Annotated in this window: 95 protein-coding genes; 27 read left to right on the top strand and 68 right to left on the bottom strand. The window is 59.6% G+C overall.

What is annotated here, in order from left to right; genetic code table 11:
* The coding region (locus QZ196_RS06515; RefSeq protein ID WP_296424952.1) for a hypothetical protein at positions 1 to 258 on the top strand (258 nt) is incomplete at its 5' end.
* On the opposite strand, the gene QZ196_RS06510 is transcribed toward QZ196_RS06515, so the two are convergent.
* The 27 genes from QZ196_RS06510 to QZ196_RS06380 form a co-directional block, all read right to left on the bottom strand.
* A complete protein-coding gene (locus QZ196_RS06510) occupies positions 229 to 438 on the bottom strand; it encodes a hypothetical protein (protein WP_296424951.1) in 210 nt (69 codons plus the stop codon). The two genes, QZ196_RS06515 and QZ196_RS06510, sit on opposite strands and share 30 nt — an antisense overlap.
* Positions 439 to 447: 9 nt before the next feature.
* Positions 448 to 645 (bottom strand): hypothetical protein, encoded by a 198-nt coding sequence (locus QZ196_RS06505; RefSeq protein WP_296424950.1) that lies wholly within the window; start codon positions 643 to 645, stop codon positions 448 to 450.
* A 169-nt stretch (positions 646 to 814) separates the two neighbouring features.
* Positions 815 to 1588: a type III pantothenate kinase gene (locus tag QZ196_RS06500; RefSeq protein WP_296424949.1), complete on the bottom strand. Its 774-nt coding sequence runs from the start codon at positions 1586 to 1588 to the stop codon at positions 815 to 817.
* 16 nt (positions 1589 to 1604) lie between these two features.
* On the bottom strand, positions 1605 to 2366 hold the full coding sequence (locus tag QZ196_RS06495) for a biotin--[acetyl-CoA-carboxylase] ligase (protein ID WP_296424948.1): 762 nt from the start codon (positions 2364 to 2366) through the stop codon (positions 1605 to 1607).
* Entirely contained in the window at positions 2356 to 3792 is a 1437-nt protein-coding gene (gene nuoN, locus QZ196_RS06490; RefSeq protein WP_296424947.1) for an NADH-quinone oxidoreductase subunit NuoN, read from the bottom strand. Before nuoN ends, QZ196_RS06495 begins: the two co-directional genes overlap by 11 nt.
* A gap of 12 nt (positions 3793 to 3804) precedes the next feature.
* Positions 3805 to 5346: an NADH-quinone oxidoreductase subunit M gene (locus QZ196_RS06485; protein WP_296424946.1), complete on the bottom strand. Its 1542-nt coding sequence runs from the start codon at positions 5344 to 5346 to the stop codon at positions 3805 to 3807.
* On the bottom strand, positions 5346 to 7478 hold the full coding sequence (nuoL, locus tag QZ196_RS06480) for an NADH-quinone oxidoreductase subunit L (protein ID WP_296424945.1): 2133 nt from the start codon (positions 7476 to 7478) through the stop codon (positions 5346 to 5348). The genes QZ196_RS06485 and nuoL overlap by 1 nt, the downstream gene beginning before the upstream one ends.
* 5 nt (positions 7479 to 7483) lie before the next feature.
* Entirely contained in the window at positions 7484 to 7789 is a 306-nt protein-coding gene (gene nuoK, locus QZ196_RS06475; RefSeq protein ID WP_183528144.1) for an NADH-quinone oxidoreductase subunit NuoK, read from the bottom strand.
* Between the two features lie 85 nt (positions 7790 to 7874).
* On the bottom strand, positions 7875 to 8480 hold the full coding sequence (locus QZ196_RS06470) for an NADH-quinone oxidoreductase subunit J (protein WP_296424944.1): 606 nt from the start codon (positions 8478 to 8480) through the stop codon (positions 7875 to 7877).
* Positions 8477 to 8875 (bottom strand): carboxymuconolactone decarboxylase family protein, encoded by a 399-nt coding sequence (locus QZ196_RS06465; RefSeq protein WP_296424943.1) that lies wholly within the window; start codon positions 8873 to 8875, stop codon positions 8477 to 8479. The genes QZ196_RS06470 and QZ196_RS06465 overlap by 4 nt, the downstream gene beginning before the upstream one ends.
* Positions 8872 to 9366, bottom strand: a complete 495-nt coding sequence (gene nuoI, locus QZ196_RS06460; protein WP_296424942.1) for an NADH-quinone oxidoreductase subunit NuoI — start codon at positions 9364 to 9366, stop codon at positions 8872 to 8874. The genes QZ196_RS06465 and nuoI overlap by 4 nt, the downstream gene beginning before the upstream one ends.
* Positions 9367 to 9368: 2 nt before the next feature.
* A complete protein-coding gene (gene nuoH, locus QZ196_RS06455; RefSeq protein WP_296424941.1) occupies positions 9369 to 10409 on the bottom strand; it encodes an NADH-quinone oxidoreductase subunit NuoH in 1041 nt (346 codons plus the stop codon).
* A 109-nt stretch (positions 10410 to 10518) separates the two neighbouring features.
* Positions 10519 to 12537, bottom strand: a complete 2019-nt coding sequence (gene nuoG / locus QZ196_RS06450; protein WP_296424940.1) for an NADH-quinone oxidoreductase subunit NuoG — start codon at positions 12535 to 12537, stop codon at positions 10519 to 10521.
* Positions 12538 to 12676: 139 nt separating this feature from the next.
* On the bottom strand, positions 12677 to 13084 hold the full coding sequence (locus QZ196_RS06445) for a DUF5333 domain-containing protein (RefSeq protein WP_296424939.1): 408 nt from the start codon (positions 13082 to 13084) through the stop codon (positions 12677 to 12679).
* Between the two features lie 153 nt (positions 13085 to 13237).
* Positions 13238 to 13399: a hypothetical protein gene (locus QZ196_RS06440; protein ID WP_296424938.1), complete on the bottom strand. Its 162-nt coding sequence runs from the start codon at positions 13397 to 13399 to the stop codon at positions 13238 to 13240.
* A 56-nt stretch (positions 13400 to 13455) separates the two neighbouring features.
* Entirely contained in the window at positions 13456 to 13872 is a 417-nt protein-coding gene (locus tag QZ196_RS06435; protein WP_296424937.1) for a hypothetical protein, read from the bottom strand.
* The gene (gene nuoF / locus QZ196_RS06430) at positions 13869 to 15155 is read right to left on the bottom strand and encodes an NADH-quinone oxidoreductase subunit NuoF (protein ID WP_296424936.1); all 1287 of its coding nucleotides are present in this window, start codon (positions 15153 to 15155) and stop codon (positions 13869 to 13871) included. The genes QZ196_RS06435 and nuoF overlap by 4 nt, the downstream gene beginning before the upstream one ends.
* On the bottom strand, positions 15155 to 15385 hold the full coding sequence (locus tag QZ196_RS06425) for a DUF5337 domain-containing protein (RefSeq protein ID WP_296424935.1): 231 nt from the start codon (positions 15383 to 15385) through the stop codon (positions 15155 to 15157). The genes nuoF and QZ196_RS06425 overlap by 1 nt, the downstream gene beginning before the upstream one ends.
* Positions 15386 to 15397: 12 nt before the next feature.
* Entirely contained in the window at positions 15398 to 15982 is a 585-nt protein-coding gene (locus QZ196_RS06420; RefSeq protein ID WP_296424934.1) for an NADH:ubiquinone oxidoreductase, read from the bottom strand.
* A 178-nt stretch (positions 15983 to 16160) separates the two neighbouring features.
* The gene (gene nuoE / locus QZ196_RS06415) at positions 16161 to 17186 is read right to left on the bottom strand and encodes an NADH-quinone oxidoreductase subunit NuoE (RefSeq protein WP_296424933.1); all 1026 of its coding nucleotides are present in this window, start codon (positions 17184 to 17186) and stop codon (positions 16161 to 16163) included.
* A gap of 124 nt (positions 17187 to 17310) precedes the next feature.
* Entirely contained in the window at positions 17311 to 17595 is a 285-nt protein-coding gene (locus QZ196_RS06410; protein WP_296424932.1) for a hypothetical protein, read from the bottom strand.
* Between the two features lie 49 nt (positions 17596 to 17644).
* Positions 17645 to 17803, bottom strand: coding sequence for a hypothetical protein (locus QZ196_RS06405; protein WP_296424931.1), 159 nt, complete (start codon positions 17801 to 17803; stop codon positions 17645 to 17647).
* An 8-nt stretch (positions 17804 to 17811) separates the two neighbouring features.
* Positions 17812 to 18009: a hypothetical protein gene (locus tag QZ196_RS06400; protein WP_296424930.1), complete on the bottom strand. Its 198-nt coding sequence runs from the start codon at positions 18007 to 18009 to the stop codon at positions 17812 to 17814.
* Positions 18006 to 19244 carry an NADH-quinone oxidoreductase subunit D gene (locus QZ196_RS06395; RefSeq protein WP_296424929.1) on the bottom strand — a complete coding sequence of 413 codons (1239 nt, stop codon included), beginning with the start codon at positions 19242 to 19244 and terminating at the stop codon, positions 18006 to 18008. The genes QZ196_RS06400 and QZ196_RS06395 overlap by 4 nt, the downstream gene beginning before the upstream one ends.
* Positions 19245 to 19247: 3 nt before the next feature.
* Positions 19248 to 20141, bottom strand: a complete 894-nt coding sequence (locus tag QZ196_RS06390; RefSeq protein WP_296424928.1) for a sulfotransferase — start codon at positions 20139 to 20141, stop codon at positions 19248 to 19250.
* A complete protein-coding gene (locus QZ196_RS06385) occupies positions 20142 to 20753 on the bottom strand; it encodes an NADH-quinone oxidoreductase subunit C (RefSeq protein WP_296424927.1) in 612 nt (203 codons plus the stop codon).
* Entirely contained in the window at positions 20750 to 21283 is a 534-nt protein-coding gene (locus QZ196_RS06380) for an NADH-quinone oxidoreductase subunit B (protein WP_296424926.1), read from the bottom strand. Before QZ196_RS06380 ends, QZ196_RS06385 begins: the two co-directional genes overlap by 4 nt.
* Before the next feature lie 201 nt (positions 21284 to 21484).
* Here QZ196_RS06380 and QZ196_RS06375 point away from each other — a divergent pair, with 201 nt between their 5' ends.
* Positions 21485 to 22900, top strand: a complete 1416-nt coding sequence (locus tag QZ196_RS06375) for a diguanylate cyclase (protein WP_296424925.1) — start codon at positions 21485 to 21487, stop codon at positions 22898 to 22900.
* A gap of 46 nt (positions 22901 to 22946) precedes the next feature.
* Here QZ196_RS06375 and QZ196_RS06370 read toward each other — a convergent pair whose 3' ends face one another.
* From QZ196_RS06370 to QZ196_RS06320, 11 genes are all read right to left on the bottom strand, one after another.
* A complete protein-coding gene (locus QZ196_RS06370; RefSeq protein ID WP_296424924.1) occupies positions 22947 to 23312 on the bottom strand; it encodes an NADH-quinone oxidoreductase subunit A in 366 nt (121 codons plus the stop codon).
* Positions 23313 to 23784: 472 nt separating this feature from the next.
* Positions 23785 to 24558 (bottom strand): crotonase/enoyl-CoA hydratase family protein, encoded by a 774-nt coding sequence (locus tag QZ196_RS06365; RefSeq protein ID WP_296424923.1) that lies wholly within the window; start codon positions 24556 to 24558, stop codon positions 23785 to 23787.
* A complete protein-coding gene (locus tag QZ196_RS06360; protein ID WP_296424922.1) occupies positions 24555 to 25415 on the bottom strand; it encodes a hydroxymethylglutaryl-CoA lyase in 861 nt (286 codons plus the stop codon). The genes QZ196_RS06365 and QZ196_RS06360 overlap by 4 nt, the downstream gene beginning before the upstream one ends.
* Before the next feature lie 100 nt (positions 25416 to 25515).
* A complete protein-coding gene (locus QZ196_RS06355) occupies positions 25516 to 26166 on the bottom strand; it encodes a glutathione S-transferase family protein (RefSeq protein ID WP_296424921.1) in 651 nt (216 codons plus the stop codon).
* Positions 26163 to 28073 (bottom strand): acetyl/propionyl/methylcrotonyl-CoA carboxylase subunit alpha, encoded by a 1911-nt coding sequence (locus tag QZ196_RS06350; RefSeq protein WP_296424920.1) that lies wholly within the window; start codon positions 28071 to 28073, stop codon positions 26163 to 26165. Before QZ196_RS06350 ends, QZ196_RS06355 begins: the two co-directional genes overlap by 4 nt.
* A 5-nt stretch (positions 28074 to 28078) precedes the next feature.
* Positions 28079 to 29641: a carboxyl transferase domain-containing protein gene (locus QZ196_RS06345; RefSeq protein ID WP_296424919.1), complete on the bottom strand. Its 1563-nt coding sequence runs from the start codon at positions 29639 to 29641 to the stop codon at positions 28079 to 28081.
* Positions 29638 to 29937, bottom strand: coding sequence for a hypothetical protein (locus tag QZ196_RS06340; protein ID WP_296424918.1), 300 nt, complete (start codon positions 29935 to 29937; stop codon positions 29638 to 29640). Before QZ196_RS06340 ends, QZ196_RS06345 begins: the two co-directional genes overlap by 4 nt.
* Positions 29934 to 30830 (bottom strand): hypothetical protein, encoded by an 897-nt coding sequence (locus QZ196_RS06335; RefSeq protein WP_296424917.1) that lies wholly within the window; start codon positions 30828 to 30830, stop codon positions 29934 to 29936. The genes QZ196_RS06340 and QZ196_RS06335 overlap by 4 nt, the downstream gene beginning before the upstream one ends.
* A gap of 23 nt (positions 30831 to 30853) precedes the next feature.
* Positions 30854 to 32017, bottom strand: coding sequence for an acyl-CoA dehydrogenase family protein (locus tag QZ196_RS06330; protein ID WP_296424916.1), 1164 nt, complete (start codon positions 32015 to 32017; stop codon positions 30854 to 30856).
* 75 nt (positions 32018 to 32092) lie between these two features.
* Positions 32093 to 33298: a DegT/DnrJ/EryC1/StrS family aminotransferase gene (locus QZ196_RS06325; protein WP_296424915.1), complete on the bottom strand. Its 1206-nt coding sequence runs from the start codon at positions 33296 to 33298 to the stop codon at positions 32093 to 32095.
* Between the two features lie 39 nt (positions 33299 to 33337).
* On the bottom strand, positions 33338 to 34000 hold the full coding sequence (locus tag QZ196_RS06320; protein ID WP_296424914.1) for an HAD-IA family hydrolase: 663 nt from the start codon (positions 33998 to 34000) through the stop codon (positions 33338 to 33340).
* A gap of 125 nt (positions 34001 to 34125) precedes the next feature.
* Here QZ196_RS06320 and glmU point away from each other — a divergent pair, with 125 nt between their 5' ends.
* Genes glmU through QZ196_RS06305 form a run of 3 tightly spaced genes read left to right on the top strand, consistent with a single transcriptional unit; the run spans position 34126 to position 37969 of the window.
* The gene (glmU, locus tag QZ196_RS06315; RefSeq protein ID WP_296424913.1) at positions 34126 to 35469 is read left to right on the top strand and encodes a bifunctional UDP-N-acetylglucosamine diphosphorylase/glucosamine-1-phosphate N-acetyltransferase GlmU; all 1344 of its coding nucleotides are present in this window, start codon (positions 34126 to 34128) and stop codon (positions 35467 to 35469) included.
* A 2-nt stretch (positions 35470 to 35471) separates the two neighbouring features.
* Complete coding sequence (gene glmS, locus QZ196_RS06310) at positions 35472 to 37295, top strand: glutamine--fructose-6-phosphate transaminase (isomerizing) (RefSeq protein WP_296424912.1); 1824 nt, start codon at positions 35472 to 35474, stop codon at positions 37293 to 37295.
* Complete coding sequence (locus QZ196_RS06305) at positions 37292 to 37969, top strand: DNA alkylation repair protein (RefSeq protein ID WP_296424911.1); 678 nt, start codon at positions 37292 to 37294, stop codon at positions 37967 to 37969. The genes glmS and QZ196_RS06305 overlap by 4 nt, the downstream gene beginning before the upstream one ends.
* Before the next feature lie 18 nt (positions 37970 to 37987).
* Here QZ196_RS06305 and QZ196_RS06300 read toward each other — a convergent pair whose 3' ends face one another.
* Positions 37988 to 38377 carry a D-galactarate dehydratase gene (locus QZ196_RS06300; protein ID WP_296424957.1) on the bottom strand — a complete coding sequence of 130 codons (390 nt, stop codon included), beginning with the start codon at positions 38375 to 38377 and terminating at the stop codon, positions 37988 to 37990.
* Between the two features lie 158 nt (positions 38378 to 38535).
* Here QZ196_RS06300 and moaA point away from each other — a divergent pair, with 158 nt between their 5' ends.
* A complete protein-coding gene (gene moaA / locus QZ196_RS06295) occupies positions 38536 to 39540 on the top strand; it encodes a GTP 3',8-cyclase MoaA (RefSeq protein ID WP_296424910.1) in 1005 nt (334 codons plus the stop codon).
* An 82-nt stretch (positions 39541 to 39622) separates the two neighbouring features.
* Here the strand turns inward: moaA and QZ196_RS06290 are convergent, their stop codons facing one another.
* From QZ196_RS06290 to QZ196_RS06275, 4 genes are all read right to left on the bottom strand, one after another.
* Complete coding sequence (locus QZ196_RS06290) at positions 39623 to 40786, bottom strand: M20 aminoacylase family protein (RefSeq protein WP_296424909.1); 1164 nt, start codon at positions 40784 to 40786, stop codon at positions 39623 to 39625.
* 128 nt (positions 40787 to 40914) lie between these two features.
* A complete protein-coding gene (locus QZ196_RS06285; protein WP_296424908.1) occupies positions 40915 to 42363 on the bottom strand; it encodes an NAD(P)(+) transhydrogenase (Re/Si-specific) subunit beta in 1449 nt (482 codons plus the stop codon).
* A 10-nt stretch (positions 42364 to 42373) separates the two neighbouring features.
* Complete coding sequence (locus QZ196_RS06280; protein WP_296424907.1) at positions 42374 to 43945, bottom strand: Re/Si-specific NAD(P)(+) transhydrogenase subunit alpha; 1572 nt, start codon at positions 43943 to 43945, stop codon at positions 42374 to 42376.
* 105 nt (positions 43946 to 44050) lie between these two features.
* On the bottom strand, positions 44051 to 44500 hold the full coding sequence (locus tag QZ196_RS06275) for an isoprenylcysteine carboxylmethyltransferase family protein (protein ID WP_296424906.1): 450 nt from the start codon (positions 44498 to 44500) through the stop codon (positions 44051 to 44053).
* 54 nt (positions 44501 to 44554) lie between these two features.
* Between QZ196_RS06275 and QZ196_RS06270 the strand changes: the two genes are divergently transcribed.
* Both QZ196_RS06270 and kynU read left to right on the top strand, forming a co-directional pair.
* On the top strand, positions 44555 to 45337 hold the full coding sequence (locus QZ196_RS06270; RefSeq protein WP_296424905.1) for an SDR family oxidoreductase: 783 nt from the start codon (positions 44555 to 44557) through the stop codon (positions 45335 to 45337).
* Positions 45337 to 46530 (top strand): kynureninase, encoded by a 1194-nt coding sequence (gene kynU, locus QZ196_RS06265; protein WP_296424904.1) that lies wholly within the window; start codon positions 45337 to 45339, stop codon positions 46528 to 46530. The genes QZ196_RS06270 and kynU overlap by 1 nt, the downstream gene beginning before the upstream one ends.
* Before the next feature lie 17 nt (positions 46531 to 46547).
* Here the strand turns inward: kynU and QZ196_RS06260 are convergent, their stop codons facing one another.
* Positions 46548 to 47414, bottom strand: coding sequence for a YihY/virulence factor BrkB family protein (locus QZ196_RS06260; RefSeq protein ID WP_296424903.1), 867 nt, complete (start codon positions 47412 to 47414; stop codon positions 46548 to 46550).
* Positions 47415 to 47623: 209 nt separating this feature from the next.
* Between QZ196_RS06260 and QZ196_RS06255 the strand changes: the two genes are divergently transcribed.
* Positions 47624 to 48277 (top strand): NB-ARC domain-containing protein, encoded by a 654-nt coding sequence (locus QZ196_RS06255; protein ID WP_296424902.1) that lies wholly within the window; start codon positions 47624 to 47626, stop codon positions 48275 to 48277.
* A 14-nt stretch (positions 48278 to 48291) separates the two neighbouring features.
* A complete protein-coding gene (locus QZ196_RS06250; RefSeq protein WP_296424901.1) occupies positions 48292 to 49902 on the top strand; it encodes an alpha-D-glucose phosphate-specific phosphoglucomutase in 1611 nt (536 codons plus the stop codon).
* Here the strand turns inward: QZ196_RS06250 and QZ196_RS06245 are convergent.
* The 4 genes from QZ196_RS06245 to QZ196_RS06230 form a co-directional block, all read right to left on the bottom strand.
* Positions 49892 to 51256, bottom strand: a complete 1365-nt coding sequence (locus tag QZ196_RS06245; protein ID WP_296424900.1) for a TRAP transporter large permease — start codon at positions 51254 to 51256, stop codon at positions 49892 to 49894. The two genes, QZ196_RS06250 and QZ196_RS06245, sit on opposite strands and share 11 nt — an antisense overlap.
* The gene (locus QZ196_RS06240) at positions 51253 to 51756 is read right to left on the bottom strand and encodes a TRAP transporter small permease (protein WP_296424899.1); all 504 of its coding nucleotides are present in this window, start codon (positions 51754 to 51756) and stop codon (positions 51253 to 51255) included. The genes QZ196_RS06245 and QZ196_RS06240 overlap by 4 nt, the downstream gene beginning before the upstream one ends.
* A 95-nt stretch (positions 51757 to 51851) precedes the next feature.
* Positions 51852 to 52883, bottom strand: coding sequence for a TRAP transporter substrate-binding protein (locus QZ196_RS06235; RefSeq protein ID WP_296424898.1), 1032 nt, complete (start codon positions 52881 to 52883; stop codon positions 51852 to 51854).
* A 37-nt stretch (positions 52884 to 52920) separates the two neighbouring features.
* Positions 52921 to 53607, bottom strand: coding sequence for a fumarylacetoacetate hydrolase family protein (locus QZ196_RS06230; RefSeq protein WP_296424897.1), 687 nt, complete (start codon positions 53605 to 53607; stop codon positions 52921 to 52923).
* Between the two features lie 116 nt (positions 53608 to 53723).
* On the opposite strand from QZ196_RS06230, the gene QZ196_RS06225 reads away from it, so the two are divergent.
* The 4 genes from QZ196_RS06225 to QZ196_RS06210 are packed head-to-tail and all read left to right on the top strand — an operon-like array spanning position 53724 to position 57605.
* The gene (locus tag QZ196_RS06225) at positions 53724 to 54353 is read left to right on the top strand and encodes a paraquat-inducible protein A (RefSeq protein WP_296424896.1); all 630 of its coding nucleotides are present in this window, start codon (positions 53724 to 53726) and stop codon (positions 54351 to 54353) included.
* Positions 54308 to 54955: a paraquat-inducible protein A gene (locus QZ196_RS06220; protein ID WP_296424895.1), complete on the top strand. Its 648-nt coding sequence runs from the start codon at positions 54308 to 54310 to the stop codon at positions 54953 to 54955. The genes QZ196_RS06225 and QZ196_RS06220 overlap by 46 nt, the downstream gene beginning before the upstream one ends.
* Positions 54952 to 57045 (top strand): MlaD family protein, encoded by a 2094-nt coding sequence (locus QZ196_RS06215; protein WP_296424894.1) that lies wholly within the window; start codon positions 54952 to 54954, stop codon positions 57043 to 57045. The genes QZ196_RS06220 and QZ196_RS06215 overlap by 4 nt, the downstream gene beginning before the upstream one ends.
* Before the next feature lie 2 nt (positions 57046 to 57047).
* Positions 57048 to 57605: an ABC-type transport auxiliary lipoprotein family protein gene (locus QZ196_RS06210; RefSeq protein ID WP_296424893.1), complete on the top strand. Its 558-nt coding sequence runs from the start codon at positions 57048 to 57050 to the stop codon at positions 57603 to 57605.
* On the opposite strand, the gene QZ196_RS06205 is transcribed toward QZ196_RS06210, so the two are convergent.
* The gene (locus QZ196_RS06205) at positions 57567 to 58739 is read right to left on the bottom strand and encodes a Gfo/Idh/MocA family oxidoreductase (protein ID WP_296424892.1); all 1173 of its coding nucleotides are present in this window, start codon (positions 58737 to 58739) and stop codon (positions 57567 to 57569) included. The two genes, QZ196_RS06210 and QZ196_RS06205, sit on opposite strands and share 39 nt — an antisense overlap.
* Before the next feature lie 85 nt (positions 58740 to 58824).
* On the opposite strand from QZ196_RS06205, the gene QZ196_RS06200 reads away from it, so the two are divergent.
* Positions 58825 to 59016 carry a hypothetical protein gene (locus QZ196_RS06200; protein WP_296424891.1) on the top strand — a complete coding sequence of 64 codons (192 nt, stop codon included), beginning with the start codon at positions 58825 to 58827 and terminating at the stop codon, positions 59014 to 59016.
* 200 nt (positions 59017 to 59216) lie between these two features.
* Here QZ196_RS06200 and QZ196_RS06195 read toward each other — a convergent pair whose 3' ends face one another.
* The 8 genes from QZ196_RS06195 to QZ196_RS06160 form a co-directional block, all read right to left on the bottom strand.
* Positions 59217 to 59345, bottom strand: a complete 129-nt coding sequence (locus QZ196_RS06195) for a hypothetical protein (protein WP_296424890.1) — start codon at positions 59343 to 59345, stop codon at positions 59217 to 59219.
* 12 nt (positions 59346 to 59357) lie between these two features.
* The gene (locus QZ196_RS06190) at positions 59358 to 60563 is read right to left on the bottom strand and encodes a formate dehydrogenase subunit gamma (RefSeq protein ID WP_296424889.1); all 1206 of its coding nucleotides are present in this window, start codon (positions 60561 to 60563) and stop codon (positions 59358 to 59360) included.
* A 105-nt stretch (positions 60564 to 60668) separates the two neighbouring features.
* Positions 60669 to 61262, bottom strand: coding sequence for a formate dehydrogenase FDH3 subunit beta (fdh3B, locus tag QZ196_RS06185; protein ID WP_296424888.1), 594 nt, complete (start codon positions 61260 to 61262; stop codon positions 60669 to 60671).
* A 13-nt stretch (positions 61263 to 61275) separates the two neighbouring features.
* Positions 61276 to 64152: a formate dehydrogenase subunit alpha gene (locus QZ196_RS06180; protein WP_296424887.1), complete on the bottom strand. Its 2877-nt coding sequence runs from the start codon at positions 64150 to 64152 to the stop codon at positions 61276 to 61278.
* A gap of 75 nt (positions 64153 to 64227) precedes the next feature.
* On the bottom strand, positions 64228 to 64413 hold the full coding sequence (locus tag QZ196_RS06175) for a twin-arginine translocation pathway signal protein (protein ID WP_296424886.1): 186 nt from the start codon (positions 64411 to 64413) through the stop codon (positions 64228 to 64230).
* A 52-nt stretch (positions 64414 to 64465) separates the two neighbouring features.
* Positions 64466 to 65077, bottom strand: coding sequence for a molecular chaperone TorD family protein (locus tag QZ196_RS06170; RefSeq protein WP_296424885.1), 612 nt, complete (start codon positions 65075 to 65077; stop codon positions 64466 to 64468).
* Entirely contained in the window at positions 65074 to 65673 is a 600-nt protein-coding gene (locus QZ196_RS06165; RefSeq protein ID WP_296424884.1) for a DUF3306 domain-containing protein, read from the bottom strand. The genes QZ196_RS06170 and QZ196_RS06165 overlap by 4 nt, the downstream gene beginning before the upstream one ends.
* Positions 65670 to 66203, bottom strand: a complete 534-nt coding sequence (locus tag QZ196_RS06160) for a DUF3305 domain-containing protein (protein ID WP_296424883.1) — start codon at positions 66201 to 66203, stop codon at positions 65670 to 65672. Before QZ196_RS06160 ends, QZ196_RS06165 begins: the two co-directional genes overlap by 4 nt.
* 222 nt (positions 66204 to 66425) lie before the next feature.
* Here QZ196_RS06160 and QZ196_RS06155 point away from each other — a divergent pair, with 222 nt between their 5' ends.
* Entirely contained in the window at positions 66426 to 68393 is a 1968-nt protein-coding gene (locus QZ196_RS06155) for a 4Fe-4S binding protein (RefSeq protein WP_296424882.1), read from the top strand.
* On the opposite strand, the gene QZ196_RS06150 is transcribed toward QZ196_RS06155, so the two are convergent.
* Entirely contained in the window at positions 68387 to 69127 is a 741-nt protein-coding gene (locus tag QZ196_RS06150; protein ID WP_296424881.1) for a hypothetical protein, read from the bottom strand. The genes QZ196_RS06155 and QZ196_RS06150 overlap by 7 nt on opposite strands.
* A 63-nt stretch (positions 69128 to 69190) precedes the next feature.
* Between QZ196_RS06150 and QZ196_RS06145 the strand changes: the two genes are divergently transcribed.
* The 4 genes from QZ196_RS06145 to QZ196_RS06130 are packed head-to-tail and all read left to right on the top strand — an operon-like array spanning position 69191 to position 71657.
* Complete coding sequence (locus tag QZ196_RS06145; RefSeq protein WP_296424880.1) at positions 69191 to 69382, top strand: DUF6494 family protein; 192 nt, start codon at positions 69191 to 69193, stop codon at positions 69380 to 69382.
* Positions 69383 to 70450, top strand: a complete 1068-nt coding sequence (locus QZ196_RS06140) for an Mrp/NBP35 family ATP-binding protein (protein WP_296424879.1) — start codon at positions 69383 to 69385, stop codon at positions 70448 to 70450.
* Positions 70447 to 71118 carry a biotin/lipoate--protein ligase family protein gene (locus QZ196_RS06135; protein WP_296424878.1) on the top strand — a complete coding sequence of 224 codons (672 nt, stop codon included), beginning with the start codon at positions 70447 to 70449 and terminating at the stop codon, positions 71116 to 71118. Before QZ196_RS06140 ends, QZ196_RS06135 begins: the two co-directional genes overlap by 4 nt.
* Complete coding sequence (locus tag QZ196_RS06130; protein WP_296424956.1) at positions 71118 to 71657, top strand: DUF6505 family protein; 540 nt, start codon at positions 71118 to 71120, stop codon at positions 71655 to 71657. Before QZ196_RS06135 ends, QZ196_RS06130 begins: the two co-directional genes overlap by 1 nt.
* On the opposite strand, the gene QZ196_RS06125 is transcribed toward QZ196_RS06130, so the two are convergent.
* From QZ196_RS06125 to QZ196_RS06105, 5 genes are all read right to left on the bottom strand, one after another.
* On the bottom strand, positions 71654 to 72451 hold the full coding sequence (locus QZ196_RS06125) for a substrate-binding domain-containing protein (RefSeq protein WP_296424877.1): 798 nt from the start codon (positions 72449 to 72451) through the stop codon (positions 71654 to 71656). The two genes, QZ196_RS06130 and QZ196_RS06125, sit on opposite strands and share 4 nt — an antisense overlap.
* Entirely contained in the window at positions 72448 to 73164 is a 717-nt protein-coding gene (locus tag QZ196_RS06120) for an ATP-binding cassette domain-containing protein (RefSeq protein ID WP_296424876.1), read from the bottom strand. Before QZ196_RS06120 ends, QZ196_RS06125 begins: the two co-directional genes overlap by 4 nt.
* A complete protein-coding gene (locus tag QZ196_RS06115; RefSeq protein ID WP_296424875.1) occupies positions 73158 to 73862 on the bottom strand; it encodes an ABC transporter permease in 705 nt (234 codons plus the stop codon). Before QZ196_RS06115 ends, QZ196_RS06120 begins: the two co-directional genes overlap by 7 nt.
* A gap of 143 nt (positions 73863 to 74005) precedes the next feature.
* The gene (locus QZ196_RS06110) at positions 74006 to 75148 is read right to left on the bottom strand and encodes an ABC transporter substrate-binding protein (protein WP_296424874.1); all 1143 of its coding nucleotides are present in this window, start codon (positions 75146 to 75148) and stop codon (positions 74006 to 74008) included.
* Positions 75149 to 75261: 113 nt separating this feature from the next.
* Entirely contained in the window at positions 75262 to 76848 is a 1587-nt protein-coding gene (locus tag QZ196_RS06105) for a phosphate ABC transporter substrate-binding/OmpA family protein (protein WP_296424873.1), read from the bottom strand.
* A 410-nt stretch (positions 76849 to 77258) separates the two neighbouring features.
* Here QZ196_RS06105 and QZ196_RS06100 point away from each other — a divergent pair, with 410 nt between their 5' ends.
* Complete coding sequence (locus QZ196_RS06100) at positions 77259 to 78110, top strand: glycosyltransferase family 25 protein (protein WP_296424872.1); 852 nt, start codon at positions 77259 to 77261, stop codon at positions 78108 to 78110.
* A gap of 116 nt (positions 78111 to 78226) precedes the next feature.
* A complete protein-coding gene (locus tag QZ196_RS06095; RefSeq protein ID WP_296424871.1) occupies positions 78227 to 78718 on the top strand; it encodes a DUF2244 domain-containing protein in 492 nt (163 codons plus the stop codon).
* Positions 78719 to 78751: 33 nt separating this feature from the next.
* On the opposite strand, the gene QZ196_RS06090 is transcribed toward QZ196_RS06095, so the two are convergent.
* Complete coding sequence (locus tag QZ196_RS06090; RefSeq protein ID WP_296424870.1) at positions 78752 to 79213, bottom strand: GatB/YqeY domain-containing protein; 462 nt, start codon at positions 79211 to 79213, stop codon at positions 78752 to 78754.
* A gap of 174 nt (positions 79214 to 79387) precedes the next feature.
* Between QZ196_RS06090 and carA the strand changes: the two genes are divergently transcribed.
* Positions 79388 to 80554: a glutamine-hydrolyzing carbamoyl-phosphate synthase small subunit gene (gene carA, locus QZ196_RS06085; RefSeq protein WP_296424869.1), complete on the top strand. Its 1167-nt coding sequence runs from the start codon at positions 79388 to 79390 to the stop codon at positions 80552 to 80554.
* A 65-nt stretch (positions 80555 to 80619) separates the two neighbouring features.
* Positions 80620 to 82533, top strand: a complete 1914-nt coding sequence (locus QZ196_RS06080) for a glycosyltransferase family 2 protein (protein WP_296424868.1) — start codon at positions 80620 to 80622, stop codon at positions 82531 to 82533.
* On the opposite strand, the gene QZ196_RS06075 is transcribed toward QZ196_RS06080, so the two are convergent.
* Complete coding sequence (locus QZ196_RS06075; protein WP_296424867.1) at positions 82487 to 83140, bottom strand: GntR family transcriptional regulator; 654 nt, start codon at positions 83138 to 83140, stop codon at positions 82487 to 82489. The genes QZ196_RS06080 and QZ196_RS06075 overlap by 47 nt on opposite strands.
* A 100-nt stretch (positions 83141 to 83240) precedes the next feature.
* Between QZ196_RS06075 and QZ196_RS06070 the strand changes: the two genes are divergently transcribed.
* Together QZ196_RS06070 and QZ196_RS06065 are read left to right on the top strand one after the other, a co-directional pair.
* Positions 83241 to 83888 (top strand): pyrimidine 5'-nucleotidase, encoded by a 648-nt coding sequence (locus QZ196_RS06070; RefSeq protein ID WP_296424866.1) that lies wholly within the window; start codon positions 83241 to 83243, stop codon positions 83886 to 83888.
* Between the two features lie 38 nt (positions 83889 to 83926).
* The gene (locus QZ196_RS06065) at positions 83927 to 85117 is read left to right on the top strand and encodes a UbiH/UbiF family hydroxylase (protein ID WP_296424865.1); all 1191 of its coding nucleotides are present in this window, start codon (positions 83927 to 83929) and stop codon (positions 85115 to 85117) included.
* On the opposite strand, the gene QZ196_RS06060 is transcribed toward QZ196_RS06065, so the two are convergent.
* The 3 genes from QZ196_RS06060 to QZ196_RS06050 all read right to left on the bottom strand — a co-directional run bounded on the left by QZ196_RS06060 (position 85114) and on the right by QZ196_RS06050 (position 87460).
* The gene (locus QZ196_RS06060) at positions 85114 to 86241 is read right to left on the bottom strand and encodes an aminotransferase class V-fold PLP-dependent enzyme (RefSeq protein ID WP_296424864.1); all 1128 of its coding nucleotides are present in this window, start codon (positions 86239 to 86241) and stop codon (positions 85114 to 85116) included. The genes QZ196_RS06065 and QZ196_RS06060 overlap by 4 nt on opposite strands.
* Positions 86242 to 86555: 314 nt before the next feature.
* The gene (locus tag QZ196_RS06055) at positions 86556 to 87008 is read right to left on the bottom strand and encodes an Lrp/AsnC family transcriptional regulator (RefSeq protein ID WP_296424863.1); all 453 of its coding nucleotides are present in this window, start codon (positions 87006 to 87008) and stop codon (positions 86556 to 86558) included.
* Entirely contained in the window at positions 87005 to 87460 is a 456-nt protein-coding gene (locus tag QZ196_RS06050) for an Lrp/AsnC family transcriptional regulator (RefSeq protein ID WP_296424954.1), read from the bottom strand. The genes QZ196_RS06055 and QZ196_RS06050 overlap by 4 nt, the downstream gene beginning before the upstream one ends.
* 134 nt (positions 87461 to 87594) lie before the next feature.
* On the opposite strand from QZ196_RS06050, the gene QZ196_RS06045 reads away from it, so the two are divergent.
* Positions 87595 to 87877: NAD(P)-dependent oxidoreductase (locus QZ196_RS06045; protein WP_296424862.1), on the top strand; the 283-nt coding region annotated here is incomplete at its 3' end.

The following is an 87877-nucleotide window of genomic DNA, read 5'->3' as shown; positions in this document are numbered from 1 at the left end:
GCTACCACACTGGATTCACTAGATGAATCCCTCACAGAATTTGTGCAACAGAGCCTGACACAGGGGGAAAGGCGTCGGAACACCGTCCACATTGGAAAACAAGGCGCGTATTTGGCTGCGGTGGATCAGCAAGCACCGCAGCGACGCGGCACCATAAAGGACCAAGATGGCCAGCCAGCCGATCCAGCCCAACAGAACAAAGATGACCGCCCTCACTTGACCAAGGTTTTACATATCAATCCCTTGGGCCGCGAATAATTGCCGCTGGTCACTTGGCAACCAAAGAAATGGAATCGTGCAAACAACAAGGCCAGCAACGGGCACCAGATGCCATAGATCGCTGCGGATGAATTCGAGGGCCGTCGATGTCAGGCCGCGAATGTAAAACAACATGCACGCCCCAAGCGCCGGAACCAAAGGCAGCGTGAAACCAACCATCTGCGGGTTCTAGATTGTTTGTGGCGCAAGTCCGTTTAACCCATCCACGGTTTCTGCAAACATGATCAGAAAAAAGGCCATGAGGGCGATGGCATGTGACGGCCAGCAGGATTCCGAAACGCTGCCGCGCGCAATCACGGCGACACAAATCAAACTGGTGCCCGCCGTCATCGCCAAAAACAAAAGGTCCCAGAATTGCGCGATCATGAGCCGCCATTATCCAAATTTCACGCTCTGCACCAGCGCGTTGTCCGAACCGCTGACAGTCACGCGGTCCGACAATCGTGATCATTTCGAAAGGTGGGGGACAGTTGCGCCCCAACGCGACTTCGATCGAATTTTACGCCAGCGGAAGCGGTCGCCCTTCCGATTTCATCTATTGCGGAACTTTATTATATTGGTGAATGACGGTCAGGCCGTGCATCGTCAAATCCTCTTCGAAGAAGTCAAAAAGATGCTCGGCCTGCTGGAACAGAGGGGCCAGCCCCCCGGTCGCAATCACTTGCATCTCAACGCCGCGTTCTGCTTTGATCCGCGCACATATCTCGCGGACAAGGCCAATGTAGCCCCAGAAGACGCCGGACTGCATGCAGGCCACGGTATTGGTCCCCACAACGCGCTGCGGTTTGGTGATATCCACATGCGGCAGGGCGGCGGCGGCATTGTGCAAGGCTTCGAGGCTCAGGTTGACGCCCGGAGCGATCACGCCGCCGACATAGGCGCCATCGGTGTCCACAACATCAAATGTGGTCGCCGTGCCGAAATCAACCACGATCAGGTCGCCGCCGTGTCGGTCAAACGCCCCTGCGGTATTGACCAGCCGATCCGGGCCGACCTGTGTGCCTGCGTCCACGCGCGGATCATGGGGCAGCAGGCAATCGGGCTTGCCCACCACCCAAGGCCGACAGTTGAAATAGCGGTCCGCTAGGACCCGCAGATTGAACACGACGCGCGGCACGGTCGAACTGACGATCACCTCATCGATAGTGACATCGACATTCTGGAACCGCATCAATGTCGATAGCCAGACGTAATATTGGTCGGCCGTCCGCTGCCATTCGGTTGACGTCCGCCATGTGGCAATAAACGTCTTGCCATCCCAGATCGAAAACACGGTATTGGTATTGCCGCAGTCAATTGCCAAAAGCATGTGCCGCCCCCCCTTTTCAGAAAAACACATCCGCGGCAGAAATAGCGCGCGGTCCGGTGCCCGTAATCAAGACAAGATTGCCATCCTCGTCGATGGTGTCAAAGAGGCCGGTCACGTCTTCACGCCCAGTGCGGGCGGTGATCACCTCGCCCAGTCGGGCGGCATTGCCAAGCCAGTCCTGACGGATGCGTTGAAAGCCGAAATGCGCCAGCTTGTCCTCTTGGGTGGCGTAGGCATCGGCGAGCGTCGCAAGGAAATCCAAGGGCGTGACATCCCAACCGCCTGCCGCCCGCAGACTGGTTGGGGCAAAGCTGGCGTCGGTGACGCCCTGCGGGGTATGGGTCAGGTTGACCCCGACGCCGATCGACAGGTAGTCGACGAATGGCCCCTGTCCGCTACATTCCAACAAGATACCAGCGACTTTGCCGCCCGCCAGCAACACGTCATTGGGCCACTTCAACGCCAGCTTTTCAGAGGGGACATAGATCGCCAAAGCGGCAAAGAGCGCATTGGCTGCCAGAAATGACCGGCGTGCGGCCTCGGCGGGTGTTGCGCTTGGCTTGAAGATCAATGTGGCGTTCAGATTGCCCTGCGGGGTGACCCACGACCGGCCCCGGCGGCCACGCGCGGCTGTCTGCGTTCTGGCCATGATCCACGTCGGCCGTTCCAAAAGCGGCGCACGGCGCACCGCCTCGGCCATTGTGCTATCCACGCTGTCAAGAACGACGCGCGCGTACCCTTCGGGCCAATGCCCGTGGCCTGTGTCCCTAGTTGACAAGCGTTGCAGCCGCAGCGGCGGCCAGTGGTTCAATGCCAAACAGATTCACAACACCCACGACCATGATCAAGGCGGAGCCCATCAAGAAAGCCCAGAGCACCGGTGCCATCTTGCCATCAAGCGCGTCGACTTCTTCGCCAAAGTACATGTAGTAGACAAGGCGCAGGTAGTAGAACGCGCCAATCACCGATGCGATCACGCCAGCCACGGCCAACCAGCCAAGGCCACCGTCATATGCCGCGCGCAGCACGTAGAACTTGCCAAAGAAGCCCACCATCGGCGGCACGCCTGCAAGGCTGAACAGCAGCACCAGCATGGCCAGTGCGCGCAGCGGCTGACGTTTGGAATACATCCGCAGGCTTTCGATATTGGTCACCGGGCGGCCATCACGTTCCATGCCCAGAATGAACGCGAACGTCCCGACGTTCATCGTCACATAGATCGCCATATAGATCAGCATCGCCTGCACGCCAAATGCCGTGCCCGCCGCCAGCCCCATCAGCGCAAAGCCCATGTGCGCAATCGAAGAGTAGGCCATCAGACGTTTGATGTCTTTTTGACCGATCGCGGCAATCGCACCAAGAAACATCGAGACGACCGACAGGAAGGCGACGATCTGCTGCCACTCGCCGACGATCCCGCCGAATGCGTCATGCACAACGCGCGCAAACAGCGCCATGGCCGCGACTTTGGGTGCCGTCGCGAAAAAGGCAGTAACGGGTGTGGGCGAACCTTCGTAGACGTCCGGTGTCCACATGTGGAACGGCGCGGCCGACACCTTGAATGCAAAACCAGAGATCAGGAAAACCAGACCGAACAGCAGACCCAATGACGGCTCGTTTTCGGTGGCTTCGATGATGCCGCTGAACAGCGTGGTGCCCGCAAAACCATAGGTCAGCGACGCCCCATAAAGCAGCAAGCCCGACGACAGCGCACCCAGCACGAAATACTTCAGGCCGGCTTCGGTGGATTTGATACTGTCGCGGCGCAGTGACGCAACAACATAAAGCGCCAGCGACTGCAGCTCCAGCCCCATGTACAGCGCCATCAGGTCGCCGGCGGACACCATGACCATCATCCCGACCACGGCCAAGGCAACCAAGACCGGATATTCGAACCGCAACAGGCCCCGGCGCTGCATATAACCTTCGCTCATCAGCAGGACAGCGGCGGCGGACAGCAGGATCGTGACTTTGGAAAACCGTGCAAAGCCGTCGTCGACGAACATCCCGTCAAAGGCCGCGTGCGTCCCCTGCCCCGTCATCCCAATCCACACAGCGAGCAGGACAAACACTCCCGCCGTTAACCATGTCAGCAAGGGCGCCATTGCATCCTTGGTTGTGTAGACCGCGCCAAGCAGGGCCAGCATGGCGTAAACCGCCAGCAGGATTTCAGGCATCACGATTTGAATATCAGCCGAGACCATGTCGTCCGTTCCTTAATGCGCAGCGAACTGGCTGGCGGCTGCAAAGCTTGCCAAAGCAGTGTCGTAGTTTCCGACCAGCGCCGTCACGCTTGGGCCGATCAGGTCGAGAACCAGTGCGGGGTAGACCCCCAGCAACAGTGTCATCGCAACCAGCGGGACAAAAATCGCCCGCTCGCGGCGCGTCATGTCGGTGATGCTTCTCAGGCTTTCCTTGATCAGGTCGCCCATGACGACGCGGCGGTACAGCCACAGCGCATATGCCGCCGACAAGATCACCCCAGACGTCGCCACAGCAGCGACCCATGTATTCACTTGGAAAATCCCGATCAGCGTCAGGAATTCTCCGACAAACCCCGATGTGCCCGGCAGGCCGACGTTGGCCATCGTGAAGAACATAAAGATCATCGCATAGGCGGGCATCCGATTGACCAGACCACCATAGGCCGCGATTTCGCGGGTGTGCATCCGGTCATAGATCACGCCGACACACAAAAACAGCGCACCCGAGATAAAGCCGTGGCTGATCATCTGAAAGATCGCGCCATCAATGCCCTGCTGGTTGACCGCAAATATCCCCATGGTCACGAAACCCATATGGGCCACGGAACTATAGGCAATCAGCTTTTTCATATCTTCCTGAACCAGAGCCACCAGCGACGTATAGACGATGGCAATGGCCGACAGCCACAGCACCAGCGGCCCCATCACGTCGGACCCGACAGGGAACATCGGCAGGCTGAACCGCAAAAAACCATAGCCGCCCATCTTGAGCAGGATCGCGGCCAGCACCACAGACCCGCCGGTCGGGGCCTGAACATGCGCATCGGGCAGCCAAGTATGGACCGGCCACATCGGCATTTTCACCGCAAAGCTGGCAAAGAAAGCCAGCCAAAGCAGGGTTTGCATGCCACCCGCGATGTGAATGCCCAGCACGCTGAACGGTTCGGTCGCAAAGGTGTGGGTCATCAGCGTCGGAATATCGGTCGTGCCAGCATCCGCAAACATCGCAACCATCGCGACCAGCATCAGCACAGAGCCAAGGAAGGTATATAGAAAGAACTTGAACGATGCATAAATCCGGTTCTTGCCGCCCCAGATACCGATGATCAGGAACATCGGTATCAGACCCGCTTCGAAGAACAGGTAGAACAGCACTAGATCAAGCGCCATGAACACGCCCAGCATCAGGGTCTCGAGGATCAAGAACGCGATCATGTATTCCTTGACGCGCACTTTGACGTCCCAGCACGACCCGATCACCAATGGCATCAGGAAGGTGGTCAGCATCACAAACAGCACCGAAATCCCATCGACGCCCATTTTATACTGCAAACCAAGCAGCCATGGCCGGGTTTCGACCATTTGGAACCCGGTGTTGGCGGCGTCAAAGTTCGCTAGGATAAACAGCGATGTCAGGAAGGTCACCAGCGTCGTGACCAGCGCGACCCATTTGGCGTTGCGCTGTGCGGCGGCATCATCGCCCCGCAAGAACAGCGCAAGAATGACTGCGCCCAACAGCGGGATGAACGTAGTCAGCGAAAGGATATTGCCCATCAGTTTGCCCCCCCGGTCAAAGACACCCAGGTCAGCAGCACCGTAATTCCCAGCACCATCGCAAAGGCATAGGTGAACAGGTAGCCCGACTGCGCCCGACCCGCGAGCCGTGTAAAGAATGGAATAATACCCATGGTCAGCCCGTCAATCCCGCCATCAATGGTCTTGGTATCGCCCTGCTTCCACAAGAACCGGCCAATCGCAAACGCCGGGCGGACAAAGATGACGTTATACAGTTCGTCAAAATACCATTTGTTGAGCAGGAAGTTGTAAAGCGGTGCCTGCTGCGCGGCCAATTTGGCTGGCAGATCAGGGCGGCGGATATACATTTGATAGGCCAGTCCAAGCCCCGAGAGCATGGCCAGAAATGGTGAGAGCTTGACCAGCCAGTGCACCTCGTGGGCATCGTTCAGAACGGTATTGCCGGGCCCTGCGTGAATTGCGCCCACGCCGGGTGCGCCGGTCAGCACATAATGATGCTCGGCCTGCGCAGAAGCATGCTTATCTTCGGCGGCGGGTGCGGCGGCTTCTGCACCATGTGTCGTTGTTGCTTCGTGGTCAGCGGCAGCGCTAGGTTCACCGGCTTCGGCGTAGGGCACGCCAAAGAACTTACCGACTTTGTCGGTGTGACCAAAAAACACGCCGTAGCCCAACATTCCGCTAAAGACCGCGCCAACGGCCAGCACATAGAGCGGCACCATCATGGACAGCGGGCTTTCATGCGCGTGGTCATGGGTATGCGCGTCGCCCCGGGCGGTGCCATAGAACGTCATGAACATCAGGCGCCAGCTATAAAAACTGGTCATGAAGGCCGCAATTAGCAGCATCCAGAACGCATAGCCACCGGCGGTGCCTGCATAGGCGCTCTCGATGATGGCGTCCTTGGATACAAACCCGGCAAAGCCAACAGGAAAGCCGATATAAAGGAACGGAATCCCCACACCCGTAATCGCCAGCGTGCCGATCATCATCATCATGAACGTCTTGGGGATCTTGTGGCGCAGACCACCATAGTTGCGCATGTCCTGTTCGTGATGCATCGCGTGGATCACCGAACCGGCCCCAAGAAACAACATCGCCTTAAAGAAGGCATGCGTCAGCAGGTGGAACATCGCAACCGAATAGACGCCCAGACCGGCCGCAACGAACATATAGCCAAGCTGCGAACAGGTCGAATAGGCAATCACGCGCTTGATGTCGGTCTGCACCAGACCCACGGTCGCGGCGAAAAACGCGGTCGAGGCGCCAAGGAAGACGATGAACATCTTTGTCTCGGGTGCATATTCCATCAGGGGTGACATGCGGCAGACAAGGAAGACACCGGCGGTGACCATGGTCGCGGCGTGGATCAGGGCCGACACCGGCGTCGGGCCTTCCATCGCGTCCGGCAACCACGTGTGCAAGAGCAACTGTGCGGATTTACCCATGGCACCAACGAACAACAGGAAGGCCAAAAGGTTCGCCGCATTCCAATCGGTCCACAGGAAGGTGATCGACTGTTCCGCAAGACCGGGCGCCGCGGCAAAGATATCATCAAAGCGGATGCTGTCGGTCATCATGTAAATGCCAAAGATGCCCAGAGCGAAGCCAAAGTCACCCACGCGGTTGACCACGAACGCCTTGATCGCGGCGGCATTCGCGCTTGGCTTGCGGTAATAGAAACCAATCAACAGGTATGACGCGACGCCGACGCCTTCCCAGCCAAAGAACATCTGCACAAGGTTGTCGGATGTGACCAGCATCAGCATCGTGAAGGTAAAGAACGACAGGTAGGCAAAGAAGCGCGGGCGGTAGGACTCGGTTTCTTTGAAATTGTCGTCATGGGCCATGTAGCCAAACGAATAAAGGTGAACGAGCGCCGAAACCGTTGTGATCACGATCAACATGATCGCCGTCAGCCGATCCATCCGGATTGCCCAATCCGTGGAAAGCGTGCCGCTTTCGATCCAGCGCATGATCTGGATATTCTCGGTCACGCCATCGAACGACAAAAATACGATCCATGACAGGATGGCCGCCAGAAACAGCAGGCCGGTGGCCGTCCACTGGGCCGCTTTTTCACCAATCAGCTTCCAGCCAAATCCGCAAAGGATCGCGCCCACAAGCGGGGCAAACAGGATGATGGTTTCCATTGTGATCAGCCCTTCATCACGTTGACGTCTTCAACGTCGATGGTCCCGCGGTTGCGGAAGAAACAAACAAGAATGGCCAGCCCAATCGCAGCCTCGGCGGCAGCGACGGTCAGCACGAACAGCGTGAACACCTGCCCGACCAGATCGCCCAGATAGCTGGAAAAGGCGACAAGATTGATGTTCACCGCCAGCAGCATCAGTTCGATGCTCATCAACAGGATGATCACGTTCTTGCGGTTCAGGAACAGGCCAAAGATGCCAATGACAAACAGCGCGGCAGCCACCGCGAGATAATGTTCAAGTCCGATCATTGGGCCGTTCCCTCAGTCTTCAGCGAGGCGAAGAAATTTCCAGAAATTTCTTTGGTCCCCAAAATTTTTCGAGAAGTATTTTGCATCACAACCCCTGCCCCGGCTTCACGTCCCGCAATTCCATCGCTTTTGCAGGATCGCGGTACATCTGGGCCAGCACATTCTGGCGCTTGATGTCCACCCGGTGGCGCAGGGTCAGCACAATCGCCCCGATCATCGCCACAAGCAGGATCAGACCGGCCAGTTGGAACAGCATGATGTATTTATCATAGATCAACAGCCCAAGAGCCGCCGTATTGCTGACATCGCCCGCCGGGGCGGCGATCCGGGCCTCGTAGCCGTCGGAAAAGCCCCAGACGCCCAAGGCCAGGGCAAGCTGCATGATGATCACGACACCGATCAGCAGGGCCAGCGGCATGTATTTCGTCATTTCCGCCTTCAGCTCGGCGAAATCGACGTCCAGCATCATCACGACGAACAAAAACAGCACCGCGACTGCGCCCACGTAGACAATGATCAGCAGCATCGCGACGAACTCTGCGCCCAACGTCACGAACAACCCAGCCGACGACAAAAACGCGAGGATCAGCCACAGGACTGAATGCACCGGGTTCCGGCTGACGACTGTGAACAACCCGCCGACCACGGTGGTAATCGCAAAAAGGTAGAATGTGAACGCGAAAACGGTCATTCTTTTTCGTCCTTTTCCAACACTTCGTTAGCCAATTCCATGGCTTTGGTCATGGCGGGCAATCCGGCGAACAGGCCCATCTGGGCTATGGCTTCGGCGATTTCCTGCTTCGTCGCGCCAGCTTCGACCAGATGCCGCACGGTCAGCCGGATCTGCGCCTCGGCCTGCGCACCCAGCACGGTCAACCCGGCCAGCGTCAGCAGGAGCCGCGTTTTCGCGTCCAGCCCGGCGGGATTGATGCCATTGCCAAAGAACATCTCCATGGTTTCCTTGGACATGGTGGGCCACATCGCTTCGAACCCTTTGGGCGTAAAGGCATTCATGTCGATGTTCATCGACTTGGCCCAGTCCTGGCCCATCTTCATCATCGCGTCAAAGGGGTTCTGATCGGTCATCTGTAAGGTGCATCCAGTTCAAGGTTGCGTGCAATCTCAGCTTCCCAGCGGTCACCGTTTTCGAGCAGCTTGGTCTTGTCGTAGTACAGTTCTTCGCGGGTTTCGGTACTGAATTCGAAATTCGGGCCTTCGACGATAGCATCGACCGGACAGGCCTCTTGGCAGAAACCGCAGTAGATGCATTTGGTCATGTCGATGTCATAGCGGGTGGTGCGCCGACTGCCATCATCGCGCGGCTCGGCGTCAATCGTAATCGCCTGCGCAGGGCAAACCGCCTCGCACAGTTTGCAGGCGATGCACCGTTCTTCCCCATTGGGATAACGGCGCAGTGCGTGTTCACCCCGGAAACGAGGGCTAAGTGGCCCCTTTTCATGCGGGTAGTTCAGCGTTGCCTTGGGGGCAAAGAAATACTTCATCCCCAGCTTGAAGCCCTGCCAGAAATCCTGAAGCAGGAAATACTTCACCGCGCGCGTGTAATCCATTTGGGTCATTATCAGCCTCCCATAGTCCAGCGGGCCCAAAAGCCCCCCAGAACTTCGAATTTTGCCAGAAACGACACCAGAACGACCCAAGCCAAAGACATCGGCAGGAACACTTTCCAGCCAATCCGCATCAGTTGGTCGTAGCGGTAACGCGGGGTGATGGCCTTGACCATCGCGAACATGAAGAAAACGGCCGACATCTTGAGGATCATCCAGAAAATGCCGTCGGGCAGGAACGGCACGGGTGACAGCCAGCCGCCAAAGAACAAGAGCGTGGTCAGCGCGCACATCAGCACCACCGCCATCAATTCACCGATCATAAAAAGCAGAAACGGGGTCGATGAATATTCAACCTGATAGCCCGCAACAAGTTCCGATTCCGCCTCGGGCAGGTCGAACGGCGGACGGTTGGTTTCCGCCAAGGCGCTGATAAAGAACAAGAACAACATCGGGAAATGCGCGACCCAATACCAGTTGAACAGACCCGCATTGCCGTCTTGCGCGGCAACGATATCACCGAAGTTCAGCGACCCGGTCGAGATGATGACACCAACGATGATCAGGCCAATCGACACCTCGTAGGAAATCATCTGGGCGGCGGACCGGAGCGAACCAAGGAATGGGTATTTGGAGTTTGACGCCCAGCCACCCATGATCACGCCGTAGACTTCCAACGATGAAATCGCAAAGACATACAGGATGGCGACGTTGATATCGGCCAGCACCCAGCCGTCATTGAACGGGATCACCGCCCAGGCAATCACGGCCAATACAAAAGCGATCATCGGGGCCAGGAAAAACACGAATTTATCAGCACCCGCAGGGACGATGATTTCTTTTACGATGTATTTCAGAAAGTCGGCAAAGGATTGCAGCAGGCCAAACGCCCCCACCATATTCGGCCCCTTGCGCATCTGCACAGCGGCCCAGACCTTGCGGTCGGCATACATCAGGAATGCCAACGCCACCAGAAGCGGGACCAGAACCAGCAGACACTGCCCGAGGATCACAAGGACGATGCCAAGGTTGGTATTGGTGAAGAATTCAACCATCTTTATTCCCTCACACCGATGTTACGGCGTTTGCGTTAGGCAGCGCGTAACCAATCCGCGCCACACATGCCAGCCCTTGGGTGGCAATTATCCTGGTCATGCCCTGCACCTATTCAGCCGCCAACGCGGTTTGTGACCGCGCTTTTGCGTTCGCGCTCAACTCGGCCATCAGGCTGGAGGCGCGCGTGATAGGGTTTGTCAGGTAGAAATCGGTGATTATGTTGACGAAATCAGCTTTGCCCGGCTTTTTGACCTTGATCGGTTGCCAGTCGTTTTCGGCAACCTCGTCGATTTGGCCCAGATGCGGATGCGCCGCTACCACTGCCTGCCGCAACTGCGCCATGCTGTCAAACGGCAGCGTCGCGTCCAGTTCCGCAGACAAGGCCCGCAGGATCGCCCAATTTTCCTTGGCCTCGCCCGGTGGAAAGCTGGCCCGCAGTGCCAATTGCGGGCGGCCTTCGGTGTTTACGAACACGCCGTTTTCTTCGGTATAGGCCGCACCGGGCAGGATGATATCCGCGCGATGCGCACCACGGTCGCCGTGGCTACCCTGATAGATCACGAATGCACCCGCGGGCACATCGCCCTCGTCGGCAGCAAGGTTATAAACAACGTCGGCACCGTCCAGTGCAGCGGTCAGACCGCCATCTGTGACAGCACCCACATCCATCGCACCGACGCGCCCGGCTGCCGTGTGCAGGATCATGAACTTTGACTTGGTGCGTTGAGCCAGCGCCATGGCGGTTGCCAGCACCGCATCGCCGTCCTTGCGGGCCAATGCGCCCATACCGACGATGATCAGCGACGGCTTGTCCGCAACGGCACTGTCAACGCGCGCCAGAAGGTCCGTCATCACGTCAGGCGATGTGCCGACATGGTCATATTCAAATGTCAGATCGACCTTTGGCCCGATCAGCCCCACATTCGCACCACGCGACCACGCCTTGCGCAGGCGCGCGTTCAAAACGGGCGCTTCGACGCGTGGGTTGGTGCCGATCAACATGATCGTCTCGGCGGTGTCGATGTCTTCGATCGCAGCAGTCCCGACATATGCAGACCGGTTGCCAATCGGCAGCTGCGCGCCATCGGTCCGACATTCGATGCGCCCGCCCTGCCCTTCGATCAGCTGCTTTAATGCGAACGCCGCCTCGACCGGGACCAGATCACCGACAAGGCCGGCAAGTTTTTTGCCCTTCATGGCGGCCGCCGCAGCGGTCAGCGCCTCGGGCCAACTGGCTTTGCGCAATTTGCCATTTTCGCGGATATAGGGCGTATCAAGACGCTGCTTGCGCAAGCCGTCCCAGACAAAGCGTGTTTTGTCCGAAATCCATTCCTCGTTCACGCCGTCATGATTGCGCGGCAAGAACCGCATCACTTCACGGCCCTTGGTATCAACGCGGATATTTGAACCAAGCGCATCCATCACGTCGATGGATTCGGTCTTGGTCAATTCCCACGGACGGGCGGTAAAGGCATAGGGTTTCGACACCAGCGCGCCAACCGGGCACAGGTCAATGATATTGCCCTGCATGTTGCTATTAAGGGTTTCACCCAGATACGACGTAATCTCGGAATCTTCGCCACGGCCCGTCTGGCCCATCTGGTGAATGCCAGCCACCTCGGTGGTGAAACGCACGCAACGGGTACATGAAATGCAGCGGGTCATGTGGGTTTCGACCAGCGGACCCAGATCAAGATCTTCGCTTGCACGCTTTGGTTCGCGAAAACGGCTGAAATCGACGCCGTAGGCCATCGCCTGATCCTGCAGATCACATTCGCCGCCCTGGTCGCAAATCGGGCAATCAAGCGGATGGTTGATCAGCAAAAATTCCATCACGCCCTCACGGGCCTTCTTGACCATCGGGCTGTTGGTTTTGACAACCGGCGGCGCACCGTCTGGACCGGGGCGCAGATCCTTGACCTGCATGGCACAGGACGCGGCGGGCTTGGGTGGGCCGCCCACGACCTCGACCAGACACATCCGGCAGTTACCTGCGATGGACAGACGTTCGTGATAGCAGAACCGAGGGATTTCGACCCCCGCCTCTTCACAGGCCTGGATCAGGGTCATGGCCCCGTCAACTTCGACCTCAGTTCCATCAATGATGACTTTGCGCAGATCAGACATGGCGTGCCTTTATATTCCCGGTCGCACCTATCCCATTGCAGCAGGAAGGCAGCGTTGCGCCGGGTTCTAACGCGACACGCACCGCGATGCCAGTCAGATTGACAAAAAACCTGTCAAATTTCGGCCATGTTGCAGCGGCTTATCGCAGCAGGCGGCCAACCTGCGTCCCTTGGGCGATCTGGGCGCGGCCCACAGCGCAATATGACGACTCATCATTTGCGACCGCACCAAGTGCTGCAAGCTTCTCGCGGGCAATCGCTTCGAGCCTGCGTTTTTCGGCCCCGTCATCGACATATGCCTCAATTTCAGCATCGGAATAGCCTAATGCGCTGGCATGATTCTTGAGCGATTGCAGAAACCCGATGCCCCTAAACGTCCGCGCGCGAATACTGCTGCATTTGTCCGATATCTCAATCGCCATGCCCACATCAATCAGGCCATCGCGCACGTAAGGCACATCCTTCAGCGCGGTTTGCGCCGAAAGGCTGCCAGCAAGGGCGATGCCGGCAAGCGACAGGGCCGCAACAAGGGCGCGTGTCTTGGTCATGGTTATCTCCTATCGGGCGCAGCGGATACGCCTGCCCTTTCGCTGACAGACATCGCGATTGCGGCAAGGATATTCAATATCAGCGCAATGATAACAGAATAATTGCGCCGTGCCGCAGCGAAGATTCGGGTTAATGTATTGGGACAAAACGGGTTATCTGCGCCGCTTCCGCGACGGGGCGACACCGCCCAGTCCAGCCGCCGCGCCATACGCCCAGAGCGGCGCGTTATCCGCACGCACCGCCTGCACGGTGAACCACGTCGGGACGCCGCAAATCATCGCCGTGACAAATGCCCGCCGATGCTTGTGCGCCATCAAGAATGTTGCGAAATGCCATGGGCAACGCCAGCTTTGCGGCCCATGGCCATGCCTTAGTTAACCGGCACCAGAACCGCGCTCATCGCCGTGCCTTCGAGTAATTCAGCATCCGCTGCGGCGCACAAATCTGCGCCCGTCAGTTCGACCCCATGTTTGGCCATAAAGCTACGCTCTGCCACGTCGGTTTCCACCTCGATCGCATCACGCAGACCCATGGCAGACAGCGATCCGCGCCCGACTTCGTTGCGCTTTTCGTTGACCAGGAGGTCCAGCGCACCGTCATAGGTGTAGCGTGCGCAGTTCTGCGCGACCGTGTTGGCCACCTTGAGCGTGGCATAATAAACCGGCGTCGGCAGCGTAAACAGCTTTTGCACCGCCGGGTCCGAAAATTCGCGCGCGGCCTGTGGGCCGGTTGCACATCCTGCCATGGCCAAGGCCACCGCGCCAAAGATCAATCCGCGTATCATCATTCTGCTGCCACCGCTGTTGTACGTTTATGGGCGATCCGGTCCTCTATTTCGTCCCGGAAGTTCTTGATCAGGCCTTGGATCGGCCAAGCAGCGGCATCGCCAAGCGCGCAAATCGTGTGCCCTTCGACCTGCTTTGTCACGTCAAGTAACATGTCAATCTCGTCGACGCTGGCATCGCCTTTAACCAGCCGCGCCATCACGCGCATCATCCAGCCGGTGCCTTCGCGACAGGGGGTGCATTGACCGCAACTTTCGTGTTTGTAAAACTTTGAGAGCCGCCAAATCGCTTTGATCATGTCCGTGGACTGATCCATCACGATCACCGCCGCCGTGCCAAGCGATGATCCCTTTTCCTTGAGCGCATCAAAATCCATCACGGCGTCGCGCATATTTTCGCCGCGCACGCATGGCACCGACGACCCGCCGGGGATCACGGCCTTGAGGTTATCCCAACCGCCGCGAATACCGCCACAATGCTTTTCGATCAGTTCCTCAAAGCTGATCGACATCTCTTCTTCGACCACGCAGGGATTGTTTACATGGCCCGAAATCGCAAACAGCTTGGTGCCCGCATTGTTCGGGCGTCCCATGCCGGCGAACCAACCGCCACCGCGGCGCAGGATCGTGGGGACAACGGCAATCGATTCGACGTTGTTCACAGTGGTCGGACAGCCGTAAAGCCCCGCGCCCGCCGGGAACGGCGGCTTCATGCGCGGCATGCCTTTTTTGCCTTCAAGGCTTTCCAGCAGCGCCGTTTCTTCGCCACAAATATACGCGCCCGCACCATGGGTCAGATAGATGTCAAAGTCCCAGCCGGATTTGCAGGCGTTTTTGCCAACCATTCCAGCCGCATAGCATTCATCAATCGCCGCCTGCAGGGCTTCTTTTTCGCGGATATATTCGCCGCGAATGTAGATATAGCAGGCGTTCGCGTTCATGGCGAAGCTCGCGATCAGGCACCCTTCGATCAGCGTATGCGGATCATGGCGCATGATTTCGCGGTCTTTACAGGTGCCCGGTTCGGATTCATCCGCATTCACCACCAGATAAGATGGGCGACCGTCGCTTTCCTTGGGCATGAAAGACCATTTCAGGCCCGTCGGGAACCCCGCACCGCCCCGGCCCCGCAACCCGGATGCTTTCATCTCATTGATGATCCAGTTACGCCCCTTTTTGATGATACCCGCAGTACCATCCCAATGGCCGCGCGCCTGCGCGCCCGCCAGCGTGCGGTCGTGCATCCCGTAAAGGTTCGTGAAAATCCGGTTTTCGTCTTTGAGCATCAGCTACCGCCCTTGTCGTTCTGACGCGTTCGCCAGAGTTTAAATGTCTGCCACAGCGCAAAGCCGAAACCGGCCAGCGCTGCAAGGTCAAAAAGCCCACTGGTGCGTGTCGACCAGCCATATTTTGCCCCCGCCCATGTTGCACAGATCCACATGACACCAGTTCCGGCCATGATCAACGCGGTACGTTGTCCTGCTTTTGATTGGGCGGTCTGTGGGGTCTGGGCCATGGTTCAACGGCGTTAATAAACGCCACCCTTCTTTACTTTGTCGGAAAATGCGGTGGCCTCGCCAGCGGCAAGCAGTTTTGCTTGCGCCACCCAGCCATCACGGGTCGCGCGCCCCTTGAAGCCCACGAGATTGTCATCCATCCACTGCTGTTCCGCCGCACCCCATCCGGCAATCTGATCGAAATGATAGATCCCCATGTCGCGCAACGTCGTTTCCAGCTTTGGCCCCACGCCCTTGATCTGCTTGAGGTCATCAGGCCCACCGGCACGGGCTGCATCCAGGAATACAGGCTTGCCACCCGTCGGGGCAGATGCCGGTGCCGGCGCCGGTGCTGTCACAACGGTCGCTGCGGGTTCTGTCAATGCAGTTGCTGCGGGTGCTGGCGCAGGTTTTGCCACACCATGCGGTCCGGGCTGCGGCGCGCGCCAACCAAGGGCCAGCACCACGGCGGCCAGCACGGCCACAATCGCGCCAACGAATATCCCGCCGATAAAGCCAAAGTGATACAAAACAATCGCGACGCCAGCGGCAATGACGCCAAACAGGCCGGCAACGACAATGACACCCAGTTCTTTTGGCGCAGTATCCTTCATCATGTACATTCTCCCCTAGGTGGCGCGCTAACGCATGCAGCATCGCGGCGAAGGGCAAAATAAACGCCCGATCCCGCTTCATGAGAATGGGTGTACCCGAAATGATGCCAAATCGTAAATAATTTGTTCATTTCGGCCAGCTTAAGTGGAATGCGCTGGGTAAAACGCCCGATTTGTGGCCTCAAGCCTCGTTTTTGGCCAGCGCGGCGGCCTGTGCCATCCAGTTATCGCGCATGATACGGCCTTTGAATTTCAAACGGCTATCGACCCAGACAACCTCGGCCTCGGTCCATTTGGCGATCTGATCGAAATGCCAGAAGCCCAATTCGTTCAGCACGCCCTCAAGCTTGGGTCCGACGCCACTGATCAGCTTAAGGTCATCGGCACCGGCCTTGCGGGGGGCTTTCGTTGTCCGCGGCTTGGATTCGGCCATGGGTACGGTTTCAACGGCTACCGCCGTTGGCGCAGCGGCTTTCTTGGTGGCTGGCTTTTTGGCGGCACCGGCGATCCATGGCGTCAGCAGCGGCACTTCGGTGCCGTCGATCCGCTTGACCGTGTCGCCGATATCGACAGCCAACTGCACGCTGGCATTATACTGCGTCTTGCCGCTCTCATAGGCTTTGAGACTGGTCAACCCTTTCAACGGCTCCGCCGCGAAACGGCCATTTTGCGGGCCCGGTACAGGCACCTGCCCCGCAGCAAGTTCGTCAATAATCTCGGCCAGACGCGCGGCGGTCAGATCTTCGTAATAGTCTTTGCCAATCTGGGCCATCGGCGCATTCGCGCAAGAGCCGAGACATTCGACCTCCTCCCACGAAAACTTGCCATCGGCAGACAGCATATGCGGCTTATCGGCAATTTTGTCGCGACACACGCCGATCAGATCCTCGGCTCCGCAGATCATGCACGACAGCGTGCCGCAAACCTGAATATGGGCGACCGCGCCGACGGGCTGGAGCTGGAACATGAAATAAAACGATGCCACCTCAAGCGCGCGAATAAACGCAAGGTTCAGCATTTGGGCCACATGTTCAATCGCGGGGCGGGTCAGCCAGCCCTCTTGCTCTTGGGCGCGCCACAAAAGCGGGATAATCGCCGAAGCCTGACGGCCCTCGGGAAATTTCTTGATCTGCGCATCGGCCCACTTTTGGTTGTCGGACGTGAAGGCAAATGTTTCTGGCTGGTCGTGATAAAGGCGGCGTAGCATCAGTTTATTCCGGTCATCATGGCAGCGCCCGTCGTCAGCGCAAACAAAGCAGTGGGGATCAGCCCACCAGGGTTCAGGCCTGCCCCTAGCACAAGCAGAAGCCCGGGCAAACCAATAGTCGTCATCAGCTGCACCGTTCCGTCAAAATGCGGATCGACGCGCCATCAGCAATTTCGGCTTTGCCTTCGTTGGACAGCGTCGTGATGATCTGTGTGACCTCATCGGCGCTGACCGTCGCTTCGTCCAAAACCTTGGCCGTGTTCGCTTGGTTCAGAATGCAGCCGTTATTTTCAAGGGCCAGCACGAAGCGGTCCTTTGCGGACATCTGGGCGGACGGGATGGACATCGGCCCACCCGTCGCACAGGCGGAAACCGATACAAACGCGAGAAGGATCAAAGGACGCATCATCTACACACTCTCTCTATTTATTTTATTGTCATCGTCGTGACAGACCGGGTCACAAGAGGTCGCGCGCAAGGTCCACCAGAAAAACAACCGCAGCCCCGGCTATCGCGGCCTTGATCAGCCGGTTGCTGCCCCGCGCCACGAGTGCGCCACCGACACCCCCAAAAGCACCAAGCAAAAGCAGCCAATAGTTGATCGTGATCGTCATCATCTGCGCACCTATTCCGTCAGTGTCAGCGCGTCGGGGGCAAACAAATCCGCCAGCCCGTACCGCAGCACCAGAACCGACACGGCGATACCCGCCACGCCGCCAACCACGATCCCGGCCGACGCGTTGCGAAACAGCCGCGATACGGCCGCAGCCACGAAAAAGCCGCCCGTGATCAGAAATCCCATCAGGATGTTTGTGATGGTCATCTGTCGATCTCGCCGAATACGACGTCCATCGTCCCGATAATGGCACTGACGTCCGCCAATTGGTGACCCTTGCAGATATAGTCCATCGCCTGCAGATGCAGATACCCCGGCGCGCGCAGCTTGGCGCGGTACGGTTTGTTGGTGCCATCCGCCACAAGGTACACGCCAAACTCGCCTTTGGGTGCCTCGACCGCGGCGTAAACTCCGCCTGCGGGTACGTGGAACCCTTCGGTGTAGAGCTTAAAGTGGTGAATAAGCGCCTCCATCGAGGTTTTCATCTCACCGCGCGTCGGCGGCGTCATCTTGCCGCGCGCCATCACCGGACCCTTTTCATGCCGCAGCTTTTCGCAGGCCTGACGGATGATATGGGTTGATTGGCGCATCTCTTCCATGCGGCAAAGGTAGCGGTCATAGCAATCGCCATTCTTGCCCACGGGGATCTGAAATTCGAACTCATCATAGCATTCATAAGGCTGCGCCCGGCGCAAATCCCACGCAAGGCCAGAGCCGCGCACCATGACACCCGAAAAACCCCATTCCTGAATATCTTCTTCGGTCACGACGCCAATATCGGCGTTACGCTGCTTGAAAATCCGGTTTTCGGTCAGCAACCCATCAATATCGGCCAGCACACGCGGAAATTCCACGGCCCATGTGTCGATATCTTCGATCAATGCGTCCGGCAGGTCCTGATGCACACCACCGGGACGGAAATACGCGGCGTGCAGACGCGCACCGCAGGCGCGTTCGTAGAACACCATCAGCTTTTCGCGCTCTTCAAAGCCCCACAGCGGCGGCGTCAGCGCGCCCACGTCCATCGCCTGCGTCGTGACATTCAACAGGTGGTTCAGCACGCGGCCAATCTCGGAATAAAGCACCCGGATCAGCGACGCCCGACGCGGAACTTCGGTCCCGGTCAGCTTCTCGATGGCCAGACACCACGCATGTTCCTGATTCATCGGCGCCACATAATCCAGCCGGTCAAAATACGGCAGGTTCTGCAGGTACGTCCGGCTTTCCATCAGCTTTTCGGTGCCACGGTGCAGCAGCCCGATATGCGGATCGCAACGCTCGACGATTTCGCCATCCAGTTCCAGCACCAGACGCAACACACCGTGCGCCGCAGGGTGCTGCGGGCCGAAGTTGATGTTGAAGTTGCGGATCTTCTGCTCGCCGGTCGCGGCGTCAGTTGACCCATCATCATAGGTATTCACCCGGATATCGCCGTCCATCATGGCCTACGCCCTCGCTTGATTATCGTGCCACCGTTGCGGCAGCGGGCCCACGTTGCGGGCCACCCATTCGTAGTGTTCGTCCAACATCTTCAACGCCTTGGGGCGCAGTTTATCCAGCATAACTACCTTTGGCCCAGCCTGGACGGGTTTTTCCGCCGCAGGTGCCACCGGGGCAATCCCCAGAAACGCGCACAGCGATGCCACACCTTGAGGTGTAAACAAATCCTCTGCAAATTGGACCAGCAACCGCCCATCGGGCACTACACGCCGCAGCTTGGCGATGGTCGCGGGATAGTCGCCACGCTCCAAGATATGCGTCTCTTGGCCCCGGTTCAGCAGCCGATAAAGAATGTTGTTCGCCTTCTTCTCATATTCTTCGTGGTCCTGCCGAAAACGGCGGGCCTGCATACGGATATGCGACCACAGCCGATCCAGCGGATCGCGGATCAGATAGACAAACTTTGTCGCAGGCGACAACTGCACCATCCGGGCAAGCATGTCATCGGGCAGCGTCGCATAATTTGGCGTCATATCGGCGACGACATGGGCGTCCCCCACATCGTGCAACAACCATGCCACATAGGCCATATCGCCGGCGCGGTCACCGTCCAGAGCCGCCATCAACCCCTTCATGTCCACAATCCGCCGTTCGACATTGCCAACCTGCCAACCCCTATTTGCATCCCCGGCTTCAACCTTGAGCGCGCACAACTCGCGCAGGCGCAACCGAAACGCGGTCATCTGCTTGTCGCGGGCATCGGGCGTGAAAGTATCCCAATAATGCGCCTCTTTCACCGCAGGCAGCCTGCACGCCGGATGGTCATGCAAATAGCGGTACAGCCAAGACGTCCCCGCCTTGGTCGCACCAACGCAGTAAAGAAGCGTCGGATCAGGCATTCAGCCAGCTTTCCCGTCTTTTTTCTCGTCACCGGGCAGGATGTATTGCGCGCCCTCCCATGGTGACATGAAATCGAACTGGCGGTATTCCTGCACCAAGCTGACGGGTTCATAGACCACACGCTTTTGCACCTCGTCATAGCGGACTTCGGTATAGCCGGTCGTCGGGAAATCCTTGCGCAGCGGATGCCCGCGGAAGCCGTAATCGGTCAGAATGCGGCGCAGGTCAGGATGGCCCGAAAACAGGATGCCGAACATGTCAAAGATTTCACGCTCGAACCAATTGGCCGAAGGGTGAACCGACAGGATCGACGGCAGCATGTCCTCTTCGCGGATCTGTACGCGCAGGCGGATGCGATGATTCTGGTACATGCTCAGAAAATGGTAAATCACGTCAAAGCGCTTGGACCGGCTAGGATAATCTACCGCCGTGATATCCACCAGCGACGAAAACTGACAGGCTTGATCGGTTTTCAGGAAATCCACGAAGGCCACGATTGATGATGGCGCCACGGTGACTGTCAGCTCGTCATGGGCAATGTCCCATGACAGCATGCAATCCGCGCGCTTTGCCTCAAGGTAGGTGCCAAGTTCTTGCAATGCTTCGGTCATCGTACAATCGTCCCTGTCCGGCGCATTTTGCGTTGCAGCTGCAAAATACCATAAAGCAGCGCCTCGGCTGTTGGCGGGCAGCCGGGGACGTAAATATCCACGGGCACAATGCGGTCACAGCCACGCACCACGGAATAGCTGTAATGGTAATAGCCGCCGCCGTTCGCGCAGGACCCCATCGAGATCACGTAGCGTGGTTCGGGCATCTGGTCGTATACCTTGCGCAATGCTGGTGCCATCTTGTTGGTCAGCGTGCCTGCCACGATCATCAGGTCGGATTGGCGCGGGCTGGCACGCGGTGCGGTGCCGAACCGTTCGAGATCATAGCGCGGCATCGAGGTGTGCATCATCTCGACAGCGCAACAGGCCAGACCAAAGGTCATCCAGTGCAGGCTGCCGGTGCGCGCCCAGTTGATGATGTCCGCAGTCGACGTGACAAGGAAACCCTTGTCCTGCAACTCTCGGTTCAGGTCTTGTGTGGCGACTTCACGGTCGGCGCCCGCGTCGTTAAGACCGGTTGCGATGCCCATGCAGGCTCTCCCTCGTCTGATCTGGCTCGGGTCGAAAACCCGGCGTTTGCGTCATAGCTGGATTATGCGTAGCACATGCGAAGGTCAAGGCAACAAGACAACTTCGCGGCGTTCTGGCACGCCTGAACTTATCACAAAAAACCATTTGCTGCGAAACAATCGTTAACGAAGTGCGGCTATCCAGTGCACATGAAAAACGAGATGACATCATCACCACCCGATCAGGACGAAGTGCATCGCCTGCCACGGCGCATTTTTTGGGCCTCTGTCGGGAATGGCGTGACCGCAATCCTGGTCATTCTGGCGATGACATTCTGGATGGCGCGCAAGGTTGATGTCATTGCGTCGGAAAACGCGGTCAGCCTGATGGACAGCGCCGTTCAGGCAGAACTGCTGAGTGTGGCAATCAGCACCCAAGACTACGCTTATTGGGACCTTGCTTCTGATCTGCTCATCGCCCGCGATGACGACGCATTTTTCACAAATTTCGGCACCGGCGCCACGGACGGCGCAACCTTCGACTTTATCTATGTCCTTGGGTCCGATGGCCAGCCCATCTATGCGTACCAGACGGATGGCGAAGCGTCCGACACCTCCATCGTTGACACCGCACTGACCGATCGACTGCGGCTGACGTTATCGGCGCAGCCCATGGAACCCTACACAACGATATCGCATTATGCACGGATTGGCGGGCAACTCGCCGTACTGGCGGCTGGGCGCATCCAAAGCACCGACACCACAGGATTTCAGGCCACGCAACTGCCGATGATGGTTGGCGGCAAGTGGCTTAACCCGGATCGTCTGAGCGCGATTGGCGCGCTGCTCATGATCACAAATGTCCAGCTTCAAACGGCGGATACTTCCGTCATACACGGGAAGGCTGTTTTGGAGATTGACGGCCCTGCGGGGACGGCTATTGGCCACCTCAGCTGGGATGCCCCGCGACCGGGTCGGCGGCTATTGTCATCGGCCCTGCCAATCATTGGCCTTCTGTCCTTGCTGACGTTGGTTGCGACGACAGTCGTCGGCAGAGCGTCGGCACGGCAAACGGCGGCATTGCTCCGCGAAAAGTCACTGGCGCGTACCGATACGCTGACAGGTTTGGTCAATCGCGCGGGGCTGGACGATATTCTACGGTTGCCACGGGTCGCCGATGCATTGGCCGAAGGCCACGCCGCCGTGATTTACCTGGACCTCAACGGGTTCAAGAAGCTCAACGATAACATGGGCCATGACGCCGGGGATATGGCGCTTCAAGTTGTCGCCGAACGCTTGCGCGCGGCTGTGCGCGGCAATGACTATGTCGCCCGGATCGGCGGCGACGAATTTGTGTGCCTGCTCTTGGATGACGCCCCCTGTCAGGCAGCCGAGCATGTGGCGAACCGGATCATCCGGCACACGACACCGCCCATACACATTGGGAACTACAGCCACATCATACGCCCCGCAATCGGCGTTGCCATGGCAGAAAAGAACCTTGGTTGGGCGCAACTACTCGCACGGGCCGATATGGCCATGTATCGCGCCAAACAGCAGGGGGGCGCGCAACCTGTATTCTATGCCGAACGCATGGCTCTTGTCCGCGTCATGGACACAGCGCAGCCCGTTCAGTGACTTGGCACGGCCAGACCGGCCATGACACACAGCGCGCGAAGCGGGATTATTCCCACTCCAACGCGCCCTTTTTCCATTCGTATGCAAAGCCGATGGTCAACACACAAAGGAATACGATCATCGACCAAAAGCCGACCATGCTGATATCCTTGAACGCCACGGCCCATGGAAACAGGAACGCAACCTCAAGATCAAAGATGATGAACAGGATCGACACCAGATAGAACCGCACATCAAACTTCATCCGCGCATCGTCAAACGCATTGAACCCGCATTCGTAGGCCGACACTTTTTCAGGATCAGGGTTGCGCACCGCGATAACGGCAGCCGCCAAGATCAGGATCAGGCCCAGCGCAATAGCGAGCCCCAGAAAAATCATGATCGGCAGATATTCGGATAGCATTTCGGGCAAAGGATATTCCTTTCGTCGCGACACGCCAAAAGACGCGCCTAAAGTTGGCTGCGTGTTGCATACCGCTGGGTCCCGGTGGGGTCAACGGGCAGAGGTGTCGCAAGGCCGGGATAGTTCGCGATAACACACGCGGCAAATGTCATTTTTGATCTTCGCCAACAGCCGGACCGGCAAAAAACGCCGCAATGCAAAAGCCCGATGACCACGCATGCGATGCGCTGGATATCGACAAAGGGCGCCCGTAGCGCAAGTCTTCACGACAAAAGTGATGTTGTACGCACAGTCGATCAACCAGCGGTTCAGGTTCTAGTATATTATACTGCGTTCACACGGTTCAGCCAGACTGACTTCACAGTTGTCACCCTATCTTTTTCGGAAAAGATCACGATCGACATTGTGACATGGGGTGCAAGTATGGTCGACTATCCAAACACGCCCCTGCACCATCACCCCAACAAACGCTCAAAGGGCCCTATTTCATCCAAGCTGGCGGTACCTTGTCGAAAAATGCGGCAATCCCCTGCGCGGCTTCATCCCCATCCCAGCAGGCAATCAACGCGTCGATCGAACGGGCGACAGTGGCTTCGTCAATCACCGGCCCCAGCGACCGGGCAAACCGTTTGGCCGCAGCAACCGCCCCCGGCGCACAGGCCAGGTAGGGGGCAACCTCCGCCTCTACAGCCGCATCCTGCATATCTGCAGGCACGGCCTTGGCGACGATCCCCAGCGTCACCGCCTCGGCCGCACCAAACACCCGCGCCGACATGAACACGCGGCGGGCATGCGCCTCGCCCATCCGGGCCAACACATAGGGGCCGATGGTAGCCGGGATCAGACCCAGCTTGGTCTCGGTCAAACCAAACTTCACATGATCTGCGGCAATCGCCACATCACAGACACAGGCCATGCCAACCCCGCCGCCGAACGCATTGCCATGCACCCGCCCAATCAGCGGCTGCGGCAAAGTATTGAGCGCGCCCAGCATCTCGGCAAGCGACCGGGCAGCCGCGCGTTTCGTTGCCGTATCACCCGCCATCTGATCGCGCATCCAGCCCAAATCGCCACCTGCGCAGAACGAAGCCCCCTGCCCGGCCAACACCACAACACGGATCGCCCTATCCGCCGCAATACGCGCCGCAGCATCGCGCAACGCATCAATCAATGCCTGCGACAGCGCGTTGTGTTTGTCGGGCCGGGCCAGCGTCAGCGTCGCCACACCGCGATCATCGACCGCCAGATCAATCATCTCATCCCCCGCGCCATCTCGGCCGCCTGTCCAATCACATCCAGATCAACACCCGTCTCAAACCCCAGCCCATGCAGCATCTCCAACACGGCCTCGGTCGCGACATTGCCCGGCGCGCCCGGGGCATAGGGGCAACCACCCAATCCGCCCACCGCACTGTCAAACGCCCGCAGCCCCAGATCCAGCGCGGTCGCAATATTGGCCAATGCCTGCCCGCCGGTGTCATGAAAATGCCCCGCCAACGCGGTGGCCGGCGCGACATCGCACACCGCGCGCAACATGCGTGCAACAGTCTGCGGGGTACCTTTGCCAATCGTATCGCCCAGCGACAACTGCATGGGCGCCACGTCCCACAACATCTGTGCCGCACGCGCCACGGCACCGGGCCGCACCGGCCCATCAAACGGGCAATCCGTCACGCAGGAAATATAGCCGCGCACGCCAACCCCTGCGGCCTGCGCCGCACGCACCACCGGCACCAACCGCGCCACCGATTCCGCGATGGAGCAATTCAGATTACTCCGGGAAAACCCTTCCGAAGCGGAAATAAACACCGCCACCTCATAGGTGACACCTGGCACACGCGCCGCAACAAACCCGTCCCAGCCGCGCATGTTGGGAACCAGAACAGCATAGCGCACGCCATCCACGGCATGCAGCCCCGCCAACACCCGATCCGTATCGGCCATCTGCGGCACCCATTTGGGGCTGACAAAACTACCCACCTCAATATCGCGCAACCCCGACGTGCTCAGCAGGTCAATCAACGCGACCTTATCCGCAACCGCGATCACCCCCGGTTCATTCTGCAACCCATCACGCGGACCCACTTCGTGAATACGTACAAACTCCGCCATCACACCTCACTTCTTCCGAGCGGAAATATCCCGGGGACGTCCCGGCCCTGTGCCGGGACGGGGGCAGCGCCCCACAAAATATCGCGTGCTGCGCAGCCGCTCATTGCGGCAGATCCCAAGGTGGATAGAAATCACGCAGATAAAGTCCGGGCTCATCCGGCAGCGCCATGCGATATGCTGCGCGCGCCTGAAGCCGATCAAACCATGCAGCCACCTTCGGAAACCCATCTAACCGGACAAAATGCGCCGCCATATAAACGGCCTGCCCGATCCCGACATCAGCCGCCGAAAACGACGCCAGCAGACAGTCACCGCGCAACCCGGCCTCCACTGCGCCCAATGTCTTGGCCAACCGCCTAGCCTCCAGCTGCATCACAATGGGTGACCGCATCTGATCTTCGCGCAATGCGACGTGCTGCTGGGTCAGTGCGGCACAATGTTGGCTGATCGTCTCGGCGAAATGAATCCAGTTCAGCCATGGAATGCGCTCTGCGTCATCCGGCGCACGCCCCAGACCCGCCGCCGGGAACCGTTCGCACAACACTTCGGCAATGGCGCCACTTTCGGTGACAACCGCGCCGTCAATCTCAAGCGTCGGCACCCGGCCCGTGGGGTTCAGTGAACGGTACGGTTCTTCGCGCAGCGTCTTGTCGAACGGATAAACAACCAGATCAAAATCAATGCCCATCTCGTGCAGCAACCAAAGGCTGCGCATCGACCGGGTCTGATGGCAATGATGCAACCGGATCATCCTGCGTCCTCCAACGCCACCATCAAGGCCCCGGCCGTCACCTGATCGCCGGCGACCACCAAAACCGCTGACACGATACCGTCACGCGGCGCGCGCAAGACATGCTCCATCTTCATCGCCTCAAGCACCACCATCCGGTCCCCTTCGGCAACCGCCTGCCCCACTGCAACCGCCACATCGCGCACCAGCCCCGGCATCGGCGCCAGCACCGTATCGCCCCCCATGGCATCAACGCCCCGGTCCAGCGGATCAACGATGTCAAAGGTCAGGGTTTGCGCGCCGAACACCGTGACCCGGCGCCCATGGCGCACCGCAGGCACGCCCCAATGATCGCCGCGCCATGTCAGCGACACCAAGGCGCCCGCCACCGCAACATCGCAGCGGTCGGGACCCTGCATCGTCAGACGCGCCGTCACCAGCGCGCCCTCATACATCAGCAGAATGTCCCGCGCCAATGGCGCCCACAGCGCAAACCCGGTGAACGCGCCACGATCAACACCAGCCGCAACCACGCCAGCAATCGCCAGATCGTGCGGCATCGCCACGGCGACCGCGCACAGAACCGCCTCTTGGCGGGCGATCAACCCGGTATCGACCCGTCCTGCAGCGAAACCCTTATCTCGCGACAGCCTGCGCAAAAAGCCAAGATTTGTGACCGTACCAGCAACCTGCGTGGCATCCAGCGCCGCCGACAACCCCCGTAGCGCCGTCGCACGATCACGCCCATGCACCGTGATCTTGGCAATCATCGGGTCGTACCAAGGCGAGATTTCGGACCCGGCCACGACACCGCTGTCAATCCGCGCCGAATCCGGAAATAGCAGATGATCAATCACGCCGGTCGCAGGCAAAAACCCTTTCGGGACATCTTCGGCATAAAGCCGCGCTTCGAAGGCATGCCCATTGATCACCAAATCGTCCTGCCCTGCGGGCAATGGCTCACCGCTGGCGACGCGCAGTTGCCATTCCACCAGATCAACGCCGGTAATCGCCTCTGTGACCGGATGCTCGACCTGTAGCCGGGTGTTCATTTCCATGAACCAGAACCCGTCTGTGCGCAGCCCGCCCGCCCCATCCACAATAAATTCAATCGTACCCGCACCGGCATAGCCGATGGCCTTGGCCGCCGTCACCGCCGCATCGCCCATCGCGCGGCGCACCGCATCGGTCATCCCCGGCGCAGGGGCTTCCTCGATCACCTTTTGGTGGCGGCGCTGCAACGAACAGTCCCGTTCGAAAAGATGCACAGCGTCGGTGCCATCGCCAAAGACCTGCACCTCAATGTGGCGCGGTGACGTGACATATTTTTCAACCAGCACATCGGCATTGCCAAACGCAGTGCGCGCCTCGGCCTGCGCCGACGCCAGCGCCTCGGCAAAGTCGGCGGCGCTTTGTGCCAGCCTCATCCCCTTGCCACCGCCACCCGCGACCGCCTTGATCAAAACTGGATAGCCGATCTGGTCGGCCTCACCGGCCAGAAAGTCGGGGTTTTGATTTGTGCCGTGATAGCCCGGCACCACAGGCACACCCGCCTTGACCATCAACGCCTTGGCCGCATCCTTGAGCCCCATCGCCCGGATGGCGCTGGCCGAAGGGCCAATGAAAACCAGCCCCGCCGCCGTCACCGCATCGACAAAATCCGGGTTCTCGGACAAAAAGCCGTAGCCGGGATGGACCCCCTGCGCGCCGGTCTCCAAGGCTGCCTGAATGATCAGATCACCCCGCAGATAGCTTTCGGCGACGGGGGCCGGGCCAATGCGCACCGCCTCATCCGCTTGGGCGACATGCAGGGCGTCGGCGTCCGCATCCGAATAAACGGCCACCGTCCTGACCCCCATGGCGCGCGCGGTGCGGATCACGCGACAGGCAATCTCGCCCCGGTTGGCGATGAGAATCTTGTCAAACATGCGGCTCACATCCTGAACACGCCAAAGCGTGTCTCCTCTATGGGCGCGTTGCAGGCGGCGGACAGTGAAAGCGCAAGCACCTCGCGGGATTTGCGGGGGTCGATCACGCCGTCGTCCCAGAGCCGGGCGCTGGCATACAGCGGGTGCGATTGTTCCGCGAACATATCAATCGTAGGCTGCTTGAACGCGGCTTCTTCGTCGGCTGACCATGTCCCGCCACCCCGTTCAATTGCATCACGTTTGACCGTCGCCAGCACACCAGCGGCCTGCGCGCCACCCATCACGGAAATCCGCGACGTGGGCCATGACCACATGAAATTCGGGCTGTAAGCCCTTCCTGACATGCCATAATTCCCAGCGCCAAAGGAACCGCCGACAACCATCGTGATCTTGGGGACCTTCGTTGTGGCCACGGCCATAACCATCTTGGCCCCATGCCGTGCGATGCCTTCGTTTTCGTATTTCTGACCGACCATGAAGCCTGTGATATTTTGCAAGAACACCAGCGGGATTTTGCGCTGGCTGCACAGTTCAATGAAATGCGCACCCTTTTGCGCGCTTTCCGAAAACAGAACGCCATTGTTGGCCACAATCCCGCATGGCCAGCCGTCAATATGGGCAAAGCCCGTCACCAGCGTTTCGCCAAAGCGCACCTTGAATTCATCAAACCGCGACCCATCCACAACCCGGCGAATGACCTCGCGAATGTCATAGGGCGTGCGCAAATCGGCGGGCACCACATCGAACAAAGTCGCCGGGTCAAGTGTCGGAGGTTCGGAAGGCAACCGTTTGACCTGTATCGCATTTTCACGCGAACATGATGCGATGGCCTGCCGCGCCAGTGCCAGCGCATGGGCGTCATCCTCGGCAAGGTAATCCGCGACGCCAGACAGGCGCGTATGCACATCACCGCCGCCCAGATCCTCGGCGCTGACCACCTCGCCGGTGGCGGCTTTGACCAACGGCGGCCCAGCCAAAAAGATCGTGCCCTGATCCTTGACGATAATCGACACATCCGCCATCGCCGGCACATAGGCGCCGCCCGCCGTGCAGGACCCCATGACGACCGCGATCTGCGGGATACCCTTGGCCGACATCTGCGCCTGATTATAGAAAATCCGGCCAAAATGGTCACGGTCCGGGAATACTTCGTCCTGATTGGGCAGGTTGGCACCGCCGCTGTCCACCAGATAGACGCAAGGCAGATGGCATTTCTCGGCAATCTCCTGTGCCCTGAGGTGTTTCTTGACCGTCATGGGGTAGTAGGTGCCACCCTTCACCGTCGCGTCATTGCACACGACCATCACCTCGATCCCGCTTACGCGGCCCACCCCGGCAATCACACCCGCACAGGGTGCCGCACCGTCGTACATGCCATGGGCCGCAGTCGCGCCGATCTCAAGAAACGGACTGCCGGGGTCAAGCAGGCCCGCGACCCGATCACGCGGCAGCATCTTGCCCCGGCTGATATGGCGCGCGCGGGATTTTTCACCGCCACCAAGGGCGGCAGCAGCAGCAGCAGCGGCGACCTGTTCAAGTGCGGCCAAATGTGCATCGACCTGTGTCATGTGGTGGGTTCCCCTTGATCGGGAAACGGCAGCGTTTCGCCCCGTCGCCCCACGAAAAAAGTCGTCACCACACCGCTGGCATGGCTGCAGGTCACCACCATCCGCACCGCTGGATCGGGGTGCGTGGTCGCGGCGCAATCGGTCGGTTTGGCACCCACGCCCGCTGTCGCCAAATAGGCCGCGGCATAACGGTTGATGATATCCGTCTCGCTGGGTTGTCCGCCCAGACGCAGGCCCAATACAGCAGCAAAAACCGCCAATCCCGCGACAGGTGCGAAGATCATCCAGCGTTTCATTCATTCGCCCCATGCAGTGTCTCAACACTCTCTGACGAAGCGTATTTGATCGCGATTTTCTGGTGCCTTACTCGCAAGCCAGTTTTCATATCTGTGGGCAAAATGAGTTCGAAATTCTCAACGGCTCCCCCAAGCTGGGCTAGACGCAAACGCTTCAGACTGTCCAGAAGCAACCCGATGCTGAAAAGACGCTGTTGGTCGTGCCCATCTTCAATCTCTTCGGATAAGTATGACAGAGTGATCGTATCTTGGTTTTCTTTCCATTCCATCCAATTGATACCATTCAAAGTTTCGTTTAGCGGTCGACGCTCTCCGTCCTTTGGTGTAGCCACGACTTCGGGACTGTTCGCATGCGAAAATGGTCTGCAATGCTTGAAGGCGTTAATCGTTCCTCGATTCGAGAGCATTGCGGCCTCTTCCACAATAAGGTCTGCAATCTGTCCGGACCCGTTCTCGGAAAGCCAATCCGGATCGGCAGTTATCCTCTCAGAAATCCATTTTTCAAATGACAAGGGTTGTCCCTCGAACTTCAACGCAAAACCTTCCGGGACTTCTTTCCGAGCAATACTTTTGAAAGTATCATCCAATTTTTTCCCTCGGAGGACATTTGAGAGCCGTACAAAAGGTCCCAGTGGTCGCCCTGACAACAGCATCAAAACGAGGGTTTCGCTTGAGAAATAGCGAAATACTCGCTTTAGGGCCTTTACGCTATCCTGCCTTTTGCTCTCCGACAGCCTAATGACATCGCTTATTGGATGATCTGAAATTGTTTCGCCCGTGATCTTATCAGAAATCGCAAATGGCAACGGATTAAACGTGTCAACGGAATCGAGAAGGACGAAATGGGCAAACGGGTCCAAGCTCTCAAGGCATTGACGCTCCAAATCATCCACGTGCCTTTGAACGTCCGAATCCTTCACCCCATCGCCCCCATCAATTCACGGCCCACCAGCATGCGACGGATTTCGGATGTGCCCGCCCCGATTTCCATCAGCTTGGCATCGCGGAACAGGCGCGCGACCGGGGCGTCGTTCAGGAACCCGGCCCCGCCCATCGCTTGCACGGCTTGGTGCGCCTGTTTCATCGCTTCTTCGCTGGCGTAAAGACAGCAGGCCGCCGCATCCTGCCGGGTGACGGTCCCCCGGTCGCAGGCCTTGGCAACCTCGTAGACATAGGCGCGGGCGGAATTCATCGCGGTGTACATATCCGCAATCTTGCCCTGCATCAGTTGAAAGTTCCCAATCGGTTGGCCGAATTGCTTGCGCGTGGCCAGATAGGGCATGATCTCGTCCAGACAGGCGGCCATGATGCCAAGGCCGATCCCCGCCAGCACGACACGTTCGTAATCAAGACCCGACATCAGAACGCGCACGCCGCGCCCTTCTTCGCCCAGCACATTTTCGAACGGCACCTGCACATCGTCAAAGATCAGCTCGGCGGTATTGGAACCGCGCATCCCCAGCTTGTCGAAATGCGGGCTGGTGGTGAAACCCACCATGTCCTTTTCGATCAGGAATGCGGTGATCCCCTTTGATCCGGCATCAGGGTCGGTCTTGCCATAAACCACCAGCGTGTCCGCGTCGGGACCGTTGGTGATCCAATATTTATTGCCGTTCAGGCGGTAATGGTCGTTGCGTTTTTCCGCGCGCAGCGACATGGACACCACGTCAGACCCGGCGCCGGCCTCGGACATGGCCAATGCGCCCACATGTGCGCCCGATATCAGACGCGGCAGGTATTTCGCCTTTTGCGCGTCAGTCCCGTTCAGCTTGATTTGATTGACGCACAGGTTGGAATGCGCGCCATACGACAGCGACACCGATGCGCTGGCGCGGGCGATTTCCTCGACTGCGACTGTGTGCGCCAAATAGGACATGCCAGCCCCGCCGTATTCTTCGGCCACGGTGACACCCAGCAGGCCAAGGTCGCCCATTTCCTGCCACAGCGCGGGCGGAAAGGCATTGCTGCGGTCAATGTCGGCGGCCATGGGTTTGACGCGGGCCTGCGCCCAGCCATGCACCATATCGCGCAGGGCATTCACATCCTCGCCCAGATCAAAAGTCATTGAGGCGTGAAACATCGCTCGCTCCCGGTTAATTGAACGCTTGTTCATTTGTAGGCCTGCAGTGCGCGACCTGTCGAGTCCTTTTTTGCGCTACTGCGCCGCCGCCTGCCCCTGCCAGACGGCGCTCACCTCGGCGCGGATGATGCGCGCGATCATGGCGCAGTCATCCAGCGAAAAGGTCAGCGGCAGCCGCATGTCGATGATACCCGCCAGCACCCGATCAGACGCAGGCATCGGCGCGCTTGGCGCATAGCGCCAACTGTCATAGCGCGAGGTAAAGCCGGTGGGTTCCGCCCCGCCGAACCATTTCAACGCGACCCCGCGCGCGGCACAGCGGCCAAGAACAGCCGCAACGGCATCGGCGGGCCAGTCGAGCAGCAGGAACTGAAACGATGACGCGACGAACTGTTCCTTGTCGGGCCGCGTGATCAGGCGCAGGCCGGGGGTAGCGGCAAGCCCGGTTTCCAGCGCACGATACCGGTCGTTCCAGCGCGCGGCCTGTGTCGCCAGATCGCGCAGTTGCGGACGCAGGATCGCGGCGCGCAAGTTGTCCATACGCCCCGATATATTGGGTGTTTCGTATTTGATCCGGGCAAATGTTTCAGGCGGCGGTGCCGCGCGGTGTTGGTCAAACAGCATATAGCTGCCAGACAGCATGATCGCGCGCGCCATGCCTTCGGCATCATCCGAAACCAGCAAGCCACCCTCGCCTGAATTGATATGCTTGTAGGTTTGGGTGGAATAGCAGCCAAACCGCCCCCAGCGCCCGCTGGGTACACCGTTCCAGGCAGCGCCCATCGTATGCGCGCAATCTTCGATCACGGTCACACCCGCCGCGTCACATAGCGCCATCAGCCGATCCATATCGCAGATATGTCCGCGCATATGACTGAGCAGCAGGACGCCGGCCTGATCCAGCTTTGCGGCCAGATCATCAAGGTCGATCACCAATTCCTGGGTCACACCGACAAAGACCGGCACCCCCCCCACGGCGGCAATCGCGCCCGGTACCGGTGCCAGCGTAAAGGCGTTGGTCAGCACCCTGTCGCCATGCCCCACACCGCACGCGCGCAAGGCCGTGGTCATCGCATAGCCACCAGAGGCGACCGCGAGGCAATATTCAGCGCCCACTTGCGCGGCGAATGCGATCTCAAGCAATGCCGCCTGCGACACTTCGCCGGGTGCGGTGTTATAGCGGTGCAGCCGTCCCGTTTGCATCACGGCCAATGCTGCTGCGATCCCGTCATCGGGAATCGGTTCCTGCTGGGTGAAGCTGCCGGCAAATATTTCTGTCATGGCGCAACTGTGTGACGCACCGCGTGCCCGGTCAATGGGTTAACCGATCAGGTGCGCGACGACGCCCGATAGTTCGGCAAAGCTGTCAATCGTCGCTTCGGGGTCCAATGCAAGCACATCATCGCGCCCCGGCCCAAACGTGACCAGCACCGACGGCACGCCGGCATTGCGCGATGTGTCCCGGTCGGTCGCCGTATCGCCAACCAAAAGTGATCGCTTTGGGTCGCCACCGGCGCGGCGCACCGCCTCAAAGTGATGGGCGGGGTCAGGTTTGCGCACGGGCAATGTATCCGCCCCGATCAGCGATCCAAAATGGCCCCGTACCCCAAGGCTTTGCATCAATGTCTCGGCCAGAGCTTCGGGTTTGTTTGTTGCAATTCCAACTGCATAGCCATCGCGCTTTAGCAACTCAACCGCATCCATCGCACCGGGATACAGCACGGTGTGGGTGTCGATATCGCTGGCATAGGCCGTTAGCAGAACCGGATACTGCTGATCGACATCCGCCTGAGCGAACCCATCAACCCGTGAAAACCCAAGCGTCAGCATCGCACGCCCGCCGCGCAGCGCGGTGGCGGCATCGGCAACCGGATCCAGCAGATCACCCAAGCCGAGCCCCCGAAAACAGACGTTGGCCGCGGCGATCAAATCGCCACTGGTGTCGGCAAGGGTCCCGTCGAGATCGAAAATCACTGTGCGCATGGTGTACCTTCCTGCAAATCGCCTGCCTCCTCTGTAACGATGCGTAAACTGATGTGAAGCCCCTGCCCTTGTGATAATCGCCAAGGCCAGTAGAAGACGTACAAACAAAGAAGATTGAGGCAGCAATGGCAACGGCACTTATTATCCTTGGCGCGGGCATGGGCACGCGCATGAATTCTGAACTGCCAAAGGTGCTGCATCAGATCGCTGGCGCGCCGATGTTGGTGCATGCGATGAAATCCGGCGCCGCGCTAGAACCTGACCTGACCGTCATTGTGGCAGGTCACGGCGCCGCAGCGGTCGAAACAGCCGCCAAAGCGTATGATCCCGATGCGGTAATCGCACAGCAAAGCGAACAGTTGGGCACCGCGCATGCGGTCGCGCAGGCGCGGGGTGCGCTGGCGGGCTTTGATGGCGACGTGATCGTGCTCTATGGTGACACACCGTTTATCCGCCCCGAAACGCTGGCCGCGATGACAGCGGCCCGTTTGACCCACGATATCGTCGTGCTGGGCTTCGTGGCGGCTGATCCGGGGCGCTATGGCCGCTTGATCATGAAAGCGGACCAGCTGGATCGAATCGTCGAATTCACGGACGCAACAGACGAAGAGCGCGCCGTAACCCTGTGTAACAGCGGTGTCATTGCAGCCCACGCAAACACGCTTTTTGACCTGATCGACACCGTTGGGAACGACAATGCCGCTGGGGAATATTATCTGACCGACATCATCGGCATCGCACGCGCCAAGGGTCTTTCCGCCACGGTGGTGCACTGTGACGAGGCGGAAACGCTTGGCATCAATTCCCGTGCAGAGCTGTCCGCCGCCGAGGCACTGTTTCAATCGCGCGCCCGCACAGCGGCGCAAGACGATGGCGTGACCCTGACCGCGCCAGAGACCGTGTTCTTTGCGCATGACACTGTGATTGGCCGCGACGCGATCATCGAACCCAACGTGGTCTTCGGTCCCGAGGTGACCATTGAATCAGGTGCCACAATCCGCGCGTTTTCCCATCTCGAAGGCTGTCATGTGTCGCGTGACGCGGTTGTCGGCCCCTATGCCCGCCTGCGCCCCGGTGCAGAGCTGGCCGAAGGCGTGAAAATCGGCAATTTTGTCGAAATCAAAAATGCGCAGATCGCCGAAGGCGCCAAGGTCAACCACCTGTCCTATATCGGCGATGCTGACATCGGCGCGCGGGCCAACATCGGCGCGGGCACCATTACCTGCAATTATGACGGCGTCTTCAAACATAAAACAGTGATCGGCGCCGATGCCTTTATCGGATCGAACACAATGCTGGTGGCCCCTGTCAAAATCGGCAATGCCGCGATGACCGGCAGCGGGTCTGTCATCACCCGCGATGTGCCGGCGGGCGATCTTGCCGTGGCACGCGCCCGGCAGGACAACAAAGCAGGATTTGCGCTGCGCCTGTTCGAAAAGCTACGCGCCAGAAAAGCAAAGGGGGCCTGATCATGTGTGGTATTGTAGGGGTTCTGGGCTACCACGAAGCGGCGCCTATTTTGGTCGAAGCGCTTAAGCGGTTGGAGTATCGTGGCTATGACAGCGCGGGCATTGCGACGATCAACCACCTGAAACTGGACCGGCGCCGGGCCGTTGGCAAACTTGTCAATCTGTCTGACCTGCTGGTGCATGAACCGCTGGCCGGCAAGTCCGGCATCGGCCATACCCGCTGGGCCACCCACGGCGCGCCCAATGTCGGCAACGCCCACCCGCACCGTGCGGGCGGTGTCGCGGTTGTCCACAACGGCATTGTCGAAAATTTCCGCGCGCTGCGGGCCTTTCTGGCTGAAAAAGGCATCGGCTTCGAAACCGAGACAGATACGGAAACCGTTGCCCTGCTCGCCCAATATTTTCGCGACCAGGGGTTCAGCCCGCGTGACGCCGCAGAGCAAACCATTGCCATGCTCGAAGGCGCCTATGCGCTGTGTTTCTTGTTCGAGGGAGAGGATGACCTGCTGATTGCCGCGCGCAAAGGGTCCCCTTTGGCGATTGGGTATGGTGATGGGGAAATGTTCGTCGGCTCTGATGCGATTGCACTGGCCCCGATGACCGACCGGATTTCATATCTGGAAGAAGGCGACTGGGCCGTGATCACTCGCAATTCCGCCGAAATTCGCGACCTTCACGGCAATATCACCAATCGCGCGATCAAGGTGATCCAGATCGACACCGCCCGTGTCGATAAGGGCGGCTATAAACACTTCATGGCCAAGGAAATCGCCGAACAGCCCACCGTGCTGCAAGGCGCCTTGGGCCACTACATCAATGCAGATGCGACAGCGATCACCCTGCCCGACCCCGGGCTGGATTTCACCCGAATCGAGCGACTGACAATGGTTGCCTGCGGCACCGCGTTCTATGCCTGTATGGTCGCGAAATATTGGTTCGAACAGCTCGCTGGGATACCGGTCGAGGTCGATGTGGCCTCTGAATTTCGCTACCGCGAGCCGCCGGTCACGCCGGGCACCGTCGCCCTGTTCGTCAGTCAATCAGGCGAAACGGCCGATACACTGGCCGCGCTGCGCTATATGCAAGGCAAAGCCAGCAAAATCGTGTCGGTCGTCAATGTCCCCGAAAGCTCGATCGCACGCGAAAGCGACCTGCCATTGCCAATCCTGGCGGGGACCGAAATTGGCGTCGCATCGACCAAGGCATTCACCTGCCAGCTGACCACGCTTGCCCTGTTGGCGATAAAGGCCGCACATGTGCGGGGCCGTATCACCGACGCCGAAATGGCCCAAAAGCTGGCCGCGCTGCGCGGTTTGCCGGGGATACTCAACCTTGCCTTGGGTATCGAAGATAAATGCCGCACAATTGCACGGCAGCTGGCAGAGGCGCGCGACATTCTGTTTCTGGGGCGTGGCGCCATGTATCCGCTGGCCTTGGAAGGCGCGCTTAAACTCAAAGAAATAAGCTATATTCACGCTGAAGCCTATGCATCTGGAGAGCTAAAGCATGGCCCCATTGCGTTGGTCGATGAACATGTACCCGTGATCGTGATGGCACCACGTGACGCCCTGTTCGACAAGACAATATCCAATATGCAAGAGGTCATGGCGCGCGGCGGCAAAGTGCTTTTGATTACCGATGCAAAAGGTGCCCAAGAGGCTAGCACCGGGGTCTGGGATACGATCGTGATGCCCGCCGTAGACCCGTTTCTTGCGCCAATCCTTTATGCAATTCCGGCACAGTTGCTGGCCTATCACACCGCCGTTGCCAAGGGCACGGACGTTGACCAGCCCCGCAACCTTGCCAAATCGGTGACGGTCGAATGAAGGCCGCAGATGCCATCGCAGCACTTGGCGCGGACCCGGTCAAAGCTGCCGAAATGGCCCAGTATCATAAGGTGGACCGCCCATATCTGGGCGTGGCCAACCCCGACATTGATGCCCATGTGAAAGACTGGCGCGCCGCCGTCGATCTGGACACCCGCATCGCCTTGGCCCGCGACCTGTGGGACAACAACATCCACGAGGCGCGGATCGCCGCCGCCAAACTGTTGACACAGGCGCGCATTCGGCCCGATGACAGGGCCGCATGGGATCTGATCGCGTCTTGGGTGCCTGAGTTTGATGGCTGGGCGATTGCCGATCATGCGTCAATCGCCGGGCAAAAACGGCTGGTCGCTGATCCGTCGCGTCTGGATCAGGTCGAAAGCTGGACCAGATCGGATCATATGTGGACCCGACGTGCCGCGCTGGTGATGACGTTGCCATGGACGAAACAGAACCACCCCAAACCCGCCGAGCTTGCGGCGCGTGAACGGGTGCTGGGCTGGGCGGCCAGCTATACCACTGATCACGCATGGTTTATTCAAAAGGCAATCGGCTGGTGGCTGCGTGAATTATCCAAACATGACCCCGATCGCGTGCGGGCGTTTGTCGCTGACCATGCCGCCGCGATGAAACCTTTCGCCGTCAAGGAAGCGTTGCGCCAACTGATGTCGTAAGGTGGATTTCAATCCACCCTAATAGAGAAAAACCATCACCTCCGGCAGCCCTGTCAACGGGGCTTCAATCAGGCGCATGGCGGCCAGACTTATCTGGCTGCCGGCCCCCACAACCCCACCGGAGGGGCGCAGTTCGACATTGACCGACTTGCCCTTATACACCACACGCCCCCGCGCCAGTGCCGTTACCAGTGGCGTTTTCAGCCAGATCCCCGGCTCTGCAGGGGGGCCCAGCGATGCGATTGTCGTGCCCAAATTCACCTCACCTGTTGCCGTTTGCGCGGCGACTGCGGCGGCCCGGTCGGCGGCACTTGTGGTGTCAAACTGTTCTGGTGTTGTCGCACCCGCAGGCGGCAGCGGCGGTGTGGGGTCCAGCGTCGGCGCAGGCATCACGGGCGCGGTGCCCATCGGCAACCCTTGCAACGAAGGCGCCGTGCAGCCTGCGAAGGCGAGCATGGTAAGGCTTATGATCAGTCTCATGGGTGTGACCGTATTTCGCAGTTCCGGGTGATGCAAGTGATGGCTTGGCGCTTGCGCAGCGGATCGCCTGTCCCTAGGTTGGTGGCATGAATGACCCTCTGATTGATCCATTTGCCCGCGCGATCCAATATCTGCGTGTCTCTGTCACGGACCGTTGCGATTTTCGCTGCGTGTATTGCATGTCGGAAAACATGACTTTTCTGCCCAAAAAAGAGCTGCTGACGCTCGAAGAGCTGGATCGCATGTGTTCGACCTTTATCCGCCTTGGGGTGCGCAAGTTGCGGATCACCGGCGGAGAGCCGTTGGTGCGACGCGACATCATGACGTTCTTTCGCAGCATGACCCGGCATCTGGACAGTGGCGCGCTCAGCGAACTGACCGTGACCACGAACGGCAGCCAGCTAGAGAAATATGCGAGCGACCTTTACGCCGCCGGGGTGCGCCGGATCAACGTGTCGCTTGATACGCTGGACGAGGCAAAGTTTGCCAAAATCACCCGCTGGGGACGCCTGCCACAAGTGCTGCGCGGCATTGATGCAGCCCAAGCCGCTGGCCTCCGGGTCAAGATAAATACCGTTGCCCTGCAAGGGTTTAACGAAGATGAACTGTTCACGCTGACCGATTGGTGCGCCTCGCGTGATCTGGACCTGACATTCATCGAAGTGATGCCGATGGGCGATCTTGGGAACGAAGACCGGATCGGGCAGTACTGGTCGCTCAAAGAGCTGCGCAAGCGGTTGGAAGAGCGGTCATCGCTGACGGATCTACCTGAAAAGACAGGCGGTCCGGCGCGCTATGTGCGGGTGCAGGGCACCGGACAGAAGATCGGGTTCATCACGCCGCTTTCCCATAATTTCTGCGAAAGCTGCAATCGCGTCCGGATCACCTGCACCGGCGAGATTTACACATGTCTGGGTCAGGAAGGTCATTCGGATCTGCGCGGTCCGCTGCGCGCGTCAGAGGCCGACGCAGAGCTGGAAGATGCCATTCGCGCCGCGATAGCGCTGAAACCCAAGGGGCATGATTTCGACTATTCGCGCCAGCAGGTCGATGGGCAGGTCAGCCGCCATATGTCGCATACCGGAGGCTAGGTGCAGGCGGGGTACCCCCCCGCCCTACAGCATATTTTTGCCGTACAGACCCTGTACATACAGCGTACATACGGTTGGGCGATCAGGCTGCGGGCATCCGTTGTTCCACAATTCCAGCCCACCAGCTGCACCCAGCAGGGATCGCTTCGTCGTTGAAATTGTATGCGGCATGATGCACCGACGCGCTGTCGCCATTGCCGACAAGGATATAGGCACCCGGGCGTTCTTCGAGCATGAAGGCGAAATCTTCGCCACCCATGATCAGTGGCGCCTGATCACAGCGGCCCGCGATGGATATCGCCACATCGGCGGCAAAGGCCGTTTGCGTCGGGTGGTTGGCCATCACCGGATAGCCCAGATGATAGGCCACTTCGGCCTTTGCGCCAAATGTCTGGGCGCTCAGCTCTGCAATCGCGGTCAGACGCCGTTGCGCCAGCGCGCGCATGTCCCCGGACATCGTGCGCACGGTCCCCTTGAGGTGGACGCGCTGCGCAATGACGTTATAGGCGTTGGACGATGACACAATCGACGTCACCGACACAACCACCTGATCGACCGGGTCGGCGTTGCGGCTGGCGATGGTTTGCAGGGCGGTGATCATATGGGCCGCGACCACGGTCGCATCGACCGTTTCATGCGGTTTGGCCGCATGGCCGCCGCGCCCTTCGATGGTGATATCAAACTGATCCGTCGCGGCAAAAAACGCGCCTTCGCGGATCGCAAACTGGCCAAGCGGTATGCCGGGCCAATTGTGCATGCCATAGACCTCCTGGATATTCCAGCGGTCCATCATGCCGTCTTGGCACATCTCGCGGCCACCGCCGCCGCCTTCTTCGGCGGGCTGGAAGATGACTACGACGGTGCCGTCGAAATTGCGCGTCTCGGACAGGTATTTCGCGGCACCAAGCAGCATCGCGGTGTGCCCGTCGTGACCGCAGGCGTGCATCGCCCCATCGACCTTTGACTTATACGCAAGCCCGGTCTGTTCATGAATTGGCAGCGCATCCATGTCGGCGCGCAGTCCGATCACCTTGCCGGATGTATCGGTCTTGCCCTTGATCACGCCCACGACGCCGGTGCGCCCGATGCCGGTGACCACCTCGTCACAGCCGAACACCGTCAGCTTGTCGGCGACGACCGCCGCCGTGCGATGGGTTTCGAACAGGATTTCAGGGTTTTCATGCAGGTCCCGGCGCCATGCAGTGATTTCGGGCAGCAGTTCGGCAAAGCGGTTTTTGACGGGCATGGTCATCTCCTGGGGGGTTATCTGTAGATATGCCCCAAGCAGTGTCTTTGTCCACAACGCGGGAAATAAAACGCAAAAGCCCCGCCGTTTCCAGCGGGGCCTGCGGTGCGGCGTGCCGCCCCGCGCGTCTAGTCGATTTTCGGCAGCAATTCGTCGAGCGATTTTTTCGCATCGCCATAGAACATGCGTGTGTTTTCCTTGAAGAACAGCGGGTTTTCGATGCCGGAATAGCCCGTACCCTGCCCACGTTTGGACACGAACACCTGCTTGGCCTTCCAACATTCCAACACGGGCATGCCAGCGATGGGGCTGTTGGGGTCGTCCTGGGCTGCGGGGTTCACGATGTCGTTCGAGCCGATCACGATAGCCACGTCCGTATTGGGGAAATCATCGTTGATCTCGTCCATCTCCATCACGATGTCATAGGGAACTTTGGCTTCGGCCAAGAGCACGTTCATGTGCCCCGGCAAACGCCCCGCGACGGGGTGAATCGCAAAGCGCACGGTCTTGCCTTGGGCGCGCAGTTTGCGGACCAGTTCAGACACCGATTGCTGAGCCTGCGCAACGGCCATGCCGTAGCCCGGAATGATGATGACAGAATCCGCTTCGTTCAGCGCGGCGGCAACACCATCGGCGTCGATGGCGATCTGTTCGCCTTCGACCGCCATCTGTTCGCCCTGCGGGCCACCAAAGCCGCCCAAGATTACCGATACAAAGCTGCGGTTCATCGCCTTGCACATGATGTAGGACAGGATCGCACCGGACGAGCCGACAAGCGCGCCGGTCACGATCAGCAGGTCGTTGCCCAGCGTAAAGCCGATCGCCGCAGCCGCCCAGCCCGAGTAGCTGTTCAGCATCGACACGACGACGGGCATATCCGCGCCGCCGATGCCCATGATCAGGTGATACCCGATAAAGCCCGCAACGATCGTCATCAGCACCATGGTCCAGATACCCGCGCCATTGGCGTAGGCAATCAACAGCACCAGCGATAGAATGGCCGCGCCAAGGTTCAGCATATGCCCGCCGGGTAGTTTGCTGGGCTTGCCATCGACTTTGCCCGCCAGCTTGCCGAAGGCCACGATGGACCCGGTGAAGGTGACCGCACCGATGAAGATGCCAAGGGCGACCTCGACCTTGAGGATCGCGACCTCGACCGCGTCCTTGTGCCAGAGCTTTTCACCAAAGCCGGTCAGCTGCGCGATGGTTTCATCAACGCCGGCCGCCTTCATGTCCTGTACCGCCTGCAACATGATTTCAGCGTTCAGGCCGATAAAGACCGCAGCCAGACCCACGAAGGAGTGCAAGGCGGCGACAAGTTGCGGCATTTCGGTCATCTGGACCTTGCTTGCCACGTAGTGCCCGGCGAATGACCCCACCGCGATTGAAACGATGATCAGCCCGATGTTGAACACGCCGGGGCCGAACACGGTGGCCACGACAGCCACCGCCATGCCCACGATACCGTACCAGACGGCGCGCTTGGCGCTTTCTTGATTGCTCAGGCCGCCGAGGGCCAGAATGAACAGAATTGCGGACGCAATGTAGGCCGCCGATGTAATGCCAATGCTAAACATATCGGCCCCCTCAGGATTTCTGGAACATGGCGAGCATCCGCCGTGTGACGAGGAAACCCCCGACGATATTGATGGACGCGATAAGCACCCCGATGAGCGACAGGATCACCACGATCCAGCTGCCCGACCCGATCTGCAACAGCGCGCCAAGGATCACGATCCCCGAGATGGCGTTGGTGATCGCCATCAAAGGCGTGTGCAGCGAATGGGCGACGCCCCAGATCACCTGAAACCCGACGAAACAGGCCAATGCGAACACGATAAAGTGCTGCATGAAGCTGGCTGGCGCAAAGGCCCCGATCAGCAACATCAGCGCGCCGCCGACGGCCAGCAATGTGACCTGGCTTTTGGTCTGGGCCTGAAATGCCGCCACTTCTCTGGCGCGCTTTTCCTGTGGTGTCAGTTCCTTGATCGGTTCGCGTTTGACCGCCGCGATGGCGGCCACTTTGGGTGGTGGCGGCGGAAAGGTGATGGCGCCCTTGTCGGTGATGGTGGCACCGCGGATCACGTCGTCTTCCATGTTCTGATTTGGCACGCCATCTTTGTCCGGCGTCAGGTCTGACATCATGTGACGGATATTGGTCGCATAAAGCGTCGAGGCTTGCGCCGCCATTCGGCTGGGGAAGTCGGTGTAGCCGATGATGGTCACGCCGTTGTCGGTGACGATTTTCTCGTCCTTGACGGTCAGTTTGCAGTTGCCGCCGCGTTCTGCGGCGAGGTCGACGATGACGGAACCGGGTTTCATCGCTTCGACCATGTCCTTGGTCCACAGTTCGGGCGCGTCGCGGCCGGGGATCAGGGCAGTGGTGATGACGATATCAATATCGGGTGCCAGTTCGCGGAACTTGGCAAGCTGGGCCGCGGCAAATTCGGGCGACGACACAGAGGCGTAGCCGCCGGTGGCCGCGCCGTCCTGCTGTTCTTCCTCGAAATCAAGGAACACAAACTGGGCGCCCATGCTTTCGACCTGTTCGGCCACTTCGGGGCGCACGTCAAAGGCATAGGTGATCGCACCCAGCGATGTGGCGGTCCCGATGGCGGCAAGGCCTGCAACACCGGCGCCGACGACCAGCACCTTGGCGGGGGGCACTTTGCCGGCGGCGGTGATTTGCCCGGTAAAGAAGCGGCCAAAGTTACTGCCGGCCTCGATCACGGCGCGGTAGCCCGCGATATTGGCCATCGACGACAGCGCGTCCATTTTCTGGGCGCGGCTGATACGCGGGACCATGTCCATCGCGATGACGGTGGCGCCTTTCTTGTTGGCTGCCTCCATCAGGTCTTTGTTTTGGCCAGGGTAGAAGAACGAGATCAATGTCTGGCTTTCGCGCAGGCGCTTGACCTCGGTATCGGATGGTGGGCGGACCTTGGCGACCACATCGGCGGCCTTCCACAAGGCGGCGGCGGTTTTGACCACATCGACGCCCGCGTCAATATAGGTCTGATCGGAAAAACCAGCCGACTGCCCGGCGCCGGTTTCAATCATACAATCATAACCCAGCTTTTGCAGGTCCTTGGCCGAGGCGGGCGTCATCGCAACCCGGTTCTCGCCTTCGAATGTCTCTTTTGGTGTGCCGATTTTCACGGACCGTCCCCCATTGTTATTCAAGCAGCCTGACATGGATTATAGCGGCCCAGAGCATTTCACAAGAGAGTGCCCCCCGCACGGGCACATGTCACGCACACACAGTCAGGCCCAACGCCGCGTCTTTTGGCAGTAACGGGCAAAGTCTGCACGAAATTTGACCCGCAGGCGGTTTTCTTCGGGCACGATAAAGCGCTGGGTGATCGTGGCCATGAAAAGCGGCACGAGAATCAACGCGGCGGGCGTATCCCACCGCAGGGCCAGCCCCGCCAGCACCAGCGCATCACCCAGATAGATCGGATTGCGGCTGCGCGAGAAGATACCTGTGGTGACAAGGGTGTCCGCCTCCATATGTGGCATGACGGTCGTGCGCCGTTTACGCATTTCAGCAACGGCCAATGCCATCAGGACAAGGCCGCCACCCACCAAGAGGCCACCGGCAAAATCAACCGCAGACCCGCCCAGCGCGATTGCCGCAGGCTGCAATTGGCTGACGGCCCAGGTCGCGGCGACGGCGATGGCCAGCCAGACGGGGGGTATGTCGATCCATTTCATGGCGTAGTTGTGCCCGCTGCCTTTGTGCTTGTCCACGCCCTGCTTGCGGTTAGCATGCCAAATAACGGAGGACAGGTCATGGAACATGCAGGCAAGCACGCGCTGATCACGGGCGGCGGCACAGGGATTGGCGAGGGGATCGCCCTTGCGTTGGCCCATGCCGGGGCCGAGGTGACGATCACCGGGCGGCGCGCGGATCAACTGGCGAGGGTCGCGGCATCAAGCCCGCGCCTGCATGCGTTGGTGATGGATGTCGACGACGAAGCATCGGTGCGCGATGGTATCGCGGCGGCGGCGGCGGTACGTGGCCCAATCCAGATATGTGTGGCCAATGCCGGGATCGCCGAGGGTGGCCCGTTTGAGAAAACATCGCTGGCGGACTGGCGGCGCACTATGACGACCAATCTGGACGGGGTTTTCCTGACGTTTCAGGCCGCGCTTGCCACTTTGGCGCCCGAAGATACCGGGCGGATGATCGTCATCAGTTCGATCGCCGGGGTGCGGGGGCTGAAGAACGCCATCCCCTATACGGTGACAAAGCACGGCGTGATCGGCCTGATCCGGGGTCTGTCCGAGGAATTCATGCGCCGTCCGATTACGTTTAACGCGCTGTGCCCCGGCTATGTGGATACGGCGATTGTGCGCAACCAGTTGCCCGGCTTGATCACGCGTTTCGGCGTGGATGAACAGGGCGCGATCGACATGGTTGCAAAGGGCAACCGGCATCGGCGGCTGCTGGCGGTCGATGAGACGACAGGGGCGGCGATGTGGCTGTGTTCGGATGCGGCGCGCAGTGTGAATGGGCAGACGATACAGATTTCAGGCGGTCAGGTGTAATGACGGATTTCGCGGCGACAAAGGCCTTGTTCCACTTGCCTGCGGGTATGATTTATCTGGACGGCAATTCGCTGGGCCCGTTGCCAAAGACGGCGGCGGCGCGGGTGGCACGGACGGTCACGCAGGAATGGGGCGAAAAGGTGATTACCGGCTGGAACCGTGCAGGGTGGATGGCGCAGCCGGAACGTCTGGGGGATCGGATCGGGCGGCTGATCGGGGCGGAAGCGGGGCATGTGGTGTTGGGCGACACATTGTCGATCAAGGTCTATCAGGCGCTGGCCGCTGCGATTGATCTGGTGCCCGACCGCAAGGTGATTCTGACCGATAGCGGCAATTTCCCGTCTGATATCTATATGACTGAGGGGCTGATCAAGGCATTGGGGCGCGGGCATGAATTGCGCGTCATGGCCCCCCAGGATGTCGCGGGCAGCATCGGCGGCGATGTGGCTGTGGTGCTGCTGACACAGGTCGATTACCGCACGGGGCGGCTGCATGATATGGCCGCCTTGACCAAGGCGGCGCATGGCGTGGGGGCTGTTGCGGTGTGGGATTTGGCCCATTCCGCGGGTGCGATAGCGGTCGATGTGCAGGGATGTGGCGCGGACTTTGCGGTGGGGTGCACGTATAAATACCTGAATGGCGGACCCGGCGCGCCGGCGTTCATCTATGTCGCACCGCGCCATATCGAAAACTGTGCCCCGGCGCTATCGGGGTGGTTGGGCCATGCCGCACCGTTTGCATTTGATCTGGACTATCGGCCCGGCAGCGGCATTTCGCGGATGCGCGTGGGCACGCCGCCGGTCTTGCAGATGGCCGCATTGGATGCCGCGATGGACATCTGGGACCATGTGGATATGGCCGCGCTACGCCGCACATCAATCGCGCTGACGCAGCAGTTTATCGCCGGTGTCGAGGCGGCCTGCCCGATGTTGACGCTGGCCAGTCCACGCGACCCCGATGCACGGGGCAGTCAGGTATCGTTCCGCTTTGCCGATGGATACGCTGCGATGCAGGCCTGTATTGCGCGCAATCTGGTGGGGGATTTTCGTGCGCCGGATATCATGCGCTTTGGGTTCACACCGCTGTTTATCGACGCCGATGACGTGGATCGCGCCATCAGCATCATCGCGGATGTCATGCAAAACCGTCTGTGGGATGATCCGGCCTATAAAGCCAAAGCCGCAGTCACCTAGGTGTTTTGGTGCCTTGGCTAACCTTCGTCAAGGAAGGCTGTTGCGCTTGATCCGTGCCGGATGCCATGGCCATGCACCGCCACGTTCAATGCGGCCCCCAGCAGGATCAGATAGGCGCTGACGTAAAGCCACAGCAGCAGACCGATCACTGCCCCGATTGAGCCGTACACCTCGTTGTAGCTGGCAAAGTTCGTCAGGTAGTACGACAGCCCCGCCGAAGCCGCGACCCAGATGATCACGACGACAAATGCGCCCACGGTGATCCATCGCCCGCGCGTGTCGATGCGGGCGGGTCCGAACCGGTAGAGCAAGCTGAGCCCGGTCATGAGCACACCCAACGCCAAGAACCAGCGCAGCCCTTCGAGCAGCCAAGCCGTTGAATTTGCGAGCGGAATAAAGGCCATGATGATCGGCAAGATCACGACGGCCGACAGCGCGACAATGGCCAGCGCCACAAGGGCGACCGTCAGCAACAGCGCGACCACCATCTGCCAGATCCCATTGCGCATGCGCTGGCCTGCGATGGCGTTCAAGCCGCCGATCAGCGCGCCCACCCCCGCCCGGCACGACCACAGCGCCAGCGTGATGGAAACCAACGTGGCCCAGCCCAACCTACCTGTGCCCGCATTGACCAGCCCCGTGATCTGAGCCGACAGCAGATTATAGGCATCGGGGGGAATGATCCCCTCCATCAGGCGCAGTTGTTCTTCGATGACCACGGGGTCGGCGACCAACCCAAAGATGGCGATGACCGCAGCGATGCCGGGGAAAATGCCGAACATGCCAAAGAACGCGACACCTGCCGCAATCAGGCCAAGGTGCTTTTCGCCCGCTGTTTTCCAGACGGTGCGCAACACACGCCACACCCGAAGGATCATCGACATAACCGCGCTCCCTTCGTGCGTTGTCGTTCCATTGTGCAACCTAGGGCAAAGCACCTGCAAGCGCCACTTTTCATCTCTTATGGCCATGCAAAAAGCCGGGGGATGGCCATAAGAAACGCAAGATGGTGCAAAAACAGGTCGCAGAACCGGGCGCGGCGCGTTAAGCTAGGGAAAAACAGGGCAAAGCCCACTGACTTACAGGTAAAATTTTGGCAACGCTAACCGATCACGTCAACATATTGGCGGAGCATCTGCTGGACCGCAGCGGATCACAGCAACTGGTGGCGATCACCGGCGCGCCCGGCTGTGGCAAATCAACATTGGCAAGCGAACTGGCCCGCCGCCTGAACACGCAAAAACGCAAGACAACCGTGGTGCCGATGGACGGCTTTCATCTGGACAATGCCGTGCTTGAGGCGCGCAATCTGCGGCCCCGCAAAGGCGCGCCCGAAACCTTTGACGCGCCGGGATTCGTGCGCATGATCAAGGCGTTGAAAGCGCGCGAAGAGGTCTTTGCGCCGATCTTTGACCGGGCCCGTGATCTGGCCATCGCGGGGGCCGTGGCGGTGCCGCTGGATGCGGCTATCATCATCGTCGAGGGCAATTACCTGATGTTCGATGAGGCACCGTGGGCATCGCTTGCCCCGCTTTGGGATGTGACCGCGCGGCTGGATGTGCCGATGCGCGAATTGCGTGCACGGCTGATCCAACGCTGGCTCAGCCTGAATTATTCGCCCTCTGTGGCGACCCGCCGCGCCGAGGGGAACGATATACCCAATGCGCAGCGCGTGATTGATCGTGCGTTACAATGTGATTTTACATTTGACGGTCAGCCCAACCCTGCGCCAAACTTGCCCGCGTAACTGAGGGAGCTGTCATGGCACGTCACACCGTTGCGACCCAACCGATTGCAGATCAAAAGGCCGGCACGTCGGGCCTGCGTCGCAAGACGCGTGACTTTATGGCGCCGCATTTTCTGGAAAATTATGTGCAGGCCGTCATCAATGCGATTGGCGGCGCGGCGGAAAAGCGGTTTGTCGTGGGTGGCGATGGCCGCTATTTTAACGACCGGGCCATTCAGGTCATCTTGCGGATGGCGGCGGCGAATGGCGCCCGTGGCGTGATCGTGGGGCAGAACGGGATTCTGTCGACCCCTGCCGCATCACATCTGATCCGCAAGCACGGCATGGATGGTGGGTTCTTGCTGACGGCGAGCCATAATCCCGGCGGGGTCGATCAGGACTTTGGTTTGAAATTCAACATGGCCAATGGCGGCCCGGCGACGGAAAGCGTGAGTGACGCGATCTTTGCGCAGACGCAGGCGCTGTCGGCCTATCGGATTTTCGACGCGCAGGATGTCGATTTGGCGGTGATTGGCCAGACCCGGCTTGGCGCAATGACGGTTACGGTCGTGGACCCGGTGGTTGATTATGCCGCCCTGATGGCCACGCTGTTTGATTTCGACGCGCTGCGCGGGCTGTTTGCGGGCGGGTTTCGCATGGCGTTTGACGCGATGCATGCGGTGACGGGCCCCTATGCAAAGCACCTGTTGGAAGAGCGGCTGGGAGCACCGCGCGGGACCGTGATCAACGGGACGCCGCTGCCGGATTTCGGCGGTGGCCATCCCGACCCCAACCCGATCTGGGCGCAGGGGTTGATGGCGATCATGGCCGGGCCCGATGCACCGAATTTCGGTGCAGCCAGCGACGGTGACGGCGACCGCAACATGATCATCGGGCGCGGCGCCTATGTAACGCCGTCCGATAGTCTGGCCGTGCTTGCGGCGCATCATCCCCACCTCAAGGGGGTCGCGCGGTCGATGCCGACATCTGCGGCAGTCGACCGGGTGGCGCGCACCAAAGGTGTTGCCTGTTACGAGGTGCCGACGGGATGGAAGTTCTTTGGCACCCTGCTTGACGCCGGGCTGATCAACCTGTGTGGCGAAGAAAGTGCCGGCACCGGGGCGGATCATGTGCGCGAAAAGGACGGGTTGTGGGCCGTGCTTTCGTGGCTCAGCGTTATTGCGTCCACGGGCCAATCGGTGGCGGCGCTGATGGCTGAGCATTGGCAGAAATATGGCCGGAACTATTACGCGCGCCATGACTATGAAGCGATAGATACCGACAAGGCGGATGCGGTGATGCAGGCGCTGCGCGGCAGTTTGCCGGCGCTGACGGGGCAGTCGTTTGCCGGGCTTGTGGTGACCCGCGCGGATGAGTTTGCCTATGACGATCCGATTGATGGCAGCCATACCGCGCATCAGGGTATTCGCGTTATCTTTGGCGACACAGCGCGGGTGGTGTTTCGGCTGTCGGGCACCGGAACCGCAGGGGCGACGCTGCGGGTCTATCTGGAGAGATTGGAAACGGACCCCGGCCAGCTTGACCAGCCGACTGCGGCAGCGCTGGCCGCCGTGACCAAAGCCGCCGCCGCGATTGCCGAGATTGCCAGACACACCGGACGGCAAGCACCGGACGTCATAACCTGACGAAAAGCCCCATGACGGCTTGCCATGCCTGCCCCAGCGAGCCGTCAATCGTGAACAGCGTGATCGCGGGAAACAGCAGCAGGATCATCACCCGCACAATATCCGAGCCGACAAAGAACAGCACGGCCTTATAGGTCGCCGTCATCGGCGTTTCGCGGTCCATGCTGTTGATAATGAACAGGTTCATGCCGACGGGCGGTGTGATCAACCCGACCTCGACCACGATCAGCACAAGGATGCCGAACCAAATCGCCACCTCTTCGCTGGTCATGCCGAAATCAAGTGTCTGGATCACTGGCCAGAAGATCGGGATGGTCAGCAGGATCATTGACAGGCTGTCCATCAGGCAGCCCAGCACGAGATAGAACAGCAAGATCAGCACCATGACCATCCACGGGCTGAACCCTTGGCCCGTCACCCATGCCGACAGTTCCTGCGGCACTTGGGTCAGGGCCAGAAAGCCGTTGTAGAACGCAGCGCCCAGCACGATGAAAAAGATCATGCCGGTTCCGGTCGCGGTCTGCATGATGCTGTCGCGCAACACCGCCCAATTCAGCGCGCGCGAAAACAGCGCGATCAGGCCAGTGCCCATGGCGCCGATTGCGGCCCCTTCGGTGGGGGTGAACCAGCCGTTGTAGATCCCGCCCACAACGACGGCAAAGACGATTAGCACCGGCCAGACCGCGACCAATGCACGGACCCGTTCCGCATAGGGCAATCGCGGGTGGGTGCCCGCCTGATCGGGATAGAGCCGGACGTAGATCGCAATGGTGAGCATGTAGCCAAGCGCGGCCAATATGCCGGGCACAAACGCCGCCGCAAAGAGTTTCGCGATGTTTTGCTCGGTCAGGATAGCATAGATCACAAGGATGACCGAGGGCGGGATCAAGATGCCCAGCGTGCCGCCCGCGGCAAGCGTCGCGGTTGAGAAACCGCCCGAATAGCCGTATTTGCGCAGTTCTGGCAAGGCGACCCTGCTCATTGTGGCGGCGGTCGCGAGGGACGAACCGCAGATCGCGCCGAAACCGGCACAGGCACCCACAGCGGCCATCGCCATGCCGCCCTTGCGGTGGCCAAGCCATGCCTCGGCGGCTTTGAACAGGGCGCGCGACATGCCCGACAGGGTTGCGAATTGCCCCATCAGCAGGAACATCGGGATGATCGACAGATTGTAGCTCGAGAAGGTCGAATAAACCTCGGATTTGAGTTTCGCCATGAAGACGACTGTGCCGTCCGTGGCCAGCCAAAGCCCGCCGATACCGCAGATCAACATGGCCAGCCCGATGGGTGCGCGCAAGAAGATCAGCAGCAGCAAAACCGGAAATGACAGGTAGCCAAGGGCAAGATCGCTCATGTGCGGCGCTTTCCGGTCAGGCGCATGGCGGCGCAGTACAGGCTGATGATGCTGGCCGTCACCGCCGCCGCAAAGCTGGCGGCATAGGCCCACCAGATCGGAAACTGGATCAGATATGTCGTTTCGCCATAGCGGATCTTGTCCTGCATCCCAATGAAAAGCCGCCATGTGATCAGCACGATAACGGCGGCCATGATCAGGCTCCAGAATGTTGCCAGCGCATGGTTCACGCGGGGGCCAAGGCCGCTGGTGAAGATATCGACCCTTGCGTGTTCCCCGGTCAGCTGGGTCAGCGGCAGGAAGGCGAAGATCGCAAAGGCGATGCCCGCCTCGACCAGTTCAAAATCCCCGGTGACCGGGCCGATACCCGCGTCCAGCAGCCATTGGCCAACGGTGCCCAGATAGCCGGTATGTGCGATGTCGTTCACCTCGCGGCCAGCGACGCTGAGGCAGACCAGAACCACCAGCAGGCACAGCACAAGCCCGCCAAGCAGCGCCATGAACCGGGCCAATCGTTCAACGAGGATGTGCAGCAAGGCAGGTCTCCAGACGCAACGCCACCCCCAAAGTCAGTCCAAGGGGGTCGCGGAGCGGTTTAGTTGCTGCTGGTGTTCTTGGCAATCAGCGCTGTCGCGGCATCATACAGGCCCGTGCCGTCGATCCCTGCGGCGTCCGCATCGGCGATCCAATTGTCGATTGTCGGCTGGCTGGCGATGCGCCAAGCGGCGATCTGTGCCGGGGTCAGCGCAATGATGGTGTTGCCTGCGGCCTCCGCCAAGGCGCGACCGGGGGCGTCGTAGTCTTGCATCGTGCGCCCTGCAAAGGCCGAGAATTCAAGCCCGGAGTTCGTGTCGATCACCGCCTGAAGATCGTCAGGCAACCCGTTGTAGGTGGCGTTGTTCATCGCAAAGATAAAGGCGGTGGTGTATAGTGATGCACCGGGAAATTCTGTGTGGTTCGTGACCAGTTCCTGCACCTTCAGGGCGGGGACGACTTCCCATGGGATCACGGCGCCGTCGATGACACCTTTGGACAGTGCCTCGGGGACGGCGGGCACGGGCATGCCGACGGCGGTTGCGCCAAGGCTGGTGAACAGCGTCGTCGTGGTCCGGGTCGGCGCGCGCAGTTTCAACCCGTTGAGGTCGGCGACATCAGTGACCGGGCGGTTGGCATGGATCACACCAGGTCCGTGGACCCAGAGGCCAAGGGGGTGAAAATCGGCGAAATCGGTGTCCATCATGCGCGCTTCGGCCAGTTCCCAATAGGCGCGGGATGTGGCCTCGGCGTTGGTCATGATGAAGGGCAGTTCAAACACTTCAAGCTGGGGAAAGCGGCCCGGCGTATAGCCTGCGACGGTCCAGATGATGTCGGCCACGCCGTCGATCGCCTGATCAATCAGTTGCGGCGGGGTGCCGCCCAGTTGCATTGATGGAAAGCGGTCGATTTTGATGCGGCCATTGCTGTCGGCCTCGACCTTGTCGGCCCAGACATCAAGAATATGGGCGGGCACATTCGCCTGAGCGGGCAGGAATTGGTGCATGCGAAGCGTGATCTGCTGGGCGGTCGCACCGGTGCCAAGGGCGGCGGCGGCGATCAGGCCAAGCAGTGTGCGGCGGGTGGTGGTCATGGTGATCCTCTCTTGCTTCAAGAATTGGTTGATGGGGTCAGATGATGGTTGTCGCAACCGGATCAAGATCGCCGATTGTGCCGTGCAGCACGTCGCCGCGCACAACCGCACCAACGCCGGCGGGGGTGCCTGTCATGATCAGGTCGCCGGGTTGCAATGTATAAAGCGTGGACAGATCGGCGATGATTTCAGCGACGGACCAGATCATATCGGACAGCAGCGCCTGTTGCCGCACGGCGCCATTCACGCAGAGCCGGATCGGCAGCGCAGCCAGATCGCCGACCTGATCGGCGGGTGTGAGCCGTCCGATGATGGCCGCGTTTTCGAAATCCTTGCCGGTATCCCATGGCCTGCGTTTGTCCTTGGCTGCGGCCTGCAGATCGCGGCGGGTCATATCAAGGCCGCACCCGTAGCCCAGCACAGCATCCATCGCCTGATCCACCGGGACGTCGCGGGCCTGTGCGCCGATGGCCACGACAAGTTCCATTTCGTGGTGCAGGTCGTTGGTGCGCGGCGGATAGGGCATGGGTGCACCTGACAGCAGCACGGCATGGGCGGATTTGGTGAAATAGAACGGCGCCTCGCGGTCCACCTCGTGGCCCATTTCGGCGGCGTGGGCGGCATAGTTGCGCCCGACGCAGAAAATGCGGGCGACCGGAAAGCCCCCCCGCCCTTTGACGGGTACAATCGGGGTCGGACGGGGCGGGAACAGGGTGTCGCTCATAAGCGCGCTCTCTCTTTGTTGAGTTGTAACGGTAGCGACCGTAGCATATCTGCCTGCAACAAGATAACGTTGCAACGACAATCGGGGCAACCGCCCAGACATTGCCAGGAGCCTGCGTGACCGTCACATTACCGCCTTTGGATGATTTGGTCGCCTGCCCGCAATGCGACACGTTGCATAATGCGACGGCACTGCCCGATCACACGCGGGCCTATTGCCAGCAGTGCGGCGTGGTCTTGATGACATCACAGCCCGAAGCGATGGCGCGTATCCTCAGCCTTGCGCTGACCGCGTTTGTAATGATGATTGCCGCGATCAGCTTTCCGTTTCTGTCGCTGGACGCGGGCGGGTTTCACAATGCGACATCCGTTATGGATGCCATTTTGGCGTTCAACAAAGGGCTGGCGTTTCCGCTGGCGATCGCGGTGGCGTTTTTCATCGTGGTTATTCCGCTGATCCGTCTGGGCGCGCTGATTTACGCGCTGGGGCCGTTGGTGCGCGAACAGCCGGCACGCGTTGGCGCCCGCGTCGCCTTTGGCATCGCCGAAAAGCTGCGGCCATGGAGTATGGCAGAGATTTTCATCGTCGGTGTGACTGTCGCCTTGGTAAAGGTTGCGGGCCTTGCGGCAGTGACCATCGGCCCCGCGTTTTGGGCTTTTGCGGGTGTTGTGATCATTACGGTGCTCAAAGATCAACTGATATGCAGGTATTCGATTTGGGAAGCACTGGAACAACCAGCGGCCTGATTACCGCCCGCGAGGCAGGTCTGGTGGCCTGTCAGCGTTGCGGTCAGGTACATCGGCAAGACGTGCGTCTTTGCACGCGCTGCGACGGTGCGCTGATCAGCCGCGACACCGACAGCCTGCAAAAGGTCTGGGCCTGGCTGATTGCGGGGATGATCGCGTTTATCCCCGCGAACATCTACCCGATGCTGCTGACCTCGACCCTGGTCGAACGCAGCGAAAGCACGATTGTCAGCGGCGTGATCGAGTTGATCCACCATGGGTCAATCGGCATTGCGGTGATTGTCTTCGTGGCCTCGATCATGATTCCCATGGGCAAGTTCATGGCCATCATTTATCTGGCGATCAGCGTGCAGCGGAAATCCGGCACCAACCGACATCAGCGGCACAAAGCCTATGAAATAGTAGAGTTCATAGGCCGTTGGTCGATGATCGACGTCTTTGTCGTTGCCATCTTGTCTGCGCTCGTGCAACTCAACACGATTGCGACTATCAACCCCGGAATTGCGGCTGTCAGCTTTGCGCTTTCCGTGATTTTCACTATGCTTTCCGCGCAAAGCTTTGACGCCCGGCTGATCTGGGACGCAGACAGGACCACAACATGAGTGATATCCCGCCAACACGACCTGCACCGCTTGACGTGCGGCCCGTGAAACAACGGATTTGGCGGCGGCTTTCGTTGGTTTGGCTGGTGCCGGTCGTTGCGCTGTCGGTTTCGCTGTGGGCCGCATGGCAGAACTATCTTGATCGCGGCACGCTGATCACCATAACCTTTGAAAACGCGGCCGGTATTACCGCCAGCGAGACCGTGATCAAATATCGTGACGTGACAATCGGCGCGGTCGAGAGCGTTGAATTTGCACCGGGCCTGTCAGACCTTTTGGTGCACGCGCGGATCGACAAGACGGTCGCGCCCTATCTGGACGACGATGCGCAATTCTGGGTCGTGCGCCCGGATGTTTCCGTGCGCGGGATCACGGGTTTGGATACCGTGCTTTCGGGGGTCTACATCGAAGGCAACTGGGACACCGAAGCCGATGTGGCGCAGTATGAATTCACCGGGCTTGAGCAACCCGTTTTGACCCGCGCGGGCGAACGCGGCACCCATATTGTTTTGCGTGCCAATGACGGCGGCGCAGTTTCGGCGGGCGCACCAGTGCTGCACAAGGGGCTTGAGGTCGGCTATCTTGAAAAGCCCGAGCTGTCGTTTGACGGCAATCAGGTGGTCGTCAGCGCCTTTATCGAAAGCCCCTATGACCGGCGGATCACCACAAGCACGCGGTTTTGGGACACATCGGGGTTCAGCGTGTCGTTCGGGGCAGGTGGTGTATCGCTTGACGTGAATTCGCTGGCGTCGCTGATCGAAGGCGGCATCGCGTTTGATACCGTCGTGTCCGGTGGCCAGCCGATCCGCGATGGCCATATCTTTGATATTTTCCCCGACCGGGAAACCGCGCGCGACAGCCTGTTTGCCGATCCAAACGCCGAAGTCGTGAAGGTGGCGGTGCTGTTTGCACAATCCGTCAGCGGCCTGTCCAAAGGGTCCGAAGTGCGGTTCCAAGGTATTCGCATCGGCGAAGTCAGCGAATTGAGCGCGATTGTCGTCGGTGAAGGCGAGACGGCAGATGTGCGGCTACAGGCCGTTTTGTCGATTGAGCCGAACCGGCTTGGAATGGGCGCGCAGGCAACGCCGGAGGACGCGATTGCCTTGCTGTCTGATTTTGTGATCCGCGGCCTGCGGGCGCGTATGGTCACGGGCAATATTCTGTCCGGGTCGCTGGTTGTCGAACTGGTCCAGATCGAGGACGCGCTGCCCGCAATCATGACGTTCACGTCTGGTGCCTACCCGGTTATTCCAACGACGCAATCGCAGATTTCAGACGTGGCGGCGACCGCCGAGGGTGTGCTGGCCCGGATCAATGCCCTGCCTGTCGAAGAGTTGATGGATGGCGCGATTGACCTGATGGACAGCCTTGAACGGCTGGCAAATGATGATGCGACGGTTGCGGCCCCCGCGTCGCTGGTGGCTTTGCTGGACGAGGCCCGCGCGCTGGTCGCATCGGATGACATTCAGGCGGTGCCCCGCGATCTGCGCAAGACGATCAATGATCTGGACGCGCTGATCGCAAGCGCAGCCGACGCCGATCTTGTCGGCGATCTGGATGGGGCACTTGCCGTGGCGACCGCTGCGGCTGCCAATGTCGAAGCGGCCACGCGGAACCTGCCCGCGATCACGGCCCAGATCGAGGCGCTGACCGCGAAGGCCAACAGCCTTGAGTTCGAAGCGCTGGTGACCACCGCCACGCAGACGCTTGCGTCGATTGACAGCCTGATCGGCAGCGACAGTGCGGCCGCCCTGCCCGGTTCGCTGAATGGCGCGTTGGATGAAATGCGGGTGTTTCTGGCCGAAGTCCGTGCCGGTGGGGCGATTGAAAACGTGAACGCGGCGCTTGCATCCGCCAATGAAGCGGCGCTAGCCATCGAAGAGGCGGTCAGCACCCTGCCCGCCCTGTCCGCACAGGCTGGCAGGCTGGTGGCCCAAACCGAAGCGGTCATCGAAAGCTATAGCGAACGGTCGCGCTTTAGCGCGGAAACACTGGCGACGATGCGCGACATTCAGGCCGCTGCGGATGCAGTCTCTGCACTGTCCCGCGCGATCCAGCGCAACCCTAATTCATTGCTGACAGGACGATAGAAATGCTGAAAAAAATAACGTTTGTCGCACTGACGGGTCTTGCCGCCTGTTCACCGCCGCTCGAACGGCTGGCACTGACGCCGGTGCAATCCACGCTGGAGCTGCGCCCCTTGGTGCGCAGCGCGATGGTCCGCACCGTATCGTTGCCGACCTATGCCGCAGCCGAGGAAGTCGCATTTGAAACGGCCACCGGCCTGATCGCCAGCAGCCCCGATGTGCTGTGGGCCGACGATCCGGAGCGCGCGGTGACATTGGTGCTGACACGCAATCTGGCCGATATTCTGAATACCGATGTGGGGCCGGACCCATGGCCATTTGTCGGGCTGGCCGATGTCGCGATTGATGTCCGGGTCGAGAGGATGCTGGCCGGGACCGATGGCATGTTCCGTCTGGAAGGCCAGTTCTATGTGGGTGGCGATGCCATTGATTTCCGCAACAGCGCGCATACATTTGCGATCGCCACACCGATGCCCGACCAAAGCCTTGGCAGTATCGCCGCAGCACAGGCCACCGCACTGTTGTCACTGTCCGAAGATATTGCCCGGACCCTGGCCCGCTAGGGTGATCCAGGCACCGTTGCGCTGGGACGACCGCACGCAGGCATCGACGAACTGCATCCCGCGCAGGCCATCGTCGATGGTCGGGTAGATCACATCGGCGTGCGGATCGCGCCCTTCACGGTGCGCGGTAATCGCGTCTGCGGCCTCGCGATAGATGGTGGCAAAGGCTTCCAGATACCCCTCGGGGTGGCCTGCGGGAATACGGGTGACGCGGGCCGCTGCATCCAGCGTGCCACTGCCGCCACGGGTCAAAAGCTGCTTGGGTGCGCCGTAGGGGGTAAACCATAGCTGGTTGGGATGTTCCTGGGTCCATTCCATACCGCCCTTATCGCCAAAGACGCGCAGCCGCAGGCCGTTTTCATTGCCCGGGGCAACTTGCGAGCACCACAGCATCCCCCGCGCGCCACCGTCAAAGCGCAGCATCACATGGGCGTTGTCGTCCAATGTGCGCCCGCTGACGAAGGACTGCAAATCCGCCGACAGGCTGTCAAGCGTCAACCCGGTCACGAAACTGGCAAGGTTGAACGCATGGGTGCCGATGTCGCCGGTCGATCCCCCCACCCCGGCGCGGGCCGGATCGGTCCGCCACGCGGCTTGCCGAGAGGTGTCGGCCTGCGTCAGCCAGTCTTGGGCATATTCCACCTGTACCACGCGGATACGGCCCAAATCGCCCTGTGTGACCATTTGCCGGGCCTGTCGCATCATCGGGTAGCCGGTGTAATTATGCGTCAGCACAAACAACGCATCGCTGTCCTTGGCCAGTTTTACCAGCTTTTCGGCATCCGCCAGCGTGGCCGTCAGCGGCTTGTCGCAGATCACGTGTATCCCGCGTTTGAGAAATGCGCACGCGGCGGCGTAGTGAACGTGGTTCGGGGTAACGATGGCCACTGCCTCGATCCCGTTTTTCAGACGCGCCTCGCGGGTGGCCATAGTGTTGAAGTCGTCATAGGTGCGGGCGGGATCGAGGCCAAGTGCGGCACCCGATACCTGCGCCTTTTGCGGGGTTGCCGATAGCGCGCCCGCAACCAGCTGGAAGCGGCCATCAAGCCGCGCCGCGATCCGGTGGACACCGCCAATCAATGCGTCGTTGCCGCCGCCAACCATGCCAAGGCGGATGGGTCTGTCGTGGTGCATGGTGTGGCTCCTTTTTTGGGTTCGCGCATGGCCGTTTGCACAGCACGTGTTTGACGCCCCTGCGCGGATACGTCCATAGCGGGCCATGCGTATAGATAACCTGCAACATGCCAATTGGTCTGAAACCATCCTTCGCCGGATGCGCGCTGGTGGCGTGGATCAGCCGGACGGGGTGGTAAAGGCGTTCGGCTCTGGCAGCACATCAGGGCCATCTATTACCAACCGATTGGCCCGGTCGCCAAGAAACGCTGTCGCCTTGGTCCAGTCCGCGCGATGACGGAGGACGGTTTGTCTGCTTTTTATCGCGTAACCCGGATTTGCATAATCGACACGGCAGTTGCGAGGACGACTGGGCAACGCGCTATGTGACATGATTTGGGACGATTACGGTCAAGCTGGGCCGGGCATGGCGTGCCGCCCGTGGCCGTGTCTGCCGCCCGGATCAATCGGGGCGGCAGCGTCGTCTATCTGCGCCGATCAATCGTCAAGTCGGACTGAAACGCTGACCGTATGCTCGGCCGCGCCAAAGCCTGCTGCGTGCAAGCCATAGTAGGCACCGACCGAGATCAATGCAGAAATGGCAAACGCTGCGAACATCGTTTTCATGATCTGTCGCTCCTATTCAGCAGGGGTCGTTTGGGCAGAGGCGGATTGTTTTTCCTTGACCTCATCGACCCAGAGGCTGTGGTGTTCGCGGGCCCATTGTTCTTCGACTTCGCCCGATCCCATCGCATCGAACGCGCCTTCCATGCCGATCGAACCGATGTAAATATGGGCGAGGATAATCGCCATCAGCACAAAGGAAATGATCGCATGCCATAGCTGCGCGAACTGCATTTCGGCGTGCGGTGTCAACTGGGTTGGCAGGGTGCCAAAGCCCAGCATTTCCGGCAGGCCAGTGCTGTTGAGCAGGACAAATGTTTTCGCGAACATGGGCAGTTCAAACGGGAACAGCAGCGAAAGCCCGGAGACGGAAATCGAGGTTCCCAACACGATGACCGACCAGAAGATCACCTTTTGACCGGCGTTGAATTTCTTGGCGGGGGGGTGGACGCCCTTTTTGAACAGCCCGCCACCGACCGCGATCCATTTCAGGTCAAGACGGTTGGGGATATTTTCAAGGACCCACATGAAGAACACCATCACCAGTCCGATCATAAAGGCCCATGAGATGTTGTTGTGTATCCATTTGGACGCAATCGCCATCGTCGCAAAGCTGTCATGGCCAAAGTAGGGGATCATGATCTTGCGCCCGAACAGCGTGATCAGCCCGGTCAGCCCAAGGACGACGAAGGAGCCCGCCATCAGCCAATGGCCGAAGCGTTCAAATGCCTTGAAGCGGGTGATCGTGCGGCCTGTCTTTTCGCCGTCGATGCGGACCCGGCCACGGATCAGGAAAAACAGGGCAAGCAGCGCGATCGTGCCGCCCAACAGGTATGATCCATAGGTCGCCAGAGGCCCATCGCGGAATAACAGCCACCACATGCCGCTGTCTTGGATCAAGACGTTCGCGGCAGGACCGCGCGCCTGCCCGGAAATATCGGCCTTGTTGTAGCGCATCGCGCGCCACACCTCCGGTTCGGACAAGCCCCCGAGACTGCCAAGCTGGTCAGTCAGCGGTGCAGCCTGTTCAGGATTTCCAATCGCGTCGCTGCGAAAACTGTCATCAATTGGCAAACCTTGCTGGCGTGCCATGATATCTTCGAGGGTCTGCGCACCACCGGTGGCAGAGCGGTCAGTCGTCGATGTCTCTTGAGCTAGGGATACGGAACCCAAAACAGACAAAAAACACGTAACAACAATAGCGAAGAAGGCGCGCGTCATCTGCAGGCTCCTTGGTCGGTTGGGGGTCACCCCCAGGAATGTAATCGTAGCGACGGGGATGATCCTGATGGAGCACCCCCGCACCTTTTACGGTCAAAGACGGGTTCAGCCGCCTTTTTGGTCGTAGGCCGTGCCCCAGCCCCATGCGCCGGACCCGAAACCGCGTGCGACAACGCGTTCACGGTAGATGCCCGACACCACGTCGCCGTCACCGGCAAGCAGGGCCTTTGTGGCGCACATTTCGGCACAGATTGGCAACTTGCCTTCTGCGATCCGGTTGCGGCCATACTTTTGGAATTCGGCCTGACTGTTGTTCTCTTCGGGGCCGCCTGCGCAGAAGGTACATTTGTCCATCTTGCCGCGCGAACCGAAGTTACCAGCCTGCGGATACTGCGGCGCGCCGAATGGGCAGGCATAGAAACAGTAACCGCACCCGATGCACAGGTCTTTTGAATGCAGAACGACGCCTTCTTCGTTCTGGTAGAAACAGTCGACCGGACACACGGCCATGCAGGGCGCATCGGAACAATGCATGCAAGCGACCGAGATTGAACGCTCGCCCGGCTTACCATCATTGATCGTTACCACCTTGCGGCGGTTGATGCCCCAAGGGACCTCGTGTTCGTTCTTACAAGCCGTGACGCATGCGTTGCATTCAATGCAGCGTTCGGCATCGACGAGAAACTTTGCTCTTGCCATCTTCTTGTTCTCCTTACGCTGTCCAGATTTTGCAGAGGGTCGCTTTGGTCTCTTGCATCTGGGTCACTGAATCGTAGCCATATGTTTGTGCGGTGTTGCTGCTTTCGCCCAAGACAAACGGGTCTGCACCGTCGGGATACTTGTCGCGCAGATCCTTGCCTTCGAGGTGACCACCAAAGTGGAATGGCATGAAGGCAACGCCCACGCCCACCCGTTCGGTGACCATTGCCATCACCTTGACTTTGCCACCCTCCGGGCCTTCGACCCAGACTTGTGCGCCGTCACGGACACCAAGGTTGTTGGCATCGCGGGTGTTGATTTCCACGAACATGTCCTGTTGAAGCTCGGCCAACCATGGGTTGGACCGGCTTTCGTCGCCGCCACCCTCGTATTCCACAAGACGGCCAGAGGTCAGGATGATCGGATACTCTTGCGAGAAATCATTCTGCTGGATTGACTTGTAAAGGGTTGGAACGCGCCAGAACTTGCGGTCTTCGTAGGTCGGGTAATCAGCGACCAGATCGCGGCGGTTGCTGTACAGCGGTTCGCGGTGCAGCGGTACCGGATCAGGGAAGGTCCAGACCACGGCGCGGGCCTTGGCGTTGCCATAAGGGGCACAGCCATGTTTGATCGCAACCCGCTGGATACCGCCCGAAAGGTCGGTTTTCCAGTTGGTGCTTGCCCCGGCAACGGCATCAATCGCAGCACGCTCGTCTGCGGTCAGATCACCGTCCCAGCCCAGATCCATCAGCATCTGCATCGTGAATTCAGGGTAACCGTCCTGAATTTCCGACCCAACCGGGTAGACGCCTTCGGCCAGCAGATTGTCGCCATCCCGCTCTACCCCGTAGCGGGCACGGAAGCCCATGCCACCTTCGGCGACAGGAATGGAGATATCATAGAGGTTCGCCGAACCGGGGTGGTTCATCTCGGCGGTACCCCAGCAAGGCCATGGCAGACCGTAGAAATCACCATCGGCCGGGCCACCGATCGCACGCAGCGTCGTGCGGTCGAAGGTGTGCTGGTTGGCCATGTGCATTTTCAAGCGCTCAGGGCTTTGGCCAGTATAACCGATCGTCCACATACCGCTGTTGAATTCGCGGGTGAGGTCTTCGATGTTTGGCTCACCGGCTTCATCCACAGCGATGTTGCGGAAGATTTTATCCGCAAACCCGAACTTGGTGGCGAATTTCGCCATGATCGTGTGGTCTGGAAGGCTCTCGAAGAGTGGCTCGACCACTTTGTCACGCCACTGCAACGAACGGTTTGAAGCGGTGACAGAACCACGGGTTTCGAACTGGGTACAAGCGGGCAGCAGATACACGCCATCGGTACGATCATGCAGCACGGCAGATACGGTTGGATAAGGGTCCACAACGACCAACAGGTCGAGTTTTTCCATCGCCGTCTTCATTTCCTTCTGACGGGTCTGCGAGTTGGGCGCGTGGCCCCACAGCACCATCGCACGGGTATTATCGGGCTGGTCGATGTTTTCCTTGTCTTCCAGCACACCGTCGATCCAGCGACCGACCGTGATACCGTTGAGGTTCATCATCGACGTGTCGCCATAAGACGCATCCGAGAACCGACCCTTGAGCCAATCCAGATCCTCGTTCCAGACACGTGCCCAGTGCGCCCATGATCCCGGTGCCAGACCGTAGTAGCCGGGCAGCGTATCGGCCAGAACGCCAAGGTCCGTCGCGCCCTGCACGTTGTCGTGACCGCGGAAAATGTTCGTGCCGCCGCCGGATGTACCCATGTTGCCAAGAGCAAGCTGAAGGATGCAGTAAGCGCGGGTGTTGTTGTTACCGTTGGTGTGCTGCGTGCCACCCATGCACCAGATCACGGTGCCGGGACGGTTGTTTGCCAAGGTAAAGGCCACGCGGCGCAGCTGTTCACCGGGGGCACCGGTGACGCGCTCGACTTCCTCCGGGTTCCACTTTTTCACTTCGTCCTGGATCTGATCCATGCCCCAAACGCGGGTGCGGATGAACTCTTTGTCTTCCCATCCGTTTTCAAAGATGTGCCACAGGATACCCCAGACCAATGCAACGTCCGAGCCGGGCCGGAAGCGTACATATTCGTCAGCATGGGCCGCAGTCCGTGTGAAACGCGGATCGCACACGATCAATGGCGCGTTGTTCTGCTCTTTGGCTTTGAGCATGTGCAGCAGCGACACCGGGTGTGCTTCTGCCGGGTTGCCGCCGATCAGAAAGATCGCCTTGGAGTTATGCATGTCATTGTAGCTGTTGGTCATGGCGCCGTAGCCCCATGTGTTCGCCACACCGGCAACCGTGGTCGAGTGGCAGATGCGCGCCTGGTGATCGACGTTGTTGGTGCCCCAATAGGCCGCAAATTTGCGGAACAGATAGGCCTGTTCATTGTTGTGCTTGGCGGAACCAAGCCAGTAGACCGAGTCAGGACCGCTTTCTTCGCGGATCTGCAACATCTTATCGCCGATTTCGTCGATCGCGGTTTCCCAGCTGATACGAACCCATTCGCCGTTCTCTTTTTTCATTGGGTACTTCAGGCGACGCTCACCATGGGCATGTTCGCGCACGGCCGCACCTTTGGCGCAATGCGCACCCAGATTGAACGGGCTGTCCCAGCCGGGTTCCTGACCTGTCCAGACGCCATTGTCGACTTCGGCAATCACGGTACAGCCCACTGAACAATGCGTACAAATGGATTTGATCGTCTGAACGGCGTTATTGACGGCCTGCTGTGCGTGCGCGGCGGTTACATTGCCACCCGTCGCTGCAATCGCGGCCAAACCGCCGATTGTCAGGCCGGACCCGCGCAGGAACGTACGCCGGTCGACAGATCCTTTGGTCGCTTGCGTGTCGATGCTGGCACGTCGGGCGACCCCGTTGGTCTTTTTCTTTAACATTCTTCTCTCCCTTGCTGGCACCGGCTGACCCGGTCTCGCTGGGTTGCGTTACTTCGGGCCAAGACCCGAAAATCCTTAGAACCGGGCACTGGCCAAGTAGGCGCGGGTATGATCGGTGTCTTGCATTTTTCCGGATGTCAGATCGACCGGCTGTGCCGCTGCCGCTGTTCCCGACGCCGCTGCGGCAACGAGTGCTGGTGCTGCAATTCCGAGTTTGAGAAAATTACGACGGCTTGCGCCGACTTCTTTTTCATTGGCCATGTGACCGTTTCCCTTCTCTTCTTTTGGCGGGGGTCCCGCCGTTATCCACGGATTAATCCGCTATCATTCGAAACGCTTCGCGTTCGATATCCATCAAATTTCGCCCCACTGCCCCAACCGAGGCATAGAGAACCGAATTTTTCGCAGCTTCAAGGTCACTGAAAAAGTGACCTGCCCAAGACCCGACATGCTTGTTAAAAAACACCTTCTGACTTTGCAGATCCGCCGCCGGCCCGGCGAAACGCCCGACGATCAGCCCACCCATCATCTCCAGCAAGGAGGCGATGTTGTCTTCTGGTTCGAAAACATTGGGCGCACGCGCAATGCCGCGCGCCATCATATCGCCACGCAATGCGGCGAGCGGCTTTTCGTTTAGAAAGCCGGTGAGGTAATAGCTGGCAAATGGCAAAAGCTCGCCCCGGCCAAGCCCGATGAACAGCGCGTTAAACTCGCTTCGCACTGCCTTGGGCTTTGACACTTTGGCCACGCGCGCAAGTTGCGTGATTGATTTGCCCAGCACACTGTCGTCTCCCTGAAGATCAGCAGTCTGCGCGAGCAACATCTCATCGGGCGGAGCGGACAGCATTAGCCCAAGATAATTATATAGATCAGCACGCATACGGTCTTCGGTGCTGGTTTCGGCTATATCCGCCATCGCGCTCATGATGTCATCTCCGACGGGGCGTCTTGTTCAAATGACATGCGCATCCGACGGCGCGGCGCGGCATGACCCTGTGATGCAACGGCTTGGGGCGCTTTGGGCGCCTCCGCGATCACGGTATCAACCTCTTGATTCTCATCTGAATTTTGCTCCCCTATTTGTTCTACAACGTCATCTGTGTTCGAAGCTAGCAAAACCTCTGCTTGACGTGCCATTTCCTGCACATGGGCCAACATGCCCTTGCCGACCTGATATGCGGTCTTCATGTCGGGAAACACGGTTGCCGCATCGGTGAAATCGCCGTCATAGTCGTTCAAGCCGTCCAGACAGGCCAAAACGGGGTTCAAACGCCATAGCTTGCGCAGCGCCCGGCGGCGCAGATGTTCGGGGACCGCCTTGGACATAAAGCCCTTGATGTCGTCGCCCAGCACCAGCGTATCGGGGTCAGGCAGTTCCAGCACAGCCAGAATTTCTTCGTCAGACAGGTCTTCTGTCGACACCTCGGGTGCAACGTCCGGCTGCAGCGCCACCTCGGCCTCTGCCTCGTCTGCGACCTTTGCCTTGCGGCGCGACCAGAAATCACTTGCGGGTTTGGTCATGCGGCTGGATCCTTGCGGCCCGGCGCACGGTAGACATCCGTCAACTGCTGGATGCGCGCATCGCCAACGCCATCCTCGACCCGGTCCGTCCGATGCTTGTCGCGGCGCCGCTTTATGAACACTTCTTCTTCGAAAAAGCGGTCGGTAAAGTCGCGGACCCAGCCGATGATACCATCCGGCATCGCGACTTTTTCGACGATGTCTTCGCCGTTGTCGCAGTAATCCTGCGCCTCGTAGGGTGAAGCGGTCACCAACAGCACATCGAACGGGCGTTGAGCATCATCGCTGCGGCGCATTACGACGTAAACGGCGGGTGTTTTATCGGCCAAACCGGCCATATAGGCTTCGCATTCGGCACCGTGCAATTCCAGCGGGCGGGTTGCGGCATGATATTCAACCACATCGCCGTCTTCGCGCAGCGGTTTCCAATCCGCACCCGCAGCACCGGGAAGAACCGAAACCACTTTCCATGCCCACTTGGCCCAACGCGTCGCACCGGGCGCGCGTCGCACGACAATGCCCAAGGGCATGGTCTGGTATTGATGCGGATTGTGGATCACAATTTTCCTCGGGCTTTCTCGGACGTCGTTAACCTCTATGCTGGACCAAATCGGACTGTTCGGAAAGCACTTTTTTGCTAAAATGCGATGCTGCGATGCGGCATATCACGACACCGTTTCCGGTTTACGTTCCCGGCAATACATGGCTACACTCTGCCGACTGCGGAAGCGCAGAACCGCGGGAGAGAGCCAATGACCCAACAGCCAAATACAGTTAAACAATTGATTATATGTGATTGTTTGGGAAGCCAAACAATAGACACAGCCGCGATTGAGGGTGCAACCGGCCTGAAGTGTTCGCGTTTACACACCGCTTTGTGCACAAAAGAAATCGAGAGCGCGACAAAAGCGATCACAAATGGCGGAGTAATCATCGCCTGCGGTCAAGAGCAGAGCATTTTTGAAGAAATCGCCCAAGAAGTTAACGCGGAGTTACCACTTTTTGTAGATCTGCGCGACCGGGCGGGTTGGTCTGATGACCCTGCGACAAATGGTCCAAAGATGGCGGCCCTCGCGGCGGAAGCGTTGCTGCCGCAGATCGAACCCAAGGTACGTGACGTAACGTCAGATGGGGTTTGCCTGATTATCGGCGCGGGTCAGGTCGCGCTGGACGCGGCCGCAAAGCTGGGTGAGGTGCTGAGCGTGACCTTGCTTTTGACCGATGCCAGCGATCCTGATGCAACGGACCGCTTCGATGTGATCAAAGGCCGGGTGACACGGGCGAGCGGATCACTGGGCGCGTTCGATCTGCGGCTGGATGCCGTCCAGAACCTCGAGCCGGGCGGGCGGGGCCACCCCCGGTTTTCCGCGCCGCAGGATGGCGCCACGTCGCAGTGCGACATCATACTGGACCTGTCAGGCGATACGCCGCTGTTTTCAGCCCATGAAAAGCGTGACGGCTATCTGCGCGCCGATCCCAAGCATGCACCATCGGTTGCCGATGCCGTGTTTGAGGCGGCACAGATGGTCGGCACCTTTGAAAAGCCGCTGTATGTGCGGCTTGAACCATCGCTTTGTGCGCATTCGCGTGCCGAACAACCGGCCTGTTCGAATTGCCTGAATGCCTGCCCGACGGGTGCGATCACGTCGGCGGGCGAACATGTGGCGATTGATCCGATGATCTGTGCCGGGTGCGGCGCGTGTTCGGCGCTTTGTCCTTCGGGGGCTATTACGTTTGATGCCCCGCCAGTCGACAGCCTGTTCCGCCGCATCCAAACGCTGGCCAGCACGTTTCGCAAGGCCGGCGGGACCCAGCCGCGGTTGCTGGTGCATGATGACAGCCACGGGATCGAAATGATCCAGCTGGCTGCACGTTTCGGGCGCGGTCTGCCCGCGAATGTGATCCCTCTGGAAGTGACGGCGCTGGCTGGTTTCGGCCATGCCGAGATGTTGGCAGGTCTGGGGGCTGGATTTGCGACCGTAGATATTTTGCTGTCGCCCAAGTCGGACCGCGATACGTTGTCGCGCGAACTGGCGCTGGGACTGGCGATCAGCGGCAAGGCGATCCGGCTGCTGGATATTGCAGACCCCGACGCCTTGTCGGACACCTTGTTTGACGGCACAGAGGCGCGCGCCGTCGCAAGCCCGATCCTGCCCATGGGTTCGCGACGCCAAGTGGCGCGGACGGCAGCCAAGGCGCTGACGGATGCCACGATCATCCCCCTGCCCGACACCGCCCCCTATGGCGCGGTTCTGGTGGATACCGATGCCTGTACCCTGTGTCTGTCATGCGTATCGCTTTGCCCATCGGGCGCGTTGATGGACAACGAAGACAAGCCGCAGTTGCGGTTTCAGGAAGATGCGTGTTTGCAGTGCGGTCTGTGCAGCAACATCTGCCCCGAGAATGCGATTACCCTCAAGCCGCAGTTGAACCTGACTGATGGCGCATTTGCCCAGGTGGTATTGCACGAAGAAGAGCCGTTTGCCTGCGTCGAATGCGGCAACCTGTTCGGTGTCAAATCAACGATCGACAAGATCACCGAAAAGCTGGCCGGGAAACACGCGATGTTCGCCAATCCGGCAGCGGCCCGGATGATCCAGATGTGTGACAATTGTCGGATACAGGCGCAGTATCATTCGGAAAACAATCCCTTCGCCGGGGCAGAGCGCCCGCGCGTCCGCACGACCGATGACTACCTGTCAAAGCGCAAGGATCACTGAGATTGCATAGGTGCGCCCAGATCAGCGGGGGCAATCGTCGCCACAAAGGCGATGATTGCGTCCAGGTCCTCTGCCGTGATGTGCAGGGGCACGATGGGCGATGGGCGCGCGGGATCGAATGGGTCCGTCACATCCGTGATCTGGGTGAAGGCGGGGTGCGGCTTGAGCACGTAAAAGGTTTGAAACCGGGTGTCCCAGTCGGAAAATGTGCGGATCAGCGCAAAAGACGGGGTCGAGCCGATACCCTTCATCCGGTTGGCATCGCTGACCACATGACAGCGCCCACAGTGATCCAGCGACAGATCGCCCCCTTTGGCCGCCAGCGCCGGGTTGATCGGGACCCGGACCACGACAGGTGCGTCGGGTTGCGGCAACAGGAATATCGTGTCACCCTGCGGCTGAAAGCCTGTGATGGCGCGGCCCCCCGCATCAGATGTCAGCCAATCGGCGAACCGCATGGCGGTCGGGCTGTCGATCTGCGTGTCCAGATACCACTGCGCATCGGCGCCAATGAACACCACTTGCCCGGCGGGTTCGCGGGTCAGGACCAGATCGGCGGGCGCACCAACGGGCACACGGTCCACGCGGATCGCGGATTTGAGCGAAAAACGCGGCAGCAAGTAGTCCATAAACCCGGTTTCCAACAAAGGATCAGGGATCGCCAGCCGAATGCTGTTGTCTTGCGCGCCAGCGCTTATAGGTATGAGCCACAGAAGAATTAGGAAAATGCGCATGGTGACCACGCTAGCGGGACGAACCCCGCAGCGTCAATCGCGCGCAACAGACAGGAGACGAAAATGAGCGAAGATTTCAACATGTCCATGCGCAAGTTTCTCAAGCAGGTCGGCGTCACATCGCAGCAAGCGATTGAAGAGGCGATGCGCAACGCAGCGCCCGGCAAGACATTTGAAGCCAAGATGGTCCTGTCCATTCCCGAACTGGGTCTGGAGCATGTCGTGACTGGCAAAATCAGCGGGAAGGACGCGTAAGTGAGCATCACCCGCGACGCGGTCATTGCGACCCTGAAAACGATTGAAGACCCCGCCTCGGGCGATGATATCATGGCTGCCGGTTTGGTCCGGGCCTTGAATGTCGATGACGGCAACGTGCGCTTTGTCTTTGAAGTGGCCCCTGCACTGGCCCAACAAATGGAACCCGTGCGCGCCGCAGCCGAAGCGGCGCTCAGGGCGATGCCGGGCATCGGCAACGTGTCGGCCATCATGACCGCGCACACCACGCCTGCCGCGCCGCCGGATCTGAAGCCGCAGCGTAAATCCGAACCCAAGGGCCCGCAGAAGATCCCCGGCATTGATCGCATCCTTGCGATTGCCTCGGGCAAGGGCGGCGTGGGCAAATCCACGGTCTCGGCCAATCTGGCCTGTGCGCTGGCCGCCGAAGGGCGCCGCGTTGGCCTGCTGGACGCCGATGTCTACGGGCCATCGCAGCCCCGTATGCTGGGTGTTTCGGGGCGTCCTGCGTCACCCGATGGCAAGACGATCCTGCCGATGCGCAACCACGGCGTGACGATGATGTCGATCGGCCTGATGCAAAACGATGATCAGGCCGTTGTCTGGCGCGGCCCGATGTTGATGGGCGCGTTGCAGCAGATGATGAATCAGGTGCAATGGGGCGCGCTTGACGTGCTGATCGTGGACCTGCCCCCCGGCACCGGCGATGTGCAGATGACACTGGCGCAAAAGTTCGACGTGACAGGTGCCGTGATCGTCTCGACGCCGCAGGACGTGGCCCTGATCGACGCGCGCAAGGGCATTGATATGTTCAACCAGCTGGGCACCCCGATCATTGGCATGATCGAAAACATGAGCACGCACATCTGCTCCAACTGCGGCCACGAGGAACACACCTTTGGCCATGGCGGCGTGGCGGCAGAGGCGGCAAAGCTGGGGGTGCCCCTGTTGGCTGAATTGCCCTTGCATCTGGACATCCGTCTGGCCGCCGACGGGGGCGCGCCGATTGTCGTATCCAAACCCGACAGCCCGCAGGCAGAGGCGTTTCGCGTGGTCGCACGCACCTTGATCGCCGCAGGTCACGCATGACAGCGCCGGTCTTTCCGCCGCTTCTTTCGGGCATGGCAACGGTCGACAATCCCATGGATGTCGCTGTTGCCATGGCCACCGAAGGCTGCGACGCGGGCACGGTGATTTATAACCTCAGCGGGAATGACCTGCGCGCCGCCATCGTCTTTGCGCCCGAGGTTCCGTTGGCAGATGCAATGGCGATGCTGCCGGCCTGCGGCATCGGGTTTCAGAACGCCTTGGGGTCCGTCGCCCCGCCAGAAGTCGCCGTGCATCTGGATTGGAACGGCGGCATCCGATTGAACGGCGGCGCTTGCGGCCGGTTGCAGGCCAAAGCATCGGGGACGGTCCCCGACGACATCCCCGATTGGCTGATCATCGGTCTGGAACTACCGCTTTGGCCCGCGTCCGACGATCCCGGCGACACGCCCGACGAAACGGCGCTTTACGCCGAAGGCTGCATGGATGTGGACCCCGTCTTGCTGTTGGAAAGCTGGGCGCGTCACATGCTGGTCTGGGTCAACCGCTGGGACGATGACGGTGTCAAACCGCTGCATTCGGAATTGCAGGGGTTGATGCACGGCCTTGGCGAAGGCGACTTTGTCGGCCTTGACGAACGTTTTGGCATGTTGCGCCGGGACGGCGAAACGACCACACTTATCCCACTGACCAGTTTGTTGGAAACATGATGACAGCCCAATACCTTGCCCGCGCGATCCATTTTGACGAAAGCGACATGAACATCTTTCATGCGCCCGCCCGGACGGGTGAATGGTGCATATCCGGCGGGTTCGAGTTTTCGAACTGGTCGGACGGCGATCTGGCTGGCAAGGCGCGGCAGGCATTCAGCAACGGCTGGCTGGGCCTTGAGACATTCGGACGGGTGTCGGTCGTGGCTGTCACCAAGGTCGAGCAGGTCGAAATCGACGCCCTGACCGCCGCACTGGCCGCCCATTTCGTCAGCCACTATGGCGCGCCATCGGTCGCGGCCGCACAGGGCGTGGCGGCAGATGAAATCGCGCAGATGATCGCATTATGTGACGGTCAGGACCCGAACACCCTGCTGATGGTATCACGCGAACTGACCGAGGCCGGCGTGAAGGAAGGGTTCAGGTCGATCGAGCCCCAATCAGCGGGGATCGATCAGTTTGCCATTCACGGCTCGCTAGATGAAGACGAACCGCATGATCATGAACACGGGCATGATCATGGCCATCACCACCACTAGGATGCGGGCTGCGCGTTGAAGGTGAACAGCGTTTCACCGTTGATCGTGTAGCTGTTGATCAGCTCTGCCGCGCGGGGCGATGTCAGCCAGTCTTCCAGTTTCACCGCCAGATCGGCTTTGATGTGGCCGTGCAATTCGGGATTGACCGGGATGTAGGCGTATTGGTTAAACAGCACCGGATCGCCTGCAAACAACAGACCCAGATCAGCCTTGTTGCCAAAGTTCAGCCAGCTGGCGCGGTCGGCCAGAATGTAGGCGTTCATACCGGCAGCCGTGTTCAGCGCAGCGCCCATGCCGGCACCCACTGGCCGATACCAGTCACCGCCGCGCGACACGTCGGCGGCATCCCACAAAGACAGTTCTTTCTTGTGGGTTCCGCTATCGTCGCCACGGCTGACAAAAACGGCTTCGGTCTGGGCAATGCGCGCCAGCGCATCGGCGGCAGTATCTGCATCGGCGATGGCCGCAGGGTCAGCAACCGGACCGATGAAAACAAAGTCATTGTACATGATTTCGCGGCGATGCGTGCCGTAGCCGTCGGCCAGAAATGCATCTTCTGCGGGACGCGAGTGGACAAGGATCGCATCGACATCCCCCGCCTCGCCCAGACGGATCGCCTGACCGGTGCCCACGACAAGCAACTGGACGGTGATGCCGGTGTCTTCGGCAATGGCAGGCAGCAGAATTTCTGACAGACCTGAATTGTGGAACGATGTGGTCACGGCAAGTTTAAGGTCTTCGGCAGAGGCGATAGTGCCTGTCAGCCCAAGAACCAGAGCAAGTATACGGGTCACTCTACGATATCTCCATTTAACAAAGCGGCGGCCTGTGGGGTTTTGGGTGCGCCGAAAAATGCATCGGCGGCGGCCATTTCGATTATTTTTCCATGCATGAGAAACACGACATCACTCGCCAAACGTCTGGCCTGCCCGATGTCATGGGTCGCCATGAGGATACGGGTGCCACCTGCCTGCGCGGATTTCAAGATCGCTTCGATCTCGCGGATGGCGCGGCCGTCCAGATTGGCGCAGGGTTCGTCCAGAAAAAGAATATCGGGTGACCGCATCAGCGCGCGTGCCAGCGCCAGCTTTTGTTTTTCGCCGCCCGACAGTTGGGGGGCTTGCTGATCAAGCGCCCGGCCCAGACCAATGCGCCCGGCCCAGTCGGCGGCCAGCGCATACGCAGCAGCCTTGGGTGTGCCATGCAGGATCAGCGGATAGGCCAGATTATCGCGCACCGAGCGGCGCATCATGATCGGGGTCTGAAACACAAAGGCTTGCCGCTGTAGCGTGTCGCGCAGCGGAATTTGCCATTGCACCTGTCCACCAGAAAGCCGTTCCAAGCCATGCAGCGCGCGCAAAAGGGTCGTCTTACCGGCGCCATTTGGGCCCATCACAATCGTAAAACCGGTTTGCGACACCGTCAGGTCAACCGGACCCAGCAGGGTTTTCCCCCGCCGTTTCACCACGGCACCGGACATTTTCAGGGGCAGGATCGAAGTTACCATTTGCCGTCGCTTTCGGTGCGTCCGATCATATGGGTTGCGACGTTCACCGCAATCGCCAGCCCGATCAGCACGAAACCAAGACCAAGCGCGAGCGCAAAGTCACCTTTGCCCGTCTCAAGCGCGATGGCCGTCGTCAAGACGCGGGTCGCGTGGTCGATATTGCCGCCGACGATCATAATCGCGCCCACTTCGCCAATCGCACGCCCGAACCCGGCAAGCGACGCAGTCATCAGTGCCCGCCGCCCGTCCCAGATCAGGGTCGCGATGCGCTGCCGTTTGGTGGTTGAAAGCGAAATCAACAGATCATGATATTCGGACCAGATATCGCGGATGGATTGGTGCGCGATGGACGCGATCAGCGGTGTGATGATAATTACCTGCGCGATGATCATCGCCGTGGGCGTGAACAGCAGCCCCAATACGCCAAACGGCCCCGAGCGCGACAATAAAAGATAAACAATCAGCCCCACCACGACCGGCGGCAGCCCCATCAGCGCATTCAACAGTGCAATCGTCGCGCGCCGGTGGCGAAACCGGCGAATGGCCAGCCAGGCCCCAAAAGGCAAAGCAATCGCAGACCCAATCACCACAGCGGTCAGCGTGACCTGCAACGACCGCAGCGTGATTTCGACAAGATCGGGATCAAGGGTCACGACCAGCCACAAGCCAGCCATCAGTCCCTCCCAGATTTCACCCATAGTTCTTGCCTGCCTGATCGTTCATGCGCGTATGTTTTCACGACCGATCAATAGGATCAATCGCGGCATGACGCAATCGGCACAGCAAAAAGGGCAGCACTTGCGCGCTGCCCTTTTTTGATGAATCCACGTTGGACCGTCAGTTACATCGGCTCAAAGAACCCGTCAGGCAAAAGCCGGGTCATAAAGATCGTGTCGATGCCTTGGTTGTCCTCTGCGCCGAGCGAGATTTCGATCCCACCCAAATCAAACGAACTCATTTCCGCAAACGCCTGCAAAAAGCTTTCGTGGGTTGGATTTTCGCCCGCATTTTTCAACGCCTCGATGGCAACGCGGCCGACCATGTACCCTTCGAGGGACACGAAACCGAACAATGCATTGGGGTTCTGCGCCTGCAAAGCCGCATGATAGTCGGCAACGATCGGCACAGAGTTGTCCCAAGGGAACGGCACAACCTGGCTGATCACCACACCGGAGCCTTCTGGCCAAAGCTCATCCGCCAGCGCCTGTGATCCCACAAAGGAGATCGTGACGAACTCTGGCGTGAATTCATACGAACGCGACAGTTTGATAAACTCGCCGATGGGTTTGTACGCGCCCACCATGACGACAGCTTCGGGGTTGGAATCGCGGATCGTCAGCAGCGCGTCTTTTACATCCGTTGTGTTCCGGGTGTAGGTGCCTTCGGAAATGAGCGACATGCCGCGGGCATCCATCGCCTTGTTGACGCCGCTTAGACCGGCCCGGCCAAAGCTGTCGTCCTGGTACAGGATCGCAATGCGGGTCAGCCCCTCATTGTCGACCAGATGGGCGATCCATTGTTCCGTTTCAGCGTCATAGCTGCCGCGGACGTTGTAGACATTGCCCAGCGCGGGGTTGCGCAGGAAACCGGCGCCGGTAAAGGCACCCACCATTGGAAATTGCGCCGCAGTTGCGATGGGCTGCAACACAGAGGCAGTCGGTGTACCCACGCTGCCGATCAGGGCAAAGTGTTCACCGCCTTCGATCATCGCGTTGATATGGGCGGTCGAGCGGTCAGGCTCATAGCCGTCGTCCCAACTGTCGAGAGCCAGCTTGTGACCATTGACGCCGCCGTTACGGTTTACTTCCTCAAAGGCCGCCAAGAGCCCCAGTTGCATGCCAAGACCCAGCTGCGCTGCTGGTCCGTCCAATGCCGCGATCTGGCCAAATTGGATCGTGTCGGCAGTAACGCCGTCTTCTGCCAACAACGCGGATGGAATAGCCAAGGCCGTCAACACACTAAGTAGTGTTGTTCTGATTTTCATCGTCATTCTCCAAAGATCATGCGTGCGGACGTAGCGATACGCCACAGCAAGATCAGTTAACATCTGTGAACGAAAGGCACCGCCGCGCGGGCGCGCGACGGTATCATTTGACCTTATGCTCCCTGACGCACCCAGACTTCGACCCTACGGTTGATACGCTTGCCTTCGAGGGAATCGTTACAGGCCGCTGGTGACAGCTCGCCATAACCTTTCACGCCGACGCTGACGTTCTGCAGATCAGCACCGCCCGCATTCAGCAACTCGTCCGCAACCTGCTGCGCACGCACGACAGACAGACCTTGGTTCGACCCAAATGCGCCGTCGCCATCGGTGAAACCAACGACAGACACCTCAGTGCCGGCAGGCTGAACTTTGAGGAAGTCGATCAGACGTCCAAGGTCTTCAAGACCTTTACCGTCAAGACGCGCAGAACCTGACGCAAAACGGAACGTAGTCGACAGGCGGTTCCATTCGAACATGTCCAGCAACATGTCGCGGGCCAGTTGGAATTCAAACGGGTCCACGGCATTTTGCAGAACCGAACGTATCCGGCCATTTTCACGGTCCTGCTGAACGCGGGAAATCGACAGGTTGATCAGGCCGGACTTGGCGATGACACTGTCGGCTGCGTCGGACGTGACGTAGTCGATGAACTCTTGCGTTGTGGCGTCGACATTGTCAGCGCGGTTATAGAGGTACAGACGCCGCTGAAGCGGGTATTCCTCGGTCTTGGCCGAAAATGCGTTAGGTGAAAACGACAGGCCGCAAGAACCGACAAGGTCCAACGCCTTGGTGCCACGCTCGAATGCCGAACCGACATAGCCGATGGCAAACGGGTTTGCGCGGACTGCGCTTGCCATCGCCTCATGTGATGGCACGACCTCGACTGCGTCGGTCTGGACCCGACCGGATTGTGCGAACACGCGTTCTTCGAACACGGCCTGCGAACCGGAACCATCCTCGCGGCTATAAAGCACGATCGGCGCGTTGGGGCCGCCAATCTCTGCCCAGTTCGTGATGCGACCGCTGAAAATCAGATCGAGGTTTTCCAGCGAAATCGTGCCGAGCGGGTTATCGGGGTGTACGATAACCGAAAGGCTGTCAACGGCGACAACATGTTCCTGATTGAGTTCAATCAGGTTACCGGCGCCAAAGTTGCGCAACTGGCGCGCTTCGGCGGGCAGAATACGACGTGACGACATGCCGATTTTCACGTCCGGGCTTTGCAGGGCCGTAAATGCATCAGAAGAGCTGTTGGACAGCACGCGGAACGTCCCGACAGGTTCACCGAACCCACCATCGCCAATAACTTCAGTCGTCAGGTAGCCGTTAACATTGCGCTGCGATTCGATCGTGGCGCCGTCCTCGGTTGCGAAACCTTCGATGAGGAAAGGCATCAGGCCCGTGCCCAGCGTTTCAGACCCAACGATCGTGATTTCGCCAGCCTGTGCGGCATTCTGCGGACAGGCCGCACCTTCGCAAGTGACTGCATCTGCGGCGATATTCAGATCGCCAAGGCTCGTGCGAATTGTGAATATATCATTTTCAAACTTGATAAATTCGCCTTCCAAATTGATGTCGCCCTGGACGCCCATCAGTTTAATAGTATCAGCGAAGGCAGGCGCCGCTGTCAGGCCGACAACAGCCGACGCAAGGCATATAGCCGCGCTGTTCAAGAAATTCTGTTTCGTGCGTCTCACGAGTATTCTCCTAGTTTGAGTATAATAGGCATGGGTAACCGTCGCCACCTTGGCCGCATAAAGTGCCCAATTGTCGTCTGAATTAAGACAGAACTTTGATTACTGTTGCGATTATCGGCACAAAAAGCAGATATGCGCAGGGCGTCAATCGCCCAAACCTTCGTGCATACACTAATAAAGTGGCAAAATGCTGCGAATGAACCGCTGACAGACTGCGGTACAAATGTGGCACGCCGTATTGGTGCCCGGTTTCGCGCGCAGGTTGCCTCGGGGTCGCCTGGCGCGCGATTCTGGAGAAAGACGGAGATGCCGATCGAGGCCGGACGCATCCGCCGATTTTCCCTGAATCGTCACCGGTTGCCCGCAACGGCCCATCTTGCTACTATCGCAGCATTTTATAAGGTGACATCATGCAAAACGACACCGAAGATCTGATGTGTTACTATATCAACCTTGATCGGTCGGTGGATCGGCGCGCCCATATGGAAACGGTCATCAAGGACCGTGGACTGACGGCGATCCGGATTGCCGCGTGCGACGGTGCCACGCTGACTGACGCGGCATGTGCGGCCCATCGTCCACCCGCATCCGGCAAGCGCCAGCTATCCAAACCAGAGATCGGTTGTTTTCTCAGCCACCGGGCCGCCTGGACGGATATTGCGGCGGGGGATCAGCGGTGGGGCTGCGTGTTTGAAGATGACATTATGCTATCCCAAGACATCAGCCATGTCTTGCGCGATATCTATCGCAGTGCGGACCATACGACATTCGTCAAACTGGAAAGCTTCCTGCCGCAAAGGATACTGATCGGCAGGCAACAGCGCAGCTTGTGCGATAACCGCGTGCTTGCGCCGGTCCATTCCACCAGTGATGGCACCGCAGGGTACCTGCTATCGCGCGAGAACGCAGTCCGCCTGCTGGACGCATCACAAACATGCGACACGCCTGTTGACGACTTTATGTTCAACCCGGCACATTGGCCGCTGGCTGACGTGATCCGGCATCACGTCGTGCCCGGCGTTTGTATCCAGCAAAAACAAGCGGAAGCGATGCAGTTCCTGCCAGCCGATGCCGGACAGTCCATCATAGATGAGGCGCGTTTGGCCAGCCAGACACAGGCGGCACCGCCACGGCGCAGGGGATGGCGCAAGCTGCGACGCGAAGTGATGCGCCCATTTGATCGCCCAGTCGCCGGGGTCCGCAACCGCCTGATCGCGTGGCGTGCCAACGGCACATGGACAGACGCAACATTTCGCATGTGATCTGCCGTCGCCCATTTTCGCACCCTGCATTTTCAAACCGTCGTATCGCACCGGCACCGCATAGCGCGACCAATTTGCACATTGGCGGCACAGCGCAGCCCGGCTAATGATTTCCCATGCCCTATGAATGGTCGCCACCACCACCACACCACACGCCCGATTGGGAACTGAGCCTTTGGCCCTATCGGTCACTGCTGCGCCGTGATTTCGTGTTATTCATCGGGGCGACCGCTGCTATTGTCGCGCTGCCTCTGGTCACCGTGCTGGGGACGGCTGTATTGTGGGGATTGCTGCCGTTTTTCGTGCTTATGCTCTGGGGGTTATGGACGGCCCTGACCATCAGCTACAAACGCGGTGAAGTACTCGAGGAACTGAAGGTCAACGAAACCACGGCCCATCTGACCCGCCACAACCCCAAAGGTCCGAACCAGCATTGGGAGGCGAACCGTTATTGGGTCACCGTGCACCTGCACCCAAAGGGCGGCCCGGTCGAGAATTACATCACGTTGCGCGGCGGTGACCGCGAAGTCGAGATTGGCGCGTTTCTTGATGCCACCGAAAGGCTCGCGCTTTATGATGATCTCAAGCGGGCACTGCGCCCACACTGAACGGCACACGACCAAAGCGTCCGATCAAATGCGTTAGCCCAAGCGCCCTTTGACGACGGGGCCTATTTTGCCAAAGTCCATCTGGCCCATGTATTTCGCCTTGAGAATACCCATGACCTTGCCCATGTCGCGGATGCTGGCCGCGCCGACTTCTGCAATGGCATCATCAACCGCTTTTTTAACTTCGACTTCGGTCAGCTGTTTGGGCAGGAATTCTTCTATTACTTTGATTTCAGACAGTTCTTTTTCAGCCAGTTCAAGCCGCCCACCTTCTTCATAGGCGCGCACGCTCTCGTGGCGCTGTTTGACCATCCGGCCCATGATCGCGAGCACGTCGTCATTTGTCACGCCGTCCTCTTCTTCGGCGGTGCCGCGCAGCGCAATATCACGATCCTTGATCGCAGCATTGATCAGCCGTAGCGTCGAAAGGCGGTCGGCCTCTCGTGACTTCATTGCATCCTTGAGGGCCGCAGTGACCCGATCGCGCATGTCCATGAAAACTCCCGATCACAACATGTAATTGAATGGTGACCATAAGGTGCCGCGCCCCCGCTGACAAGCACCCGTTGCCCGACGCCAGCCCTTGTTTGCAAGGCCCCGATCCGGCCTTGACCCTGCCCGCCCGCCCCCTTAAACCCGCCACAATTTGACTGACAGGAGCAAGCGGCAATGGCACATGGCAAGACCCCAAAACCAACGGCCTGTCTGGCCCTTGCGGATGGCACCATCTTTTACGGCATGGGATTCGGTGCTACCGGCGAAACGGTGGCAGAGCTGTGTTTTAACACCGCCATGACCGGATATCAGGAAATCATGACGGACCCGTCCTATGCGGGGCAGGTCGTGACCTTCACCTTTCCCCATATCGGCAATACCGGCGTCAATCCCGAGGATGACGAAACCGCCGATCCCGTGGCCGAAGGCATGGTCGTAAAATGGGACCCGACCGCGGCATCCAGCTGGCGTTCCACCGAAGAGCTGACGACATGGCTGGTCAAACGCGGGCGCATCGGCATGGGCGGCATTGACACCAGACGTCTGACGCGGGCCATCCGGCAGCAAGGCGCGCCGCATGTCGCGCTTGCCCATGACCCCGATGGCAATTTCGATATTGCCGCGCTGGTCCAAAAGGCGCGCAGTTTTCAGGGCCTCGAAGGTCAGGATCTTGCCAGGCATGTCACCTGCGCACAGTCGTATCAGTGGAACGAAATGCGGTGGGCTTGGCCGCAAGGATACGCCCCCCAGACCGCCCCCCGGCGCAAGGTTGTCGCAATTGATTTTGGTGCAAAGCGGAATATCCTGCGTTGTCTGGCCAGTGCGGGCTGCGAAGTGACCGTATTGCCCGCCTCAGCGACCGCAGAGGATGTGCTGGCGTTGCGCCCGGACGGCGTGTTCTTGTCCAACGGCCCCGGCGATCCGGCGGCAACAGGCGTTTACGCCGTGCCCATGATCAAGGGAATTCTGGCGACGGACCTTCCCGTCTTCGGCATTTGTCTGGGGCACCAGATGCTCGCGCTCGCTTTGGGCGCCAAAACCATCAAGATGAACCACGGCCACCACGGCGCCAACCATCCCGTCAAGGCAATTGAAACCGGAAAGGTGGAAATTACCTCTATGAATCATGGGTTTACGGTCGATAGCCAAAGCTTACCCGACGGCGTTGTCGAAACCCATGTGTCGCTGTTTGACGGCAGCAACTGCGGGATTCGCATCGCCGATCGCCCGGTTTTCAGCGTGCAATACCACCCAGAGGCCAGCCCGGGACCCCAAGACAGCTACTATCTGTTCGAACGCTTTGCACAGGCGATGGATGCGCGCACGTCCATCGCAGGCTGAAAACAGCATTTAACTGAACATTAACCTGGTTGAGAGATGTTGAACCCCACGTAACAGGGGGTTCAATGGTGATCGTTGAAGAGGATCCACAGTGGCTTGACGGGCAAAACATGCCTGATCTTGCGGGATCGTCGCTGGCATGGGCTTTGGTCAACCGATCATTGATCAGCCGTCAGGATGCCACCGATGCGGCGATGATCGCCCGACGTCAGGGGGTACGGCTGGCAGATGTCATGTGCCGTATCTACGGCGTGTCGCAATATACCGTCGCGTGCATCATGGCCGAAAATGCGCAGGCGCAGCTGGTCAATCCGCTTGAAACGCCGCCCGACCACAGCCTTGTGCACCGTTATGGTCCGGCGACCTGCGTGCAGAACGGGGTTCTGCCGTGGCGGGAAATCGGCGGGGATACCGTGATCCTGACCGCCCGCCCCGACCAGTTCGCACGCCATCATGACAGCCTGAAAACGCTCTTTGGCCCGATCCGAACCGCGATCACGACCGAAGACCAGCTTAACCGCTGCATCACCCGTCATTTCGGCGCGACCCTTGTCACGCGGGCGGAAGCAAAAGTGCCGATGAATGAAAGTTGCCGCAACTGGAACAGCCAATTCGCCCTGTTATTTGGCATCCTATTGGCTGCCATACTGCTGGCGGCCACGCTCACCGCGCCTCGCATGCTTTTTGCGGCCCTTACGGCGTGGGCGATGCTGACCCTTGCCCTGAACACCGCGCTCAAGGCCACCGCCGCCTATCTGGGCTGGCGTGACAGCCCCACAGCGGAACAAAATATCGTCCCCGCACGGCTGCCGGTCATCACGATGCTGGTCCCGCTTTACAATGAAACCGCGATCACCGAACACCTGCTCTGTCGGCTCAGGGCGCTGGATTATCCGCGTGAACTGCTGGACGTCTGTCTTGTGTTGGAGGCGGATGACCAAACGACGCGCACCACGCTTGGGCAGACCATTCTGCCGACGTGGATGCGGGCTGTCGTGGTGCCCAAAGGCACGATCAAGACAAAGCCCCGCGCGCTTAACTACGCGCTGGATTTCGCCCATGGCAGCATCATCGGCGTCTGGGACGCCGAGGATGCGCCAGCCGCCGATCAGCTGCATGTCGTCGCCCGGCACTTTGCCAACTGCGGACCCGAAGTGGTCTGCCTGCAAGGGACGCTGGACTACTATAACGCCGACACAAATTGGCTGACCCGCTGCTTTACCATCGAATATGCTGGCTGGTTCCGCGTTGTTCTGCCGGGTCTGCAAAAATTGGGGCTGGTGGTGCCCTTGGGCGGGACAACCCTGTTTTTCCGGCGTCACGCATTAGATGCGTTGGGCGGGTGGGACGCGCATAACGTGACGGAAGATGCCGATCTTGGCGTGCGTCTGGCCCGCCACGGCTACCGCACCGCATTGATCAATACCGTGACAGAGGAAGAGGCGAACGGCCGCGCCTGGCCTTGGGTGAAACAGCGGTCACGATGGCTCAAGGGGTATGCGATGACGTATGGGGTTCATATGCGCAACCCCGCCCAGCTGTGGCGCGATCTGGGACCATGGCGGTTTTTTGGCGTTCAGCTGCTTTTTCTGGGGACGCTGTCGCAATTCGTGCTTGCGCCGCTTTTGTGGACATTCTGGTTGCTGCCTTTTGGTTTCTCGCACCCGCTGAGCGCGCTGATACCTGCATGGGCGTTCTGGGCATTTGCCGCGCTATTTGTCACATCCGAACTGGTGAACCTCGCCGTGGCGGCCGTGGGCGTTCACAAGGCGCGCAAGACATGGCTGACGAAATGGGCCATCACCTTGCAGTTCTACTTCCCGCTCGCCGCACTTGCCGCCTACAAAGGGCTTTGGGAACTTGTGACAAAGCCATTTTACTGGGACAAGACAGCCCACGGCATCCTGTTGCCGAAAACGTGGCAATCGCCGGTTACTCCGCCGCCTCGACCGCCTGCGCGTCCAGCTTCAGGCGTGTGACAAACGCCTTGGAAATATGATCACGCAGGGCGGCATACGCCGCATCGCCATCCCCAGCCGCAATGGCTGCGACGATCCGCGCATGTTCTTCCAACGTGCCCGTCGTGCGCCCCTCGGCGGCAAGCGAAGTGGTCGCCAGCAGCGCCATCGACCGATGCACCAGATCCAATTGCTGCACCAAGAACCGATTATGCGATGCCAGATGGATTTGCTTGTGAAACCGGCGGTTTGCCCGGCTGAGCGCGATGGGATCGCCGACCAGTTTCTGGTCTTCCTCCAGCATATCGCGCAGCACCTTGACCTCTTCGGGGGCGGCATGCCGGGCGGCAAGACGCGCCGCAAGCCCCTCCAATTCGCCGCGCACAACATAAAGTTCCGACAACTGCGAATGATCCAGCGAGGCCACGATCAGTGACCGACCGTCGCGGGCCAGCAGTGACTGCGTTTCAAGACGTTGTAATGCCTCGCGAATTGGGGTGCGCGAAACACCAAAACGTTCCGCCAGCTCGCTTTCCACCAGACGATCGCCGGGTTTGTAAAGGTGGCTGTCGATTGCCTCGAGGATCAGGGCGTAGGCGTCCTTTTGGGATGCGCGTGGGTCTTGCATGGGTCAGGCCTTTCGTGATCCTGCGACCATACCCCTCAGGCCCGCCTGCAATCAAGCCAAAGCGATTGCGCAACACCACAGCCAAGCCTAATGTCGCGCCATGGTTGCCGCATCATTTACACATGTCGATACATGGGTCTTTGACCTCGACAATACGCTTTATCACCCCTCGGCGGGATTGTTCGCGCGAATGAACCCCAAAATGACCGCCTTTGTGATGCGCGTCGCCGGGGTCGACCGAAAGCGCGCTGATTTTCTGCGCGAAGAATATTGGCGGGTTCACGGGTCCACGCTGGCGGGTCTGATGCAAGAACATGCGATGGACCCCCACGAATTTCTGACCGACGTGCATGACATCGACATCGGGCACCTGACCCCCGATCCCGCCCTTGCCAATGCCCTTGGCCGGCTGCCGGGCCGCAAGATCGTCTATACCAACGGCACCGCGCCCTATGCCAAACGGGTGATCACCGCGCGCGGTCTGTCGGGGCAGTTTGACGCAGTCTATGGCGTGGAACATGCTGATTTCAAACCAAAACCGCAAGCGGCTGCTTTTGCCAAGGTCTTTGATCACGACGGCATCACCCCGACAAAATCCGCGATGTTCGAGGACGAGGCGCGCAATCTGGCTGTGCCCCACACGCTTGGCATGCGCACCGTGCATGTCCATGACACCCCCGCGACCGGCGCGCACATCCACCACCACACCAACGACCTGACCGGCTTCTTGTCGCAGCTGGCCCGCTGACCCTTTCCGCGACGACAAAGGCGGCCTATGACATGATCATGGAAAGCAAAACAACAGACATACTGATTGCCGGTGGCGGTGTTGCAGGCCTGAGCGCGGCCGCAGCGTTCGGCACGGCCGGTTTCAACGTGGTGATCGTTGACCCCGCGACGCCGATCACGACACGCGACGCCGAAGGCGCCGACCTGCGCACAACCGCGTTTTTGCAACCGGCCCAGCAATTTCTGGCCATGGCGGGCCTGTGGGACAGGCTTGCCCCGCACGCAACGCCCCTGCAAACCATGCGGATCGTTGACGCGGCAGCACAACCACCAGTGACCCGTGACTTTCATGCCGCCGATATTTCCGACCAACCCTTTGGCTGGAACTTGCACAACTGGCTGCTGCGGCGCGAAATGGTCGCACGGCTGGCCGCGCTGCCAAATGTCGATTTCCGGCCCGGCACCGGTTTTTCCCATATGGTCGCCCGCACGTCGGAAGCCTTGGTGTCACTGACCGACGGCACCCAAGTGCGTGCGCAGTTGGTCATCGGTGCCGATGGGCGCAATTCGCCCGTCCGCACGGCTGCCGACATCAACGTGAAAACAACGCGCTACGGGCAAAAAGCAGTTACATTTGCGGTCACCCACGACGCGCCGCACGACAATATATCAACCGAAATCCATCAGGCTGGCGGGCCGTTCACTCTGGTCCCGCTGCCCGATCACGATGGGAAACCCTGCTCTGCGGTCGTCTGGATGGACCACGGACCCGAAGCGATGCGGCTTGCCGCCCTGCCCGATGCTGAATTCGAGGCAGCGGCAAGCGCCCGTTCGGCCTATACCTACGGACCACTGACGCTGGCATCACGGCGCATGATCTGGCCGATCATCAGTCAAATCGCGCAGTCCATAACCGGCCCACGCACGGCACTGGTCGCCGAGGCCGCGCATGTGATGCCGCCGATCGGCGCACAGGGGTTGAACATGTCGCTGACCGATCTGGCCTGCCTGCTTGGGCTTGCGCAGGCGGCGCCGGAAAACTTGGGCACGCAACATATGCTCGACACATATGCGCGCCGCCGCCATCGCGATATCAAGCTGCGGGTCACCGGGATCGACGCGCTGAACCGCGCGTCCATCGCTGGCAGTCCTGTGGTTCAGGATTTGCGCGCCAAGGGTATTCAGGCGCTTTACGGAATTACCCCCGTTCGGCGCAAACTGATGCAAATCGGGCTAGGTGCGCGTTAAAGCACGCGGTCCAATACCGCCACCAGTCGCGCCAGCGTGCCATCGACGTCGTAAAGTTTGTCCAACCCAAACAGCCCGAGGCGAAACGTCCGAAAATCGGCAGGCTCATCACATTGCAGCGGGACACCGGCGGCAATCTGCATCCCTTCGGCCGCAAATTTCGACCCATTCTGCACGGCGGGATCGTCAGTATAACTGACCACGACACCCGGCGCTGCAAACCCTTCGGCCGCAACCGACCGCACGCCCTTGTCGGCCAACACCTTGCGCACGGCATTTCCCAACGCCCACTGGGCATCCTTGAGCTTGGCAAAACCATAGGCCTGCGTCTCTTGCATGGTGTCGCGAAACGCCCGCAGCCCGTCCGTCGGCATCGTCGCATGATAGGCGTGACCGCCATTCTCATAGGCCTGCATGATGCTGTGCCATTTCTTGAGGTCCAGGCTGAACGAATTCGACGTCGTCTCGGCCATGCGATCCACCGCGCGCTGCGACATCATCACAAGACCGGCAGACGGCGTCGCCGACCAGCCCTTTTGCGGCGCGGAAATCAACACATCGACGCCCGTCGCCTTCATATCCACCCAAACACAGCCCGACGCGATGCAATCCAGAACCAACAGCGCGCCAACGTCATGGGCCGCATCCGCCAGCGCAGTCAGGTAATCATCGGGCAGGATGATCCCGGCCGAGGTTTCGACATGCGGCGCAAAGACAACATCGGGTTTTGCCGCACGAATAGCGGCGACCACATCATCAATCGGCGCGGGTGCAAAGGGCGCCGCCGTGCCATTGCCCGATTGCCGCGCCTTCACGACCGTGTTCTTGGCGGTGAATTGCCCTGCGTCAAAAATCTGCGTCCAACGGAACGAAAACCAGCCATTTCGGACAATAAACGCATGGGCATCGGCGCCGAACTGCCGGGCCACCGCCTCCATTGCGTAGGTGCCGCCGCCGGGCACAAGCGCCACCTGATCCGCGTTGTAGACGTCTTTGAGCATGGCCGAAATATCCGTCATCACGCCCTGAAACGCCTTGGACATATGGTTCAGCGACCGATCGGTAAAGACAACCGAAAACTCCATCAGCCCATCGGGATCTACTGGGTTTTGCTTTTCGTACATAATGGCGTCCTGTCTTGTTACCTCACTGCTAGGATAGTCTAGGACATTTGGCAAACCCAACCTGAAATCGCGGCAGTGGCACGGCAAGACAAACGCCGATCTCGCTGTGGGCGCCCATAAAGAAATATCAAAATTCCGCGCCGCCAAAACGGCATACGACATCGTTGGCACGCACACATTGCACAAGAACCTGCAATGCCGCGCCTGGCTGGATGTTCTTTCGCACCTCCGACCGGAAAAGAATGCAAAGCGGGAATGGTGTCAACCGCAAGACAACGCCCGGCGCATCATCAGGATAAACCAGATATGCGACGCTAAAGCGGACCCGGCCTGCGCTCTTCCGACAACAGCACATTGGCTTCGACATTGCCCACCCCCGGCAAGGTCATGATGCGGCGGCGCAGGACCCGCTCGAAATCAGCCAAATCGCGGGCAACGACCCGCAATCTATAGTCGTACAGGCCTAGGACATGCTCGATCCGCTGCACCTCGGGAATGGCGCCGACGGCGCGTTCGAAATCCTCCAGACTGATGCGCCCCTTTGTGGCCAGCTTGACCCCCAAAAACACCGTCACGCCAAAGCCGACCTTTGCCGCGTCCAGCACCAGCCGACGCCCGGCGATCACGCCCGCATGCTGCAACCGCCTGATGCGCCGCCACGTCGCCGGCTGGCTCAGCCCAAGCTTCTGGCCCAACTGACCGGTTGATTGATCCGCATTCGCGCTCAGCGCGCGCAAGATCGCCCGATCCAGATCATCCAACGTCATAGCGGCAGGCTTTCATCCGCCTTCACGCTGGCCACAGTCATCAGCGCCTCGATATCGGCCATATGCGGCAGGGTCAGAACATCCTGACGGTAAATCCGCTGATAATCCTGCAAATCACGCGCAATCAGCGACAGCCGCACATCAACCCGCCCCAGAAACGTCTGTATCTCGATCACTTCGGGCACCAAACGGGCGGCGGCCAGAAAATCGTCAAATGCCCGCGCGACCGTCTTGTCCAACGTGATCCGCAGGCTGACAGCGACGCTGTAACCCAACACGGCCCAGTCAATCACGATCTGACTGCCCTGCAGCACCCCGGCCTCACGCAGATGCTCGACGCGGCGCGTCACCCGCGCGGGCGTCATACCCGCCAGTTTGGCCAGTTCCGGCACCCCCAGCGCGGGATCGGCCTGCAGCAGGCGTAAAAGGCGGCGATCAATATCATCAAGCATAAAAATATCTATATACATACATAATGCGCATAACAATATTCACATGTCTAAAAATACTCAAAGATCGACCCTCACAATGGCGCAAAACATACGTTAAAATGCCCCCAACGAAACCCATTCAAAGGACCGCCACCATGCGCGTTTACTATGATCGCGATTGCGATGTTAACCTGATCAAAGACAAAAAAGTCGCTATTCTGGGCTACGGCTCACAGGGCCACGCACATGCGCTGAACCTGCGTGACAGCGGCGCGAAAAACCTTGTGGTTGCTCTGCGCGAAGGCTCCCCGAGCCAAGCCAAAGCCGAAGGCGAAGGCCTGCAGGTCATGGGCATCGCCGAAGCTGCGGCATGGTGTGATCTGATCATGTTCACCATGCCCGACGAATTGCAGGCCGAAACCTACAAGAAATACGTCC

It is taken from the genome of Yoonia sp. (assembly GCF_017854565.1).
In the GTDB taxonomy this organism is placed as follows: Bacteria; Pseudomonadota; Alphaproteobacteria; order Rhodobacterales; family Rhodobacteraceae; genus Yoonia.
This window is presented reverse-complemented; position numbering and strand designations above follow the sequence as displayed.

What these genes read in the sequence shown, in the direction of transcription:
- QZ196_RS06375 (WP_296424925.1), top strand. Translation starts at nt 21,485, where the DNA reads ATGACATCATCACCACCCGATCAGGACGAAGTGCATCGCCTGCCACGG.
- QZ196_RS06285 (WP_296424908.1), bottom strand. Translation starts at nt 42,363, where the DNA reads ATGTTTAGCATTGGCATTACATCGGCGGCCTACATTGCGTCCGCAATT.
- QZ196_RS06340 (WP_296424918.1), bottom strand. Translation starts at nt 29,937, where the DNA reads ATGAAACGCTGGATGATCTTCGCACCTGTCGCGGGATTGGCGGTTTTT.
- QZ196_RS06505 (WP_296424950.1), bottom strand. Translation starts at nt 645, where the DNA reads ATGATCGCGCAATTCTGGGACCTTTTGTTTTTGGCGATGACGGCGGGC.
- QZ196_RS06380 (WP_296424926.1), bottom strand. Translation starts at nt 21,283, where the DNA reads ATGGGCATCGCAACCGGTCTTAACGACGCGGGCGCCGACCGTGAAGTC.
- QZ196_RS06060 (WP_296424864.1), bottom strand. Translation starts at nt 86,241, where the DNA reads ATGTACGAAAAGCAAAACCCAGTAGATCCCGATGGGCTGATGGAGTTT.
- QZ196_RS06410 (WP_296424932.1), bottom strand. Translation starts at nt 17,595, where the DNA reads ATGATGCGTCCTTTGATCCTTCTCGCGTTTGTATCGGTTTCCGCCTGT.
- QZ196_RS06275 (WP_296424906.1), bottom strand. Translation starts at nt 44,500, where the DNA reads ATGAAATGGATCGACATACCCCCCGTCTGGCTGGCCATCGCCGTCGCC.
- QZ196_RS06445 (WP_296424939.1), bottom strand. Translation starts at nt 13,084, where the DNA reads ATGACCAAGACACGCGCCCTTGTTGCGGCCCTGTCGCTTGCCGGCATC.
- QZ196_RS06270 (WP_296424905.1), top strand. Translation starts at nt 44,555, where the DNA reads ATGCCAAATAACGGAGGACAGGTCATGGAACATGCAGGCAAGCACGCG.
- QZ196_RS06205 (WP_296424892.1), bottom strand. Translation starts at nt 58,739, where the DNA reads ATGCACCACGACAGACCCATCCGCCTTGGCATGGTTGGCGGCGGCAAC.
- QZ196_RS06500 (WP_296424949.1), bottom strand. Translation starts at nt 1,588, where the DNA reads ATGCTTTTGGCAATTGACTGCGGCAATACCAATACCGTGTTTTCGATC.
- QZ196_RS06435 (WP_296424937.1), bottom strand. Translation starts at nt 13,872, where the DNA reads ATGATGATACGCGGATTGATCTTTGGCGCGGTGGCCTTGGCCATGGCA.
- QZ196_RS06050 (WP_296424954.1), bottom strand. Translation starts at nt 87,460, where the DNA reads ATGCTTGATGATATTGATCGCCGCCTTTTACGCCTGCTGCAGGCCGAT.
- QZ196_RS06155 (WP_296424882.1), top strand. Translation starts at nt 66,426, where the DNA reads ATGACCCAACAGCCAAATACAGTTAAACAATTGATTATATGTGATTGT.
- QZ196_RS06440 (WP_296424938.1), bottom strand. Translation starts at nt 13,399, where the DNA reads ATGGCGCACAAGCATCGGCGGGCATTTGTCACGGCGATGATTTGCGGC.
- glmS (WP_296424912.1), top strand. Translation starts at nt 35,472, where the DNA reads ATGTGTGGTATTGTAGGGGTTCTGGGCTACCACGAAGCGGCGCCTATT.
- kynU (WP_296424904.1), top strand. Translation starts at nt 45,337, where the DNA reads ATGACGGATTTCGCGGCGACAAAGGCCTTGTTCCACTTGCCTGCGGGT.
- QZ196_RS06395 (WP_296424929.1), bottom strand. Translation starts at nt 19,244, where the DNA reads ATGATGGACGGCGATATCCGGGTGAATACCTATGATGATGGGTCAACT.
- QZ196_RS06220 (WP_296424895.1), top strand. Translation starts at nt 54,308, where the DNA reads ATGCAGGTATTCGATTTGGGAAGCACTGGAACAACCAGCGGCCTGATT.
- QZ196_RS06075 (WP_296424867.1), bottom strand. Translation starts at nt 83,140, where the DNA reads ATGCAAGACCCACGCGCATCCCAAAAGGACGCCTACGCCCTGATCCTC.
- QZ196_RS06305 (WP_296424911.1), top strand. Translation starts at nt 37,292, where the DNA reads ATGAAGGCCGCAGATGCCATCGCAGCACTTGGCGCGGACCCGGTCAAA.
- QZ196_RS06510 (WP_296424951.1), bottom strand. Translation starts at nt 438, where the DNA reads ATGGTTGGTTTCACGCTGCCTTTGGTTCCGGCGCTTGGGGCGTGCATG.
- QZ196_RS06080 (WP_296424868.1), top strand. Translation starts at nt 80,620, where the DNA reads ATGGTGATCGTTGAAGAGGATCCACAGTGGCTTGACGGGCAAAACATG.
- QZ196_RS06135 (WP_296424878.1), top strand. Translation starts at nt 70,447, where the DNA reads ATGACAGCGCCGGTCTTTCCGCCGCTTCTTTCGGGCATGGCAACGGTC.
- QZ196_RS06215 (WP_296424894.1), top strand. Translation starts at nt 54,952, where the DNA reads ATGAGTGATATCCCGCCAACACGACCTGCACCGCTTGACGTGCGGCCC.
- QZ196_RS06065 (WP_296424865.1), top strand. Translation starts at nt 83,927, where the DNA reads ATGGAAAGCAAAACAACAGACATACTGATTGCCGGTGGCGGTGTTGCA.
- nuoL (WP_296424945.1), bottom strand. Translation starts at nt 7,478, where the DNA reads ATGGAAACCATCATCCTGTTTGCCCCGCTTGTGGGCGCGATCCTTTGC.
- QZ196_RS06240 (WP_296424899.1), bottom strand. Translation starts at nt 51,756, where the DNA reads ATGGCGCTGCTTGGCGGGCTTGTGCTGTGCCTGCTGGTGGTTCTGGTC.
- QZ196_RS06385 (WP_296424927.1), bottom strand. Translation starts at nt 20,753, where the DNA reads ATGACCGAAGCATTGCAAGAACTTGGCACCTACCTTGAGGCAAAGCGC.
- QZ196_RS06170 (WP_296424885.1), bottom strand. Translation starts at nt 65,077, where the DNA reads ATGAGCGCGATGGCGGATATAGCCGAAACCAGCACCGAAGACCGTATG.
- QZ196_RS06160 (WP_296424883.1), bottom strand. Translation starts at nt 66,203, where the DNA reads ATGCCCTTGGGCATTGTCGTGCGACGCGCGCCCGGTGCGACGCGTTGG.
- QZ196_RS06145 (WP_296424880.1), top strand. Translation starts at nt 69,191, where the DNA reads ATGAGCGAAGATTTCAACATGTCCATGCGCAAGTTTCTCAAGCAGGTC.
- QZ196_RS06150 (WP_296424881.1), bottom strand. Translation starts at nt 69,127, where the DNA reads ATGCGCATTTTCCTAATTCTTCTGTGGCTCATACCTATAAGCGCTGGC.
- QZ196_RS06180 (WP_296424887.1), bottom strand. Translation starts at nt 64,152, where the DNA reads ATGTTAAAGAAAAAGACCAACGGGGTCGCCCGACGTGCCAGCATCGAC.
- QZ196_RS06300 (WP_296424957.1), bottom strand. Translation starts at nt 38,377, where the DNA reads ATGGGCACCGCGCCCGTGATGCCTGCGCCGACGCTGGACCCCACACCG.
- carA (WP_296424869.1), top strand. Translation starts at nt 79,388, where the DNA reads ATGGCACATGGCAAGACCCCAAAACCAACGGCCTGTCTGGCCCTTGCG.
- nuoI (WP_296424942.1), bottom strand. Translation starts at nt 9,366, where the DNA reads ATGACCCAAATGGATTACACGCGCGCGGTGAAGTATTTCCTGCTTCAG.
- QZ196_RS06355 (WP_296424921.1), bottom strand. Translation starts at nt 26,166, where the DNA reads ATGATCCGGTTGCATCATTGCCATCAGACCCGGTCGATGCGCAGCCTT.
- QZ196_RS06350 (WP_296424920.1), bottom strand. Translation starts at nt 28,073, where the DNA reads ATGTTTGACAAGATTCTCATCGCCAACCGGGGCGAGATTGCCTGTCGC.
- nuoN (WP_296424947.1), bottom strand. Translation starts at nt 3,792, where the DNA reads ATGGTCTCGGCTGATATTCAAATCGTGATGCCTGAAATCCTGCTGGCG.
- QZ196_RS06095 (WP_296424871.1), top strand. Translation starts at nt 78,227, where the DNA reads ATGCCCTATGAATGGTCGCCACCACCACCACACCACACGCCCGATTGG.
- QZ196_RS06290 (WP_296424909.1), bottom strand. Translation starts at nt 40,786, where the DNA reads ATGCCCGTCAAAAACCGCTTTGCCGAACTGCTGCCCGAAATCACTGCA.
- QZ196_RS06260 (WP_296424903.1), bottom strand. Translation starts at nt 47,414, where the DNA reads ATGTCGATGATCCTTCGGGTGTGGCGTGTGTTGCGCACCGTCTGGAAA.
- QZ196_RS06405 (WP_296424931.1), bottom strand. Translation starts at nt 17,803, where the DNA reads ATGATGACGATCACGATCAACTATTGGCTGCTTTTGCTTGGTGCTTTT.
- QZ196_RS06470 (WP_296424944.1), bottom strand. Translation starts at nt 8,480, where the DNA reads ATGACCGTTTTCGCGTTCACATTCTACCTTTTTGCGATTACCACCGTG.
- QZ196_RS06100 (WP_296424872.1), top strand. Translation starts at nt 77,259, where the DNA reads ATGCAAAACGACACCGAAGATCTGATGTGTTACTATATCAACCTTGAT.
- QZ196_RS06230 (WP_296424897.1), bottom strand. Translation starts at nt 53,607, where the DNA reads ATGAGCGACACCCTGTTCCCGCCCCGTCCGACCCCGATTGTACCCGTC.
- QZ196_RS06235 (WP_296424898.1), bottom strand. Translation starts at nt 52,883, where the DNA reads ATGACCACCACCCGCCGCACACTGCTTGGCCTGATCGCCGCCGCCGCC.
- QZ196_RS06090 (WP_296424870.1), bottom strand. Translation starts at nt 79,213, where the DNA reads ATGGACATGCGCGATCGGGTCACTGCGGCCCTCAAGGATGCAATGAAG.
- QZ196_RS06420 (WP_296424934.1), bottom strand. Translation starts at nt 15,982, where the DNA reads ATGATGAAGGATACTGCGCCAAAAGAACTGGGTGTCATTGTCGTTGCC.
- QZ196_RS06250 (WP_296424901.1), top strand. Translation starts at nt 48,292, where the DNA reads ATGGCACGTCACACCGTTGCGACCCAACCGATTGCAGATCAAAAGGCC.
- nuoF (WP_296424936.1), bottom strand. Translation starts at nt 15,155, where the DNA reads ATGCTCAAAGACGAAAACCGGATTTTCACGAACCTTTACGGGATGCAC.
- QZ196_RS06485 (WP_296424946.1), bottom strand. Translation starts at nt 5,346, where the DNA reads ATGGGCAATATCCTTTCGCTGACTACGTTCATCCCGCTGTTGGGCGCA.
- QZ196_RS06210 (WP_296424893.1), top strand. Translation starts at nt 57,048, where the DNA reads ATGCTGAAAAAAATAACGTTTGTCGCACTGACGGGTCTTGCCGCCTGT.
- QZ196_RS06330 (WP_296424916.1), bottom strand. Translation starts at nt 32,017, where the DNA reads ATGTTTCACGCCTCAATGACTTTTGATCTGGGCGAGGATGTGAATGCC.
- QZ196_RS06360 (WP_296424922.1), bottom strand. Translation starts at nt 25,415, where the DNA reads ATGGCGGAGTTTGTACGTATTCACGAAGTGGGTCCGCGTGATGGGTTG.
- nuoE (WP_296424933.1), bottom strand. Translation starts at nt 17,186, where the DNA reads ATGCTACGCCGCCTTTATCACGACCAGCCAGAAACATTTGCCTTCACG.
- QZ196_RS06325 (WP_296424915.1), bottom strand. Translation starts at nt 33,298, where the DNA reads ATGACAGAAATATTTGCCGGCAGCTTCACCCAGCAGGAACCGATTCCC.
- QZ196_RS06130 (WP_296424956.1), top strand. Translation starts at nt 71,118, where the DNA reads ATGACAGCCCAATACCTTGCCCGCGCGATCCATTTTGACGAAAGCGAC.
- nuoG (WP_296424940.1), bottom strand. Translation starts at nt 12,537, where the DNA reads ATGTCTGATCTGCGCAAAGTCATCATTGATGGAACTGAGGTCGAAGTT.
- QZ196_RS06110 (WP_296424874.1), bottom strand. Translation starts at nt 75,148, where the DNA reads ATGAAAATCAGAACAACACTACTTAGTGTGTTGACGGCCTTGGCTATT.
- QZ196_RS06195 (WP_296424890.1), bottom strand. Translation starts at nt 59,345, where the DNA reads ATGAAAACGATGTTCGCAGCGTTTGCCATTTCTGCATTGATCTCGGTC.
- QZ196_RS06365 (WP_296424923.1), bottom strand. Translation starts at nt 24,558, where the DNA reads ATGATTGATCTGGCGGTCGATGATCGCGGTGTGGCGACGCTGACGCTG.
- QZ196_RS06190 (WP_296424889.1), bottom strand. Translation starts at nt 60,563, where the DNA reads ATGACGCGCGCCTTCTTCGCTATTGTTGTTACGTGTTTTTTGTCTGTT.
- QZ196_RS06165 (WP_296424884.1), bottom strand. Translation starts at nt 65,673, where the DNA reads ATGACCAAACCCGCAAGTGATTTCTGGTCGCGCCGCAAGGCAAAGGTC.
- nuoK (WP_183528144.1), bottom strand. Translation starts at nt 7,789, where the DNA reads ATGATCGGACTTGAACATTATCTCGCGGTGGCTGCCGCGCTGTTTGTC.
- QZ196_RS06465 (WP_296424943.1), bottom strand. Translation starts at nt 8,875, where the DNA reads ATGACCGATCAGAACCCCTTTGACGCGATGATGAAGATGGGCCAGGAC.
- QZ196_RS06175 (WP_296424886.1), bottom strand. Translation starts at nt 64,413, where the DNA reads ATGGCCAATGAAAAAGAAGTCGGCGCAAGCCGTCGTAATTTTCTCAAA.
- QZ196_RS06320 (WP_296424914.1), bottom strand. Translation starts at nt 34,000, where the DNA reads ATGCGCACAGTGATTTTCGATCTCGACGGGACCCTTGCCGACACCAGT.
- QZ196_RS06345 (WP_296424919.1), bottom strand. Translation starts at nt 29,641, where the DNA reads ATGACACAGGTCGATGCACATTTGGCCGCACTTGAACAGGTCGCCGCT.
- QZ196_RS06055 (WP_296424863.1), bottom strand. Translation starts at nt 87,008, where the DNA reads ATGACGTTGGATGATCTGGATCGGGCGATCTTGCGCGCGCTGAGCGCG.
- QZ196_RS06425 (WP_296424935.1), bottom strand. Translation starts at nt 15,385, where the DNA reads ATGGCCCAGACCCCACAGACCGCCCAATCAAAAGCAGGACAACGTACC.
- QZ196_RS06070 (WP_296424866.1), top strand. Translation starts at nt 83,241, where the DNA reads ATGGTTGCCGCATCATTTACACATGTCGATACATGGGTCTTTGACCTC.
- nuoH (WP_296424941.1), bottom strand. Translation starts at nt 10,409, where the DNA reads ATGGTTGAATTCTTCACCAATACCAACCTTGGCATCGTCCTTGTGATC.
- QZ196_RS06200 (WP_296424891.1), top strand. Translation starts at nt 58,825, where the DNA reads ATGCGTATAGATAACCTGCAACATGCCAATTGGTCTGAAACCATCCTT.
- QZ196_RS06115 (WP_296424875.1), bottom strand. Translation starts at nt 73,862, where the DNA reads ATGGGTGAAATCTGGGAGGGACTGATGGCTGGCTTGTGGCTGGTCGTG.
- moaA (WP_296424910.1), top strand. Translation starts at nt 38,536, where the DNA reads ATGAATGACCCTCTGATTGATCCATTTGCCCGCGCGATCCAATATCTG.
- QZ196_RS06400 (WP_296424930.1), bottom strand. Translation starts at nt 18,009, where the DNA reads ATGACCATCACAAACATCCTGATGGGATTTCTGATCACGGGCGGCTTT.
- fdh3B (WP_296424888.1), bottom strand. Translation starts at nt 61,262, where the DNA reads ATGGCAAGAGCAAAGTTTCTCGTCGATGCCGAACGCTGCATTGAATGC.
- glmU (WP_296424913.1), top strand. Translation starts at nt 34,126, where the DNA reads ATGGCAACGGCACTTATTATCCTTGGCGCGGGCATGGGCACGCGCATG.
- QZ196_RS06390 (WP_296424928.1), bottom strand. Translation starts at nt 20,141, where the DNA reads ATGCCTGATCCGACGCTTCTTTACTGCGTTGGTGCGACCAAGGCGGGG.
- QZ196_RS06120 (WP_296424876.1), bottom strand. Translation starts at nt 73,164, where the DNA reads ATGGTAACTTCGATCCTGCCCCTGAAAATGTCCGGTGCCGTGGTGAAA.
- QZ196_RS06245 (WP_296424900.1), bottom strand. Translation starts at nt 51,256, where the DNA reads ATGAGCGATCTTGCCCTTGGCTACCTGTCATTTCCGGTTTTGCTGCTG.